The 92,138-nt window shown below is 42.9% G+C and carries 88 protein-coding genes and 2 other annotated features (1 of these 90 cut by a window edge); of the genes, 23 read left to right on the top strand and 65 right to left on the bottom strand.

Features of this window, described 5'->3' with window-relative positions; translation table 11 throughout:
- From ACI3E5_RS03590 to ACI3E5_RS03565, 6 genes are all read right to left on the bottom strand, one after another.
- Positions 1–653: rolling circle replication-associated protein (locus ACI3E5_RS03590; protein ID WP_498820779.1), on the bottom strand; the 653-nt coding region annotated here is incomplete at its 3' end.
- A gap of 409 nt (positions 654–1,062) precedes the next feature.
- The gene (locus ACI3E5_RS03585) at positions 1,063–1,356 is read right to left on the bottom strand and encodes a hypothetical protein (protein WP_498820777.1); all 294 of its coding nucleotides are present in this window, start codon (positions 1,354–1,356) and stop codon (positions 1,063–1,065) included.
- A complete protein-coding gene (locus ACI3E5_RS03580) occupies positions 1,349–1,603 on the bottom strand; it encodes a hypothetical protein (protein WP_087627986.1) in 255 nt (84 codons plus the stop codon). Before ACI3E5_RS03580 ends, ACI3E5_RS03585 begins: the two co-directional genes overlap by 8 nt.
- A gap of 4 nt (positions 1,604–1,607) precedes the next feature.
- Complete coding sequence (locus ACI3E5_RS03575) at positions 1,608–1,745, bottom strand: hypothetical protein (protein WP_005233987.1); 138 nt, start codon at positions 1,743–1,745, stop codon at positions 1,608–1,610.
- 233 nt (positions 1,746–1,978) lie between these two features.
- A complete protein-coding gene (locus tag ACI3E5_RS03570; protein ID WP_231434884.1) occupies positions 1,979–2,266 on the bottom strand; it encodes a helix-turn-helix domain-containing protein in 288 nt (95 codons plus the stop codon).
- A 16-nt stretch (positions 2,267–2,282) separates the two neighbouring features.
- The gene (locus tag ACI3E5_RS03565) at positions 2,283–2,525 is read right to left on the bottom strand and encodes a helix-turn-helix domain-containing protein (protein ID WP_231472537.1); all 243 of its coding nucleotides are present in this window, start codon (positions 2,523–2,525) and stop codon (positions 2,283–2,285) included.
- A 164-nt stretch (positions 2,526–2,689) separates the two neighbouring features.
- Here ACI3E5_RS03565 and ACI3E5_RS03560 point away from each other — a divergent pair, with 164 nt between their 5' ends.
- From ACI3E5_RS03560 to ACI3E5_RS03540, 5 genes are all read left to right on the top strand, one after another.
- Positions 2,690–3,109: a helix-turn-helix domain-containing protein gene (locus ACI3E5_RS03560; RefSeq protein ID WP_142967291.1), complete on the top strand. Its 420-nt coding sequence runs from the start codon at positions 2,690–2,692 to the stop codon at positions 3,107–3,109.
- Between the two features lie 8 nt (positions 3,110–3,117).
- Entirely contained in the window at positions 3,118–3,594 is a 477-nt protein-coding gene (locus tag ACI3E5_RS03555) for an ImmA/IrrE family metallo-endopeptidase (RefSeq protein ID WP_195960753.1), read from the top strand.
- Between the two features lie 90 nt (positions 3,595–3,684).
- A complete protein-coding gene (locus ACI3E5_RS03550) occupies positions 3,685–4,572 on the top strand; it encodes an Ig-like domain-containing protein (protein ID WP_087627992.1) in 888 nt (295 codons plus the stop codon).
- Positions 4,573–4,589: 17 nt separating this feature from the next.
- Positions 4,590–4,970, top strand: a complete 381-nt coding sequence (locus ACI3E5_RS03545; RefSeq protein ID WP_087627993.1) for a PH domain-containing protein — start codon at positions 4,590–4,592, stop codon at positions 4,968–4,970.
- Between the two features lie 143 nt (positions 4,971–5,113).
- On the top strand, positions 5,114–6,313 hold the full coding sequence (locus ACI3E5_RS03540; protein WP_269924019.1) for a site-specific integrase: 1,200 nt from the start codon (positions 5,114–5,116) through the stop codon (positions 6,311–6,313).
- A gap of 71 nt (positions 6,314–6,384) precedes the next feature.
- On the opposite strand, the gene ACI3E5_RS03535 is transcribed toward ACI3E5_RS03540, so the two are convergent.
- The 4 genes from ACI3E5_RS03535 to ACI3E5_RS03520 all read right to left on the bottom strand — a co-directional run bounded on the left by ACI3E5_RS03535 (position 6,385) and on the right by ACI3E5_RS03520 (position 10,348).
- On the bottom strand, positions 6,385–6,648 hold the full coding sequence (locus ACI3E5_RS03535) for a type B 50S ribosomal protein L31 (protein ID WP_005233979.1): 264 nt from the start codon (positions 6,646–6,648) through the stop codon (positions 6,385–6,387).
- Positions 6,649–6,747: 99 nt separating this feature from the next.
- Positions 6,748–8,043, bottom strand: a complete 1,296-nt coding sequence (gene rho / locus ACI3E5_RS03530; RefSeq protein ID WP_498820770.1) for a transcription termination factor Rho — start codon at positions 8,041–8,043, stop codon at positions 6,748–6,750.
- A gap of 2 nt (positions 8,044–8,045) precedes the next feature.
- Positions 8,046–9,305, bottom strand: a complete 1,260-nt coding sequence (gene murA / locus ACI3E5_RS03525) for a UDP-N-acetylglucosamine 1-carboxyvinyltransferase (RefSeq protein WP_005228299.1) — start codon at positions 9,303–9,305, stop codon at positions 8,046–8,048.
- Between the two features lie 173 nt (positions 9,306–9,478).
- Positions 9,479–10,348, bottom strand: a complete 870-nt coding sequence (locus ACI3E5_RS03520) for a class II fructose-bisphosphate aldolase (RefSeq protein ID WP_005228297.1) — start codon at positions 10,346–10,348, stop codon at positions 9,479–9,481.
- 368 nt (positions 10,349–10,716) lie between these two features.
- Here ACI3E5_RS03520 and ACI3E5_RS03515 point away from each other — a divergent pair, with 368 nt between their 5' ends.
- Positions 10,717–11,172, top strand: a complete 456-nt coding sequence (locus tag ACI3E5_RS03515) for a YehR family lipoprotein (RefSeq protein WP_005228292.1) — start codon at positions 10,717–10,719, stop codon at positions 11,170–11,172.
- A 263-nt stretch (positions 11,173–11,435) separates the two neighbouring features.
- Here the strand turns inward: ACI3E5_RS03515 and pyrG are convergent, their stop codons facing one another.
- From pyrG to lacG, 5 genes are all read right to left on the bottom strand, one after another.
- Positions 11,436–13,043 carry a CTP synthase gene (gene pyrG / locus ACI3E5_RS03510; RefSeq protein WP_005228290.1) on the bottom strand — a complete coding sequence of 536 codons (1,608 nt, stop codon included), beginning with the start codon at positions 13,041–13,043 and terminating at the stop codon, positions 11,436–11,438.
- A gap of 526 nt (positions 13,044–13,569) precedes the next feature.
- The gene (locus ACI3E5_RS03505) at positions 13,570–15,201 is read right to left on the bottom strand and encodes a glycoside hydrolase family 53 protein (protein WP_142965536.1); all 1,632 of its coding nucleotides are present in this window, start codon (positions 15,199–15,201) and stop codon (positions 13,570–13,572) included.
- A gap of 15 nt (positions 15,202–15,216) precedes the next feature.
- Positions 15,217–16,890, bottom strand: coding sequence for a PTS lactose transporter subunit IIBC (locus tag ACI3E5_RS03500; protein WP_016608434.1), 1,674 nt, complete (start codon positions 16,888–16,890; stop codon positions 15,217–15,219).
- 12 nt (positions 16,891–16,902) lie between these two features.
- The gene (locus ACI3E5_RS03495; protein ID WP_010749967.1) at positions 16,903–17,220 is read right to left on the bottom strand and encodes a PTS sugar transporter subunit IIA; all 318 of its coding nucleotides are present in this window, start codon (positions 17,218–17,220) and stop codon (positions 16,903–16,905) included.
- A gap of 24 nt (positions 17,221–17,244) precedes the next feature.
- On the bottom strand, positions 17,245–18,645 hold the full coding sequence (gene lacG / locus ACI3E5_RS03490) for a 6-phospho-beta-galactosidase (RefSeq protein ID WP_010749968.1): 1,401 nt from the start codon (positions 18,643–18,645) through the stop codon (positions 17,245–17,247).
- A 237-nt stretch (positions 18,646–18,882) separates the two neighbouring features.
- On the opposite strand from lacG, the gene ACI3E5_RS03485 reads away from it, so the two are divergent.
- Entirely contained in the window at positions 18,883–19,668 is a 786-nt protein-coding gene (locus tag ACI3E5_RS03485; RefSeq protein WP_194193416.1) for a DeoR/GlpR family DNA-binding transcription regulator, read from the top strand.
- 2 nt (positions 19,669–19,670) lie between these two features.
- Positions 19,671–20,363, top strand: coding sequence for an HAD family hydrolase (locus ACI3E5_RS03480; RefSeq protein ID WP_325816016.1), 693 nt, complete (start codon positions 19,671–19,673; stop codon positions 20,361–20,363).
- A gap of 72 nt (positions 20,364–20,435) precedes the next feature.
- Here the strand turns inward: ACI3E5_RS03480 and ACI3E5_RS03475 are convergent, their stop codons facing one another.
- The 5 genes from ACI3E5_RS03475 to ACI3E5_RS03455 all read right to left on the bottom strand — a co-directional run bounded on the left by ACI3E5_RS03475 (position 20,436) and on the right by ACI3E5_RS03455 (position 25,161).
- On the bottom strand, positions 20,436–21,143 hold the full coding sequence (locus ACI3E5_RS03475) for a zinc metallopeptidase (RefSeq protein WP_005228270.1): 708 nt from the start codon (positions 21,141–21,143) through the stop codon (positions 20,436–20,438).
- A gap of 94 nt (positions 21,144–21,237) precedes the next feature.
- Entirely contained in the window at positions 21,238–21,570 is a 333-nt protein-coding gene (locus ACI3E5_RS03470) for a zinc ribbon domain-containing protein YjdM (RefSeq protein ID WP_005228268.1), read from the bottom strand.
- 243 nt (positions 21,571–21,813) lie between these two features.
- Complete coding sequence (gene dapF / locus ACI3E5_RS03465) at positions 21,814–22,647, bottom strand: diaminopimelate epimerase (RefSeq protein WP_142965538.1); 834 nt, start codon at positions 22,645–22,647, stop codon at positions 21,814–21,816.
- Positions 22,648–22,670: 23 nt separating this feature from the next.
- A complete protein-coding gene (gene lysA / locus ACI3E5_RS03460; protein ID WP_005228260.1) occupies positions 22,671–23,987 on the bottom strand; it encodes a diaminopimelate decarboxylase in 1,317 nt (438 codons plus the stop codon).
- Between the two features lie 4 nt (positions 23,988–23,991).
- On the bottom strand, positions 23,992–25,161 hold the full coding sequence (locus ACI3E5_RS03455) for a M20 metallopeptidase family protein (RefSeq protein WP_005228259.1): 1,170 nt from the start codon (positions 25,159–25,161) through the stop codon (positions 23,992–23,994).
- A gap of 222 nt (positions 25,162–25,383) precedes the next feature.
- Here ACI3E5_RS03455 and dapA point away from each other — a divergent pair, with 222 nt between their 5' ends.
- Genes dapA through dapD form a run of 3 tightly spaced genes read left to right on the top strand, consistent with a single transcriptional unit; the run spans position 25,384 to position 27,760 of the window.
- Complete coding sequence (gene dapA, locus ACI3E5_RS03450; RefSeq protein WP_008380503.1) at positions 25,384–26,265, top strand: 4-hydroxy-tetrahydrodipicolinate synthase; 882 nt, start codon at positions 25,384–25,386, stop codon at positions 26,263–26,265.
- A 13-nt stretch (positions 26,266–26,278) separates the two neighbouring features.
- Entirely contained in the window at positions 26,279–27,034 is a 756-nt protein-coding gene (gene dapB / locus ACI3E5_RS03445; protein ID WP_015510324.1) for a 4-hydroxy-tetrahydrodipicolinate reductase, read from the top strand.
- Between the two features lie 12 nt (positions 27,035–27,046).
- Entirely contained in the window at positions 27,047–27,760 is a 714-nt protein-coding gene (gene dapD / locus ACI3E5_RS03440; RefSeq protein WP_005228253.1) for a 2,3,4,5-tetrahydropyridine-2,6-dicarboxylate N-acetyltransferase, read from the top strand.
- 139 nt (positions 27,761–27,899) lie between these two features.
- Here dapD and ACI3E5_RS03435 read toward each other — a convergent pair whose 3' ends face one another.
- The 8 genes from ACI3E5_RS03435 to ACI3E5_RS03400 form a co-directional block, all read right to left on the bottom strand.
- Complete coding sequence (locus ACI3E5_RS03435) at positions 27,900–28,853, bottom strand: DHH family phosphoesterase (protein ID WP_016609391.1); 954 nt, start codon at positions 28,851–28,853, stop codon at positions 27,900–27,902.
- 54 nt (positions 28,854–28,907) lie between these two features.
- Positions 28,908–30,239, bottom strand: coding sequence for a DRTGG domain-containing protein (locus ACI3E5_RS03430; protein ID WP_005228249.1), 1,332 nt, complete (start codon positions 30,237–30,239; stop codon positions 28,908–28,910).
- A gap of 37 nt (positions 30,240–30,276) precedes the next feature.
- A complete protein-coding gene (locus ACI3E5_RS03425; RefSeq protein WP_005228247.1) occupies positions 30,277–30,960 on the bottom strand; it encodes a metal-dependent hydrolase in 684 nt (227 codons plus the stop codon).
- A gap of 198 nt (positions 30,961–31,158) precedes the next feature.
- Positions 31,159–32,598 (bottom strand): MFS transporter, encoded by a 1,440-nt coding sequence (locus ACI3E5_RS03420; RefSeq protein ID WP_498820767.1) that lies wholly within the window; start codon positions 32,596–32,598, stop codon positions 31,159–31,161.
- A 241-nt stretch (positions 32,599–32,839) separates the two neighbouring features.
- Positions 32,840–34,522, bottom strand: a complete 1,683-nt coding sequence (locus ACI3E5_RS03415) for a ribonuclease J (RefSeq protein ID WP_142965541.1) — start codon at positions 34,520–34,522, stop codon at positions 32,840–32,842.
- A 122-nt stretch (positions 34,523–34,644) separates the two neighbouring features.
- On the bottom strand, positions 34,645–35,697 hold the full coding sequence (locus ACI3E5_RS03410) for an aspartate-semialdehyde dehydrogenase (RefSeq protein ID WP_010749982.1): 1,053 nt from the start codon (positions 35,695–35,697) through the stop codon (positions 34,645–34,647).
- Positions 35,698–36,001: 304 nt separating this feature from the next.
- The gene (locus ACI3E5_RS03405) at positions 36,002–37,789 is read right to left on the bottom strand and encodes a glycoside hydrolase family 13 protein (RefSeq protein ID WP_005228237.1); all 1,788 of its coding nucleotides are present in this window, start codon (positions 37,787–37,789) and stop codon (positions 36,002–36,004) included.
- A 160-nt stretch (positions 37,790–37,949) separates the two neighbouring features.
- Positions 37,950–38,435, bottom strand: a complete 486-nt coding sequence (locus ACI3E5_RS03400; RefSeq protein ID WP_010749984.1) for a MarR family winged helix-turn-helix transcriptional regulator — start codon at positions 38,433–38,435, stop codon at positions 37,950–37,952.
- A 138-nt stretch (positions 38,436–38,573) separates the two neighbouring features.
- Here ACI3E5_RS03400 and ACI3E5_RS03395 point away from each other — a divergent pair, with 138 nt between their 5' ends.
- Positions 38,574–40,916, top strand: a complete 2,343-nt coding sequence (locus tag ACI3E5_RS03395) for an ABC transporter ATP-binding protein/permease (RefSeq protein WP_096741681.1) — start codon at positions 38,574–38,576, stop codon at positions 40,914–40,916.
- Between the two features lie 156 nt (positions 40,917–41,072).
- Positions 41,073–42,422 (top strand): Nramp family divalent metal transporter, encoded by a 1,350-nt coding sequence (locus ACI3E5_RS03390; RefSeq protein ID WP_074934138.1) that lies wholly within the window; start codon positions 41,073–41,075, stop codon positions 42,420–42,422.
- A gap of 42 nt (positions 42,423–42,464) precedes the next feature.
- On the opposite strand, the gene ACI3E5_RS03385 is transcribed toward ACI3E5_RS03390, so the two are convergent.
- From ACI3E5_RS03385 to ACI3E5_RS03345, 9 genes are all read right to left on the bottom strand, one after another.
- Positions 42,465–43,688, bottom strand: coding sequence for a DUF1015 domain-containing protein (locus ACI3E5_RS03385; protein ID WP_413132350.1), 1,224 nt, complete (start codon positions 43,686–43,688; stop codon positions 42,465–42,467).
- Entirely contained in the window at positions 43,688–44,872 is a 1,185-nt protein-coding gene (locus tag ACI3E5_RS03380; protein ID WP_016609459.1) for a phosphoglycerate dehydrogenase, read from the bottom strand. Before ACI3E5_RS03380 ends, ACI3E5_RS03385 begins: the two co-directional genes overlap by 1 nt.
- A complete protein-coding gene (gene serC / locus ACI3E5_RS03375; RefSeq protein ID WP_005228215.1) occupies positions 44,873–45,952 on the bottom strand; it encodes a 3-phosphoserine/phosphohydroxythreonine transaminase in 1,080 nt (359 codons plus the stop codon).
- A gap of 125 nt (positions 45,953–46,077) precedes the next feature.
- On the bottom strand, positions 46,078–47,004 hold the full coding sequence (locus tag ACI3E5_RS03370; protein ID WP_347482644.1) for an alpha/beta fold hydrolase: 927 nt from the start codon (positions 47,002–47,004) through the stop codon (positions 46,078–46,080).
- Positions 47,005–47,208: 204 nt separating this feature from the next.
- Positions 47,209–48,603, bottom strand: a complete 1,395-nt coding sequence (locus ACI3E5_RS03365) for a glycoside hydrolase family 43 protein (RefSeq protein ID WP_413132352.1) — start codon at positions 48,601–48,603, stop codon at positions 47,209–47,211.
- A gap of 30 nt (positions 48,604–48,633) precedes the next feature.
- Entirely contained in the window at positions 48,634–50,427 is a 1,794-nt protein-coding gene (locus ACI3E5_RS03360) for a glycoside hydrolase family 2 protein (protein WP_498855849.1), read from the bottom strand.
- Between the two features lie 18 nt (positions 50,428–50,445).
- Entirely contained in the window at positions 50,446–51,279 is an 834-nt protein-coding gene (locus ACI3E5_RS03355) for a carbohydrate ABC transporter permease (RefSeq protein ID WP_142965549.1), read from the bottom strand.
- 11 nt (positions 51,280–51,290) lie between these two features.
- Positions 51,291–52,166 (bottom strand): carbohydrate ABC transporter permease, encoded by an 876-nt coding sequence (locus ACI3E5_RS03350; protein ID WP_016609464.1) that lies wholly within the window; start codon positions 52,164–52,166, stop codon positions 51,291–51,293.
- Positions 52,167–52,324: 158 nt separating this feature from the next.
- Positions 52,325–53,566: an extracellular solute-binding protein gene (locus ACI3E5_RS03345; protein ID WP_016609466.1), complete on the bottom strand. Its 1,242-nt coding sequence runs from the start codon at positions 53,564–53,566 to the stop codon at positions 52,325–52,327.
- A gap of 245 nt (positions 53,567–53,811) precedes the next feature.
- Between ACI3E5_RS03345 and ACI3E5_RS03340 the strand changes: the two genes are divergently transcribed.
- On the top strand, positions 53,812–54,720 hold the full coding sequence (locus ACI3E5_RS03340) for an ArsR/SmtB family transcription factor (RefSeq protein ID WP_498820766.1): 909 nt from the start codon (positions 53,812–53,814) through the stop codon (positions 54,718–54,720).
- Positions 54,721–54,798: 78 nt separating this feature from the next.
- Here the strand turns inward: ACI3E5_RS03340 and ACI3E5_RS03335 are convergent, their stop codons facing one another.
- The 6 genes from ACI3E5_RS03335 to ACI3E5_RS03310 form a co-directional block, all read right to left on the bottom strand.
- Positions 54,799–55,827, bottom strand: a complete 1,029-nt coding sequence (locus ACI3E5_RS03335) for a Gfo/Idh/MocA family protein (RefSeq protein ID WP_010749991.1) — start codon at positions 55,825–55,827, stop codon at positions 54,799–54,801.
- 24 nt (positions 55,828–55,851) lie between these two features.
- Complete coding sequence (locus tag ACI3E5_RS03330) at positions 55,852–56,820, bottom strand: sugar phosphate isomerase/epimerase family protein (protein ID WP_005228209.1); 969 nt, start codon at positions 56,818–56,820, stop codon at positions 55,852–55,854.
- Entirely contained in the window at positions 56,817–57,536 is a 720-nt protein-coding gene (locus tag ACI3E5_RS03325) for a ThuA domain-containing protein (protein ID WP_005228207.1), read from the bottom strand. Before ACI3E5_RS03325 ends, ACI3E5_RS03330 begins: the two co-directional genes overlap by 4 nt.
- Positions 57,533–58,285: a sugar phosphate isomerase/epimerase family protein gene (locus ACI3E5_RS03320; protein ID WP_142965551.1), complete on the bottom strand. Its 753-nt coding sequence runs from the start codon at positions 58,283–58,285 to the stop codon at positions 57,533–57,535. The genes ACI3E5_RS03325 and ACI3E5_RS03320 overlap by 4 nt, the downstream gene beginning before the upstream one ends.
- A gap of 30 nt (positions 58,286–58,315) precedes the next feature.
- On the bottom strand, positions 58,316–59,389 hold the full coding sequence (locus tag ACI3E5_RS03315) for a Gfo/Idh/MocA family protein (RefSeq protein ID WP_005228203.1): 1,074 nt from the start codon (positions 59,387–59,389) through the stop codon (positions 58,316–58,318).
- A gap of 234 nt (positions 59,390–59,623) precedes the next feature.
- The gene (locus ACI3E5_RS03310; RefSeq protein ID WP_005228201.1) at positions 59,624–60,490 is read right to left on the bottom strand and encodes an AraC family transcriptional regulator; all 867 of its coding nucleotides are present in this window, start codon (positions 60,488–60,490) and stop codon (positions 59,624–59,626) included.
- Positions 60,491–60,622: 132 nt separating this feature from the next.
- On the opposite strand from ACI3E5_RS03310, the gene ACI3E5_RS03305 reads away from it, so the two are divergent.
- Positions 60,623–61,411 (top strand): PHP domain-containing protein, encoded by a 789-nt coding sequence (locus tag ACI3E5_RS03305; RefSeq protein ID WP_060791485.1) that lies wholly within the window; start codon positions 60,623–60,625, stop codon positions 61,409–61,411.
- Between the two features lie 107 nt (positions 61,412–61,518).
- On the opposite strand, the gene ACI3E5_RS03300 is transcribed toward ACI3E5_RS03305, so the two are convergent.
- The 6 genes from ACI3E5_RS03300 to ACI3E5_RS03275 form a co-directional block, all read right to left on the bottom strand.
- A complete protein-coding gene (locus ACI3E5_RS03300; RefSeq protein WP_074934119.1) occupies positions 61,519–62,457 on the bottom strand; it encodes a 2-dehydropantoate 2-reductase in 939 nt (312 codons plus the stop codon).
- Positions 62,458–62,723: 266 nt separating this feature from the next.
- Entirely contained in the window at positions 62,724–63,686 is a 963-nt protein-coding gene (gene trhO, locus ACI3E5_RS03295) for an oxygen-dependent tRNA uridine(34) hydroxylase TrhO (RefSeq protein ID WP_016609477.1), read from the bottom strand.
- Positions 63,687–63,805: 119 nt separating this feature from the next.
- The gene (locus ACI3E5_RS03290; RefSeq protein ID WP_185080143.1) at positions 63,806–64,555 is read right to left on the bottom strand and encodes an alpha/beta fold hydrolase; all 750 of its coding nucleotides are present in this window, start codon (positions 64,553–64,555) and stop codon (positions 63,806–63,808) included.
- A gap of 99 nt (positions 64,556–64,654) precedes the next feature.
- Positions 64,655–65,527 (bottom strand): fructokinase ScrK, encoded by an 873-nt coding sequence (scrK, locus tag ACI3E5_RS03285; protein WP_010749999.1) that lies wholly within the window; start codon positions 65,525–65,527, stop codon positions 64,655–64,657.
- 19 nt (positions 65,528–65,546) lie between these two features.
- On the bottom strand, positions 65,547–66,044 hold the full coding sequence (locus ACI3E5_RS03280; protein ID WP_005233908.1) for an LURP-one-related/scramblase family protein: 498 nt from the start codon (positions 66,042–66,044) through the stop codon (positions 65,547–65,549).
- Between the two features lie 3 nt (positions 66,045–66,047).
- Entirely contained in the window at positions 66,048–66,923 is an 876-nt protein-coding gene (locus tag ACI3E5_RS03275) for an SPFH domain-containing protein (protein WP_010750000.1), read from the bottom strand.
- A gap of 165 nt (positions 66,924–67,088) precedes the next feature.
- Between ACI3E5_RS03275 and ACI3E5_RS03270 the strand changes: the two genes are divergently transcribed.
- The gene (locus ACI3E5_RS03270) at positions 67,089–67,445 is read left to right on the top strand and encodes a hypothetical protein (protein ID WP_005228172.1); all 357 of its coding nucleotides are present in this window, start codon (positions 67,089–67,091) and stop codon (positions 67,443–67,445) included.
- A 39-nt stretch (positions 67,446–67,484) separates the two neighbouring features.
- On the opposite strand, the gene queG is transcribed toward ACI3E5_RS03270, so the two are convergent.
- Complete coding sequence (gene queG / locus ACI3E5_RS03265) at positions 67,485–68,660, bottom strand: tRNA epoxyqueuosine(34) reductase QueG (protein ID WP_005228165.1); 1,176 nt, start codon at positions 68,658–68,660, stop codon at positions 67,485–67,487.
- 258 nt (positions 68,661–68,918) lie between these two features.
- Between queG and ACI3E5_RS03260 the strand changes: the two genes are divergently transcribed.
- From ACI3E5_RS03260 to dhaL, 4 genes are all read left to right on the top strand, one after another.
- Positions 68,919–71,243: an HAD-IC family P-type ATPase gene (locus ACI3E5_RS03260; protein WP_498820765.1), complete on the top strand. Its 2,325-nt coding sequence runs from the start codon at positions 68,919–68,921 to the stop codon at positions 71,241–71,243.
- A gap of 204 nt (positions 71,244–71,447) precedes the next feature.
- Positions 71,448–71,852 (top strand): dihydroxyacetone kinase phosphoryl donor subunit DhaM, encoded by a 405-nt coding sequence (dhaM, locus tag ACI3E5_RS03255; protein WP_271770880.1) that lies wholly within the window; start codon positions 71,448–71,450, stop codon positions 71,850–71,852.
- On the top strand, positions 71,849–72,832 hold the full coding sequence (dhaK, locus tag ACI3E5_RS03250) for a dihydroxyacetone kinase subunit DhaK (RefSeq protein WP_005228158.1): 984 nt from the start codon (positions 71,849–71,851) through the stop codon (positions 72,830–72,832). Before dhaM ends, dhaK begins: the two co-directional genes overlap by 4 nt.
- 14 nt (positions 72,833–72,846) lie before the next feature.
- Positions 72,847–73,452: a dihydroxyacetone kinase subunit DhaL gene (gene dhaL / locus ACI3E5_RS03245; protein ID WP_498820764.1), complete on the top strand. Its 606-nt coding sequence runs from the start codon at positions 72,847–72,849 to the stop codon at positions 73,450–73,452.
- 77 nt (positions 73,453–73,529) lie between these two features.
- Here the strand turns inward: dhaL and ACI3E5_RS03240 are convergent, their stop codons facing one another.
- From ACI3E5_RS03240 to hisS, 4 genes are all read right to left on the bottom strand, one after another.
- Positions 73,530–75,398 carry an acyltransferase family protein gene (locus ACI3E5_RS03240; protein WP_142964541.1) on the bottom strand — a complete coding sequence of 623 codons (1,869 nt, stop codon included), beginning with the start codon at positions 75,396–75,398 and terminating at the stop codon, positions 73,530–73,532.
- 198 nt (positions 75,399–75,596) lie between these two features.
- Positions 75,597–76,472 (bottom strand): YitT family protein, encoded by an 876-nt coding sequence (locus ACI3E5_RS03235; RefSeq protein ID WP_005233887.1) that lies wholly within the window; start codon positions 76,470–76,472, stop codon positions 75,597–75,599.
- 156 nt (positions 76,473–76,628) lie between these two features.
- Positions 76,629–78,404 carry an aspartate--tRNA ligase gene (gene aspS, locus ACI3E5_RS03230; protein ID WP_074536792.1) on the bottom strand — a complete coding sequence of 592 codons (1,776 nt, stop codon included), beginning with the start codon at positions 78,402–78,404 and terminating at the stop codon, positions 76,629–76,631.
- An 11-nt stretch (positions 78,405–78,415) separates the two neighbouring features.
- Positions 78,416–79,714 (bottom strand): histidine--tRNA ligase, encoded by a 1,299-nt coding sequence (gene hisS, locus ACI3E5_RS03225; RefSeq protein ID WP_142965555.1) that lies wholly within the window; start codon positions 79,712–79,714, stop codon positions 78,416–78,418.
- Between the two features lie 362 nt (positions 79,715–80,076).
- Positions 80,077–80,284: a binding site (T-box leader), on the bottom strand.
- 189 nt (positions 80,285–80,473) lie between these two features.
- Here hisS and ACI3E5_RS03220 point away from each other — a divergent pair.
- Entirely contained in the window at positions 80,474–80,908 is a 435-nt protein-coding gene (locus ACI3E5_RS03220; protein ID WP_008379539.1) for an acyl-CoA thioesterase, read from the top strand.
- A gap of 90 nt (positions 80,909–80,998) precedes the next feature.
- On the top strand, positions 80,999–81,169 hold the full coding sequence (locus ACI3E5_RS03215) for a hypothetical protein (RefSeq protein WP_008379536.1): 171 nt from the start codon (positions 80,999–81,001) through the stop codon (positions 81,167–81,169).
- 68 nt (positions 81,170–81,237) lie between these two features.
- Here ACI3E5_RS03215 and ACI3E5_RS03210 read toward each other — a convergent pair whose 3' ends face one another.
- The 6 genes from ACI3E5_RS03210 to ACI3E5_RS03185 form a co-directional block, all read right to left on the bottom strand.
- On the bottom strand, positions 81,238–81,876 hold the full coding sequence (locus ACI3E5_RS03210) for a PepSY domain-containing protein (RefSeq protein WP_010750007.1): 639 nt from the start codon (positions 81,874–81,876) through the stop codon (positions 81,238–81,240).
- A 107-nt stretch (positions 81,877–81,983) separates the two neighbouring features.
- Positions 81,984–83,342: a sensor histidine kinase gene (locus ACI3E5_RS03205; RefSeq protein WP_060791497.1), complete on the bottom strand. Its 1,359-nt coding sequence runs from the start codon at positions 83,340–83,342 to the stop codon at positions 81,984–81,986.
- Positions 83,332–84,039 carry a response regulator transcription factor gene (locus ACI3E5_RS03200; protein WP_142964540.1) on the bottom strand — a complete coding sequence of 236 codons (708 nt, stop codon included), beginning with the start codon at positions 84,037–84,039 and terminating at the stop codon, positions 83,332–83,334. Before ACI3E5_RS03200 ends, ACI3E5_RS03205 begins: the two co-directional genes overlap by 11 nt.
- Before the next feature lie 141 nt (positions 84,040–84,180).
- Positions 84,181–85,617, bottom strand: a complete 1,437-nt coding sequence (locus tag ACI3E5_RS03195) for an ABC transporter ATP-binding protein (RefSeq protein WP_142964539.1) — start codon at positions 85,615–85,617, stop codon at positions 84,181–84,183.
- Positions 85,614–86,315, bottom strand: coding sequence for an energy-coupling factor transporter transmembrane component T (locus ACI3E5_RS03190; protein ID WP_142964538.1), 702 nt, complete (start codon positions 86,313–86,315; stop codon positions 85,614–85,616). The genes ACI3E5_RS03195 and ACI3E5_RS03190 overlap by 4 nt, the downstream gene beginning before the upstream one ends.
- A complete protein-coding gene (locus ACI3E5_RS03185) occupies positions 86,312–86,911 on the bottom strand; it encodes an MptD family putative ECF transporter S component (protein ID WP_010750012.1) in 600 nt (199 codons plus the stop codon). Before ACI3E5_RS03185 ends, ACI3E5_RS03190 begins: the two co-directional genes overlap by 4 nt.
- A 550-nt stretch (positions 86,912–87,461) precedes the next feature.
- On the opposite strand from ACI3E5_RS03185, the gene ACI3E5_RS03180 reads away from it, so the two are divergent.
- The gene (locus ACI3E5_RS03180) at positions 87,462–88,037 is read left to right on the top strand and encodes a helix-turn-helix transcriptional regulator (RefSeq protein WP_142964537.1); all 576 of its coding nucleotides are present in this window, start codon (positions 87,462–87,464) and stop codon (positions 88,035–88,037) included.
- A gap of 25 nt (positions 88,038–88,062) precedes the next feature.
- Here the strand turns inward: ACI3E5_RS03180 and ACI3E5_RS03175 are convergent, their stop codons facing one another.
- The 5 genes from ACI3E5_RS03175 to nox form a co-directional block, all read right to left on the bottom strand.
- Complete coding sequence (locus ACI3E5_RS03175; protein WP_142964536.1) at positions 88,063–89,682, bottom strand: ABC transporter ATP-binding protein; 1,620 nt, start codon at positions 89,680–89,682, stop codon at positions 88,063–88,065.
- Between the two features lie 189 nt (positions 89,683–89,871).
- Positions 89,872–90,231: a 50S ribosomal protein L20 gene (gene rplT, locus ACI3E5_RS03170; protein ID WP_003128653.1), complete on the bottom strand. Its 360-nt coding sequence runs from the start codon at positions 90,229–90,231 to the stop codon at positions 89,872–89,874.
- Between the two features lie 63 nt (positions 90,232–90,294).
- Positions 90,295–90,495, bottom strand: a complete 201-nt coding sequence (gene rpmI / locus ACI3E5_RS03165) for a 50S ribosomal protein L35 (RefSeq protein WP_003128650.1) — start codon at positions 90,493–90,495, stop codon at positions 90,295–90,297.
- A 60-nt stretch (positions 90,496–90,555) separates the two neighbouring features.
- Positions 90,556–91,077 (bottom strand): translation initiation factor IF-3, encoded by a 522-nt coding sequence (gene infC, locus ACI3E5_RS03160; RefSeq protein WP_005228103.1) that lies wholly within the window; start codon positions 91,075–91,077, stop codon positions 90,556–90,558.
- 47 nt (positions 91,078–91,124) lie between these two features.
- Positions 91,125–91,248 (bottom strand) — a sequence feature (ribosomal protein L20 leader region).
- A gap of 99 nt (positions 91,249–91,347) precedes the next feature.
- Positions 91,348–92,138, bottom strand: partial view of a H2O-forming NADH oxidase gene (gene nox, locus ACI3E5_RS03155; RefSeq protein WP_005228102.1) — the 3' portion only. The gene runs 544 nt beyond the window's last position; the window shows 791 of its 1,335 coding nt (coding positions 545–1,335); the start codon falls outside the window, past its right edge; its stop codon occupies positions 91,348–91,350.

Raw genomic sequence — 92,138 nt, 5'->3', positions numbered from 1 at the left:
TCATCGTTGGTTGTTTCGTGTGGCTCTTTGAGGTTTCGACTCTTGGACCATCGCTTTTGACCTTTCTTCCACTGGCGGTTTTCCCATTTTTCTTGACCAGTTAAATAATTGACCAATCCTTGCATCCCATCTGAATCGTATTGAATGTTTTGCACTTGCCTTCTACCAAGAGGCTGCTTCTTCTTTCCTCGCCCTTTAGACCAAACGCTCTCGATTGCATCCCTTGATGGTCCATTGTTTAAAACGATATGGTGATGGATTCGAGTGATATAGCCTACTTCCTCATCGTATTGATAAGAGGTAAACCACATGTACTTGAGTTCGCACCCTTCTTTCTCATAGAGTCTTTTTAGTTTTTTCAAAGTGTTTTCTTGATCACGCTTGGTATCAGCAGGCTTTTCAGGTAGAAATTGATCAGAATAAGTAAATGTGGCATAGTAATCTTTTTCTCCAAAGTTTGCATATAGGAACAATGCGGCCTTTCTTTTACTTTGGGCTTGATTCCATCTTGCTTGAGATAAGCCAGTTACTTTCTTTCTCCTGCCTCTGGGTTCTCTACATTTTCGTTCCTGCTCGATCGTCCTGCTGTAAAGTCGGATTTCTTTATATGGTCCAGCTTCCACTCTGCGTTCTCTAACAAATGATTTCTTCATGACAAACACCCCAGAATTTTCTACGTCCGTTAAGTTAGTATCTAATACAAGGACGATAAAACGCCGAAATAGCAGCGTTTTTTTGCAAAAATAGTCTGAGGATGGTATACTTATCTTGTCGGAGATAATAAATACCATTCTCAGAAGTCGCCAAAATTGGCTGCTTTTTTTATTGTTCTGAAAACTGGAAAAGAACCTTTTCTTCGGTTGGTTTTCCCAGATGAAAAATATGGTGATACAGAGTCCTTCCACGCAGCTGAAACGTCTCTACTCTGCCTCGCTCAGTTTTCGCTTCAATACTGTATACATAATTCTCTCCACGTTTCCTCATACGAACCTGCATTACAATTGCAGGCATTTTTTCCAAGTAATCGATCGCCTTTGATAACATCTACATCACCTGCAGCTTTCACTCATCTTCGAACAAATTTATCTGTCCAGAATTATTGACATCAATTGGATAAACAACTGGTTCCAATTCTCGTTTCGGTAATCCATGATTTGATTCTGCATCAATGGTAATTCCCCGATGATCACTAGTGACTTTGATTCCAACCTTTATTGAGATTGTGCGTTTTGCTTCAATGTCCTTTTGAGTATCCTGTAAATCGTTAGTAATTGTTCGAACTTCTGCATCTAGCAAACTGTTGACTTTTGCCATCAACTTATCGGCTAACGTTAGGGCTAAGTTGTCATTATTCATATTGAATTCCTCCTTTACTTACTAAATCCGGTAGCAACTTAGGGATGGCCATTTGTAACTTTTGAAACTGGTCATCTGAAACAACAAAATATAACGCGATCGTTGGTGTCTCATCACTATCAAATGAACGATCCTCTACTTCACATGTCGATTCAAACTTATTCCAGATAATCGACTTAATTTTTTGAGTGTATGGCTTAACATACATTCGATTAGTAGTGAAAATAATTTCTCTTTCTTTAAACATCTAGTTACCCTCCAATCATTAATAGGAAACAAATAGCTAACAAAATACCGTTTAACAATAAGCTGGCATAAGCAATTCCTTGTAATTGACGTGCTTTATACAATGGATTGTCATGGAGCGTAGCTAACCATTTTTTACTCATTCTTATCACCTCAATTCAATTTGTCGATTCAATCGATTCTGATAAATCAACTCCTGACAGCTCCAAAGTTCTCGAGTCGATAAGTCTCGTTGTGTTTCTGTTAACGGTCTTTTCCGATCATTAAGTTCATCATGTATGCATCTGATCTTTTCTTTTGTAAGCTCATGTATCAATAGTTCTTGGGATAATGTGTATTTCATTTGATTCCTCCTGTTTCTTCATGCTGGCGGGCATTAGATTTTTTTATTGTTTAGGAATCTTTTTATATCATCACGGTCAAATCTGGTTTCCTTACCAAAAGGTATTTGTGGTAATCCCTCAATGATCCATTCGTTAATCCGTTCTTCACCAATCCGGAGAATTTGTTTCACCTGCTTCTTCGTTGGATATGGTGGAAGGTCTTCAGCTTTGATCGATTCTCCTACCTTTTGAAGAACCTTAGCAGCAATAACTGCTGCTAATTCTTCCCCAAATGATTCTGGTATTTCTATTGGTGCTGAAATGATTGCCAAATTAATCACCTCACTTTATATTAGATTAATTATGTTCTTTTTGTAGCGTTTTTGCGACTTTGTTGCCAAAAAAAATTTGAACTGCTTCTTCTCCAGATAATGGAACAACTGCTGTGATCTTCTGAGCTTCTTCTACAGAAAAACCTTTCCCCTCACCTTTTAATTTTCTATAGAAAGTACTTCTATTTACACCAATTAACTCGGCTACTCTTTGCTTTGTGTTCCTTTGTTCGATAATTTCATCCAATCTTTCAACATCAACTGGCATGTTTTCACCTCCTATTTTTGTCGCATTAATGCAACTCACACTTTTATAATACAAGCGACAAAAATATTTGTCAACACATTTGTTGCATTTATGCGATTAATAAGTTGCATTTTTGCAACACATCTGATAATATTTATTTAAAGAAAACTTATGGAGGTATTCAAATGGAAGTGGGAGAAAGAATTAAGCAGAGAAGGAAGGAACTAGGATATAATGCTGATTACTTGGCATCTAAATTAGGTGTTTCAAGATCTACCATCTTCCGTTATGAAAAAGGGGAAATAGAGAAACTTCCTACCGAAGTACTTGAAAAGTTAGCGATCTCTCTAGATACAACTCCCGGATATTTAATGGGATGGACAGAAAAACCTCAAGATAAATTATTGAACATATATAACCAATTAGATATTCAAAAGCAAGATGAGGTTTATAACTTTGCCAAGTTTAAACTTAACGAACAGAATAAGGAGATTTTTACTATAGCCGCTCATTCGGATGATCCTAATAAAAAAATAACTAAAAAAGAATTTGAGGATCTTAATAGATATCTTGATGAGGCTGATAAAAATTTTGATGGTAAGTAGGGTTGTGTATGAATGATTTTGAAAACCTTTTAGATAAAGTTAATACAGAAGTACCAGTTATCGAGTTAACATTAGAAGAGGATACTGGATATACTGGTCTTTATAGAAATAACCGTATCTACTTAGACAAAACTAAATCAAATAGAAAAAAGAAAGTTGTCTTGGCTGAAGAATTCGGGCATCATAAAAGATCCATTGGAAATATTCTTAATTATAAAGATCCTGATGCTTGGAAGGAAGAATGGAAGGCTAGAAGATATGGAATTGAACTATTAATAACTTTAGATGATCTTTTAGATTGTGCTTTAAATGGTTGTAATAATATTTATGAATGCAGTGAACACCTAAATGTAACACCAGAATTCTTTGAAGATACTCTCATTCATTACTTCAATAAGTATGGAAAATATCATTACCATCGTAACTTTAAGTTTACATTTGACAATGAATTTATCTTTGTTGAATCTCTAAAAGTATTTGGATAAAAAAGAGCCTATAGAAGCGGCTACTTCTAATAGGCTAGCTCATTTCTGAGACATTACAAAATTATTATATCAAAGAAATGAGGAAAAGAAATGAAAAAAGTAGTAATAGGGTTATTACTTTCTACAATGTTTTTGGGCGCATGTACTTCAAATGCAAAAACTACAACAGAAAATAGTAGCACAATCAAAAGTTCTGAAAACAGCACTTCTGAAAGTACGACAGAATCAATAGCACTCTATGTATCACGTCCTGCTTATTATTTAGAAAACAACAATTTTCATTTAGCTGGAAAAGCAGATCCACAAAAGACTGTTACAATTACAACAAGTGGCGAACTAGTAAAAGAAATAACACCTAGTGAAGATGGAAGCTTTAGCATCACTGTTCCCTTACCTGAAACAGAAACTCAGGATTTTGAATTAACAGATGGCACCACAAATGAAAAGGTATCCATAAAATCTAAAGCTGAGCTTCAAAAGGCAGCTGATGAAGTTGAAGCGAAACGAAAAGAGCAAGAAAAACAAAAAGCTGAAGCTGAGAAAAAAGCTGCTGAAGAAGCAGCTGCAAAAGAACAAGCTGAAAAAGAAGCCGCTGAGAAAAAGAAAAAAGAAGCTGAAGAAGCTGCAAAAAAAGCTGCTGAAGAAGAAAAAGCTAGTTACGATACTGGTGTTACGTTTGAAAATCTCGCTCGTAATCCAGACACATATTTAGCAGAAAAAGTTAAGTTTTCTGGAAGGATTATTCAAGTTATTAAAGGTGATGATCAATCACAATTCAGATTTGCTATAGATGATAATTATGATCAAGTAATTTTAATTGAAATATCCGAAGATCAGCTTTCGAATAATCGACTTTTAGAAGATGACTATATTACTATTCGTGGAGTATCTTTTGGAGAATATACTTATACTTCTGCTTTAGGTGGAGAAATTACAGTTCCTGCTGTAGTGGTGGATTCTTTTGAAATGAATAACTAAATAAAGGAGAAAATGAAATGGGATTATTTGATGGTATACTTGGCAATGCAACCGACATAAAACATGAAGAGGTAAAAAAAGAGTTGTCAGCTGTTCTTATGCCTAATGAAAATATTGATTTAGCTTTCAAATTAGTTAGGGACTTGATTGTGTTTACCGACTATCGCCTAATTGTAGTAGATAAACAAGGTATAACAGGAAAAAAAGTAGATTACAAAACGTTTCCTTATAAAAGTATCTCAAGGTTTAGCGTAGAAACAGCTGGGCATTTTGATTTAGATGCAGAATTGAAGATTTGGATTTCAGGTGCTGTTGAGCCTGCTCAAAGCCTCCAGTTCAAAAAAGATAAAAGTATTACTCAAATTCAGCAAGCGCTAGCCACTGCTATACTGAAATAAAACAAACACGCCCCTCTTTCTTGGCAGACAAGGAGCGTGCTAACAAAAAACTGATGTTTATTTGTTGTACATAATTATACCAAATTGAAAGGAGTGATGCCACCTCGTTCTACATGCTGGCGGGCAAGAAAGGACGATAAATAATGATAAAAAAGTATAAGAAGAAAGATGGATCTACCGCCTATATGTTTCAGATATACTTAGGCGTTGACCCTATTTCTGGTAAAAAGAAACGAACAACGAAACGAGGGTTTAAAACACAGCAAGAGGCAAAGCTTGCACTTGCTCGTTTACAACTAGAATCAAAAGAACCTGATTTCATCACTGAAACAACAAAAACATTTGAAGAAGTATGCAATATGTGGTTAGAGCAATATAAAAACACAGTAAAGGCTAGTACTTACACTATTCAAAAAGTTGCGATAGACAAACACATTCTCCCTTTATTTGGTCATATCCGAATGAGTAAGATTACTATTCAATTTTGTCAAAAACAGGTAAATCATTGGTTTAGTTACTATAAAAAATACTCCAACTTAATCGGTATCACGACATCAGTATTCAATTATGCTATCAATATCCGGTTACTCAATAATAATCCAATGGATGGTGTAATTCGACCTAAGAAACAGCAAAAAGTAGATGAAGAGGACTACATCGCTCCTTTCTATGATCGTGAACAGTTGCTTACTTTTTTGTCGGTGGTAAAAGAAAACTATTCAGAACAATTATTTGTGATGTTTCGCATTCTTGGTTATACGGGTCTCCGCAAAGGAGAATTGCATGCATTACGTTGGAAAGATATTGATTTCGTTAAGAAAACTCTTACCGTTAAACAAACACTAGCAACTATTCAGAATTGGGAGTTAGTTTTTCAGCCGCCGAAGACAAGAAAAAGTATTCGTACTATCTCTTTGGATGATGAGACGCTGGGTCTGATAAAAAAATGGAAATTAAACCAACAAAAATTTCTTTTTCAGTTTGGCATAAACTCATTATCTCAAGGTCAATTGCTCTTCCCTTCTACTGAAAACAAACCGCTTTATCTAGATTACCTGAACCATAATCTTTCGAAAATCCTGAAAGAAAATAATTTGCCTAAAATGACTGTCCACGGATTTAGACATACTCATTGTAGTTTACTATTTGAAGCAGGTGTTTCAATAAAAGACGTGCAGGAACGAATGGGCCATACTGATATTAAAACTACTATGAACATATATGCTCACGTAACTGAACAAAGAAAAGAAAAAACTGCTCATGACTTTGCAAACTTCATGGCAAACGGCAGCCCAGATCCAGATAAAAATACTAGGGGTAGTCAAAGGGGTAGTCAAATGTAAAAAAAGAGATTTCCCTATAAATAGGAAAACCTCTAGAAAGCTGATGAGACAGCCCTTGGACAATGTTTGTCTTATTCTGCAGCGTTTGTGTCTTTGAGACCGTATTTTTTGTTGAAACGGTCCACACGTCCGTCTGCTTGTGTGAATTTTTGACGTCCAGTGTAGAATGGATGTGAATCAGAAGTTACTTCGACACGGATCAATGGATACGTGTTGCCGTCTTCCCACTCAACAGTTTCTTGAGAATTCTTTGTAGAACCTGATAAGAATTTGAAACCAGTAGTTGAGTCCATGAATACAACTGGATGATAATCTGGATGGATATCTTGTTTCATTTCTTCTTCTCTCCTTTGCCCTGGCTCATTTGCTTCACCAGAGTTGATTTGTCGATTTTACAACATGACTATCTTACCATGTTTGGTTTTTAGATGCAATTATCTTTTTATATTTCTTTTATGCCGTTTGTCTCCGAAATGGACATCATGAAAAGCCGCTAAAAACTCTTCATTGTTCTTCGTTTTACGCAAGAATTGAATGAATTGTTCTGTGAACTCCAAGGAATCCCCCAACATGTTGTTGCGTAAGCGCCAGGTTTCTTCCAATTGCTCGCTGCTCATCAGCAATTCCTCTTTACGGGTACCAGATTTCTTGATGTCGATCGCTGGGAAGATCCGACGTTCTGCTAAGCTGCGAGAAAGCTGCAGCTCCATATTGCCGGTTCCTTTAAACTCTTCATAGATGACATCATCCATGCGGCTGCCGGTATCCACCAGTGCTGTGGCAAGAATCGTCAAACTGCCGCCTTCTTCAATATTACGGGCAGCACCAAAGAATTTCTTCGGTTTGTACAAAGCAGCTGGATCGATCCCGCCGCTTAGTGTGCGTCCGCTTGGAGGTACCACTAAGTTGTAGGCTCTTGCCAAACGAGTGATACTATCCATCAAAATCACGACATCACGCTTGTCTTCCACCAAACGCATCGCCCGTTCTAGTACCAATTCAGAAACACGGGTATGATTGCTAGGCTGCAGGTCAAAGGTTGAAGAAACAACATCGCCTTTGACACTGCGTTCCAGATCAGTCACTTCTTCTGGGCGCTCGTCGATCAAAAGAACGATCAATTCCACCTCAGGATAGTTGTCAGTGATCCCATTGGCAATTTCTTTCAAGATACTGGTTTTCCCAGCTTTAGGCGGAGCAACGATCAGTCCCCGTTGTCCAAAACCCACTGGCGACAGCATGTCGATCATCCGAGTAGAAAGGCGTCCTGACGTTGTTTCCAATTTTAAATGACGATTCGGATAAAGCGGCGTCAGCGCTGGAAAATGCGGACGCTCTTTGGCATCTTCTGGATCTTTGCCATTAACAGACTCAACGTGCATCAATCCATAATAGCGCTCAGATTCCTTGGGCGGGCGCGCTTTACCGGCGACTTTATCACCATTACGCAAACTAAACCGACGAATCTGTGACGAAGAAATATAGATATCTTCTGCACTCGGTCCGTAGTTGATTGGGCGTAAAAAACCGTAGCCTTCTTGGCCTACGATATCCAAGATTCCTTCCATATAAAAGAAGCCTTGTTTTTCCGCCTGCGCCCGTATCACAGCCAATGACAATTCTTTTTTATTCATTTGGCTGTAATAAGGAATTCGAAACTCTTTGGCAAAGGTGTAGATTTCTTTTAAGGTTTTGTTTTCCAACTCTGCCATCGTAAGATAATCGCTCATAATTACTCCTCTATCATTTGAATATCAGCTCCAAGAGCCGTTAGTTTTTCGATGATATGATCATAGCCGCGCAAAATATACTCGACATTAAAGACGCTGGTCGTGCCAGTCGCCATCAATCCGGCAATAACAAGGCAAGCTCCTGCTCGTAAATCAGAAGCGACAACTTCTGCTCCGTGCAATTGGCTCGGTCCGCTGACAAAAATCATGTTGCCTTCTGTCGTTGCTTGTGCGCCCATCCGTGCTAATTCAGGAATATGGTTGACCCGTTTGGCGTAAATCGTGTCCATAATCTCCGATGTTCCGTTTGCTTTTAGCAATAATGGTGTGATCGGCTGTTGCAGGTCTGTGGCAAATCCTGGATAAGGATAGGTTTTCACAGTCGCTGGTTTCAAGTCTTTTGAGGGATGCACATAGATTTCATCTTCGCTGATATCCATTCGCACGCCGATTTCTTCCAATTTCGCAATGTAACTTTCTAGATGCTCATAAATCACATTTTTGACAGTAATGCCTTCCCCCGCTGCTGCGGCTAAAGAAAGGTAGGTTCCTGCTTCGATCCGGTCTGGAATGATGGAATGACGACAACCGTGCAATTCTTCCACGCCTTCGATACGAATTTCATTGGTACCTGCACCTCTGATTTTCGCTCCCATATTATTTAAAAGGGTCGCAACATCAATGATCTCAGGTTCTCGTGCGGCATTTTCAATGATCGTTTTGCCTTTGGCTTTTACTGCTGCCAGCATCACATTGATGGTTGCTCCGATGGAGACCATATCTAGGAAGATTCGTTCGCCAGTCAAGCCTTCTTCTTCGGTACGCAAATACATGGCACCATGTTCATTGGTGACTTTTGCGCCAAGTGCTTCGAAGCCTTTAATATGCAAATCGATTGGTCGCGGGCCTAAGAAGCAGCCGCCAGGCAATCCAACGACGCCTTCACCAAACTTCGCCAACAAGGCCCCCATGAAATAGTAAGAAGCTCGTAGACTGTTGATTTTTCCGTTAGGCATCGGGATCGAAACGATGTTTGTCGGATCGATCTCTAGCGTATTGTTTTCAAAATGGGTCTTCACACCCATGATTTCGATAATCTCAATTAATGAGTGCACATCTTGGATGTCAGGCACTCCTTCTAAAATGACCGGTGAATCAGCTAAGATCGCTGCCGGGATCAATGCGACTGCACTGTTTTTTGCGCCGCTAATGGTGACTTCACCTTTTAAGGGACGATTGCCGTTGATGACAATTTTTTTCATGGAATTCCACCTATACTCTTTTTTAATTTATGTGTATCATTCCAATTTTAGCACAGATCACTCAAAGAAAAAAGATGCAGGATATTTTTGATCCCCGCATCAAGAATATTTTCTTGGAAAACAAAAAAACTCTTAGAATCAGTGATTCTAAGAGTTTTGATCTTTGATTAAGATTAAGCTTTACCAGCTGAACCGAACCAGTCGATGTGTTCTTCTGCATCTTTAACGATTGCAGCAACACCTGGTGCTAATAATTTACGAGGGTCGAATCCTTTACCTTCTTTATCTTTGCCAGCTTCGATGTATTCACGAGTTGCTTTAGCAAATGATAATTGGAATTCAGTATTTACGTTTACTTTAGAAACACCCATTGAGATTGCTTTTTCGATTTGGTCTTGAGGAATACCAGAACCACCGTGTAATACTAATGGTACATCAGAACCTACTGCATCAGCGATTGCTTGTAAGTGGTCAAAAGCAAGGCCTTTCCAGTTTTCAGGGTATTGACCGTGAATGTTACCAATTCCGCAAGCTAGGTAATCAATACCAGTTGCAACCATTTGTTTACATTCTTCGATGTCAGCTAATTCGCCAGAACCGATGATTCCATCTTCTTCTCCGCCGATTGAACCAACTTCACACTCAACAGAAACGCCTTTTGCGTGTGCTTTTTCGACAACTTCTTTAGCCAATTTCAAGTTTTCTTCAAATGGTAAGTGAGAGCCATCAAACATAACAGAAGTGTAACCAACTTCGATACATTCCATTGCTGCATCATAATCACCGTGGTCTAAGTGGATTGCAACTGGAACAGTGATGTTCATTGAATCAACCAAGTTTGTAACGATGTCTTTAGCAACTTTGTATCCGCCCATATATTTGGCAGCACCCATTGAAGTTTGGATTAGAACTGGCGCTTTTTTCGCTTCAGCAGCTTTTAAAATCGCTTGTGTCCATTCTAAGTTGTTTGTGTTGAATCCGCCGACTGCATATCCGCCTTGACGAGCAGCTTTTAAGAATTCAGCTCCTGATACTACTGGCATAAAAAATTCCTCCTAAGTTTTGAAAAACTTTATTTGTTAAGCAATGCTTAACCGACAATGCTATTTTAGCAAAGATTTGCGGTATTTGCTACTAAAAAGAGGAATTTCTCTTTTCAAAAAAAGATTGCACAAATATAAAAATCCAGCATTTTCATCATCTTTTCTGAAAGTCTAGGATTCTGTAAGGTTTTGCTCTTCTGTCTGTGGTCGTTAGATAACAAATCGGCATGTGAAAATTCGAGAAAAATTTCACATATTTTTTCGTTATTTTATCATAATCTTCCAGCATATCCTTTCTTCTTCTCTTTTGAGCATAAGAATAGCCTTGTGAAAGCGGCTATATTATTATGTAAAAAAGGAGGGATAAAATGAAAAAAGCGCTTATTGGATTTTTGGCAGTCATCGGAGTTCTTTTCTTGGCAAGCTGTAGCTCGGGGGCCAAGGAAGAAACCAAAACATTCACAATGGATCAAAATGGGGTTTCGATGGAATTGGTCTTCACTTATGAAGGCGATAAAGTAAAAACTCAGACTGCGAACAATGTCATGCCTTATTCAGCGATCGGGGTAACGACTAAAGAAGAAGCACAAACCGTGCTTGATCCGATCGCTAAGAAGTATCAGCAAGTCAAAGGGTTGGACTATTCCCTCGACTATACAGATAGTGAAGCGACTGAATCCTTGACCATCAATTATGATGAGTTGGATTATGATTCAGCGAAACAATTGCCTGGGGTTAGTTTCGAAGGAAACACTGAAAATGGGATCAGCATGGAACGTACAGAGGAAATGCTCTTAGACCAAGGGTATAAGCTAAAAGAATAATCCTCTCTAGGCACCAGCAAATCAACATGGGTTTCCCGCTGGCGGATTTCATTCAAACTGTTAGCGAAAAAAATAGTGCATCAGCCAGAAACTTCCGGTCGTTTTGACGGAAGTTTTTTGTGTGCAGAAACAGATACCTTCTACCAACGCTCTCGCAAGTTTCAACCTTTTACGGATTATTGGGATGGCGCAACTCAAAAAAACTCCCCATCTTGAGATGAGGAGTTTCGCACATTCATTCTTTGGTTTGCCGCTAGCGATTATTATGCTTGGCGGTTGTCTAATGAAGCTCCAACAAAGGCTTTGATCAAGCGTTGTGGGCGAGTTGGACGAGAAATCAATTCTGGGTGGAATTGGCAACCCACGAAGAATTTGTTTTCTGGGATCTCAACGATCTCCACCAAACGATTGTCTGGTGACACACCTGAGAAGACCATCCCGTTTGCTTCAAAGATTTCACGGTATTTGTTGTTGAATTCATAACGATGACGATGACGTTCTTGAACAACTTCTTCTCCGTCATAAGCTGCAGCTGTTTTGGTGCCTTTCTTCACTTTACATGGGTACAAGCCTAAGCGCAATGTCCCACCTAAGTTTTCGATGTTTTCTTGGTCAGCCATCAAATCAATGATGTTGTTGGCTGTTTCAGGATCTGTTTCTGCGGAATTGGCATTTTCCAAGCCAACGACATTGCGGGCATATTCCACACAAGCCATTTGCATCCCTAGACAAATCCCTAAGAATGGCACATCGTTTTCCCGAGCATATCGGATCGCTTCGATTTTTCCTTCAATCCCGCGATCACCGAATCCACCAGGAACAAGAATACCGTCTACTTCACCTAAGTAAGAATCCACGTTTTCTCGTGTGATTTCTTGGGCTTTGATCCAATCGATCTCGATGTCTGCATCAAAGGCAAAACCAGAATGTTTCAAGGCTTCGACAACTGATAGATAAGCATCTGGCAATTCCACGTATTTTCCGACTAATGCGATACGTACTTTTTTCTTCAAATTCAGTACCTTTTCTTCCAATGCTTGCCATTCAGTCATGTCAGCAGCTGGTGCAGTCAGTTTCAAATGATCACACACGATTTGATCCATGCCTTGCGCTTGCAGTGCCAATGGAATCGAATAAAGGGTCTCAACGTCACGAGATTCGATCACGGCTTCTGGTGCCACGTCACAGAATTGGGCCAATTTGTTTTTCGTTGATTGTCCTACGGGTTGTTCTGTACGAACGACCAAGATATTTGGTTGAATCCCTAAGCCGCGCAGTTCCTTCACACTGTGTTGGGTCGGTTTGGTTTTCATTTCGCCCGCTGCTTTCAAATAAGGAATCAGCGTGGTGTGGATGTACATCACATTGTCTGAACCTACGTCTGCTTTCATTTGACGCAAAGCTTCTAGAAATGGCAATGACTCAATATCCCCTACTGTACCGCCGACTTCTGTAATGATCACATCTGAATCAGTCATTTTGGCTGCCCGCATGATTTTTTCTTTGATCTCGTTGGTGATATGCGGGATCACTTGAACAGTCGCGCCTAAGTATTCTCCTTTACGCTCTTTCCGCAAAACTTCTGAATAGATTTTTCCAGTTGTTACATTTGAGTATTTGTTCAAATTGATATCGATAAAGCGTTCATAGTGACCTAAGTCTAAGTCGGTCTCTGCTCCATCATCGGTTACGAATACTTCACCATGTTGGTATGGGCTCATCGTTCCTGGATCGACGTTGATGTACGGATCGAATTTTTGAATCGTTACTTTCAAGCCGCGATTTTTCAACAGACGTCCTAATGATGCTGCTACGATCCCTTTACCAATAGAAGAAACCACACCGCCGGTTACAAAAATATATTTTGTCATAAACTGAAAAACTCCTTTAATCTATTTTACAGGAAAAGCATTTAGAAAATAATAAAAGCTCCCTATCCATAAATGAATAGGGAGCGAAAATTCTAAATCACTTTCTGACTCTTGTAAAGAGTGCCCAAACAGAATGATACATTCTCACCTAGCAAATGTCAAGAAAACTTTATCTGATTTTTTCAGAAAGAAAACGAGGTTTCCAGACAAAGCACTTTACTTATCGATACAGCTGGTTCCTTCTTTTTCACGACTAAGTTCTATGGTTATTCTTTCTTAAACAACCTTCATGTTTTCTGCACAACTTTTTGCAAATTTTTCATTGCTTCTTACGAAATCGTTGAACTCTCTTTGGCATAATACAAAGTGTAGATGAAGTCTGGCGCTTTACTCGTTTTGGTAAAAATGATCGGAACGTATTTCTGGTTATTTTTGGCAAAGACGAGGTGCAGGTTCGATTCCTGCCTTCTACGCTAGTGATGCGGTTGAAAGGAAGCTCTGAGGATCAATCGCAGCAATCCTTAGATTATTGTTTCACCAATGAAACAAAATCAACGTTCGTCCAAGCATTTGCTGAAGCCTTGCTGTAAACCCCGATTTCACAAGCACCTGTTGTAATTGGAATGTCTTTGATTGTAATTTTTGTCCATTCACTTGTTTTAACAACCGCAGTATTTAGTTCCGCTCCACCATAATTTTTGATATATAACTGATTGGTATCAAACTCTCCCCCAGACATTACATAGGCACTCAATGTGTAAGTTCCATCGCTGATGCCACTAACATTTTGATAAGCTGATGCCTCGTAAGCTTGGTCCTGCCAAAAAGTTAATTTGTAGTCTCCAAAAAAAGTCCCAGCTTCCGTTTTGATCGTACCTTCAGCTGTTCCTTGTTGAAACCACGTTTGCCAATTGGAAGGACTGGTCGTTGGTCCATCGCTCTCGAAACTTGCATTTTTAACCAGATTTGTTTGCGCCCCTGCTTGTTTAAACGCACGCAAGCTTGGCAAGGCGTTTCCAGCAAAATCAAACATCGCCTGGTTGTCCCATTCGTTTCCCATAGTAGATTGAACACCGAGATAATTCATACCTGCTTGTGTTGCCCAACTCACGTTTCCGTTGTACCAAAGAGGTTCCCAATAAAAGAAGCCCGCCCCGCGATCATTCGGCACCGCTTGAATACGATCGGCTAGATCCAGCAAATACTCTGCTTGTCCTGACGGTGTTGGTTCATATCCCCCCGCCGCTGCTTCGGCTTCGCCAAAGGCATTTGGCATAGTATCTGCATTCGCTGTTGTATGCCCATAAGCTGTTTCAACTACGATCACTTCTTTGCCATACCGTTGACTGATCGTATTCATATTGGTTTGAAGTTCATTCATTGAACCGTGCCAATACGGATAATACGATACTCCAATTAAATCAAATGACACACCCCGACTGGTGATTTCATCAAACCACCAAGTAAATGCTCCTGTATCGCCACCATCAGCTAAGTGGAGCATTACTGGAGTTGTTTTAGGTTGAGTGTCTCGAACAGCTTGGACACCAGACTTCAAAAAAGTAGCTAATCGATCAAACTCTCCCCCGTCTTCTCCCCAAGACTTGCCATAAGGCCAGAGCATGCCACTATTCAGTTCATTGCCGATCTGAACCATATCAGGATAAACGTCTAGCTGCTTCATTTCCGACAGAACGTTCTTTGTATAGTCATACAATGCCGTATTCATTTCTTCAAAGGTCAGATCTTGCCACGCTTTAGGAACATTCTGTTTCCCAGGATCAACCCAAAAATCACTGTAATGGAAATCTAGCAACACGTTGAGTCCAAGACTTTTTGCTCGTTTTGCAAGGGCAATCGTCGTTTCCAGATCATTTGTCCCTGCCCCATAACTTTCTCCGTTACTATTATAAGGATCCTGCCACAAACGCAGTCGAACATAGTTGACACCATTATTTTTTAGAATCTCTAAGGCATCTTTTGAAATACCATCTTCATAATATTTTGCACCAGATTTTTCCATATCTGACAAGATTGAAATATCTGCTCCGCGAATAAACTCGCTGGCAGATGCTTCAACTGTTTTTGAAACAGCCCCCAAAGTCCCTATCACAGCTGCAATTAAAGCGACTTTACGCAACCAAGCTCCCTTTTTCATTCATTTGCTCCTCCTTTATTGAAATTGGTTCAGAATAAATTGAACGGCTTTTTCAGGATCTCTCGTTAATCCGATATATTCTGCTCCTTTTGTCGCAACCAGCTTGATTCCTAAGCGATCGGTATCTTCTTTGATATCATCATAATAAGAATTGACTTGCGGTGCTAAGACCACCATATCAAAATCCTGCAGCATTTCGTAATGAGAACCATAAGCACCCGCCATTGCACTGATCGGTGCTTTCGATTCAGATGCGCCTTCTTTTAAAGCATTAGCTAACATCGCACTTGTCCCTGCTCCAGCACAAAGCACCAACACATTGATTTCTTTATTTGTATCGCTGATAATTTGGCTCGCTGCCACAGGTACTTCCTCACGTATAGCAGCAGAAGCACCTTCTTCGGTTGCGATCACTTCCGCTTTTTGTGCTTCTTGCTCTACTAAAACAGCATCGTATGCTTTACAAAATGGCAGATAGATCAGGAAGTCAACGACGATTAGAACTGCTGCTAAAACAAAGGCTAACACCCCCATGCCTGTTCCTAGAACCAAACCGATCGGTGCCGGAGTTGCCCAAGGTAAAACGTACATAAAACTGTTCATGCCTAGCACATCGACAAAAAACTTAAACAAGCAAACGTTTACAACTGGTGTTAACAAAAACGGAATGAAAAAATAAGGATTCAAAATCATGGGTGCTGCAAACAACAATGGTTCATTGACAGCAAAACTTACTGGAATAAAGGAAGCTTTCCCAACTGCCTTCAATTGTTTAGACTTAGCAAAGAGTAAGAAGATAAAAGGAACGACCAATGTGGCCCCAGTTCCTCCCATAGTTCCTACAAAATTTCCTAAACCGACTGTCAGTACTTTTGAAGCTTGCTCACCGGAATTGAACAATTGCAGATTGGTTTCTACATTGGCATAGATAATTGCTGCAATTGCTGGTTCCACGATCGACGGTCCGTGAACACCGACAAACCAAAATAGCGCCATCGCTCCCCAGATAATAGCAATTCCTAAATAACCGTCGGCTGCTGTGAATAATGGCTGCAGCACAGTAATGATTGCTTCTGCAAATGAGATTTGGAAAATTTGCCGAATACCTAAATCAATTAAAACGGCCGCAAATACTGAAAAAGAGAAAGGAAAAATATCTCGGAAGGTTTGCGAAATCGTACCAGGAACTTCTTTAGGCATCTTAATGGTAATATCTTTCAGCACACAAAACTTATATAAATTAACTGTTAAAAATGCAGCGACAAAGGACGCCAATAGCCCCTTTGTCCCCATGTATTCCGTTGAAAATCCGCCTTCGATCGGAGAGACGCTTAACAACAGGAAACTTACCACAGAAGCCAGCATCACAGAAGTCGTGTTGATCACTTTGTTTTTCGGTAAGCGGCGATTCATCGAATCAGCCAAGCAGCGAGCAGTGGTTGCTGAAACAAGTAATCCTACAACCCCCATCGAATAATTATAGACTTTCCATAACCAAGTGGAGACAGCTTCAGGCCATTGGTAACCAAAAATTTCAGGAACCGCAGCAATCAAAATGAATATGCTTGAGAATAAAATAGCCGGCATCGCTGTTAAAAAACCGTCACGAACGGCTCCCAGATAACTATTGCGTGAGATTTTTTCAAAAAACGGTTTTCCTTTTTCGATTTGTTTAATGATTCCATCCATAGCGTTCTTCTCCTATCCTTGATTCTGCTTGTACAGTGCAATAAAGTCTTGAATCAAATCCCTCAGCAACAAAGTGGTCATTAAATGATCCTGTCCATGGATAAAAATGAATCCCATCTCCATCTCTTTTCCCGATGCTTCTTCTGCTAAAATTTTCGTTTGCGAATTGTGTGCAAGGGTTAAATTTTCGTCGGCTTCTTTCAGTGCTGAATCAACATGCTCAAAGTTCCCTTGTCTTACTTCTTTCAATAATTTCAATAATGTACTGCGAGCGTCCCCTGAATAAGCAACGATCTCAAAACCAAGCATTTGTAATTCCTCTTTATTCATCTTTTAATCCTCCATTCTTACTTATTAAATAATCGTTTTGGTTTCACTAACTAATTTGTACCAGTATGCTGACTCTTTCGGGTAACGCTTCTGGGTTTCAAAATCAACATAAAACAAGCCATACCTTTTGTTATACCCATTTGTCCATGAGAAAAGATCCATAAGCGACCACAAAAAATATCCCTTCACATTTACCCCAGCTGTTATCGCCTTGCTTAAGGATTCCAAATAGACTCTCAAATAGTCGATTCTCGGCTGATCCATAATGATGCCATCTTCAAACTGGTCTTTATACCCCATGCCGTTTTCAGTGATATAGATTTTGTTGTAATGCGGGTAATCGCTTTTAATTCGCAACAACAAGTCATAAAGCCCTTCTGGATAAATCAGCCAGTCCCAATCTGTTCGAGGAATTCCTTCTTTATAAATGCGTTCTCCGATCCCCTTCACTTTATAAACAGAGGTCCCTTTTTCACCCGTGCCATTATGATGGATCGCGTTTTCTCCATCGTAAGCTTTGACAAAATGGCATTGGTAGTGATTGATCCCTAAATAGTCATTACGCGTGGAGGCTTTTTTCAATTCGACAAAATCTTCTTCAGGAAAATGATAGCTGGCCTGATTTGCTTCACATATCTCATCAAGAGCAGTCAAGGTTTCAGTTGAATAATAGCCTAAATAAGTAGCATCTAATAAGAAGCGGATCGACAATGCATCGTCTAAAAAGGCTGCATGCTTATCTTCTGGAGCATCTGTTGCCGCATATTTCGTCTCCAATGAGTGAACGACACCGATTTCGCCTGGAAGTTCGTTTTCTTTGAAATAGTTCACTACACGTGCATGGGCAACCATCATATTATGAAGACAGGCGATGATTTTTGTAAAATCATATTTGATTCCTGGCGGGAAAACGCCTAACAAATATTGATTGGTCGCAACAGGATAGATTTCATTAAAGGTACTCCACACTTTCACTTCTTTGAATTCATGAAAACAAAAAATGGCATAGGAAACGAATGCTTCTATTGTTTCTCGATTCAAAAAATCTCCCTGGTCAAACAAACGTTTAGGGGTATCAAAATGATGCAATGTCACAAACGGCGTTACGTTTCTTTTCGCACATTCTTCGAACACACGATGATAAAAAGCGATTCCTTCTGGGTTCGGTTCCCCATCACCATCAGGAAAAATTCGACTCCATGCAATGGATAATCTTAGCCCATTCACACCAAATCGTTCACACAATTCAATATCCTTTGCATATTGATGATAAAAATCACTTGCCGGATCGGGACTGAATCTACCCTGTTCCTCTAAAAAATCATCCCAAGCAACAGCGCCTTTGCCGCCTTCCTTAGTGGCTCCTTCAACCTGATAGGCTGCTGTGGCTCCACCAAAAATAAAATCTTCTGGTAATTTAAGCATGTACATCTCTCCTCAAATCTATAATCAGTTTCCACACTTTCTAACTGATTGAATTGTAATCGCATCCAAAACATTTGTCAACAAAAACAAACATAAATAATCACAAAATTCGAAAAAAAATGATAAAACCCATTGAAATAAACATGTATCACGCAAATAATTGTTTGTTTTTGTTTGAAACAGATTGACTGTTATCCGATTATATGGTAGATTATCCTTAAATTAGAGGTGAAGACGATGCTGAAAAAAGAAAGATTGTTTACTATCGTAGAAATGGTCAATAAAAAAGGAATCCTTACCGTTAATGAAATCATCAATCAATTAGATGTTTCTGATATGACCGTTCGCAGAGATTTAGATGAATTAGAAAAATCGGGCAAGCTGCTACGTGTCCATGGAGGGGCGCAAAGTCTTTCCTACACTTTAGATCAAGAACTTTCTCACACCGAAAAAGCCACTTTGCAGATTCAAGAAAAAAAAGAAATTGCTGCCGCAGCAGCCTCCTTGATTCAAGAAGGTGAAACGATTTTCTTAGGGCCTGGTACAACAATCGAACTTTTGGCGACTCATTTACTCAACAAGAAAATCCGAATCATTACTAATAATTACCCAGTTTTTGATATTCTTGCGCAAGCAGATGGACCAGAAATTTTACTAATTGGTGGTGATTTCCGTAAAAATACCGGCGCATTTGTTGGACCGATCACTAACGACAATTTAAGAAGATTAAAGTTTACAAAAGCATTTATCAGTTCAAATGGCGTTCACAACGAAGCAATTTCTACTTACAGTACAGAAGAAGGAGAAGCGCAGCAGATCGCATTAAATAATTCCCGCAAGAAATATCTGCTCGTTGATAACAAAAAGTTTAATCGGGATGATTTTTATGTGTTTTATAATTTACATGATTTCGATTTACTCATTACGGATCGCCAGATTTCGCGAGAGGTTCAAGAGCACTATGCACAATATGTCGATCTGCAAATTGCTGATTCAACCGAAAATACCACTATAGGAGCGTAACTATGAAAGGGATTATTTTTGATTTCAACGGAACTATGTTTTTGGACTCTCATCTGCATGAAGCTGCTTGGCTGCACATGATTCATGATCATACAAAGGATGGTCTATCAGATGAAGATATTTTAAAAAATATCCATGGTCGAACGAATACGGAGATTTTAAAACATTTCATTTCAGAACATTTGACCGCCTCTGAAATCGCCGTATTATCAGAAGAAAAAGAAAGCTATTATCGTATGCTTTGCTTGCAAAATGAAAACGAGCTTCAGTTGACAAAGGGGCTTGAAGCGACTCTTGATCAGCTGACTGACCAGCAGATTCCATTAACGATTGCCACGGCTACTGTTAAAGAGAATGTTGCTTTTTATTTTGATACATTCGATTTAGCTCGCTGGTTTGATTGGGATAAGATCGTCTATGACGATGGCTCTTTTCCTGGAAAACCGCAACCGGATATTTTTCTTAAAGCGGCTGGCAAATTGGGCTTAGCTCCTGCTGATTGTCTTGTTGTCGAAGATGCTTATTCAGGTTTGCTTGCTGCCAAGCGTGCTGGGATTGGAACAATTATCGCAATTGATCCATTCGGTAAGAATAAATCAGTATTTGAACAGGCACAGCTAAATAAAGATGGAACCATCAAAGATTTTACTGATTTTTGGACAGAGCACCTGTCAAAAGTTTTCGTTAAATCATAATATTCCATACAAAAAGCGGCTCAACCAAGAAATCTCGATTGAGCCGCTTTGTTATTATTTGTTTCCATTTTTCTAATTCCGACGGTTGTTATTACCAAATAAAATAATCAAACGTAAGAGCTGCAATAAGGTTGCTACGGCAGCTGCGACATAGGTCAACGCTGCGGCAAAGAGCACTCTTCTTGCTTGTGGTACTTCATCTTCTGTTAACAAGCCGCCATCTGCCAAAATGCGGATCGCCCGTTTTGAGGCATCGAACTCGACTGGCAAGGTCACTAATTGGAAAATAAACGCCAATGAGAAAGCCAACAAGCCTAAGTTGATCAGAAACGATCCTCGTAATAGGACCCCAATCAAAATCAATGGGATCGAGATGCTGGTTCCGATATTAGCGATCGGTACGATCGCATGACGCAAACGCAAAGGAAAATAACCTTTGGCATCTTGGACTGCGTGTCCACACTCATGAGCCGCAACACCGATTGCTGCTACCGAAGTTGATTGTGCAGTGGATTGCGATAAACTCAGCATTTTGTTGCCAGAATTGTAATTATCCGTCAAATCACCAGCGATCGCTTGCACACCCACATTATTGATTCCTTGGCTTTGCAAGATGTACTGCGCCGCTTTTGTGCCGGTAATATTATTTTTACTTCTGACTTTGTCATATTTGTTAAAGGTACTTTTGACGTACGCTGACGCTGCTAGTGAAATCACCATACCGATAATTACAAGAATGAAAGTCGGGTCATAAAAAAAGCCGAACCCGTATCCGCCCATACCATACACGATAAAATTCCCCCTTTTAATCTTTGACCTTATTTTACCATTAAAGTGGTGAAAAAATTATGAAGATGACTGGAAGATTTTGTTTTTAACCTTTTTTTACAAATTCTGATTTTAGTTTCATTGCGCCGAAGCCATCGATCTTGCAATCAATGTTGTGGTCGCCTTCGACTAATTTGATGTTTTTCACTTTCGTTCCTTGTTTGATGGCGCCAGATGCGCCTTTGACTTTCAAGTCTTTGATGACCGTTACTGTATCACCATCGACTAAAATATTGCCGTTGGCATCTTTATATACGGGTGCTTCTTCCGCCGCTTGTTGCTCTTGCCATTCGTTTCCGCATTCGGGACAAACAAACAGCCCGCGGTCTTCATAAGCGTACTCAGATTGGCAATTTGGACAGTTAGGAATTTGAGTCATAGTGTTGCTCCTTTGATTGATAATAGTCGTATTGTTCACTATCGAACAATACTAAGCATACAAAAAAACCCACCTTTAATCAATAAGAATTATTGAAGTGATTCTCTACCACAAAACACTAAACGTAAACTAAGAAAAAATTGCCGCTGCAACACCTGACAACTAAGGAGCATTTCTGCATGTGCAAAAACGCCCCTCAATCGTAACTTGTTAAACTCATTTGCGCCAAAATGGATCAATCTGTCACACAGTCAAATTCTCATCTAAAATCAAGCCTTCAGATACCATAACCGCATCGCCGATCAATTCTAATGCGCCCTGATCAACATCAACTTCTACCGTTAACTCGCCACCTAACACGTGCAGCAAGACATTCGCTGCCGCTTGCTGGTGACGTTTGGTCACGACATACGCAGTGGCACCAGAACCTGTGCCGCACGCATAGGTAAAACCTTCCACCCCTCGTTCATACGTGCGAACGATCAGATCACCCTTGTCATCTTCTTCATAGAAATTGACATTCGCCCCTTTTGGGAAAACCTCCCAATAGCGTATCTCTTTGGCAAGTTCAGCCAGCTGTTCCAACTCAGTTTCTGCCAGACCAGGATAGTGAACCACCGCATGAGGGATTCCTGGATCACCCAATTCCACATAGTCCATGAAAGAAACCATTGGATTCGGGTACGCTTGATCAAATGTAGTCACGGTGGGTGGATTCAAGGTTACTTTGTAGTGTTTTGCCGACAAGCGCCATGCGGGGACATCGCCAGCAACTGTTTCGATGGTCATCTGCTCGCCAGCAATTCCCTTCTCAAAGGCATAACGGGCAATACAGCGAGCGCCGTTGCCGCACATTTCTGCTTCGGTCCCATCAGCATTGTAAAACCGCATCCGAAAATCAGCGGTTCCTGTGGGAAAATCCACTGCCATGACTGCATCCGCGCCAACAGAAAATTTCCGATGGCAAACCTGAGCAGCAAATTGCGACAGTTGTTCATGGGAGAATTTCAATGTGCGGTTATCGATTACGATAAAATCATTTCCTGCACCTTGCATTTTTGTATAAGGAATCGTCATGTTGTCACCTGCTTTTCAAAATTTTACTTGCTGGAAGCTCCCTCTTTTAGAAACGAAGGAACCACTTCATTTTGCAGCATTTGCTCGTAGGACTGTCGTTTAACGGCTAATTCCGCTTGGCCGTTTTCCACAAAGACGACTGCAGGAATCTGTAAATTATTGTAGCTGCTGGCCATCGAATAGCCATAAGCTCCTGTTGCGAACGTAGCAAACAGATCCCCAGTTTCAACGGGCGGTAATGCAAGATCTTTTACTAAGATGTCCGTGCTCTCACAAGCTTTGCCAGAAATGGTGACCTTTTGTGTCGCAGCTTCGGAAGCGCGGTTGGCTAAGATCCCAGTGTAAGTTGCCTGATAAAGACCAGGACGAATATTGTCTGTCATGCCACCGTCAATGCTGGCGTATGTTCTGATTCCCGGCAATGTCTTGATACTGCCGATGGTGTGCAAACTGATACCTGCTTCTGCGACGATACTGCGCCCAGGTTCAATAACGATGGTCGGGCGTTCGCTCTGGTGCTGCGCATAAAAGGCGTCGATTTTTTCCATCACAGGATCTAAAAAGTAGCTGTAGGGTTGGCGAATATCTGCATCTGTGTATCGAACGCCAAAGCCGCCGCCAACATTTAGTTCTTTGATCCAATAATCAAAGCGTTCATGAATGGTTTGGACAAGGGCCAAAGCCGCATCAACTGCCGCTAGATGTGAGCGATTGTCCGACAATTGACTGCCGACATGAAAATGCAGGCCATAGAAATCCAATTCAGGTGCTTGAATCACTTCTTCCACTAACGGAAATAAGATTTCTTCATCTAAAGGAATCCCGAATTTCGAATCTTTTTGTCCGGTCGAGATAAATTGATGGGTGCTGACCGAAACCTCGGGTGTGATGCGCAACAAAATTTTAGCAACGACTTGCTTTTCTTGACATAACGCGCGGATCAAGCCGACTTCTTGAATGCCATCAACGATGATCCGTCCTACGCCATAATCAAGGGCAGCTGCTAATTCTTCAATCGATTTATTATTCCCGTTAAACTCGATGTGTTCTGCTGGAAAATCAGCTTGGATTGCTGTATACAGCTCTCCACCGCTAACCACGTCTAATGAGAGTCCTTCTGACTTGATCACTTGCAGCATTGCTGTGGTGCAGAAAGCTTTAGCGGCATAGGCTGCCCGTGTCTTGCTGTAGCGCGTCAAAAACTGCGCCTGAATCTTTTGGCATTCTTCGCGAATCTCCGAAACGGAATACACGTAAAGGGGGGTTCCGAAGGTTTTTGCCAACTCAACGGTATCACAACCGTCAATGTATAAGTGATTGTTCTTGATTTCTTTTGCCATCGCTTTACTCCTTGTCTGTTGGCTCGTTCAACGCCTCGATCAAACGAACGTAGCATTCGATGCCTTGCAATAGATTTTTTTCGTCAAAATTCATTTTGCTGCTGTGTAAAGGGTGGACATAGCCTTTTTCTTCATTTCGGGTACCCACAAAGAAAAAGACACCTGGGATCTCCTTTTGGTACATCGAAAAATCCTCTGCCAACATATATGGTGGTGTTTCTCGGTAGCTCTCCCCGACCACTTTTTCCAACACTTCCACCATCTCAGGATCATTGTCCACGACACGATAAAGATGTTCGAATTCGACATCCGCCGTGCAATCATATCCTTTGGCGATTTCTTGTGCGACAGTGGTGATTCTGCGCGTCATCGTTTCATAGACTTCATCTTCAAACGCCCGCATCGTTCCTTTTAAAACGACCTTACCGGGAATGATATTTTCCGCATCTCCCCCATGGATCTTCCCAAAAGTGATGACCCCAGCAGAAAGCGGGCTGATATTGCGTGAAATGATCGAATGCAATCCTTGAATAATCGCAGCCGCGGCTAAAATGGCATCATGTCCTTGATGAGGCTGGGCACCATGGGCACTCGTGCCGTTGATCGTTAGATTGATCTCGCCGTTACGGGCCATCATCGGACCTTTCCGGCTCGCAATGACTCCTTCGGGAAAGTCTGGGAAGACATGCAGCCCCACGATTTTTTCCACACCAAAATCTCGTAAGATGCCTTCATCGATCATCAATTGAGCGCCACCGGGGCTTTCCTCGGCTGGTTGGAAAATCAAAACGATCGTTCCACGAATCACTTCAGGATGTGTTGCTAAATATTTAGCAAATCCTAGCATCGTTGCCATATGGCCGTCATGACCGCAGGCATGCATTTTCCCTTCATGTTTGGAAACAAAGGAAACACCTGTCTCTTCTTTGATCGGCAGTGCATCGATATCCGTTCGAAAGGCCAGCGTCTTTCCTGGACGATCGCTGCGAAAGACCGCAATCAAGCCAGTTTCAATCACTGGATAGATTTCTTTGATTCCAAAGGATTGCAACTGACGCAGCAAGTATTCCTTTGTTTTGAACTCAGTTAACCCTAATTCAGGGATTGTATGTAATTCACGACGAAAACGAACCACGTCTTCGGTTAATTCTTTGACTGCTTGCGATACTTGCATGTTAAAACACCTTTCTATTCATTCCTTTTAAAAATATCCATAAAAACCAACGAATATTCAGTTTTTCATTGATATTGTTTAATATTATAGTATATAATTCGAATAATCTATAGTATAAATTGTCGAAATGTTTCGATTTTTATTGAAAAATTTACCCCTCGTTTTGGTACACTTATACGTAGAGTTACGAAAAATAAATTGGTTGAAAGGATGTGTCGTAGTTTGACAATATTCAAAGGTTCTGGCGTTGCGTTGATCACCCCTATGCTTCAAGATGGTTCGGTGGATTTCGATAAGCTGAAGGAGTTAGCGGAGTGGCATGTGCAGCAAGGAACGAATGCAATCATTGCATGCGGTACGACCGGTGAAGCATCCACGTTAGACGATGAAGAACATATCGCGGTGATCGAAGCGGTGGTAAAACAAGTTGCTGGTCGAATCCCCGTCATCGGCGGAACAGGCTCCAACAACACACAACATGGGATCCATCTTTCAAAAGAAGCACAGCGCGTTGGTGCTGACGCATTATTGGTTGTAACACCCTACTACAACAAAGCGACCAAGAAAAGTTTAGTCGCTCACTATGAAGCAATCTGTCAAAGCGTTGAACTGCCAGTGATCTTATACTCCGTCAGCTCAAGAACCGGCTTAAATTTAACACCTGAAGCTGTGGCAGAACTGAAAAAAATCCCTAATATCAAAGGCATCAAAGAAGCCAGCGGCGACATTTCGCAAATCGCAGAAATCGCTCGTCTTGCGGATGATGACTTTGCGATCTACTCAGGAAATGACGATCAAGTAACCCCAATTCTAGCTTTAGGTGGCTCTGGCGTGATTTCAACGATCGGCAATATCGCTCCGAAACAAACGGCACAACTCGTTGCTGATTTCTTAAATGGTGATGTAAAAGCCGCCATCAAAGAGCAATTGCGACAAAAACCGTTGATCGATGCGATTTTCAGTGAAGTAAATCCTGTGCCGATCAAAGCAGCGGTCTCCTTGCTAGGCAAATGCGAATTGCATTATCGTTTGCCTTTGGGTGTCCCAGAAGATGCGACCCTCGTTCATTTAGAAGAAGAAATGACCAATTACGGATTGCTGTAAGGAGGAGTTTTTGGTGAAACAGATTTTATTAAGCGGTGCAAACGGTCGCATGGGCAAAGTGTTGCAAAGCCTGATCGCGAAGCACCCTCAGTTAGAAGTGGCTGCCGGCTTGGATCGTACCGAGCAATTAGATGGTCCCTTTCCGATCTATGATCGTCCAGAAAAAATCACGCAGCCGATCGATTTGGTGATTGATTTTTCTCATTATAGCAATGTCCCTGCCTTATTGAACTATTGTGTCGAACAGCAGCTGCCTATCGTGGTTGCTACAACTGGTTTGACGGAAGACACGCAGATGATGCTGCCGTTGGCTGCTAAAGTGATCCCAGTTTTCTATTCTGCCAATATGTCGTTGGGGATCAATGTACTGATCAAAGCACTACAAAGTATCACCCCCGCATTAGAAGCTGACTTTGACATTGAGATCATCGAAAAGCATCATAATCAAAAACTCGATGCACCAAGTGGTACAGCTTTGCTGTTGGCAGATAGTATCAATGACAGCTGCGAAACGAAAAAAGAGTATCTCTACGGGCGTGAAGGCAGTGATCTAGTAAATGACCGCAAGCAGATGGGCATCCATGCCGTTCGCGGCGGAACGATTCCTGGAGAACACATTGTCATCTACGCTGGGCAGGATGAAATCATTGAATTAAAACACACAGCGCTCTCCCGCGAAATCTTCGCCAATGGTGCGCTAAAAGCAGCGGAATTTTTAGCCAACCAACCAGCTGGTTTTTATTCCATGCAAAATCTAATCGACAAGTAAAGGTGGTCTCTCATGACAGAATTACAATTTTCCGATCCTTATCAATTAGCAAAATACATCAAAGAAGCAAATAAACAAACACCTGTAAAAGTCTATATCAATGGAGATCTTAGTAACGTCCAAGCAGATGGCATCCAATTGTTTGGTAACGGCACCTTCTATTTCGTGGTTGGTGACAGTCAAAAAGTGGCTGAGTTTTTAACCGCGCACCAAGACAAAATCACCGATCACTATCTGGAAAATGATCGCCGCAACTCAGCGATCCCTTTATTGGACTTGACGAAAGTCGATGCCCGTATCGAACCAGGTGCCTTTATCCGTGACCAAGCCATCATTGAAAAAAATGCCGTTATCATGATGGGGGCCGTGATCAACATTGGTGCCGTCGTTGGTGAAGAAACCATGATCGACATGGGTGCGATTTTAGGCGCCCGAGCAACCGTGGGGAAAAAAGCCCATATTGGCGCTGGTGCTGTCTTGGCTGGCGTTCTTGAGCCACCTTCAGCAAGCCCAGTCATCATTGAAGACAATGTTTTGATCGGTGCAAATGCCGTCGTCCTTGAAGGCGTCCGTGTCGGCGAAGGTGCAGTCGTCGCTGCCGGTTCTGTGGTAACGGAAGATGTCCCTGCTGGAGCAGTCGTTGCTGGATCACCAGCCAAAGTCATCAAAATGAAAGACGAGAAAACGAAAAGCAAAACCGAATTTTTAGACGATCTACGGGGCTAACCGCGCTTTTCTCAAAAATAAACAAAAAAACGCAGTGCGGGTTCAGTGATGAGCCTGCGCTGCGTTTTGTCTAAAAAAGGGCGTGCCGAAAGCTTTTGGCACGCCCTTTTTCTATTGGTAAATGTTCTTGTAAAAGTGTTTATTCTGCTTGAAATTCTTTGATCGCTGCTTGGATCTCTTGATAGATCACGGCAACTTCTTCAAGGTCTTTTGCGTTTGCTCCACTGGCAAGGGGATGTCCGCCGCCATGATGGCGTTTGGCGATCTCATTGATCACTGGACCTTTCGAACGCATCCGCACCCGATAATAGCCTTCTGGTTGTTCGACAAAGATCGCCCAAGCCATCACTTCGTCGATTTTCCCTGGTAAGGAAACGACTGCTGAGGTTTCCGAATCCACTACGCCAAAACGCTGCTGCAATTCTTGTGATAGGATCACTTTGCCAGCACCAATCTCATCGATCTCGATGTTTTCGTAGACATACCCTGAAAGGCGAGCAACACTGCGAGAGACTTGATCCAATTGCCGATTGATCTTCGGTGCATCAAAACCGTAATCCAATAGTTCAGCCGCTAAGCGCAGCGTTGTCGCTGTCGTTGCCGGATATAAAAACCGTCCAGTATCACCAACGATGCCCGCATACAGCAGACGAGCCGCTTCTTGTGTCATCGTCAGCTCGTTTTGAAACATTTGCCAAAATGAAACGATCATCTCACTACAGCTGCTGGCTTTCGTATTGACCCAGACCAGCTCTCCGTAAGGCTCATCATTAGGGTGATGATCGATTTTGATCAATTTCGCCCCTTGATCATAGCGTTGGTCACTGACCCGTGGTGCATTGGCCGTATCTGTAACGATCACTAGTGCCCCTTTATACAAATCATCAGGGATCGTCTGCATCAGCGCCAAGTAATCCAATCCTTCAACGGGTCCGCCGACTTGATAGATTTCTTTTTTAGGAAAACTAGCTCGTAAAATTTCTGCCAATCCCACTTGTGATCCTAATGCATCTGGATCAGGGCGCTGGTGCCGATGGATAATGATTCGGTCGAATGCTTTGATTGTTGCAAGTATTTCTTCTTGTACCTTCATGAATGGTCTCAACTTTCTCTCTAAAATTTTTCCATAAGTGCCGTTTTCGATGATTTATGGGCGTTCCATTACTTGGCATACCACGATCGCTTTTGCCACTAAGGAATTTTCGATCGATACTTCGATATCGATTTTCGCCGAACGTCGCCCCAGTTCTAGAATCTTCGGTTGAATGATGATCTCGCTTTCTAATTGGATCAAACGGAAGTAATGCAGATTGACTTGCTCGATCCAACTATTGCGCCGTTGATTCAACTGCATGGTACGTTTTGCCGTATTCGCGATCACTTCACTCAAGACACCAAAAGAGATCGTTCCGACTTCATTGACCATTTGAGGCGTCACCGCAAAGCTGAAATGTGGCTGCGGCAATTTGTTCCCTTCAAAATCTTGTTCGATGACTTGCATCTGTCCCGAGATTTGGTCTGAAATCGTATCTGAAATTTGTGTTTGTCGTTGGACCATCTGCATCGCTTTCATGATGTCTTGGCGTGTAACGATCCCAATCAAAGAAAGGTCATCTGCTACGACGGGCATCACTTCTAAGCCATCCCAAATCATCTGATGGCTGGCAGAGGCCACACTCATCTCTTTTTTTACGACTCGTGGTTCCCGGGTCATGATTCGTTCGATGATCTGCGTGTCAGGCTTTTCTAGGACATCTTTGGCTGTGATGATCCCAACGACCCGCATATTCTTGTTGACGACTGGATAGCGGGAGTGGTTGGTAGACTCCGAAAGCAGTTTGTAATCCTTGACCGTATCAAAGGTGTGTAGATACTTGGTTTTTTCCAATGGCATATAAATGTCACTCACCAGCATGATGTCCTTTTTGATCAGCTGATCGCTCAAGGCACGGTTGATCATCGTTGCTACGGTAAAGGTGTCATAGGTCGTTTGTAAAATCGGCAGCTCCAATTCGTCTGCTAAGCGACAGATTTCCTCTGAGGTTTCAAAGCCCCCCGTGATCAAGACGGCTGCGCCATCTTCCAGTGCCAACTTGTGGACTTCGTTACGGTTTCCGACGATCACTAAGGAACCAGGCGTGATGTAGCGTTCCATTGCCGATTCCTTCATGGCGCCGATAACAAATTTGTTCAAGTCTTTGTCTAAACCGGCTGCGCCGCCCAAAACATCGCCTTCAATGATTTGGACGACTTCGCCGAAAGTTAGTTTTTCAATGTGTTTCTTTAGTTTCCGTTCAATCCGAATGGTTCCCACACGTTGGATCGTTGAAACCAAGCCGATATTTTCCGCATCTTTGATCGCCCGATAGGCTGTTCCTTCACTGACATTCAAGTCTTTTGCGATTCCCCGCACCGAGATGCGATCGCCTACAGGCAGATTCTCGATATGCGCTAAAATCAAGTCGTGTTTTGTCGCCATAATTATCCCCTATTCCTACTACGAATCTTCCTGTTGCTTAAACTTCTAATGTCTCACCGACTGCAAGGATCTGGCCCACACCTGCCGGCAATAAATTCACGAAGGTTTGCGGATCTTGCTTGATCATTGGAAACGTATTGTAATGGATCGGTACTACTTTGCTCGCGTTTAAAAGCGCCGCTGCTGTTGCAGCATCTTGAACGCCCATCGTAAAATTATCCCCGATCGGTAAAAACGCCACATCGATGTCGAAACGTTCACCGATCATCGCCATATCGCTAAAGAGGGCAGTATCGCCAGCGTGGTAGATGGTTTTGCCTTCTGCTTCTAAAATGATCCCCACTGGATTGCCCATATAGATCATCGTTCCGTCTTCTTCAAGACCAGAGCTGTGTTTCGCTTCCACCATTGAGATTTTGCCAAACGGGAACTCAAAAGAGCCTCCCATATTCATGCCATGCGTCTCAGCAACGCCTTTGCGGGCTGCATAGCGGCAAATTTCAACGACACTGATCACTGGTGCTTCATTTCTTTTGGCGATCGGCACCATGTCCCCAATATGATCGCTATGACCATGCGTGATCAAAAGCCAATCGGTTTCCACTGTGTCTGCATCCAAATCAGTCAGAGCATTTCCAGTAATAAAAGGGTCAAACAACAATTTTTGGCCATCCGCTAATTGGATAGCAAGCACCGAGTGTCCGTGATACGTAAGTTTCATACAACATTCCCCTTTCCATCTAAGTAATACAGTCTAATATTTTTCATTATAACAGATAACGCCAGAAATCCAAAAGCACAAATTCTGACAGCTTTATTACATCCGTCCTTTTTCTGGTTCTTGTCAAGAAAAATATAAAAACTGTTCTACCCTTTCTGAATAAGGAATAGAACAGTTCGACCTGATGACTTCAAGCGATCATAGCGTTTTCTTACGTCCACCTTGTTTATAGATGCGCCAGACTGTTAAGAATAACGCCGTGATACAAAGAAGGAACGCCCCAAAGAAGGTGATTTTCATGCCATAGGCAAAAATATCTGCCCGACCTGCGATATAGGTCGTCACATGCTTCCCATAGGCTTGACTCATTGCGGCATAAAGAATCGTCGTTGCTAAGGATATCCCTAAGACCATGCCCAAGTTACGGGCAAAGGAATTTAGACTACCTGCCACCCCAAGATTTTCTTTGGTGACGCTGCTCATCACCATCGTATTGTTGGGGGATTGGAACAACGAATTGCCTAACCCTATGATGGCAGTAGCGACGACATAGTACCAAATCGGCGTATGCTGATTCATAAACATATACATCAGCTGAGTGATGGACAGCAACGCTAAGCCAGCTAAGACCAAGATCTCCGGTCCTACACGGTCCGTCAAATAGCCGCTAAGTGGTGAACCGATGACCATCATCAAAGGAAAGACCATCATCAGCATTCCTGCCACGCTCGGCGTTAAGCCTCGGGCACTTTGCAAGTAAAAGGGAATCACGACATTGACAAAAAAGTTTGCAGAAAAGATCAGCAACGCCGTGATCAGGCTCATGGTGAAAATTTTATTACGAAAGATCCCAAAGGTAATCAGCGGTTTGCTCACACGCGCTTCTACTCGCAAAAAGACGATGAATGCCACTAAGGCGATCCCCACCAACAGCAGCGGCAGCCACGTTAGAAAGCCACGCTCTTGTCCAAGAAAAATGCCGCCGAAGAAGCTGATAATTGCAATTGAAAACAGCACAAACCCGGTTTTATCGATGGAATCATGACTCATGGTGATATCTTTTGGCAACACCTTTTCTCCAGCAATCATCGTCAGAATACCGACTGGAACATTGATCCAAAAAATAAACGGCCAAGAAAAATGCGCCAAAATCACTCCGCCTAATCCAGGACCGGCGATGGATCCTAACGAAACAAAGGCACCAATCATCCCTAAGGCACGTCCTCGTTCACTCATAGGAAAAACTTCAGTAATGATTCCGGTATTTGTTGCCATCGTCATGCTGGCACCGATCGCTTGCACGACTCGGGCAAATAGCAGAAATGCTAAGGAATGATTAAACCCGCATAACAGCGAACCGATAATAAAGATCAGCATCCCGAAGCGGAAAACTTTGATCTTGCCCCAACTATCCCCTACCTTACCGAATAACAAAAGGCAGGCACAAACGATCATCAAGTAGACGGATACGACCCATTCCGCTTGATTCATAGGGACACCCAAATCTGCCGAGATCGTCGGCAATGCGATATTTACGATACTCCCATCCAGTGTTGACATAAAGGTAAACATCGAAACAGCAATGAGAATCCACCACTTTCTCTGTTGTACTACGGGATTTTCTTGATAACTATTCACAAATCGACCATCCTCTCTTTGCTTGTTTTGTTCCTCTAGTCTTAGGGGGACAACTTTGTATTATTGATCGAAATCCATTCGCCGTCAATCCTTATCTGCTCATCACGACCAAAACAAGGGGCATTTTGTAAAAAAACCGCCGCCTGTTTCTTTCATAAAAAAAGACAAAAGCTTCGGTGAAAAGAAATCGGCCGTCAAACGGCTATTCTTTCACCTGCTTTTGTCAGTAGGTCAAAACGAATTATTTACGGTTGCGATTTCTTTGGCTTGATTCCATGATGACCGGCAAGATGACGGGACGGCGTTTGGTTTGTTCAAACAAGAAACGACTCAAACGATCACGGATATCTTGTTTCAATTTGCTCCATTCAAACTCTTCATCATGAAGGTGTTTTTCTACGATTTCTTCCACGATCTCGCCACTTTCACGAATCAGATCGCGACTAGCTTTCACGTAGACGAATCCGCGAGAAGTGATTTGTGGTGCAGAAATAATTTTCTTTTCACGACGATTGATCGTCACTACCGCAACGAAGATTCCGTCTTCAGATAAGACTTTGCGGTCTCGCAGGACGATATTCCCAATGTCACCGACACCGATCCCATCGATCATGACGTTTTCCGCTGGAACCGCACCTGCGGCAAGCATTTCGCCTTTTTTGTACTCTAACACATCTCCACGAGCAGTAATGAAGATATTTTTCATCGGAATCCCGACTTCTTGCGCCAAGTCCACATGGGCGGCTAATTGGCGGTACTCGCCTTGAATAGGGATAAAGTACTTCGGTTTCATCATATTCAACATCAGCTGCAGATCATTCGGGTTGGCATGACCAGAAACACGGAAATTATCCGAGATCTGTTTCACGGTACCGCCAGCGCGATAGATGATATCTTCCGTTTTCGCAACCACAGTTTCCATTGCCGTTGTCGGCGTTGTTGTGATGTAAACAAGATCTCCTTTTTTGATGCGCAGCGTCCGGTGAGAGCCGTTGGCCATTTTTTGCAACGCTTTGATTGGTTCACCCATACGACCTGTTTCTAAAATCAGCAACTGTTCGTCTGAGTATTTTTTCATTTCTTTTTGGGTGATCAGCAAGTCTTCGGCAGGTAATTTTAATTTCCCTAACTTCATGGCCGTTTTGATGATCCGACCAAAATCTTGCCCGGTCAAAACGACTTTGCGATCAGAACGAAACGCCGCATCTAATACTTGTTGCACCCGTTGCAAATTGCTGGCAACACTAGCGACGATGATCCGACCTTCCCAGTAACGGATATTGTCGTAAACTTCATCTTGTATCGTCAATTCAGAAGCGATCGGCGTTGGATTTTCGGCATTTGAAGACGTGCTTAGCAATGCTAAGACGCCTTCTTTTCCAATTTCCGCTAAGCGGCCAAAATCGGTTTGATACATAGGGATCGCTGTTTGGTCAAACTTGAAATCTCCTGTATAAACGATATTGCCAGCTTCTGTTTTGACGCTGATCCCAACAGAATCAGGGATGGAGTGGGTCGTACGGAAAAAGCTGATGGTCGCATGACCAAAGTCGATCTCCGAATGTTCATCGATCACATGAAAATCTTTGAAGCGCTTGGTAGCTTCATTTTTATTCACGGTCAATTTTGCTAGTTCGATCGTTAACTCGGTCCCAAAGACCGGTACTTGGATATTCTCCAAGAAATAAGGCAATGCACCAATCGCATCTGCATGCCCATGGGTCAAGAAGACACCCGCCACACGGTCGGCATTTTCTTCTAAATATGTGAAGTCTGGAATCACTGTATCGATCCCTAATAATTCATTTTCTGGATAACGGACACCGCAATCCAGCACAAATATATCCTCGCCAACTTCAGCAATGTACATGTTCTTTCCGTTTTCGCGTACACCGCCAAGAGGAATGATTTTTATCGTTTCCACTTTTATTCACCTCTTAATTTTTTTCTACTGTATTATTTCCCAAGCATAAGCCGTCACTATTATTATACAACAAAAAAAAGAAAAGCGTGGCATTCACCACACTTTTCTGAAAAACTTATGGTTTACACATGAACTAATCCTTGCTGATGCAGGCTTTCGGCGATTTGAACGGAGTTCCATGCCGCCCCTTTCAGCAAATTATCAGAAACGACCCATAAATGCAAGCCGTTTTCGACATCCAAATCTTTGCGAATCCGACCAACAAAGGTTTCCGTTTTGTCCACACTGGTTAAAGCTTGCGGGTACACTTGTTGACTTGGATCATCTTGCAAGACAGCTCCTGGCGCTTCGCTGATCCACTGTCTGACTTCCTCAACACTAGCATGGTCTTTGGTCTCGATATAAATCGACTCTGAATGACCGCTAAACACAGGGATCCGCACACACGTAGCTGCTACTTTGATCTGCGTATCTTCCATGATCTTCTTCGTTTCATTGATCATTTTCCACTCTTCGTAAGTATAATCCTCTTCGGCGAAAACATCGATTTGCGGCAAGGCATTAAACGCGATTGGGTAGTGCTTTTTGTCGCTGCCTGCTGGTAAAATCTCAGGGTTTAGTTCATCAGCGGCTTTGCCAGCTAATAATTCTTGAGATTCGCGAGTCAATTCAGCCAAGGCTTGGGCGCCAGCACCTGAAACTGCTTGATACGTTGAAACCAAGACCCTCGATAAACCGACTTTTTGACGAATCGGTTCTAACGCCACCATCATTTGAATCGTTGAACAATTCGGATTGGCAATGATTCCTTTATGTTGCGCTAATGCATGAGGATTCACCTCAGGAACGACTAGAGGAACATTCGGGTCCATCCGAAAATGACTGGTATTGTCGATCACGACTGCACCGTGTTTGACTGCTTCTGGAGCAAATTGTTTTGAAATGCCGCCACCGGCACTGAACAAGGCAATATCGACGCCTGCAAAGGAATCTGTGGTCAGCTCTTGAATAACGAGCGGTTCATTTTTGAACACAAGGGTCTTCCCAGCAGAACGTTTGGATGCCAACAACGTTATTTTTTTGATCGGCAACGTGGTCTTCTCCAACATCTCAATCATTTTTGTTCCTACTGCGCCGGTAGCTCCGACAACTGCTACGTGATACCCTGTACTCATCAAATCACTCCTCGAATAAAAATACATTTTTACTAGTTTATCATATCTTGTAAAAAAGAAAAGACCTTTCGTGGAAAGAAGCGCAAAAAGAAGGCAATACTGTCTAAATTTTCAATCTTTTCCCCCTTTGCAGAAAAAATCTACCTATATTTAAGGGTTATCATTTGTCACATTCAGGTGTTATAGGATATAATACCGACAGAAGGAATTTTGGGGAAGATTCTTTCCAACGTGCATGGGGAAATTAAAAATACCCAAAACATTGAATGAGGCAAGAATTGCATATGCAATTCTTGCCTCATTTTTATGCTTCATTCGATTCTTCGTTGTTTACTTTCACGATAGCAAAGCCTTTGTTATCAATAATCATCGTTTCATCTTCCAGTTGGACAAACTGTTCCATCAGGATCGAATCAGGACGAGAAAGAGTGATTTGGTCATCGCCCGTATTGAAAATACCGATGATCCGCTGTGCCCCTAACTCTCGTTCGAAAATGATCAGTCCATCCTCTTCCGAAACCCAGTTCCAACTCAAGGAACCTTCTGATAAGACTTTCTGGTTGTCTTTGCGAATGCTGATCAATGAGCGAGTGAAATGCAGGAGATCACGATCTTGCTTTTCTTCTTCCCAAATCATACATTTACGGCAATCCGGGTCCATATCGCCGGTCAAACCGATCTCATCACCGTAATACAGGCAAGGAACGCCTTGTTGCAGATACGTAAAGGCCATCACTTGGCGCATCAAGTCTTTGTCTCCTCGAGCCAAAGTTAACAAGCGCGGGGTATCATGAGAATCCAAGATATTGAACTGCACTTGGTTGGTTTGCTCCCGATACAACATCAGCTGGTTATTTAATTCCGAGACCATTTTCGTCATGGAGATCTCGTCTTTGACAAAATATTCAATGATTGCATCCGTAAAGGCATAATTCATTACTGCATGAAACTCGTCGCCTTGTAACCACCGTTGAGAAGAGTGCCAAATTTCCCCAAGGATATAAAAATCATCTTTGGCATCATCACACACTTGGCGGAATTTTTTCCAGAAGTGATGACTGACTTCATTGGCAACGTCCAAGCGCCAAGCATCGATATCAAACTCTTCGATCCAATAACGAGCGATCTTCAACAAATAATCTTGCACGTCGGGATTTTCTGTATTGAGTTTTGGCATATGCGGCGTAAAGGCAAAAACATCATAGGTGATGTCATAAGCATCTTCAAAGTTTTCCCCTTCTTTGTAGTTGACAGGAAACTCATTGATGTGGAACCAATCAGCAAAGGGCGAATCTTTGCCGTTTTTGATGACATCTAGCCATTGATGCGAAGTATCCCCCATATGATTGAACACAGCATCTAGCATGACTTTGATACCGCGTTTGTGGCATTCCTCCACTAAGCGTTTAAAGGTGTCGTTATCCCCAAACGCTGGATCGATGGCTAAATAATCGATGGTATCATACTTGTGATTCGAATAGGCCTCAAAAATCGGACAGAAGTAGATCCCATTGATGCCTAGATCGACGAGGTAATCCAAATGATCGATGACCCCTTGCAGATCCCCGCCGAAAAAGTCTTGGCGATCGGGATTTTTTGAACCCCAAGGCAATACACCTTCTGGATCATTTGATGGGTCCCCATTTGCAAAGCGTTCAGGGAAGATTTGATACCAAACGGTTTCTTTTGCCCACTCGGGAATTTTGAAACGATCGGCTTCTTGGAAGTAAGGCATCCGAAAATAATTGTTGTTCATTTCTAAATATTGCTGCTCAAAAGGATAGACCCCGTGGTCTCCATAAAAGACATGCAACCCATCGTAACTTTCGATGGAAAAGCCGTAAGACAAACGGCGGAATTCTGCTCCGACCGATACTTGCCAATAATCATGCAAGTCCGTGGAAAGAATTTTTTTCATTTCAATTCTTTGCTGGTACCAAGCTTCTTTATACAGTGTGTAAGGATCACCGCAAAGCAGCTGGACATGGCGGACGTCTTGACGGGCGGTACGCAAACGGATATGCATTTTATCCTTCTCGTACAAATACGCAAATTCACTTTCGGGACGATGATAAATGGCAGTAGTATTCATAGCAGACTCCTTTGACTTGTTTGATATACTCATTGTCGCACAAATCAGAAGTCAAAACAAGAGAAAAACGCAATCGGTTGCTTTATCTAAAAAATCGATAATATAAGTTAATATGAAATTAATTCAGTAATTAAAAAGCAAACGATTGCTTCGCCCTTTTTTAATCAAACGGCGTATTTTTCTCACATTGATTGCCAGTCCGTAAAATGTCATATTTCCGCAAGATCCCCACTGCCTCCGTCAACGACTGACTCAACTGCTGGATATCTTCTGCAGCCATTTGAGCGGTTTTGGCATTCAAGCGGTCTTCCACTTGTTTTTTCTTTTGGACAAATAACTGCTTCCCAGCTTCTTCCAAATAAACATTGACGTTGCGGCGATTGACGCCGTTGGTTTTGCGGACCACAAAGCCAGCCTTTTCTAACCCCGAGATCGAACGACTGATTTGGACTTTTGACGTACCGATTTGCTGGGCCAACTCAGACATCGTGATTCCTTCATTACTAGAGATCACCACGAGTTCCAAGATTTCCATTTTGGTCAATTTTAAATCTTCCAGACCGATTTCTTCAAACAATATGTTTCCCATCAGCGAAAAGATCTCCGCAAATACCGCCATATTGAATGTTCCTAACGCTTTTTCCATACTCTCCCTCTTTTCTGTCTTTAGTTTAGTATAAATTATTTGTTTAAACAATGATAATCGTTGATTTTTGTTAACCATTATGATAGCGTGGTTACATAATGAAAATAATCGTGAAAACGGCAAGAAAAGAGTGACAGCATGTTAGAATTAAAAGATATCAAGAAGTATTATACGGTTGGCGCCAGTACTACAAAAGCCCTCGATGGTGTCTCCGTCGCCTTTCGTAAACAAGAGTTTGTTGCCATTTTAGGGCCAAGCGGCTCTGGGAAAACAACCATGTTGAACGTGATCGGCGGCTTAGATAATTACGATTCTGGTGATATGATCATCAACGGCAAATCAACGAAATCCTTTAAAGATCGTGACTGGGATGCGTATCGGAACAATTCGATCGGCTTTGTCTTCCAAAGCTACAATTTGATCAGTCATTTAGGCATCATCGACAACGTCGAGCTTGGGATGACCTTGAGCGGTGTGTCAAAAGAAGAAAAACGCGCAAAAGCAACCGATGCTTTGACGCGTGTGGGCTTAGCTGAGCATATGCACAAAAAACCAAATCAGCTTTCTGGTGGTCAAATGCAGCGGGTAGCGATCGCTCGTGCCTTAGCAAATGATCCTGATATCCTTCTTTGTGATGAACCAACAGGTGCCTTGGATTCAGAGACCAGTGTCCAAATCATGGAACTGATCCAAGAACTATCAAAAGAAAAATTGGTCATCATGGTTACCCATAATCCTGAGTTGGCGCACAAATACGCTGGACGGATCATTGAGTTCAAAGACGGACGAATCATTAAAGATTCGAACCCTCATGTCGAAGGACAAAAGAAAGACCAATTCGAATTAAAGCACACTAAAATGAGTTTCATGACTGCCTTACGTTTGTCGTTTAACAATATCCGCACCAAAAAAGGGCGCACCTTCTTGACAGCCTTTGCTTCTAGTATTGGAATCATCGGAATCGCCATTGTTTTGTCACTGTCAACGGGATTCCAAAAACAAATCGACAATACCCAGTCAGAAACATTAGCTCGTTTTCCGATCACGATCTCGCAAGTAGCCACTGAACAAGATCCATCAGCCATGGGGACGCGGGAGAAATCGGAAGATTTCCCTTCAGATAAAGAGGTCACTGCCAAATTAAGTGATGCGGATCGTGCAACCCATATCAATAAAATCGATCAAGAGTTTCTCGATTACATCAACGACATTGATCCTGAATTAAGCAACAATATCGGCTACACTCGTTCTACTTCCTTGAACCTTTTCCGTAAGATCGATGATACTGTGGAACAAGTCAGCTTCTCCAATGCATCACCTGACAATGAACAGACCAATGCCATGATGTCTGCCATGAGTGCCTCCACCGGGATTGGGGTTTCGACTTTCCCCGAGCAGTTATCAGAGGATAACGGCAATTTCTTAAAAGACAACTACGACCTTTTAGAAGGCAGCTACCCAAGTGCTAGCACAGATGTCGTTTTGATCGTCGATGAAAACAACGTAACGAATGTCAATGCATTGATCAATCTCGGTTTTGACATTGAAGATGGCGACAAGGTGTCCTTCGACGATATCGTGGGAACAAAAATCACATTGGCGTCTAATGATGCCTTTTACACCGAATTACCAACTGGAAACTTCATTCCAAATCAAGATTTAAATGACGTTTTCGATAACAGTAACAACAAAGAATTAACGATCAGCGGAATCTTACGTATCAAGCAAAACTCTACGATGAACTTGCTGTCAACTGGCATTGCCTACAGTGATGCCCTCGCGCAAGAAGTCATCAAAGAAAACCAAGACTCAGCGATCGTCCAAGCCCAAAAAGACAGCGACACCAACGTGATGACGAATGAACCCGTTGACGAAAGTGCTAAAGATTCATTGATCGCTTATCTTGGCGGCAGTGATTTGCCAAACAGCATTATGATCTATCCGAATGATTTCAGTGCCAAAGAAAAAATCCTTGATTACTTGGATGACTTCAACAAAGGCAAAGACAAAGAAGACCAAATCGTTTATTCCGATTTAGCGGGTACGATGACTCAATTGACTGGTGGCTTGATGGATGCCATCACTTACGTCTTGATCGCTTTTGCAGGGATCTCCTTGGTAACTAGCATGATCATGATCGGTATCATCACTTATACCTCTGTACTTGAACGTACGAAAGAAATTGGGGTCTTAAAAGCATTAGGTGCTCGCAAGAAAGACATCACCCGCGTCTTTGATGCCGAAACCTGTATTTTAGGGATCGCTTCAGGAGCTTTAGGTGTCCTGATTGCTTGGTTAGCCACATTCCCGATCAACGCAATCTTATATAGTATGACTGATCTCGAAAATGTTGCTCAATTAAATCCGGTCCACGGCCTGATCTTGATTGCTGTCAGCACCGTCCTAACGATGATCGGCGGCCACATACCAGCTCGAATGGCAGCGAAAAAAGATGCAGCGATCGCTTTACGCGCCGACTAATTTTATAAGAAAACCCATCAGACAGCAGCCATTCCTTTGGCTGCTGTTTTTTTGTCCTTCCTTCTGACTTCCAAAAGGTTTCTCTTGAAAAATTCATAAATGAGGAATACAATAGATTTGTTTTTAGGTACACCTAAAAAGATAGGACGTGAAACGATGAATGATGAAAAAAAATTGATCCAAGCGGCCAACGGTCCTAGCTTGGAAGAAATAAATAATACAGTTGCCATTCCAAAAAACGGCAGCTTTTGGCGCAATCTCTTAGCGTTTTCTGGTCCTGGGGCATTGGTAGCCGTGGGCTATATGGACCCAGGAAACTGGATCACCTCGATCGGTGGCGGTGCTGAGTATGGCTATCTCTTACTTTCTGTGATCTTGATTTCCAGTTTGATCGCTATGCTGCTGCAATACATGGCAGCCAAGCTAGGGATCGTGACCCAGATGGACCTTGCGCAAGCAACTCGTAAACACACCAGCAAAGGCTTAGGCTTTGTTTTGTGGATCGTCACCGAATTGGCTATCATGGCAACGGATATCGCGGAAGTGATCGGAGGAGCGATCGCTCTCAATCTACTATTCGGCTTACCTTTATTAGTTGGGGTCATCTTAACGATTTTCGATGTACTGCTTCTGCTCTTTTTAATGAAATTGGGTTTCCGAAAAATCGAAGCGATCGTCATGACACTGATTTTGGTCATTATGCTGGTCTTTTGTTACGAAGTCATTATTGCTCAACCAAATTTGCCTGCTGTCTTGCAAGGCTTTATTCCCCAAAAGCAAGTCTTGAACCATGGACAGCTGACAATGGCGTTGGGGATCGTTGGTGCGACTGTGATGCCGCATAATCTCTATCTGCATTCTTCGATCTCCCAATCACGAAAAATCGATCGCAGCGATACCCAAGAAGTGGCAACGGCCGTGCGGTTCGCTACTTGGGATTCCAATATCCAATTATCCGCTGCGTTTTTGGTCAATTGCCTGCTTTTGATCTTAGGAAGCGCCTTGTTCTTTGGTCATAGTGAAGAAGTCGGCACCTTCTCCGCGCTGTTTGATGCTTTGCAAGATTCCTCCATTGCTGGTGCTGTCGCCAGTCCAGTCTTGAGCGTTCTGTTTGCCGTGGCACTCTTGGCATCTGGTCAAAATTCAACGATCACTGGGACACTGACGGGGCAAGTCGTGATGGAAGGATTTATCCATATGAAGATCCCTACTTGGGCGCGACGTCTGATCACCCGTGGCTTATCGGTGATCCCCGTCTTGCTTTGTACGATTTACTTTGGCGGCAACGAACAAGCCTTGGACGATCTGCTGATTTATTCGCAAGTCTTTTTAAGCATCGCCTTACCCGTTTCGATGATTCCGTTGGTTCTTTTTACCAGCTCAAAAAAAATCATGGGGGAACGCTTCAAGAATCCGCTATGGGTCTCTACCTTAGGCTGGATCTGTGCCCTTGCACTGACGGTCTTGAATGTCCGCTTGATCATCGAAACACTCGGCAACTTCTAATAGAAAAAAAGCTTACGAGCTAGCCTCGTAAGCTTTTTTTGGTTAATTCGTTTCTAAATCATGTAAAAACAGACCGCTCAACAGTTTTGGTTCAAACCAAGTTGATTTTGGCGGCATAATTTCTCCCGCATCGGCGACTGCCAAAAGATCGGCCATTTGCGTTGGATACATGGAAAAGGCCAATGTCCATTCTCCGCTATCTACCAAACGTTCCAATTCTTCTGAACCACGAATTCCGCCGACAAAATCAATGCGTTTGTCTGTCCGCACATCTTGGATCGCGAAAATATCAGCCAGCACATATTGTTGTAAAAGTGACACATCCAGCTGTCCTACCGCATCTTGCGGCACAGCTTCCGGCTTGATGGTCAACTCCCACCACGCATGGTTTAGATACAGATGAATCGAACCACGTTGCGCTGGTTTCTTCCTTGTAGTTTCTCGAATCGTAAAATGCTGGGCTGCCTGCTCAAAAAAGTTTTCTGGGACTGGTACCCGCAAAACCCGATTGTATTCCCAAATCGCTAATTCATTTTCTGGGAATAAAATCGCTAAAAAGCGGTCGCTTTCTTGACTGCTTTGGCCATCGGCTCGCTTTTGCAAGCCGACTTTGACTGCTGACTCTGTGCGGTGATGTCCATCCGCAATATAAAGGGCATCTACAGCTTGAAACTGCTGGGCAAAAGAGGCGACTAGCGCTGGATCATCGATCAGCCAAACACGATGTTGCACCTCATGATAGCTGACAAAATCATAGATTGGTGCATGCTCTGCTTGCCACGCATCGATCGCTTCTTTGACTGCTGCTGGTTGCCGATAGCTCAAGAAAATCGGACTTGTATTGGCATCACATGCCAGAATATGATTGATCCGATCGATTTCTTTTTCTGGACGGGTAAACTCGTGTTTCTTGATTTTCCCAGCGACATAATCATCGATCGAGGTACAGGCGACAAGCCCAGTTTGCCTTCTGCCAGCCATCGTCAATTCATACAAATAATATGCGGGCGCCGTTTCTTGAATCAACCAGCCTGCTTCTTGAAAAGATGCAAGATTTTCCGCCGCTTTTTGATACACCTGTGGATCATAAGGATCGATTCCTGGCAAGTCGATCTCCGAACGGTCGATGTGGAAATAGCTGTAAGGATTGCCTTGCGCAAACGCTGCGGCTTCTTGTGAATTGACCACGTCATACGGTAGCTCGGCCACTTTTTCTGCCAATGAGGCTTCTGGACGAATGGCTTTAAACGGAAATACTTGAACCATTAATACCCAACCTCCTGATTCTTGATGACCCGTACACGAACGATGTTTTCGTTCTCCCGCAGTTTATCGGCTAATTGATTCAATAAGGCTTCATCTTCAGAAGCGACATCGGCTAGGGTGTAAGCAAAGTCTTCCCGTCCACGATTCAGCATATTGTCGATATTGATTCCAGATTCCGCAATGATCGATGAAATCTGACCTAACATATTCGGTACATTGCGATTGATGATCGTCAGACGATAAGGCGAATGAAAAGCCATCTCAACAGTTGGAAAATTCACTGAGCGCTTGATGGTCCCAAATTCCAAGAATTTTTTCAATGTTCGGGCTGCCATCTTGGCACAGTTGACTTCAGCTTCTTCTGTTGATGCACCTAAATGCGGCAAGACGAGGACTTTTTCATTGTGCAGCAATTGTTCATCCGCAAAATCAGTCGTATAGCCCGCTAAACGGTCGGCTTTTAACGCACGTAAAACGGCATCTGTATCGACGATTTCTTTACGAGAAAAGTTGAATAGCTTCGTTGTTGGTTTCATTTTCGCAAGTTCGGCTTCCCCGACGAGATGATGCGTGTTTTCCATTAGCGGCACATGAACCGTAATAAAATCACAGGTTGAAAAGACTTCCGCAATATCATTTGCACGCTTGACCCGACGAGAGATCGTCCAAGCAGTATCCACTGACACGTAAGGATCATAACCGACTACTTCCATCCCTAGACGATAAGCATCGTTGGCGACCATCGCTCCAATAGAACCAAGGCCGATGATTCCTAACTTTTTGCCTTCTAACTCTGTTCCAGCAAATTGACTTTTTTGCGCTTCTGCTTGTTCTTCCACATTATCACCGCTCAAGGTTTGGACCCATTGGGCACCTCGTAAAATCGGACGGACACTTAAGAGCAGACTAGCGATCACTAATTCTTTGACCGCATTGGCATTGGCGCCTGGCGTATTAAAGACGACGATCCCTTTTTCAGTACATGCTTTGACGGGAATGTTGTTGGTCCCAGCCCCTGCACGGGCAATACCTAAGACACTTTCAGGAAAAGCGTAATCGTGCAATTTCTGGCTGCGCAGCAAAATCCCTTGCGGTTGGTCGCTTTCGTTGATGGCATACTTTTCTTTTTCTAAACGCTGTAATCCTTCTGGTGCGATCGCATTGAATGTTTTGATTTGGAACATTTATTTGACCTCCGCTTCAAATGATTTCATAAAGTCGACTAACGCTTGAACGCCAGCTAATGGAAAGGCATTGTACAAGCTTGCTCGCATTCCTCCAACGGAACGATGCCCTTTCAAGTTCTCAAAGCCAGCTTTGACAGCTTCTTCATTGAAGCGCTGATCTAATGCTTTATCCCCTGTCACAAAAGGAATATTCGTTAGTGAACGGCTATCAACAGCCACAGGACTACTGTAAAGAGCCGAGGCTTCGATCGTTTCGTATAAAAGCGCCGCTTTTTGGCGGTCTTGTTCTAAAATGGCAGGAATGCCGCCTAATTCTTCCAACCATTCAAACACCAATTTAGCAATATAGATAGCATACGTTGGTGGTGTATTGTACAATGAGTCATTTTTAGCCTGTAGACGATAATCCAGCATTGGAGCGAAGACAGCATCATCATTGAGTAAATCTTCTCGGATAATCACTACCGTCAACCCTGCAGGACCAATATTCTTTTGGGCCCCAGCATAAATCACACCGAAGTCTTCTACGCGATAGTCATTGGCTAAAATATTTGAGGACATATCCGCTACGATCGGCACGTTGCCAGCCTGCGGAATCGTTTGAAAGGCCGTCCCTTCAATGGTATTGTTCGTGGTGATATGCAAATAAGCCGCTTCTTGATCGATCGCATCTTCTGAAATTTCTGGAATATAGGTAAAGTTTTGATCCTCACTAGAGGCAACAACTTCCACCGTCACGTTTCCAAGCGCTTTTGCTGCTTCAATAGCTTTCTTCGACCAAGAACCGGTATTTACGTATAAGGCTTTTTTGTTTTGTGCAAGATTTAAAGGGATCATACTGAATTGGAGACTCGCGCCGCCTTGTAAAAACAGTACCTGATAGTTTTCAGGAATTCCCATCAATTTTCGTAAAAGTGCTTCTGCATCTTTAATGATCGCTTCAAACAAGGAGGACCGATGACTCAGCTCCATAACGGACATCCCACTTCCGCGGTAATTCAAAAGTTCGGATTGTGCTTTCTCCAATACGGGACGGGGCAATACGGCAGGACCAGCTGAAAAGTTATAAACTGTCATACAAAAAATCTCTCCTTTATGTTAGATGTGAAAATCATTATAACAGATAGCCGAAAATGAAAAAAGCCTTAAAAGAGAAAATAATTTTGAATTTTCAGAAAAGACTACCAATTTCTTAACGTTCGTCATTTCGGCATTTTTTCAAACAGCCAGCGAGAAATTTCATTGTAAACGATCTCGCGGTTGCGCTCATTCAAAATCTCATGACGTCCCTGCTCAAGCAAATACATCGTCACGTCAGCATTTTGCTTCAGCTGCTGAGCCAATTGGCGGACGCTTTTGCCATAGTGCCCCACAGGATCATCTGCACCTGAAATCAAGAGCAGCGGCAATTCTGGATCAATCCTGCGCAGTTGATCCGGATCACTGGCAGCTTGCGTCAATGTAAAGAGATCCTTGTAAGCCGCTAAGGAAAAATGAAATTGCGTGTAAGGGTCCTTCAAGTAGCGATCCACTTGTTGCGGATCACTGGTCAACCAATCCTTGGCGGTCCGATTGGGACGAAAACGCCGGTTGTGCTGGCCAAAAACCAGCTGTTCCATTACGTGATAAGGCCATTGCTGAGCGGCAAACGGGCGCAACAAGTTCGTGACAAGTTTGCCTCCTTGCATCAGCACGGCTTTTTCCATCGTGGTGCCCATGATGATCGCTCCTGACAATGGATGTGGCTGACTAAACAAATAATTCCGCAACACCAGAGACCCCATACTGTGCCCTAAGATAAAGTATGGTCGGTCTGGGTAGCAAGCAGCTGCGTACTGATGGACCACTCTCACATCTGCCACTAAATAGTTGGCGCCCTCTTTTTCACCAAAATGCCCATAGGCCTGTGTTTCCTTCACGGATTGCCCATGCCCTAAGTGATCATGACCGACCACCGCATAGCCTTGCGCAGTCAAACATTCCGCAAACTCGTGGTAACGTTCAATGTGTTCGATCATTCCGTGAACGATTTGCACGACTGCTTTCGGCTGTTCTTCTGGCAGCCACGTTTTGACAAAAAGCTGATCCTTCCCATTTGATGAAGTCAGCTTTTCTTGATTCATCCTCATAGTTCGCACCTCTTTTGCTTTTTCTTTTCCCTTCGCCAAATAAAACGGTCGTTTTCTTTATTATACATGGAATTTTAGGCTATGGCGGTAGGAGTTGGGAATTTTCAAGGGAAAAAAATCCTGCCACATTGTCTAAAGACAAAGTAGCAGGAGTCAAGCGATCATCACCCATCGCTTGGATTAAAAAAACTTCCTCATTATTCTTTATTGGAATTTGACGATTTCTAAACGATCAATACTTAGCGTGTCAACCCCAATCTCAGACGAAAGGGTGATTTCCTGCGATCCTTTCGGTAACTTCATGCGGACTTGTAGCGGTTGATAATATTCGGAAGGATAGACATCCACCACGTGACTTGCTTGTTTCGTTTCAATCTTGACCTGAATTGGGTCATTTAAGGAGAGATAATCAGTGGTTTTGACATAGGCAATCACCAGAAATTCATCTGATTCTTCAATCTGAGGGGTAAAGATAATTTTGTCAGTCGTTGATTCAAAGCCTTGGACGACTTTCTTAGAGAGTGCTGCCTCATCTTCGACAAGCGCTAAATCGCCTTCCAACAAAGCACGGCTAGCAGTTAATCGCAGTCGATTCGGCTCAGATTTTGGCAACGCTTGAACATGCCACTCATCCAAAGGAGCTTCCAGTAGGACTTTATCCTCTTGATCCCAACCAAACTTTTGCAAGCGGATCGAACGGTCCCAGCCCGAATGATCCCACCGAGCAGCGTGATAAATCAACCAGTCTTCAGAACCATCTTTTGATTTGGCAAATCCATTATGACCAGGTCCATAGACAGTGTTTGTCTGTTGGAAAATCGGCTCTGGTTCCTTTTGCCAATTCGCTCTTTCTAGGGGATCATCAGCTACATCTAGGGTCATAAGACCAAGAGCGTAATCATTGTCCCAGCTTCCACTGGCAGAGTATACCAAATTGACTGTTTCGTCTTTGATAATCACTTGAGGGGCTTCATTGATCAATGGTGTTTGCCGCATTTCCCATTCATATTCTGGTTCTGAGATAAGCCGTTTCTCCCCAATCACTTCCGTAGGGGAGGCCATTTCCGCTAAATAAAGATTTTGCGCAACATTTTCATACCCTTCCCAGCCCGACCAAAGGAAATAGCGTTTGTCATTGATCTCTAAGACTGTTCCATCAATCGCAAATTTATCATCCATCCCTTTGATCTCTTCCAATTGCCACTCACCCATGTAAGGATCTTTTTGATGATTGACTAATGCGTACATACGATGCGTTTCTGAAGGACGATTAGCCGCGAAATACATCACCCAGCGATCATCTAAGTAATGAAGCTCGGGTGCCCAGATACTTTCAAATTCTGCTGGCATTTCCCAGATGACCTTTTTTTCACCAGCAGCAACGTGAGAGAGGTTTTCAGCACGCCAGAGTGTTAAATTATTCCCAGTCGTTTTGGTATAATAAAAGAACGCTTCCGTTTGCAAGATCCAAGGATCTGCCCCGTCATTATCGATAATTGAAGTAAAATCGGACACTTCTTCCCCTGGATCAGTTCCTGTGCTACAACCGGTTATCATCAAGATACTTACTCCACTGAGCCAAGCTGCTGATTTCCCCATTGGACATCGCCCCTTTCCTTACCAATCATTTTATTCTACCTGCGGTGGATGAAACTGCTCATTGATCTCTTTAATCGCCGCCAAATCAACTTTTGGTTGGCGGTCATAGGTCAGTAATCCATTGATTTCTTGTTCAACATCTGTCAACTGAGTGTAGCAATAGCCCCAGAGCCCGACAGAATCATAAACAGCTGTCATGATTCGCTGATAATCCTTCAAGAAATCTTGTTGATTTTCCACTGAGGTATAGCCCCAACCGGGTTGCCCCGAAACATCGAAGCCAATACCGCCAAACTCGGTCAATAAAATAGGCTGATCCTGATAAGAAAATCCTCCAGCGAAAATCGGCCACGGGGTCGATACTCGATTCACCAATTTTTCTCTCGTGCTGAGACTGTCTTTGAAGTATAGATATTTTTGCCGCTCAGATTCTTGCCCATGCGCATAATTATGAATCGCACAAATATCTGTCTCCGTCATCGCCCAACCATCATTTGAAATAACCAACCGTTGCTGGTCTAGCGAATGGATAAAGTGATACATCGCTTGAGAAAAATGCTGTTGCTGACGATCAAATGATATTTTTGGCACCCCCCAGCTCTCGTTGATTGGGACCCAAGTAACGATCGAAGGATGACTATAATCTCGAGTAATGATTTCTGCCCACTCTTGCATCAAGCGCGTTACCGAAAGATCGGTATAGATTGCCGGCGCCGCACACTCTCCCCAAACAAGAAATCCTAATTTATCTGCCCAATATAAAAAGCGTGGGTCTTCTGTTTTTTGGTGTTTTCGGCAACCATTAAATCCCATTTCTTTGGCCAATAAGATGTCTTGTTTAAAGTCCTCATCTGTTGGTGCAGTTAACAAGCCGCTCGGCCAATAGCCTTGATCGAGAACCAACTTCTGGTAGTAAGGCTTGTTATTTAAGTAAATCATACCGTTTTCTGTATGTATTTTACGCATACCAAAATAACTTTTTAGCTGATCGATGGCATTCCCTGCTTCTCTAAGCGTCAATTCAACATCAAATAATTGCGGCTTTTCAGGTGTCCAAGACCAGCCTTCGTGGTGAAAATTCGTCCGAAAAATTTCTTGCTGGAAAATATCAACTGCAAGACTCAACTTAGAAGTGATAAAGTCTGCCTTTCCGCTGGTAACTAAAACATCTTTAAAATAGATTTGATATTCTAAGACTACTTGCGGCTGTAACTGGTTCAGTTCTACATCGACCTTCACGGCGCCAGCATCAAAATCACTCGTAAATTTCACCTGTTGCAGATGGGTTTCAGCAACTACTTCAAGCCAGACTGGCTGCCAGATCCCTGTTGAGTTTGTGTACCAGATTCCTGCTGATTCTTCTTCCCAAAATTGTTTCCCCCGTGGAATGCTTTCATCAAAATGCGGGTCAAATGCTCGCACACTTAGTATTTGCTCTTGTCCAGATACTAGAGCATCCGTGATGTCTATAGCAAACGAGGTATGCCCTCCGCAATGATTTTTCACATGATTTCCATTGACAAACACATCTGCTTCATAGTCCACCGCCCCAAAATGCAAAAGGACACGACTTTTTTCAGGGACTTGCACATCGAAGGTCCGATAATACCATACAACGTCGTGCACTTCTCGATGATCAATGCCGCTCAATGCACTTTGATAGACAAAGGGAACATTGATCTTGTACGGATAGTTTGCTTCGTTTGTGTACCACTTTTCTTTTAAACCAAGATTTTGGTCATCAAAGGCAAATTGCCATTCACCATTTAAACTTAACCAATTTTCTCTCTCAAATTGCGGTCTCGGGTATTCTTCTCTACTCATATTTCCTCCAAAAACAAATTATTTTATGCCACTTTGCAACGACATTGACGCCATAAAGCTTTTTTGCGCCACCAAATACAATAAAAAGGTAGGGATCAAAGCCAAGATTGCTCCGGCAGTTCCAATTCCCGGATAGGTCATGTATTGCCCTTGTAGCAATTGCAGCCCCGGTGTAATCGGTAATTTATCAATATCGTTTATCACGATCGATGGCCACAAGAAGTCATTCCATGAGCCAGTAAAACTAAATAACGCAACCACCGTCAATACAGGTTTGATCAACGGTAAAATGATATGATAAAAGATTTGAAACTCGTTGGCCCCATCGATCACAGCCGATTCATCCAATTCTTTAGGAATCCCTAAAATGAACTGCCGAACAAGGAAAATGTTATAAACACCTGCTGCTCCAGGAACGATGACTGCCAGAAATGTATTGGTCCAACCTAACGTATCAACGATTTTAAAATTTGGGATCAAATTGACCACCCCGGGAAACATCATCGTTCCTAACAATAAGGCAAAAATCAAATCTCTCCCCTTAAAGGTGAGTCGTGTATAGCCATAAGCCGCAAACGAGACGATCACCATAACTAACAGCGTATGTGAAGTTGAAATAATCATTGAATTCACAAACCAGCGGAACACAGGAGAAGAATCATTGCCATGTAACAAGCCCAAAAAGTTAGCCAGCGTCCAATCTTGCGGAATCAAACTGAACCCAACCTTTTGAATCTCTGCCTCCGATTTAAACGAGGTAAAAATTGCCCATATTAAAGGAAAGATCCAAATCACACAGACGATCGCTAGCAAAATAAAGGCAATTCTTTTCCCTAGTTTGTTTTCTCGCATCTTCATCCCTCCTATCTTTCCATTTTTTTGATGACCATAAATTGCACAATCGAAACTGCCATGATTACAAAACCTAGTAGAATGGCCATCGCTGAAGAAATTCCTGCAACCGAGGTACTACTACCAAAGGCATTTTCTTGGATGTACATCATCAACACGCGAGTAGAATTGTTGGGTCCGCCTCCCGTCAGCATTAGTGGCTGACCATAAATATTAAACTGAGCGATGGTCGTCATGACCGTGGTAAAAACAAGCTGGTTGCGAATACTCGGCAAAGAAATACGGAAAAATTTCGTGATACTATTCGCACCATCTAATTCTGCTGCTTCTAACTGCTCTTTGGAGACGCCATTTAATGCAGCAACATAAATAATTAGATTCCCACCTAATGTCCACCAAATCGTCACGATCAAAATAGCGATCCATGCCCATGGTTGCGTGCCTACAAAATTGATGTCGATACCGAATACTTCTTTGATCGGTCCAAAAGATTTGCTCAAAAGGAACCCCCAAATAATCATGACGGCAGAGATTGCAAATAATGTTGGCAGGTAGAGAATCGATTGAAAAAAACGCATCATTTTTGGTTTAGCAGATAATGCAACCGCTAGCAACAAGGGAATTACAATACATAACGGAACGGAGATTGCCGCAAAAAACAGCGTATTTTTCATTCCATTAAAAAATTGCGTATGATACAACGAGTCTTGATCAAACAAAATCGTTTTAAAATTATCAAACCCGACAAAAATCGGTGTACTGAACAGATCCCATTCAGTAAAAGAAACATAGATCCCAATCACTGCAGGAACTAAAAAGAATAAAAGAAAAAGGAGCATATGCGGACCAATAAAAACGATTGGCCAGCCATTTAACCTTTTTTTCATCAATACCCATCCTTCCTTGTATTTCTAGTGCAGCTCTCAACAAGAAACGACTGTGACAGCCCTTTAAGCCTCCCCATCAGAATTCCTACCCTATCAAAAAATGGACTGAATTCTTTTATGGTCGCTTTTCCTTCTGCCACAGCCTCCACGTGAGAAGATTATTTCATCTTTTCTTCTACAACTTTTTGGATCTCACCAAAAGTCGTTTGAATATCTGCTTTTCCTGTGATCATGTCCCATGAGCGATTATCATATTCACCAAAGATATATGATAAGCCATCAACTGCGTTAACAGAAATTGCCGCTTGTCCTTTTTCTGTCTTCAATAAGAAGGATTGTGGCATCTCAACATATTCTTCATTGTCTAGCATTGCTAAGGAAGTAGGATTTGCACCTGATTTGACCCACTCCAATTGGTTTGCTTGTAACCAAGTCAGAAAGTCGACCATGCCACTTTTCTTTTCATCGGAACGTTCCTCGTTCGTTTTGAACATCGCAAACTGATCGACGCCTGAACCTTGAATGATATGTTCCGCATCCCATTGAGGAGTAAATGTTTGACCCCAAGTGAAATCACTGATTTCTTCCATATTACTTAGCATCCATGTTCCTTCTGGAAGAAAAATCAGCTGTTGGTTTGCAAAAAGCTTATTTGCATCTTCACCATCTGGGACCATGTAGCCGGCATCGTATAAATCCTTAAACTCTTGAACGGCATTGTAAGAAAACTCATTATCGATATTGATGTTTCCTTGTGCATCTTGCCATTCCCCACCCATTTGTTGGTAGAGATTCGAATAATTCTGCATGCCCCATGTATAGCCAAAACTATAGATTCCATCTGCTTTTGCTTTTTCCCCAGCTTGTCTGATTTCTTCATACGTCACTACGCCATCATCCAACGCTCCTGGAACATATTTATCCACCAAATCTTGGTTGTAATACATCACCCACGAACCCATGGTTGCCGGAATCCCATATTGACTATCATCCACTACACCAGTGTCCCAAGCAGCTTCTACGTAGTTTTCCCGTGCCAATTCTGTCCCATCGATCATGTCATCCCAAGTTTCAAGCATGTCTTGGTGTTTATACGTAGGCAAAGCTTCTGAGGCGATCAAAGCCAAATCAGGGACACCTTTCCCCGATTTCCCCGCAGTCGTCAACTTTGAAGTAAAGGTGTCACCTTGCATGCTTACTAACTTCACTTTAAAGTCTGGGTCTGTTTCATTGTATTGATCAATCGTTTTTTTGATTTTTTCACCGTCCGGTCCTGTTGTCGAAGACCAAAGCAAAATTTCTGAATTATTACTTGAGCTACCACTTCCGCCACAAGCAGCTAACAACACTGTACATAATAAGCTTGTCCCTACTAAAACAATTGATTTACTTACTTTCATTTTTTACACTCCTTTTAATTTAACTAAAAAGTAAAATGATATCCAGTTATCAATAAACATAATTGTTAGACTATTGTCGAATAATGTTTACACCGTAAAGTTACTATAAATATAAAGCGCTGTCAACATCATTTTAACAAGGTATAGCTAAAAAATCATCATTTTACTATTTGGTAAATTCAAAAGGTTGTGTTATAATTAAACCATCTTTTCATTAAACATTTTAGTATAACGAGGTGATCGCTATGGAATTGGATCTAACAAACGCATCTTTACCGATCTACGAAGCACTAGCAAATGAAACTCGCTTAGCGATTTTAAGAGAATTAGGCGATAAGAAGAAAAGCATCAGTGAAATTGGACAAAAATTAGCAATCAGCAATGCTTTGATGACCAAACATATCCGTAAACTCGAAGAAGCTCAGTTGATCAAAACAGAAAAAGGATCGGGGCTAGACTGGAAGAAAAAATATTTATCTCTAAAAACTGATTTCATCAATATCAATTTCCCAGCAAAAGTGTTTCCAGAAATGAATCTAACCTCCCAATCCGTGAAAATTGGCCACTTCACCGATTTTAAAGCTGAGCCTTCTTGTGGAATGGCGACCAAAGACCGCTTGATTGGCGCCTTAGATGATCCAAAATCTTTTCTGGATCAAGAACGTGTTGATGCAAGTATCATCTGGCTAAATAACGGTTTTTTAGAATACAAAATCCCAAATCCTTTGAAAAATGGTGAAAAAATCGAATTACTAGAAATTAGTATGGAGATCGCTTCAGAGTTCCCAATTTCGAATAACTATTGGCCCAGCGATCTTTCCTTTTACTTAAACAATCACTGCATCGGTAGCTATACCGTACCAGGAAACTTTTCGGATGTCAGAGGTTCTCTGACTCCGCAATGGTGGATCGATGAGTTCAGTCAATATGGATTACTTAAGCATTTACGCATCAATCGCTATGATACTTCCCTCGATGGAGAAAAATTAACCGATCACAACCTGAATGAAATCGACTTAGACCACAGTGATTTTTTCACCTTTAAAATTGCTGCACCTGCAACTGCCGAAAATGCTGGTGGTTTGACCATCTTCGGCGATCGATGGGGAAATTATCCTCAAGATTTATTGTTCAATTTTTACGTATCGGAATAACTGTTATCGTTTCATTACACAAAAAAAGCACGTAGCGAAAAGAGATCACTCCCTCAGCTAGTGCTTTTTTCTATTCTCTTACGCTGTGGCAAAAATGCGTTCGATCAACTGCATCACTGCTCGGACTTCTTCGTTTTTAACGATAGGTTCGGCACCGTTGCGTACAACGTTGTAAAAATTCTTGTAGAAAGGTTCAAAATCTGCTTCGGCTTTCGGGAAAGGAATTTCTTTGGCTGCCAATTCCGATGGGGGTGCCATCGTTTTCGTCAAGCCGACGCCTGCTTGGACTGGTTTTGGTGCTGCCACATCTTCGCGACCTGTTGCTTGCACCATTTCCCCATTTAAATCCCAATCGGTGATGGTGGCTGTTCCTTCTGTTCCTTTGATGTACCAGCGAGGCAATTGCGTGTAATTGGAGGTTCCAACTTCCACGATTGCTTTGACCCCATTTTCAAAGGTAATCAAAGCGAAGAACCCATCATCGACTTCTTCCCCCAACACAAAGCTAAGATCCGCTTTAACATCTTTCACTGGACTGTCGATCAGCCATAGCATTTGATCCAGCAAGTGAACGCCCCAGTCTAAAAGCATTCCCCCACCTTGTTTTTTCACATGGCGCCAGTCTCCTGGGATGCCGTTTGCCCCTTGGACCCGTGACTCTAATTGGAACAAATCACCGATCTGTCCATTACGGTACAGTTCGCGTACAAGTAGAAAATCAGGATCCCAACGGCGGTTTTGGTGAACCATAAAGGTATTGCCAGTTTCTTGGGCAACCGCCACGATCTCATCTAGTTCCGCAGTATTCAGCGCAACAGGCTTCTCGCAAACAACATGTTTGCCGGCTTTCAACGCAGCGATCGATAACTCTTTGTGCAAGTCATTAGGTGTGGCGATCAATACTGCTTCGATCGTCTCATCGGCTAAGACTTCATCATAGCTTTTAAAGATCTTATGGCCTTTTTCTTGGGAGATCGCTTGACGTTCTTCATTGATATCGTAAGTCCCTACGATGTGGATTCGTTCGTTTTCATTTGGTAAGATATTGTGGACATGGTACGCACCCATGCCGCCATATCCGATTACTGCAAAATTGATTGCACTCATGTCTGACACTCCTCGGTTTTCTTCTTATGCCCACCACATGGATGAAGCTTCTTCACGGATCATAATCGTCTTCAAGTTACTGATGGCACGAGTCAGTCCTTCATCAATGGACATGATTGGATCTTCATGTTCAATACTCAAGACATAATCATACCCATAAATTCTAAGCGCAGAAATAATATCTGACCAGACTTGTAAGCTGTGGCCGCAACCGACTGAACGGAAGGTCCAAGCTCGGGTTTTGACATTGCTATATGGTTGCATGTCCGTCAAGCCATGCATGTTGATATTGTCTTGGTCCAAATACGTATCTTTGGCATGGAAGTGATGGATTGCATCGGCTTCCCCTAAGATTTTGACCGCTGCCACTGGGTCGATCCCTTGCCACCATAAATGGCTTGGATCCAAGTTACAGCCGATGGCTTTACCCGCAGCATCCCGCAGTTTCAACATCGTATAAGGGGTATGTGCCAAAAAGCCACCATGAAGTTCGATTCCGATTTTCACACCAGCCGCTTCCGCTTCCGTGTTGATGCCTTTCCAATAAGGAATCAGTTTTTGTTCCCATTGATAATTATAATTGTCATCGTATTCCGTTGGCCATGGCAATACTGGCCAGTTGACTTGTGTATCTGTTGCATTCCCGCCTGAAACGCCTGAAAATCCATTCACAACAGGTACATTCATTAAGCTGGCTAATTTGATGGTTTTGCGCAAAAGTTCATCGGCTTCTTGCGCTTCTGCTTTTAATGGAGAGATTGGGTTGTTGTGACAGCTCAAAGCTGAGATTTCCAATCCTTTATCAGCTAATTTCGCTAAGTATTCTTTTCGCTCTGCTTCACTTGCTAGTAAACGGTCAATGTCTAAGTGGGCATTGCCTGGAGAACCACCGGTACCGATCTCGACGGTTTGCAGCCCTTTTTTCGCTACTTCATCGATCATTTCTTCAAAGCTAAGTTGATTGAATAACGGGGTAAAAACACCTAATTTCATTTTCTTTCCTCCTCAATTGCTTGAAAATGCCCATATGTTGGGTAACGATTTTCTGTTGGTGCACACCAGCGAGCCGCATTTTGGATCACTTTTTGCACTTTGGGATTGTAATAGCTTGGGAATGTCTCATGACCAGGCTGGAAATAGAAGATCTTGCCATTCCCACGGCGGAATGTACAGCCGCTACGGAAAACTTCACCACCAGGGAACCAGCTGACAAAGATCAATTCGTCCGGCGCTGGAATATCAAAGTGCTCGCCATACATTTCCTCTTGCTCTAGTTCGATCCATTCGCCGACTCCTTCAACAATTGGGTGGCTTGGATTGACATTCCAGATCCGCGCATGCTGATCGTCTACTCGCCATTTCAAATCGCACGACGTTCCCATCAAGGTTTTAAAGATTTTCGAAAAATGACCAGAATGCAAGACGATCAGTCCCATTCCTTCCCATACACGCTGCTGCACACGAGCAACGATAGCATCATCGACTTCTTCGTGCGCCATATGGCCCCACCAAACCAACACATCCGTGTCAGCCAATACTTGCTCCGTCAACCCGTGTTCTGGTTCATCAAGGGTCGCCGTTCGCACTTGGAAATCATCCTCTTCTAAAAACTTGGCAATTTGACCATGGATTCCTTCTGGATACATTTTTTGGACAGTCTCATTCGTTTTTTCATGACGAAACTCGTTCCATACCGTAACGTGGATCATTGGTAGACCTCCTCTACGATGTTTTTTAATTGCAGATAATCAATCCCGCTGGCTTCTAAAGGAGCGAATTTTTGAAACGCTTCCTGCTCGACGATCAACCATGGTAGTTCTAATGCTTTAGCTGCTTCTACATACGACTTGATTGGTAAAATCCCATTGCCGATCTCGGTGCTTTCCTGCGGCTGCTCTTGCATATCTTTGATATGAACCAAGCCGACCCTCGTTTCGCGTTCCTTTAGCCAAGGTAAAACAGCCACGTTTGCAAAGGCTAACCAGTAAAGGTCGGCTTCCAAACGCAGTTGCGGATTGTCTTTGATCAGTTCATCGATCATGGATTCTCCAGCAACTTCAGTAAATTCATGGGCATGGTTGTGGTAGTAGCAAGTCAGCCCTTCTGCTTGCAACTTTTGGGTGATCTGGGTCAGCTCCGCAGCAAAGGCTTGCCATTTTTCCAAAGAATCAAAACTGGCATACGGAATGACGATCCGTTGATTGCCAATCGTTTTTTCAAAAGCGACGGTTTCTTCAAAACGATCTCGCAATGCTTCAAACGGGATATGGGAAGCCGCGACCGCCAAATCCAACTGCTCAAGCATTTCTTTGATCTGAGCAGCACTGTGTCCATGATAACCGGCAAATTCAACACCGTCATAGCCGTTTTGTTTTACTGTTTTCAACGCTTCAAAAAGGTCTGTCTTGCAGTCCTCTTGAATACTCCAAAGCTGTAAAGCGATTTTCGGTTTTGTCATTTATGCTCGCTCCTTTTCTTCCAGCGGTTCTTATAGGTAGACTGGCTCACCGGTTTGCGATGATTTGTAGATTGCTTCTAAAATCTCCGTCACGACCATTGCTTCTTCAGGTTTGACCACTGGTTCGGTATCGTTGATGATCGCATGGATCCACGATTGTGCTTCTAAAATTTCTGGCGTTTCGCCGTTTCCTTCATAAAAATCAACGCCGCCTGTTTCAAGTTCGATATTTTTTTCATACAGCAAACTGTGGTCTTCTCCGTTGATGGTCAAACCGTTGTTCATATCCGCACCCGCTTTGCTGCCCATCAATGTCGTTTTGGCTTCTTTCACATCCAAGCTGTTGAGCGCCCAGCTAGCTTCTAAGAAAATCGTTGCGCCATCTTCCATGACCACAAAACCAAAGGCCGAATCTTCTACTGAGAATTTCTCTGGATCCCAAGGACCCCAAGCATTTGCGGCATTTTTGGTTTGCGACAACTCATGATACGCTTTTCCGACAACAAATTTTGGTTTGTAATTGTTCATCATCCATAAGGTCAGATCCAATGCGTGGGTACCAATATCGATCAACGGACCGCCGCCTTGCGCTTCTTCATCAAGGAAAACACCCCAAGTTGGCACAGCCCGACGTCGAATCGCATGAGCTTTCCCAAAATAAATGTTTCCTAACTGTCCTTCGGCGCACACTTCATGAAGATAACGAGAATCTTTTCTAAAACGGTTTTGGTAGCCGATCGTGAGTTTTTTCCCTGTTCGGTTAGCTGCTTCGATCATTGCTTTGGCTTCTGCCGCTGTTTTTGCCATTGGTTTTTCACACATGACATGACAATCCGCTTCTAGTGCGGCAATCGTCAACTCAGCATGTGAGGCGTTTGGTGTACACACATGGATCACATCTAGATCAGCTTGTGCCAACATTTCTTGATAATCGCTGAATACTTGGGCATCTTCGGTCCCAAATGCTGATTTCGCTTCAACTGCACGTTCAACCAGCAGATCACAAAAGGCAACCATTTCTACTTCTTCTACTTGAGACAAGGCAGGCATGTGTTTGCCGTTTGCGATCCCACCGCACCCAATGATTCCAACTTTAACTGTCATATCTTTCCTCCTGAAAACGCTTATTATTTTCTACCCCCTCATTATAGCGAAACATCGAAAGCAGTTCTTCCCAGTTTCCATTGAAAAAATTCCCGAAAATTATCTTATGAAACTTTAACAAAAAGAACCACTCCACAATTTATGCAAAGCGCTTAAAAAAACACTATCGAGAAAAAAATAGTGCCAAATTGACAAAAAAACAGTCGACAAGCAAAGGCTCATCGGCTGTTTCTATCAATTTTGATTCAGTTGTTTCTGGTACTGCAACGGTGATTGACCAACGGCTTCCTTAAAGACATGGTGAAATGTTTTGACACTGGCAAAACCTGCTTTTTCAGCGACTTCTGCCATGGGGATCTTTTCATTGGCCAAGATAAATTTGGCTTGATTGATGCGGTATTCCGTCAAAAACTGCATGAAGGTCTTGCCAGTATTGGTTTTAAAGAAACGCGTGAAATAATGGGGACTAAACCCTACATGTCTTGCGGTGTCCTCCATCGTCAAGACTTCTTGGTAATGAGATTCGATGTACTCAAAGACATCATTCAGACGCTGCAAGGTTTCTTTGTATTGTGCGGCCGTTCGTTTTAGCGGATTGACGGCTTGTTTGCGCTTTGGCAAACCTTGATAGCACTCCCCAATCAACTGGTAAAGCAGCCCGAGAGTCAAATAACGCTTCCCAACAACATTTTCCTCTTCCAACTGATACAACTCGATCAAGAGACCTGTTATTTTTTCCGTAAAACTCGTTGGCCAATTTTTGCTGTGGGGCTCCCCTTCTTCAAAGAGTGTCATCAAGGATACTTCATTTTCTCGAAGCAACGGCTCTTCAAAAAGCTTCATATCAAATTGATAGACATAGCGTTCACTCTCAGGCGATGCTAGAAAATAGTGGGGTTGCCCGCTGGAAAAAAGATACAGATCCCCTTCCTCCAACTCAATGATCGTATCGTCAACACCAATATTGACCGTGCCGCGCTTAGCGTAAATGATCTCGATTTCTTTATGGACATGGGGGTAAACGATGGTCAAACCATCATTTAGAAACGTTCGAAAACGAAATTCACTTTCAAATTCAGGAATTTCAAGGTACATACTCATGGCTGACCGACTCCTTCGCTCTATTCTTATTTATTATAAGCGAAAAATTGTCCAAGAGAAAACCTTTTCTCAGCCAATCATAGTTTCTTCTGCTTTTTTGTGGTATCGTATTCAAGAAAAGGAGTCTTGTTTATGAATTATTATGATCAACATCTGCATACATTTTTGTCTTTTGATTCAGATGAACAGTTTGAGAATTATCTTGCTTACCAGCCTGCCTACTTCGTTGCGACAGATCATTTCGATTTGAAGAACCCCTATTCGGGATTCCGTGATGACATTCCTGACTATGAATTACTAGTAAATACCCACCAGAAGCTGCAAGAGACCACAGCGACGAAACTCTTAAAAGGCATCGAGATTGGTGTCGTGCCTGGTCAAGAACAAGAAATCTTGCGCTATCTTGAAAGCCATCCCTATGACTTGAAATTGATCAGTATCCATCAAAACGGTACCTTTGATTATATGGACGATGCCGTGTTGAACAAGGACAAATTTGCAGTCGCCAAACAATACTTTGATCAAATGGCCCACGTGTTGGACTCGTTTTCTGACGGGCACATCGTGACCCACTTTGATTATGGCTTGCGTCGTTTCCAATTTACAGCTGAGGAATTGGCCGCCCATTTTGAAACAGAGTTAACGACGATCTTCAAAAAAATCGTTGCCCGTGACTTAGCGATGGAAATCAACGCGAAGAGCTTTGGCCCCTATCAAAATGCCCACCTTTATCAATATGCAATCCCGCTGTATCAAAGTGTCGGTGGTAAATTGTTCACCCTCGGCTCTGATGCCCATAAAGCCAGTGACTATCGGTTAGATTTTGCAGCGATGAGCGATCTATTGCGTTCCTTTGGTGTCAATCAATTAGCGGTCTTTCAAGGTAGCGAACGGTTTATGGCGGATCTGCCTGCTCAATAGCGTCACCTTTGAATGCACTCTACAACACATTTTGGATAAATGGACAAAAAACGGCGAACCCTAAAAGGATACGCCGTTTTTGCATTTTAAGAACAGATTTACTTAGGTTACTCCGCTGCCAAAATATCTTCCTTGGCATGGATCATTTGAGTCAAAAAGTCGCAATAAGGCGTTGGCACTTGGTACTTGTGGCCTTTTCGTGAGATTGCGCCATTGATATAATCGATCTCGGTTTTGCGATGATTATTGATCAAATCTTGATACATGGATGGATAGTGCATTCCGATGCCTTCTGGATCATAGGTTTCTTCAATATGGTGGACTACTTCGGATACATCCAGTTCAACAGATTCATGGGCAGCAACTGCCGCAAATTCTTCCACGATCGTTTGGACCATCGCACGCGCTGTTGAGGTTTGTCCGAATTGAGCAATATTCACATTTAAAATCGAACACAAGCCATTTAGGGTGCCGTTGACACAGGCTTTGCGATAGATGGAGTAACGGATGTTCTCAGAATAAGACGCATTCAACCCAGCATCAGCCAAGACTGCCGCCAATTGACGGGCATCTTCTTCTTTCCCCGGTTCGATATTTTGCAGTTCTACAGAACCATCCCCAAACAAGCGAACATTACCAGGACCAATCAAGTCCGCCGTCCAAATGGTATTTCCTAAAAAGATTTTATCCGTGCTGACATATTTTTCAATCGTGTCCTCATGACCGATCCCGTTTAATAAGCATAAGACTTTCGTTTGCTCTCCGATCATCGGTTTGATCGTTTGCATCATTTGATCCAGTTGCATCGCTTTAGTAAAGACCAGGATCAAGTCTGCTTGTACAGTCGTTGGGATCTCATTTTGCGAATAGATCGAAAAAGGGACTGCGATCTCTTCACCGTTTAAGTTCGCTCGTAATCCGTGTTCACGGATCGCTTCGATATGCGCAGGCCAGCCGTCGATTAACGTGACGTCATTTCCGCCTCTTTTTAGCATAATAGCAAAACGGCTGCCCATAGCACCTGCACCAGCAATAACAATTTTCATCTGAATTCCTCTTTCCTCTTCCACAATTAGGTATAGTTTACTCTAAAATCGTGAAATATGCGAGAGCCTTGCGTTTTTTCTCGATAGGAAAGAAAAAAGAACAATTGGAATAGTTAGATTTTTCAGATAATTAAAAAACAATCGTTTCCAATTCTGTCCATTCAAAAAAGCCGCACGGAAGGTGGAAAAACTGACTGAGCTAAGCCAGTTTTCGGACTCACGTGCGACTCTTTTAATCATTCATTTCCTGTGAAACAGTTGTCGGTTTAGGCAGTGACTGTTTCATTTTTTGTTTCAAAGTTTTTTAACCGTTCAGCTTTTTCTGCTTCTGTGATTCCATGTTGCTCCACGTAACGGTTGTGTTCGTGGATGGCACAATCATAGCTGCAGGCACCTAAATGGGCAGCCTGATTTTCCTCAGAAGTTAAGAATTGGCGATTGCATTCTGGGTTGGCACAGTTTACATAGCGCTCGCAAGGTGTCCCATCAAACCAGTCGCGGCCGATGACTTTTTTATCTACATGATTGATTTCCACACTGATGCGTTCATCAAAGACGTACATTTTCCCATCCCAAAGCTCGCCTTGAACTTCTGGGTCATTCCCATAAGCAAAGATACCGCCATGGAGTTGGGCCACATCTTCAAAGCCTTCTCGCAGCAGCCAGCCTGAGAATTTTTCACAACGGATACCACCAGTACAATAAGTAACGACTTTTTTATCCATGAATTTTTCTTTATTATCGATGATCCATTGCGGCAACTCACGGAAGCTGCGGATATCGGGACGAACGGCTCCTCGGAAATGGCCTAAATCATATTCATAATCGTTACGGGCATCGATCACCACGGTATCTTCATCTAACAACGCTTCTTTGAACGCTTTAGGATCTAAATATTTTCCAGTCATTTCTAATGGATCGATGTCGTCTTCAAGGTTCAATGAAACCAATTCTTTACGCGGACGAACGAATAGCTTTTTAAACGCATGTTCTTCTACTTCGTCAATCTTATAAAAAATCCCTTTAAAACGGGGATCAGCTTCCATTTTTTCCATATAGCGATCCGTTGCTTCAACCGTTCCAGAAAGTGTGCCATTGATCCCTTCATTGGCTACTAAAATACGGCCCTTGATGCCAATTTCTTTTCCAAATGCTAAATGCTCCTTGGCGAAGCTTTCCGGATCTTCAATTGTTGTGTATTTATAAAATAATAAAACGCGGTATGTCAAACCAATTCCTCCTTTTTTTGCACCCTACAGTATAGGTTATCACGTGACAAAAAACGAGTTTTATGCTTGTACCTTTTCACACAATCTTTTTCTTTTATAAACAGTTTCATTGATTGGTTTTATTGATTGGTTTGATTGAGCTCTGCCACGAAAAAAGCTGTGACTTGATCCATCGTTTCTCCACGTACCAGATGGCGTTCTTCTCGCGAGATAAACTGCAAATTTGCTTCTGGATTTTCTGCCACAAAGGCTTCCACATCACCATAAGGAATTTTCTCGTCTTGGGTACCATGCCAAAACAAAAGAGGACGCTGTCCCAATTTCTCTGGTTGAGAAGACAGGTCGTAAGCATCCATCCAGCTTAAAAGCTGACCATAATCCTCGGGTACAAAGAACCCAGCAGCGCCAGCGTGCATTTGGATGCGGTCACGGTATTTCAACATGGAAGGAGAACCCATGATACAAGCTGCCGCTGTGATTTCTGGATGCTGACACAATAAACCGCACGTGGTCATCCCTCCCATAGAGACTCCGCCAACTGCGATCTGACCGTTGACCAAACCAAGGTTTTCAAAAAAATCGACTAAGTAAGAAAACTCAAATAGATTGGTTTGGATACTTTGCCAAAAAGTTAAAGAAGGAATCTCCGATAGCTGGGTCTTGCGCTCCCCATGATTGGCTGCATCTGGCAAGACCACCCGAAAACCTTCTCTAGCCAACTTTCTGCCTTGTGTCAACACTAATTCTTTACTCGTCTGCCAGCCATGATAGTAAATAATCAATGGCAGCGGCTCATAAATCATTTCTTCTGGTACGACTTCTAAGACCGGAATATTTCCGATTTTTCTTTTTCGAACAGCTAATTTCATTCTTTTCCACCTCAGCTTAAGTATACAAAAAGTCGCCAAAAGCGCCACTGATACGCTGTAAAAAAAGATCATACCCGAAGAGTATGATCCCTTTTTCGTTTATGAATGTAAGACCGCTTCTCGAGCCAATGCCAAACAACCGAGGGTTCCAGCGTTGTCTTCCAATGCTGGGGTCACGATATATTTGCTTAACTCAGGTGTTTCGACATACCCATTGACCAATTTTGCAAATGCGTCGTGGACGTTTTGCAGCATATGGCGTTGTTTCATCACACCACCGCCAAAAATGATCACATCTGGAGAAAACATCAAGGTTGTATTGTAGGCACATTGAGCAATATAGGAGGCTTCGATTTCCCAATAAGGATCATCTTCTGCAACCTCTTGACCTTTTTTCCCTAAGCGTTTTTCGATGGCGGGTCCAGCAGCCATCCCTTCTAAACAGTTGCCATGAAATGGACAGCTGCCAGCAAAGTCATCTTTTGGATGAGGGACGACCAGCATATGCCCCATTTCTGGATGACTAAAGCCTTCGATAAAGCGCCCTTCTTGTAAGGCACCGCCGCCAACACCTGTACCGATCGTGTAATAAACGACACTACTCAATCCTTTGCCACTGCCGAAGACATACTCACCATAGGCGGCCGCATTGACATCTGTTGTCCAAGAAATCGGGATCGGAAATTCTTTTTTCATGGTACCGATGAAATCAAAATTTTGCCATGCCAATTTCGGGGTCGAGGTAATGTACCCATAAGTGGCAGAATCGCGATGGATATCGATGGGCCCAAATGAGCCAATCCCAATCCCTGCTAAATCTGCTTGGTATTGTTTGAAGAAACCAATGACTAAAGGCATTGTTTCCTCAGGTGTCGTTGTCGGAAAGCTCACTCTTTCCTTGATCGTCATTTCTTCATCGCCAATGGCGCACACAAATTTTGTGCCGCCTGCTTCAATCGAACCGTATAACATGCACATCGCTCCTTTTTTTCTAACTACTTGCTGAACTTGACGCTGCGGCATCATCTGCTTTGACGCGATCGATGGCTACCACTAATGCAATGATCAGGTCATCTAGATCTTCTTCATAGATCACAACTTCATAGGTATCGCCCCAAGAGATCCATTTTTTGTGGATCTCTGCGATCCGTTTGCCGTTGCGGTTGACCACAAAATCCATATCCCACCAATTGCCGTCCACATCGATGCCTTCTGCACTGATGGAATAGCGGGCTTTAAAAAATGTGAAATGTTTTTCTAAAACGATCGCTTCTTGGCCGTGGACTTCCACAAAAAATTTCGGTAATAAACTGAACACTTTTTTGGTGATCTCCGCAATCGGTCGCTGCTGCTCATTGAAGATCGTAAAACTTTTCGGGATCTTAAAAAAACTGCCTTCGACATAATAGCGAGGGTTTTGTAAATCATCAGTGACGGTAAATTTTTCACCGATGCTGAAAACCTTCTGTTTGATGTAAAGTTTCTTCAAATGCTACACTCCTTTCTCTTTGACATCGCCCGTATTGATCACCGGCTGCGTGCCTTTATCGGTAATGATCGACACCAATAAATTATTGATCAGTTGGACTTTGCGGTCATCTGTGAAATTGATGTCCTGTCCGTCTTCGATTTGTTCTAACGCCATTTGTGTCATGGAGACGGCCCCTTCAACAATGATTTGCCGTGCTGATAAAATTGCTTTAGCTTGTTGGCGCTGCAACATCGCACTAGCGATCTCAGTCGCATACGCGAGGTGATTTAAGCGGGTCTCTATGACTTCGACCCCAGCAACAGCCAATCGTTCTTGCAATTCTTTTGCCAGTTCTTCCGAAACTTCATTGGTATTGCCTCGCAACGTCAGATCATCGTCATTGAACGTGTCATACGGGTATTGCGTCGCAATATGACGAATCGCTGTTTCACTTTGGATCTCAATGAAATCTTGGTAATAATCGACATCAAACAATGCTTTCGCCGTATCTACGACTTTAAAAACCACCACCGCCGAGATCTCGATCGGGTTTCCATCTGAATCATTGACCTTCAACAGCGAACTGTTAAAGTTGCGGACTTTCAATGAAACATTGATTTTTTGGGTTAATGGGGTTGTCACGAACAAGCCGTTGTCTTTAATGGTTCCTAAGTACTGCCCAAAAAAGAGGATCGCTTTGGCTTGGTTGGGCTGTACGATCGTTAACGAACTAAGGAAAAGAAACGAAACGATCCATAAAAGAATGCTGAGAACGATTTCGAGAACGCTCTCATTTACGAACCCATGATAAAACAAATAACCGCCGCCAACTAATAACCCAATCAGCACAACCAGTGCTAAATACCCATTCACATGAAATGTCTGTTTTTCTGTCATTTTTATTCCTTCCCTTCTTGCTCTTATCTTACCTTGGTTAAAGCCGCTGTGCAAATGTTCTTGCGCATATCAGGGACGATTCCCAATCAAGCTATTTTGTTTTCTGCAACTTTCCCGTTACAATTAAGGTAGGACAAAATTTTTCTCAAAAAAGGGGTAATTCTTATGGCACAAAAAATTGACTTAGAAACGAGTAAATGGTCGTTGGAATCGATCATTAAAACGGTCGGCACCGATCTTTCCTCTGTTGTAGAGGTACAAAACAAAGATGGCATTGACGTTGTAGTGATCTCGAAAGACGAGTGGCAACATCTTTTGGAATTACTCGATGCACGTCATGCAGAAGGCTATCGGTTGGAACAAGAGCTTCCTGAAGAAATTTTAGTTGACGTTGCCGATACCGACAACCAATACACCGAAGAAGGCGAGTTAGAAATGGAGCTGCCTGAGCGTGTTCATCCAGCACCTGATTTTGAACTGGATTCAGAAGAAATCGTTGAAAGTGATGACGTACTAGATTAAACAAAAAAGCAAAACGGCCACAGGCACGTTTTGCTTTTTTTATAGCTCTTTTTCCTGCTTTTTGGTAATGACCGCTTGCAATCGTTCGATAGCAGGTTGCAATTCTTGCTGTGCTTCTTCTTCGGGTTCTAACTCTGCGCATCGTTGCAGTCGCTCTAACCACATCTCTGGTTCTTTGACGCCCAACTGACCAATGGCCCAATAAGCCGTTCCTCGAATCACTGGCCGCACGTCTTCTGTCGCACAGCGCCAAATCGCTGGCAAGGCACTGCGGTCTCCCACATTGGCTAAGGCGATGATGGCATTACGCTGTAGCGGTTTTTTCCCCCGCCAAGAGCCAGATAGATGGCCAAATTGTTCTTTGAAGGCTTTGTTTGATAAAGACAGCATCGGTTGCAGTTTTGGATAAACGGTATCGACTTCAGGCTCCATCTCTTGATGAAAATGGAAGTCCTTCCCCCGATTATAAGGGCAGACCAGCTGACAAATATCGCAACCGTAAATCACGTTATGCATCTTTTTGCGGTACTCTTCTGGCATCATGCCCTTCGTCTGGGTTTGATAGGACAAACAGCGCTGGGCATTCATCCGACCATCGCCCAATAACGCTTTGGTGGGGCAAGCCGTCACACAACGCATGCAATCCCCACAACCAAAAGGGACCTCTTCATCTGGTTCAAGAGAGATATTAGTGACGATCTCCCCGAGATAAACAAACGAACCAAACTCTTCTGTGATCAGCAAGCCATTACGACCGATAAAGCCAAGACCCGCCCGCTGCGCTGCCGCCACATCCACCAATTCCCCTGTATCGACTTGCGGTGCGAAACGCCATTCGACTTGTTCTTCCATCGTTTGCGCTTGTTCTTTGATAAAGGCGATCAAGCGATCCAATCGTTCTCGCAAAATATCATGGTAATCGATGCCCCACGAGGCACGGGCAAACATGCCACGTTTTTCATCCCGCGGGACTTTCTCTTTGATTTTTGTCGGATAAGCTAAAGCGATCGCAATGATCGTTTGCGGATTTTCAAATGTCCGTTCAGGATAGATCCGCTCTTCGATCACGGGATGCTCAAAACCAGAGGTATGGCCTTTGGCTTTTTGTTCCCGCAAGGAAGGCTCCAATGCCAAAAACGGCTCCGCTGAAGCAAACCCGATCTTGTCGATGCCAAGCCGCTTGCTTTCTGCAATAATTTTTTCTTTTAAAGACATGCTCGCTACCCTCTTTTGTCCGCTAAGCATCTGCTTCTCGGCTTTTTCTCTTCCCCTATTATACGTAAGCACCTGAAAAAAGTCGATGATGCGGTTTGTTCCCCAGTTTTTTTCTTTCTTTAAAAGAACACGTGTTGATTGTTTAAGATTTTAATTAATTTTATCATTATTTTCCTCGCAACGATTGCATTGCCTTTTTCGAATGCTAGACTAGATAAAGGAATCAGAAAGAAATGAACAAATGAAATGGAGATGCTTATGACTCAATTACCCACCGGCTTGACTGCAGCAGAAGTCGCCAAGAAAACCCAAGAGGGGTTGCACAATGATTATGAAACAAAAACCAGTAAATCAACTGCTGCGATCATCAAAGACAATTTACTGACATTATTCAATTTTCTCAACCTATTGATTGGCGTTTTTTTATTTGCCGTAGGCGCCTATTCCAACATGTTCTACTTAGCGATTATTTTTGTGAATATCACCATTGGGATCAGCCAAGAATTGCACGCGCGTAACTTAGTAAAAAAACTCTCACTTGTTTCACCGCAAACGGTACGAGTGATTCGAGATGCCCAAATCCATGAGATTTCAGCCAAAGAATTGGTCTTAGAAGACGTAGTCATTCTTGGTGCTGGGGACCAAATCCCCGCTGATATGACGGTGCTTTCTGGACTAGTCGAAGTCAATGAAGCGATGCTGACTGGTGAAGCCGATCTGGTTGTCAAAGAAGCAGGTGCTTCCTTACTCTCAGGGAGTTTCATCGTCAGCGGTGAAGTGACAGGAACAGTCCTTCATGTCGGTGCAGAAAACTACGCAGCGAAACTAAGCAATGAGGCAAAGGTCCACAAACCGATCCGCTCTGAGCTGCTTGCTTCGATCCGTAGTGTATCCAAATTCACCAGCTATGTAATCGTTCCTTTAGGGGTGATTTTGTTCTTCCAAGCCTTTATGATGCGAGATGCTGGGATCAAGGAATCCGTCGTCGTTTCTGCCGCTGCCTTATTAGGAATGTTACCAAAAGGACTTGTCCTGCTGATCAGTATCGCCTTGACGACAGGTGTCATTAAATTGGCCAAAAAACGGATTTTGGTCCAAGACATGTATGCCGTCGAAACCTTGGCGCATGTCGATACCCTTTGTCTGGATAAGACAGGGACGTTGACGGAAGGCCATATGGTTCTCGAATCGATCGTTCCTCTCCAAGCCGACAGCGACCCTAACATGCTCTTAGGGAATTATTTGGCAGCCAGCACAGATAACAATTTGACGATGCAAGCATTGCGTCAAGGCTGCCCTGAGCTAACGGATCATCAACCGATCGAAGTCGCTGCCTTTTCTTCACAGCGCAAATGGGGTGCTGTGGCTTTTGAACATCTAGGAAATGTCTATCTTGGCGCACCTGAAAAAGTCGCTGGCTCTGCTGCCTTGCCGCAAGTCAAAGAAGCGCAAGAAGCAGGTCTGCGAGTGTTGATTTTAGCTGTAGAGACCAATCCAAAAGCGCCAGCATCCATTGACCCAAGCAATGCACAAGCGGTGGCAGTCTTGATTTTATCTGATATCATCCGCCAAAACGCTAAAGAAACATTGGCTTACTTAGCGGATCAAGGCATCGATCTAAAAGTGATCTCTGGCGATAATCCAATAGCTGTCGCAGCGATCGCCCATCGTGCAGGCCTAGCGAATGCCGATCAAGCCATCGATCTTTCTACCTTAACGACCGAAGCAGAAGTCCGAGAAGCTGCGACACGCTATACGGTCTTTGGTCGTGTGACCCCTGAACAAAAGAAACTACTCGTTCAAGAATTAAAAGCCAATCAACGGACCGTTGCCATGACGGGTGATGGCGTCAACGATGTGTTGGCACTACGGGAAGCCGACGTCAGCATTGCAATGGCTGCTGGCGACAGTGCGGCTCGTCAAATCGCTAACTTTGTCTTATTGGATTCTGACTTTACTACGTTGCCAGATGTTTTATTTGAAGGACGCCGCGTCGTCAATAACGTCACCAAAGCGTCGGGAATCTTCTTTATCAAGACGATTTACAGCTTCTTGCTCTCTTTAGTTTGTATCCTGACATCCAGCGCCTTTCCGTTCTTGCCGATCCAAATCACATTGATCGACTTAGCAATTGAAGGCTATCCTTCTTTCTTCCTTTCTTTTGAAGAAAACAAAGCACCAATCAAGGGGCGCTACTTGCCGACGGTCTTACTCAATGCGTTGCCAAATGCCTTGTTGGTGTTAGTCAATTACTTTGCGATCCGCTTTTTACAAACCGACTACGGTTGGTCGCAATTTGATACAACGACCTTGTTGTACTATTTGTTGATCGGGATCAGCTGTATCGCTGTGATTCGCGCTTGCTTGCCATTAAATACATTGCGATTGTTCTTAGCGATTACCACTACCGTGGGGATCTATGTCGCAGCAATGCTCTTCCACGGGTTGCTGGAAGTCGGTTTCTTGACCGCCGTAACATTGCCTTACTTCCTTGGCATGATGGCATTGAACATCTGCCTGTACGTGGGGCTTTCTTTCCTAACGAAGCGCTTTTCAGCCAAAGTGCTTGTTAAACAGTCTTAATTGATTTTGCAGCATCGCTCTTTCTTGCTTTGTCCAGAAAGACGATGCTGTTTTTTTGTCCTCTCCATAGGTGCAACCATACAAGAAGAAAGAAATTTGGTATACTGAACCTGTAGGCGGTTTCAACAAGGACGGTGTTTCTTTGTAAAAGGCAATCCCCTTGTCAAACAGCCAAATTTAATCAGAAAGTGTTGGTGAAATTGGATGAAAAAAAGTATTTTACTCGTTTCTCACAGTCAGCAACTCACCGAAGGATTAAAACAGATGATCGAAGAAATGGCTGATGGCGAGTCAGTCACGATCTATTCTTTAGGCGGGACAGCAGAAGGAGAGCTGGGTTCTGACGCCACGAAAATCGTGGATGCCATCAACGAATCCGCAGATGCTGAACTGATCTTAGTCTTTGCCGATCTAGGCAGTGCTGTTTTGAATGCCGAACTTGCATACGACATGCTGGAACCTCAGCAACAAGAACGCTATCACCTGATCGACGCACCGCTGGTGGAAGGTGCCTTTGCTGCAGCGATCACCGCTGGTTTCAGTGATGATTTGGCGCAAATCGTTGCAGAAGCAAAAAAAGCAGCCGAGAAAGGATGGCATGAAGCATGAAAAAAATCATTAATGATCCCTCAATGATCGTAGAAGAAATGTTGGCCGGTATCGTAGGCAGTTATCCTGAACTGGTCCATCAAGTCGCCGACTCACGGGTGATCGCTAAGAATAATCAAAAAGAACAAGTCGGTCTTGTTTCTGGCGGTGGGAGCGGACATGAGCCGGCCCATGCTGGCTTTGTCGGTGATGGGATGCTTAGCGCCGCCGTTTTAGGCGATGTCTTCACCTCCCCGACCCCCGACCAGATTTTGACGGCTATCCAAGATTCTGATCAAGGACAAGGCGTCTTGCTGATCGTCAAAAACTATACTGGCGATATCTTGAACTTTGAGATGGCCAAAGATATGGCAGAAATGGAAGAGATCACGACGGAGATCGTGGTCGTGGATGATGATATCGCTGTTGAAAATAGCACCTATACTGCTGGCAAACGAGGAGTTGCCGGTACGGTCTTAGTCCACAAGATTTTAGGCGCAGCTGCTCGTAATGGTGCCAGCTTAAGTGAATTAAAAACACTGGGCGATGCCTTGGTTGCATCGATCAAAACCATTGGGGTCGCATTAAAAGCGGCAACAGTTCCTGAAGTTGGGAAACCAGGTTTTGACTTAGCCGATGATGAGATCGAGTATGGCGTGGGCATCCACGGCGAACCTGGTTACCGTCGAGAAAAACTGAAACCCTCACGTGAACTAGCACAAGAGTTGGTGGAAAAAATCTTAGCGGATTATGAAAAGACCCCAGAAAAAGTCGGTGTCTTGATCAACGGTATGGGTGGTACGCCGCAAATGGAGTTGTTCGTTTTTGCCAATGATGTCGCGAAATTACTTGCAGAAAAAGACATCCCTGTCTCCTTCCATAAAGTCGGCAATTTCATGACTTCCATCGATATGCAGGGACTTTCACTGACCATGATCGATTTCAGCGAAACGGATCACACCGATGCGTTAAATGAAGACGTCACAACAATAGCCTGGTAAAGGAGCGAATAGAGATGCAATTGACAACAGAAACGGTGCAAGCATGGTTAGATACCTTCACGAAAGAAATCGAAGCAAACAAAGCCTATTTGAGCGATTTAGATACACCGATCGGCGACGGAGACCATGGCAACAATATGGCACGCGGCGTAGCTGCTTATCAAGAAGCCTATGCCAAACAACAGCCAACGACGATCAGTGATACCTTTAAAGTCTTCTCGATGGCAATGATCTCAAAAGTCGGCGGCGCTTCAGGTCCCCTTTATGGTTCGGCGTTTATGAATATGACTAAAGCAACGAAGGAACTAGAAACGATCGACTCCTTTGAACAATTAGGTACGATCGTTGAAGAAGGCTTGACGGGCATCAAAATACGGGGAAAAGCTGAGTTTGAGGATAAGACCATGATCGATGTCTGGCAACCTGTCGCAGAAGCCTTGAAAAAAGGGGATTTGACCAAGGACACGATCGAAGCAGCGAAAGAACATACCAAAGAACTTGTTGCTAAAAAAGGCCGTGCCTCTTATGTTGGTGAACGTGCCATCGGTCATATCGATCCCGGATCAGCTTCTAGTGCGATTTTGTTTGACTCACTGTTAACGGTGATAGAAAAAGATTAAAAAACGATGCTCTTTCAAAGCACCGTTTAAGACAAAAGACAAACCTTATGATTGCGTAAGGTTTGTCTTTTTCTTGCTTATTCCTCTTGTAAAATCGTTTGGGCAACTAGCTTCACGTATTGATCCATGCCATCTGGATTTGGATGGACCCGATCTTCATAGAACCATGACTCTTGGTCATTACTCAAATCATACCAATCGATCAAGGTCATATTGTCGTATTTTTCCGCCATGCGCTCCAACATCCGATTGACTTCATTTTGCCAACGCTGTGTCGGCACCCGTACATTGATCCAGTAGACTTTGCGATCACCGATCTCATTCATAAAGCTATCAAATTGGGCTTCTGTAAAGGAACCATTCGTTCCAAGCCCCACAAGGACGGTATCCCGCAAAAGATTTTTTTCTTTCAAGTCTTTGATCAATTCAGGGCTCGCATACAGCTGGCGCCCAACATCTCCATTAACTACCGCTTGGGTAAAGACTTCTTTCAAGTCAGCCGTTGCATCCAGCATCACGGAATCACCAAAAGCCGTGATTTCAAGAGATTCTGCTTTTTTCACTTGGGCTGCTGTGAGATCATATTTTTCCATGATATTTTTTTCATCTTCACTCGTGTTCGCCTCATCGTCCGCTTCATTGCCTTCAGCGTTCGCATTCTTCTGCGATTGCTCAGCCACTTTTTTATTGGCCGCAATGTTGTCTTTCAACTGCTGCTGCTGGGCATCGACATAATTTGTCGGTGCGGTCACGACGCCAAACAAAGCAACGAGGGTAATGAGCAAGCTGGGCACTAACCACGGTTTTTTCCAACTAAAAATTGGTTTACTGAACCAACCGCGGACCGTTCTGAATGTATCTTTGTACTGGAATTTACGCATTGGGTTTTCGATAAACCGATAGGACAATTCACTGATAAACAAGATCAAGAATAGTTCCACTAACGTGTGCATCAGCACATTCTCCCCGATATTCCCAACTTTTGCTTCGTAAAATATCATCACTGGAAATTGATACAAATAGATCCCATAACTGCGCTTGCCGATATAACTGAAAATCGGATTACTCAATACACGATTCAAACTGGCTCCGGGATGAGCGGTGACTGCCACAAGAATCGTACATAGGATACTGATCAAGAACATGCCGCCATAATAGACAAAGGTCAAATGATCATCTAAGAAAAAGAACGCTGCAATCAGACCAGCCAAGGAAGCAAAACCAGAGATATTTAAGACTCGTTTGGCTTTTTGCGGTATCTCTTTCTTCAAGTGGGTACTTGGCCAAATGAATGCTAAGGCACTCCCCATCCAGATCGAAAAGAGTCGCGTATCTGTTCCATAATAGACCCGTGTTGGATCAGCACCTGGTGTGTAAAGGACCGCTAACAGAATTGCCGATAAAATCGTGACTGCGGCAGTAAATTTAAAGGCGCGATGCCTCTGCTTGCCGATTTTCATCAACAAAATAAACACTAAAGGCCAAATCAGATAGTTCTGTCCCTCCACAGCCAATGACCACAGATGGGTAAAGGGAGATTCATTACCAAACCGATCAAAATAGGATAACCCATGATTGATCTGCCACCAGTTGTTATAATACAGCAGCGAGCTAACAAAAACCCCGCGCAAATTATTCAGCAGGTTTCGCTGGAACAAAGTGATATACGCTGCTGAGATAAGCAGCATCACCACCATTCCTGGATAGAGCCGTTTCATCCGCCGAATATAAAAATCTTTGACTTTGATTTTGCCGTTTTGATCCCATTCTTGCCTCAGCAAATCAGTGATTAAATAACCTGATACGACAAAGAATACTGGAACTCCTAAATACCCGCCTCGCATATGAGTAGGTAGTAAATGATATAAAATAACGCCGATGACTGCCAAGGTACGAATGCCGTCGAACCCGGTAATATAGCGGCTTGTACTTAAACGTTTGTTCATTCTCCAACCACTTTTCTCTAATTGATCCAATTGTTTCATAAAAAAACAATTTCAGCATGAACGCTATTGATTCCATACTCTCATAATTTACCAGAAATCCCCCATATAAAGCTAGCAACATCTGCTATATTTCAAAAAAATTAATTTTTGGCGAAAAAAAAGTACTTCTATAAAGAAATACTTTTTTCAACTCCTTTTTTACAGTTCTTCTTCATAAAACCGACCCAAAATCTGGACATTTTCCGCAATACTGACAAAGGCTTTTGGATCGGCTTCTTTCATAGCACTGCGCAGCATCGGCAGTTCAAAGCGTGTGACTACCGTCAGCAAAACCGTTTGTTTGTCATGTTTGTAGGCTCCTTCGGCTTCATTGATGATGGTAATGCCTCGCCGCATATGTTTTTGGATCGTCTGAATGACTTCTTCTGGGTTGCGAGTGATGATCGTCACCTGCATTTTCTTTTGTTTCGTAAAGACCGCATCCGTCACTTTTCCACTGACAAAAATCGCGATCGCACTATACAACGCATATTGCCAGCCAAACAAGATCCCAGCGGCGAACAAAATAACAATGTTAAAGAAAATCGATATCGAGCCGATCGTCTTCCCTGTCCGTTTGCGGATGGCAATGCTGACAAAATCCAGCCCTCCGGAAGAAAGACCATTCTTCAAGGCATAGCCGATCCCCACTCCATTGATGGCACCACCGAAAATCGCACAGATCATCGGGTCCGTCGTGACGGTTTCTTCTGGCAAAATTTGCACGAATAAGGATGTCAATAAAACAGTGATTCCAGTAAAGATCGTAAATTTGTGGCCGATCTTAAACCAGCCAAGAAAAAATAATGGCACATTCAACAATAATAGCGCAAGAGATAAGGGGATATAAAACCCGATCCATTCTCTTGAGATCGTAGTAATGATCTGAGCGACACCGGTAATGCCGCTGGAATAAATATTGCCCGGCTGATAGAAAAAATTGACCGCAATCGATGCCAGCAGTGCGTACACGATCGAGAATGAAAGTTTGTTGGCATATTCCGGATGAGGGAGCCATTTAAACAGAGGAGTCATTGCATTTCATAGCCTCACTTTTTTGATTTGCCTTTATTATACTTCAGCTCAAAAAAAAAGAAACGAGCAATGAAAGAAATGGGTGAATTCTCATGAACTTTTTTCATTCATTCACCAATTTCTATTTCATCACTCATTTCATCATGGGTTTAACGCTTATTCGTTTTCTTCAACCGTTGTTACATCAATGCTCAAGTCAAACAGTTGCATTGGTGAAACGGTACTTGGTGCTTGTGACATTGGATCAGCCGCTTTCCCATTTTTAGGGAAGGCAATGACTTCGCGAATGTTTTCTTCACCAGCCAAGAGCATTACTAACCGGTCTAACCCAAGGGCGATGCCGCCATGTGGTGGGAAACCATAATCCAAAGCATCCAATAAGAAGCCAAATTGATTTTGCATCTCGCGACGTGAGAAGCCTAGCGCTTCAAACATTTGCTCTTGCACTTCCCGTGTATGGATACGCAATGATCCGCCACCTAGCTCGTAACCGTTTAGCACGATATCGTAGGCTTGCGCATAGACTTTTGAAGGGTCTGTCGTTAACAACGGCAGATCGCTTTCTTTTGGCAATGTGAACGGATGGTGAGCAGAAACATAGCGACCTGCTTCTTCATCGTATTCAAATTGCGGCCAGTCAGTAACCCATAGGAAGTTGAATTTGCTCTCGTCGATCAAGCCTAATTCTTTTCCTAATTTATTACGGATCGCACCTAACGTTGCTGAAACGATCTCAAAGGAATCGGCACCAAACATCAGAATATCGCCAACTTCCGCATTGGCTGCTGCAATAATCGCGTCGGTTGCTTCCGTCAAGAATTTAGCGATCGGTCCTTTCAATCCATCTTCTTCAACTTTGACCCATGCCAATCCTTTGGCACCAAATTGGCCAGCGTAATGACCTAGATTGTCCATGTCTTTTCTGGAGTATTTGTCTGCAGCCCCTTTGGCGTTTAAGACTTTCACAACGCCGCCTTTTTCAAGAGCCATTTGGAAGACTTTAAAATCAACGTCTTTCACAACTTCTGATAAGTCGATAAGCTCCATGTCAAACCGTGTATCTGGTTTGTCACTGCCGTAGCGTCCCATTGCCTCATCATAGGTCATCCGTGGGAATGGCAAGGTAACTTCGATGCCTTTGACTTCTCGCATCACTTTTGCCAATAGCTCTTCCGTATAGGTTTGAATTTCTTCTGCCGTCAAGAAAGAGGTTTCGATATCGACTTGGGTAAATTCAGGTTGACGGTCGCCCCGCAAATCTTCGTCACGGAAGCAACGTACGATTTGATAGTAGCGATCGAAGCCAGCACCCATCAATAACTGTTTAAAAATTTGTGGTGATTGTGGCAACGCATAGAAATGACCTGGATAGATCCGTGAAGGAACCAAATAATCCCGCGCGCCCTCTGGTGTTGATTTTCCTAGATAAGGTGTTTCGATATCTAAGAAGTCGTTCGTGTCTAAGAAATTGCGGATCGCTTGCGTCGTTTTCGCCCGCATCACGATGTTGTTCGTCATTTTTGGACGACGCAAGTCTAAATAACGGTATTTCATGCGAATCTCGTCGCCAACGGTTTGATCATCTTCAATCAAAAAGGCTGGTGTTTTTGCAGTGTTTAAAATCGTGATTTCGCTGATCATCACTTCATAGGCACCTGTCACCATTTTCGGATTGATGGCTTCTGGTGCACGATTGATGACTTGACCCGTTACTTCTAATACATATTCGCTGCGGCATTTGTCCGCGATTTCCCAGGCTTCTTTCGAAACCTCAGGATTGAAGACGATTTGCACGATCCCTTCCCGGTCGCGTAAGTCAATAAAAATCACGCCACCTAAGTCACGGCGCTTTTGCACCCAGCCTTTTAGTGTCACTGTCTGGTTTAAATGGGTCTCATTTACTAACCCGCAATATACTGTACGTTTTGTCATTCTTTTTCTCCTCACTCAAACATTTTGGTTGTCATTTCATCGTAGATCTCATCGAAGCGGGCATAAAGATCCGCTAACGGAAATTGTTTTTCTTCACGGCTTGCCATGGATTTGATATTGATCACTTGTTCTGCTAATTCTGTTTCGCCTAGAGTCAGAACCAACCGTGCTCCTTGTTTATCAGCAGATTTAAACTGGGCTTTGGCTTTACGATCCATGAAATCACGATCGGCAGAAAAACCGAAATTACGAATCGCTTGCACGACTTTCAACGCTTCTAAATTGGTTTCTTGTCCCAAACCAACCACATACGCATCTAACTCATTCAAAGCAGGAATCACAACTTCTTCGGCTTCCATAGTGATCAATAAACGTTCGATCCCTAAAGCAAAACCAAAACCAGGTGTTGCTGGTCCGCCTAGCTCTTCCACTAAATGATTGTAACGACCGCCGGCACAGATGGTGGCTTGCGCCCCCATTTTTGGTGCCTCACTCATGATCTCAAAAATCGTGTGGGTATAATAATCCAAACCGCGCACCATATTTGAATCGATCTCATAAGGGATCTCCAACGCATCCAGCATACTCGTTACGGTTTCAAAATGTGCCTTGGCATCTGGTGTTAAGTAGTCTAGGATCGATGGCGCATCCGCCACGAATTTTTGGTCACGCTTGTCTTTGCTGTCAAGGACCCGCAAAGGATTTTCATGCAAGCGGCGTTTTGAATCCTCACTAAGCTCCGCTTCATGGGGCGCTAGATAATCGATCAACGCTTGGCGATAGTTTTGGCGTGTTTCTTTGTCGCCTAATGAATTGATGACCAAGCGCAATTGACCCAGTCCTAATTGACGATAAAAATCCATTGCCATCGCCATTGTCTCAACATCGGTCGCTGGATTTGCTGAACCGAAAACTTCGACACCGATTTGGTGGAATTGACGCAAACGGCCTTTTTGCGGACGTTCATAACGGAACATTGGTCCCATGTAAAACACTTTATAAGGCTTCGTATGTTCTGGTCCGAATAGTTTGTTTTCGACATAAGAACGAGCGATCGGTGCGGTGCCTTCTGGACGCAACGTCACATGACGCTCTCCTTTATCGTAGAAATCATACATTTCTTTTGAAACGATATCCGTTGTGTCCCCGACACTGCGGGCGATCACTTCAAAGTGCTCAAAAATCGGTGTCCGAATTTCGTTGAATTGGTAATCGCGAAACACTAAGCGTGCTGTTTCTTCCACAAATTGCCATTTTTCGGATTCTCCTGGCAAAATATCGTTGGTTCCTTTTGGACGTTGGTAACTCATCGTATGCATCCTCCTATTTGTTTCATGGTTGCCCATGTTCTTTGCTTTCATTGCTTGTTTGCTTATTCACCTATTGCTTGTTGCTCATTGATGTGGGTGGGTTGTTCTCGTGTTTGACTTTTGGGTTATTGCGCTCTTTGCCGTTGGTTGCTGGTCATCATTTCGTTGGCTTCGACTGCAATTGAACAAAGCAAAAAATGCCAAGTACAGCTTTCATGTCTCACTTCTTACGCCAGTCATAGTGATTCCTAGTTCGGTTACTACGCTCCCTGCACTCGCCTAGTACTGTTCATCATCTGCTCTGTTCCGCTTTGCGGACCAGTCGCAGTGATTCACAGCAAAAAACTCGCCCTTGTTTTTTATACAAGGGCGAGTTTTGATTACACGCGGTACCACCTAAATTCGAGAAATGTTCTTCTCCTTCGCTCGATTAACGCTCGGTCACGGAACAGCTTTTCTTCTGTTCATCTCCAGATTGTCTTTCCTTTACACGTCCTAAACTGCTTTCAGCCGGGGCAGTTTTCTCTTTTAAGGAGTAGAATAAAGTACTCGATCCTTCACTGATTTTTGATATTATCTATAAACTACAAGAAAGCTATGAAAAAGTCAAGGTGTTTCACTGTCTTTTTCACTCCGCTGCTCTCTAGTAGCATTTTCTCTAGTGGCCAACGCAAAGAAGCTCTCCTTTTGTTTGCTTTTCTTCCTTTTTGCGTTATGCTGAATAACGGAGGTTTTGTTTCTATGAAAGGAGCTGTTTTTATGTCTTTATATTCAGGCTATATCCGTCAACCACACTACTATGAGACCGATCAAATGGCGATCATCCATCACGCCAATTATATCCGCTGGTTTGAAGAAGCCCGCGTGGAATTACTCGCGTTTTTGGATTTACCGTATCATACCATCGAAGAAGCGGGCTTGATCGTTCCCGTGCTGGAAGTCAGTGCGCAATACAAAACGATGATTCGTTACGAAGATGAGGTGCGAATCGATGTTTTGGTCGACAAATATACTGGCACGCGTTTGGATTTTCGCTATGAGATCTACAAAACTAGTGATGGTCAGTTGGCAACGACGGGGACTTCAAAGCATTGTTTTTTAGCAAAAGAGACCAATCGCATCGTGCAGCTGAAGCGTAGTTTTCCTGAAATCCATCAACGATTTGCTGATTATGCTGCCCTGTCAGGGGAATAATCAATTCTGATCACTCATTTAAGTCAAAATCCTTGCTTTTTGAAACGGCTTTCGTATAATCAAAAGTAATTTCAGGGAAGGATGATGGCGATGTACGTGATTAAAGTTTTGCATGGTTACATTGGCAAAGATGGTCGTCGCACTCGTGAAAAAATTCCAGACAAGTTATGGGTCTTTGAAGATCGGAAGCAGTCCGAAGCATTTGCAGATAAAATTGGTGGTCGCGTCAAACCGTTAACTGAAGTCAAACAGCATACGTAAAAAAATAAGCCGTTATCGTCTTTTGCGCATAGACGATAGCGGCTTATCTTTTTTACTGCGAAACAGGATTAGTCATCCAATTCGGTTTCTAGTACTTCACCTGTTTGGGCATTGATTTTCACATCTGTTTGTTTGTTGCCATCTTCTACTTTGACTTCCCAATAAGTTACATTCATTTCTTTGTCTAATGACCAATCTGTTGCTTGACCACCGCCAGCTTCTTTCACGGCGATATCAGAAATTTCTTCCAATGAAAGCAAGTTGGTTAGGTCCAATTGATCGGCATCTTTTTTGACACCGTTTTGTTCATCGGCATCCAATTTTTCCGTTCTTTCTTCAGAAGTTTCTTTGGTTTCTGCATCGATCTTTAATTCAAACTCATTCGTGTCATCCACGCCTTCTACTTGGTAGAAGTAATTGCCAAAAGAAGTATCCAAATCAATCGAAGTGATCGCTGCATCTGGGTATTTGTCTTGGAATATTTGGATCGCTTCTTCTACGGTCACCGTAGGTAAGCCGCCATTGGCGATCGCTGCACTGCTTGAAGAGCTGTCTGTTGCTTGTGACGACGTTGTTTCACTTGATGAGGCAACTGCTGTGCTTGAGCTGCTGTTTTGCGCAGGTTCTGAATTTCCAGTGTTGTTTTGTGTACATCCTGCCAATAATCCTAATGCGGCAATTCCGAATAAAATAGTTGTTTTTTTCATGTTTCATTCCTCCAATTGTTTGTGTATTCCTTTTTTCTATATATTTAGAATAACAAGTTCCTCATGAAAAAGAATCAAAAATGCTTGAAGAAAATCTAAAAAAATCTTCATCTTTCTCTTTCATTTGGAAAGGCAAGTTTAAAGATACTGCCTTGCGGTTGATTGTCTGTCACGGTAATTTTGGCATGATACTTGTCTGCCAGCTGTTTTACCAGTGAAAGCCCGATGCCTGAACCAGCAATCTGGCTGGAACGAGAATCTTCTACTCGATAGAACCGTTCGAAAATCAAGGCTTTCTTATCATCGGGAATCCCAATGCCAAAATCGGCGACGGTCAAAGACATCTGTCTCTGCTCTTGCGTCAAGGTCACATGAATCGGCTGATCGGCAGGTGAATACTTCGCGGCATTTTCTAACAGGTTTTGGATGATTTGCTGGAAGTCACGTTTATGCCCACGTTTCATACATTGGTTCTCCACAAAATATTCAATCGATTGCGGAACGATCGTCGCTTGTTTTTCACACTCTTCTCGGACGATCTGGGAAACATCAACAAAGGTCATTTCATCTTGGGATTGATTTTTTTCTAGGTCCAACAATTGATTGCTCAATGTTTCCAAACGCTTCGACTCTTTGTCGATAAACGCCATTGAGGAAGGAATGACTTCGGGATGTTTGGTTCCACGCCGCTGGATCAATTGGACATGTCCGCGAATCGCAGCTAAAGGTGTTCGCAGCTCATGGGAAGCATCGGCAACGAACCGTTTTTCCCGCTCGATCGTCTCTCGCTGTTCTTTCAATAATTTATTAAAGGCCAATGCCACCGAACGAATCTCGATGGGCTCTTCAGAAACCGTCAGTTCTCCTGTTCGACTTTGTTCAATGGCAGCAATTTCTTGCGCCATACCCGTAAGCTTCTGACTCCATTTCCCGACACTCCAATAAATCAGCAGACTGCCCACGACAACAGCGATCAGATTCAAGAAACTGCTGATCATAAAGAGGCCATAGGCTAATTCCACACTATCCTCCCCATTGATAGCGATCGTCACCTGATCCCCATCGACTTCTTGGGTTTTCGTGTAATAGATGCCCTCCTCTGTAAAAACGATGTCTTCGAGAAAAGGAATCACTCGCCCTTGATTGATATCGGCAAAAATCTCTTCCGCATCTTCTGATGAAACGACACTGCCATCGGCTAAGATCACTTGCAGGGCGTCTTCTTCATCTGCCGAGACATAGGCATTGACGAGAAAGTCCCAGGCATCCCCTGATGCCTCACCTTTTTCGATGGCTTCAAGGATGTTGCTGGCACGATTTTCGATATGTTCAAACAAATAACCTACGGATAATAAAATAAACAACAGATTGAAGAGAATCAGCAGACCAAAGAGAATCAAGGAAAAGCGGCTCGTCAATTGAAATTGGGCTGTTTTTCTACGTTGGTTGGCTGATTTATTCTTCATGATCGGTCCTCAAGACATAGCCTAATCCACGAACGGTTGCGATCATTTTGCCTTTGCCGCAAACATCCAGCTTGTTCCGCAGTGTGCGGATATAGACATCTACAACATTCGTTTGGCCGTCGTATTCATAGCCCCAAATCTCATTCAACAGGTCATCTCTCGTTTTGACTACCTCGGGTTCTTTCATCAATTCATATAAAATCCCAAACTCTTTGGGTGTCAACTCAATGGTTTCACCGGCAACCTGAACCAAGTGCTTGGCGATGTCCATCATCAGCTCCCCCGCCACTAATTGGTTTTGCTGGTTCTTTTGTTGTTTGGCTTCTCGTTGCAACCGTCGCTCGATCACCCGAATTCTGGCAAACAGTTCTTCGATTTCAAAAGGTTTCGTTAAATAATCATCTAATCCGACATCAAGCCCCGTCACCACATCGGCGGTTTGATTTCTGGCGGTCATCATCAAAATCGGGATGTCGCTTTCTTTACGTATCCGCCGCGCCACTGTGATGCCGTCATAGATTGGCAGCATCCAATCCAATAAAATCAGATCAAAGGCATTTGCTTGCTGATTGAACAAGGTCAATGCCTCTTGCCCATCTTTGGCCCAGACCGTGTCATATCCCTCAAAAGTCAATTCGGTCTGAATAAAACTGGCTAAACTTTCTTCGTCTTCTACTAGCATGATCTTCAAGGCCATATGCACTCCTCCTCCTGTTTTGCTTCTATCATAACGGATTTTTTCGAAACTTCCTAACTGATTGAAAGAAAAAAATCATGAAGATTTTTTCATGTTCAACAAAAAAAGACGGCATGAACCAAGGTCCACTCCGTCTTTCATTTATTCCATATTTTTTGCTAGCTGATACGTGCCAACGAGTTCTCCTTTTTCGAGTTGAAGCACGTAAGGACATGTTTCAGCTAAAAACTCACGATCATGACTGATCACCGCTAATAAATCAACTTCTTTGGCAACTGTTCGCAACAGTTTTGCGACTTCTTCCATTTGCTGCAAATCTAACCCACTCGTTGGTTCATCGAAAAACAACAAGCGTTTACCAGAAAGCAGGGCACTGCCGATGGCAACTCGTTGTTTTTCCCCACCCGACAAGCTTTGCGGATGTCGGGCAAGGAGTGGTGTTAAGTGCAACAATGAGACAATTTCTTCAAAACGAGCTTGGTTTTGGGCTTTGATCAGCAGCTCTTTTTCCACCGTTTCAAAAAACAGCTGCAAGTTGACATCCTGCATCACAAGAAAGCTTTCCTGCAGCAACTGCTTTTGGGTCCGCTTTTGTCCATTGATGGCAAATACTGCTTCTGGGCATTTTTTCAATCCTGACAGGACTTGCACCAACGTACTTTTGCCAGCACCATTTGGTCCAACGATCCCCACAGCTTGCTTCGTCGGCAATTGTAATTCAGGCAAGTTGAGCGCCCAATTTCTGCTGTTTGCTGAGCGTTTCGATTGCTTGATCTGCAGATGCGTTGCCCTTAATCCAGACTTTTCTGGCAAAGATTCTCGGCAGTGCTGAATTTCCAATGCCGCCTCGCCTACTTTTCGCAATCCCAACTCGTGAATTGCCTCCTCGGGCAGTGACAAAAGCTGAGCTGCTGGATAAGACGCCCGCAATCGTCCTGCTTCTAATAGACAGAAGCGATCTGCCAGTGGCGCCAAATACGCCAAGCGGTGTTCGGCGATCACAATGGTTTTCCCTTGTTGTTTTAAAGAAGCCAATCCTTGAGTCAACTTTTGGATCGCGTCTTGATCCAAATTACTGGAAGGCTCATCCAATAAGAACACATCATGGGGCAACATCGTGGCTGCAGCGAGAGCAATCAGCTGCTTCTCCCCACCAGATAGGTCAAAGACACTAGCATCAAGCAACGGGGTCAGGGAAAACTGCTGGGCTACTTCGGTGATTCGCTGCCGAATGTTTTCTGGTGCGACGCCCGCATTTTCCATCGAAAAAGCCAACTCCGAATAGACATCCGTGGTGAAAAATTGCGTCTTGGGGTTTTGAAAGACGACGCCAATCGTCTGGGCATAATGGGAGAAATCGGCAACTGGCAAGTCTGTTTCTCCGACACGGATCTTTCCTTGCACTTCGGCGGGATACAGCTCAGGGATCAAGCCATTCAAAACATTGAGCAAGGTCGATTTTCCGCTGCCGCTAGCGCCGCACAAAACGATGACTTCCCCAGCTGCGACCGTCAAAGAGAGCTCAGATAATACGGTCCGATTTTCTCGTTTCACTGACACTTGTTCTAGTGTGATCATCCAAGCCACATCCTTTTCACGATAAAGCCGCCTAATGCTAAAAAGACCAAGCCATCCCACCAGCGCAGCTTCAGTTCGTGGACGGTGGTATGGGGAGTTTCAGATGCTAACCCGCGAACCAGCGCCGTAGCCGACAGCTCGGTTGCGGTCTTTTCAGCCGACATCAGTAATGGGATCAAAAAATACTCCGCACTTTGCAGCGGATGAAGCAAGATCGATCCTGCCGACAGCGAGATGCCGCGAAAGCGCATCGCTTGGCGAATACTTTTGAAATCTTGTACCAGTGTGGGAAAAAAACGAAATAAGACTGCCAGCGGGACTAATAATACGTTGGGCACGTGCATTTTTTGCAGCGCAGCCATCCACTCACTGTTTTTCGTCCCGCTAATGGCAAAAGCCGCCGCCATGATCGTTGGCAATAAGCGGCGATAACCGACGGAAAAGAAATCCAGCAACACGATTAGTACGTGGTTGCCTTGGCGAAACAAAAAACTATCTGCCATTGTCAGCAAGACAAACACGCCATAGAGCAGCAAGCCTTTTTTCCAAAAGCCGCTGACTATAAATAGCAGCAGCAAGAAAGTGACAAAGGCAAACTCATCGATCCAGCTGATGGTCACCATCATAGTAAAACTAGCAAAGAGAATCACCGCTAATTTGCTGCGGGGATCAAACCTTGTTTTCGACACATTCCTCACCCTTTATGCGATTGGATCGTTGGTTGAAAATGTTTTTCCATCAAGCGACTGCCGATACCTAAACCAGCCACCGCACCAATCAAAACCGCCAATGCACAAAGCCCTAACATCAAATTGGAGGTATGAGCAAACACGCCGGCAATGTAGGTTTCATCTTTTCCACGAGCCACTAATGAATCGATGTAGGCATTTTTCATAAACCACAGGGGTAAGATCGGACCCATCAAGCCAAAACTAAAGACGATATAACTCGCCAGTACGCGAACGTTTCCTTTGAGCTTTGTTTTGTATTGGATCAAATCAGCTGCTAAGGCACAAATCATATTGGGCAAAAAGGCCAATGGAAAATGTCCTGAAATCAAAAAAAAGAGCCCTACCACGGTACCCATAATGGTGATTGCGCCAAATTTCGGTACTTTATTCAATAAAATCAGATAGATAATGCCAGAAAACAAAGCGGTGACTGCTGGAATAAATAAATTATGAAAACCTGGGATCACAAAACGCAAAATCAATAGACAGACGCTCATTAAAAGAAAATAGATCGCTGTATAGATCCCTACTGCAATTAAATCTTGAACCTTTAGTTTTTTCACTGCGTATACGCTCCTTCTTGCAAGCAATCAATGAAAAAACCGTTGCTGCTTGCTTGTACAAACTTATTTTTACAAAGCCTCAGTATAGCACAAAGCAGACGTTTTTATGGGGAGATATGCTTACCAACAGTCGATTTTCTTCTAAAACAGAACCAACAAATAGAGGTGTCTTCTGAATGGCTCCATTTCAACACACAGGTACCTTTAAAGATCCACTAATGGAAAAATGAATCTTTCACACGTTTAGTTGTTTCCTCCTCTTCCCATCTTTGCGAAATTAATGAATAATAGACAAGGACAAACACTTAAAATCAGCAAAGAATCGCCATCTTTTTTCTTTTTTTAGAAACCAGCAGGTATGTCTATAAAAAACAATAAGCAAGCTGACCGTCGCTTGTTCACGGAAGAAAATCAACGCTGTACTGCTATGTAAACACCCCAAACCCAACTGTAAAAACATTTTGACACTTGATTTCAAGGTATTGTCAAAGACATTTGATCGTTAGAATGCAGACATTGGCCTAAACTAATGGTAGAAGGAGCGGATAAAATGAACTTAAGCAAACAAATAAAAAAACATCGGGAACGATTAAGCCTCTCTCAGGAAGGGCTGGCAGAAAAACTCTATGTCTCCCGACAAACGATCTCCAATTGGGAGAATGAAAAAAGCTATCCTGATGTTCACAATTTATTATTGCTCAGTGTTCTATTTGATGTTTCTTTAGATGAATTAGTCAAAGGGGATGTTGAACAAATGAAAGAAACGATTGAGAAAACAGCAATGGATCACTACACGAAAATAATGTTGGTCTTTACATTGTTGGCCGCAATATCTGTTGGGCCTGCTCTCTTTTTACCAGGACACTGGTGGATTGTCCCGCCTCTATGTTTTTGGCTCGTCTCCATGTATGCCGCATTAAAGATCGAAAAAATCAAGAAAACCCAAAATATCAAAACGTATAAAGAGATCGTTGCCTTCATGGAAAATCAAGACCTCGATGCCATTAGGATAAAGCGCGACGTCAAAAAAGATTTCCTTTCAACAGCAGTCATCGTCGTGGTCTTTACCTTGATCGTCGGCATCATCGCATGGCTTAGTACACTGCCGCATTTACTGATGCGTTGACAAAAAATACAGGGTGCAGCTGCTTTTATGATGAAGCCGCTACAACCTGTGTTTTTTTCAATTCAATGATCTCATCCGCATAAATCAAATTTTGCGGGCGATGGGTGATCATAATGACTAGTTTATTTTTCAATTGGTCTTTGATCGCTGCAAAAAGCTTTTCTTCTGTTGTTTCGTCTAAAGCAGATGTGGCTTCATCAAGAACAATGACTTCTGCGTCTGAGAAAAACAATCGGGCAAAAGCGATTCGCTGTTTTTCCCCACCAGAAAGGTTGGCTCCTTTTTCTCCAATTTCAGCAAATAGTCCTCCCTTGAGTGCCTGATAGAATGCGCCTAATTGACATTTTTCTAATACCGCTATGATTTCCTCATCTGCGATTTCCTTATCAAAAATAATATTCTCTTTCAGCGTTCCTTGGAAGATTGGGGCATCTTGCGATAGATAAAAGATATGCTCATAGAAATCATTTAAGTTGTAAGCAGCTAAATTTTTGTGATTGATCAGAATCGCACCGGTCGTCGGCTGATACAAGCCTAAAATCGTTTTGACCAGCGTTGATTTTCCTGCGCCGCTTTCTCCTACTAACCCATAAATCGCTCCCCTCTTCAGCTCCAGTGTCCTATTGGTTAAGATTTGCTTTTCTTGAAGTGTGACGGATAGATCCTTAACTGTGATGCAGTTGATGGTCTCAGACAAAGCATCGCCTTGTGTTAATGCTTTGTCCTCTGGCAGATAGAAAAATTCGTTTAACCGTTCAAAGGCAACTTTATCTAAGTTGTATTGAACAAAAATCACGTTAAATATTGCAACAGGCGTGTAGATTCGATCCACATAAATAATCAATGCTGCTAAACCGCCCAGGCTGACCGTAATCTGATTTGTAAATGCCAATACCACAATTACGACTTTGATCAATGCGACTAAGACTGCAAAAAAACCAAAGAAAAACTCATGGATCATCGTCATTTTCGTCAAGCGTTCTGTTGTGTCAGCAGACATGTTTTTATATTGTGCGATCTCTTTTTCAAACCGCTTATTGATCCGAAACGTGACCATTTCCGTTAGTCCGCGAATAAAGGTGCTATTCATGGCTTCTTCTGAAACTAGCGCACGTTCTTTGAGAGAGCGTAAAACTTTCAAAAGCAGATTGGTCACAATAAACACCACTAGATAGCCCACAAGGATCGCTGGAATCAATCTTTTATCGATCATAGCAATAAAAGCTAAGTTAAACAGTGTTTCGGGAAGCAATTCTTTAAACAAGCGTCCATAAAAATTCAAATGGATATTTCTGCCAGCCGCTGCTCCCGCTTCAGTTTTCTGTAAGAGTGCTCCAGAGCCGATCTGCAAGTACTCGGAATAGGCAATCTTGCTGATTTTTACTAAAGCTTGTTCTTTGAGATAGAAATACATGCTGTTGTGCAATGTTATTTTTGGTTTCTGCTCAAGATAGGACAAAATCGGTACCAGTACTAGCGTTAACCCATAGATAAAAACGACTGGCCAATCAAGTGTCTTGCCAAATGAATCGAGTAGTTTTTGAAAATAAAAAACATTCGCGGCACTCAAAAATGAGACCGCAATTCCAATCCCAACATATACCGTCAATCCTTTTTTAAAATGCCGCCATAAATCAATTGCCATCGTATGCTCCTTTTGCTGCAGTGTTCGTGGAAAAATCGTAAGATAAATAAAACAAACGCTTTCAAAAGTATAATCTATTTTTCGTTTAATGGAAAGAAACATATGAAAGATAGTGAGAAACCATTCTTCGGTCATCGAGAAAAAAAACCCCGCTCAAAGAGCGGGGCTAACGTTGTTGCCAACGATTGATTATTTGTTTAAAGCGTCTTTTGCTTGGTCAGCTAATGCAGTAAATGCTGTTGCATCGTTTACAGCCAAGTCAGCTAACATTTTGCGGTTGATGTCGATTTCAGCTAATTTCAAGCCGTGCATCAATTTTGAGTAGCTTAAGCCATTCATACGAGCCGCTGCGTTGATACGAGCGATCCACAATTTGCGGAAGTCGCGTTTCTTTTGACGACGATCGCGGTATGCGTAGTTGTATGAATTCATTACTTGTTCTTTTGCTGTTTTAAATAGAGTGTGTTTAGAACCGTAGTAACCTTTTGCTAATTTAAGCACTTTTTTACGACGTTTACGAGTTACTGTTCCACCTTTAACACGTGCCATGTATAATTCCTCCTAATATGAAAATCGATAATTGTTTGTATACGTGAAGCTTGGGTTACGCAATTATTTCATGCGTGCTAGTTGTTGACGGATACGTTTGTAATCGCCAGCTGAAACCATTGAAGCTTTACGCAATTGACGACGTTGTTTTTTTGTTTTGCCGTGGAAACGGTGACTGGTAAAGGCACGGAAGCGTTTCAATCCGCCGCCGCCAGTGCGTTTTACGCGTTTTGCTAATCCGCGGTGTGTTTTTTGTTTTGGCATAACTAATTTCCTCCTCAAAATCTTTCGTTATCTGACTTTAAACTGAAACTCAGTGAGTCATTATTTATCGTTTTTTGGTGCTAATACTAAGAACATACTGCGGCCATCCATTTTTGGCTTTTGCTCAACAGTTGCCAAATCAGCAGTTTCTTCCGCCAAACGATCTAACACTTTCTGACCAATTTCTTTATGGGTAATGGCACGGCCTTTGAAACGGATCGAAGCTTTCACTTTGTCCCCTTTTTCAAGGAATTTACGTGCATTACGCAATTTTGTGTTGAAATCATTGACGTCGATCGTTGGACTTAAACGAACCTCTTTAATGTTGATTACTTTTTGTTTCTTACGAGCTTCACGGTCTTTTTTCTGTTGCTCAAAGCGGAATTTCCCGTAATCCATAATTCTTGCTACTGGCGGCTTAGCATTTGGTGCCACCAATACCACATCAAGGTTTGCTCGTTCTGCAATTTGCAATGCTTCAGCTTTACTCTTTACACCAAGTTGTTCGCCGTTTTGATCAATCAAACGCAATTCACGTGCACGAATGCCGTCGTTTACCATCATATCCTTTGCTATGGTCATTCACCTCCGAGTTTTTTGAGAGAAAGAAAAGCTTGTCGATTCGAAATCAGACAATAAAAAAACGAGTTCTTCACGAACCCGCACGTACTCCACACAAATAAATGGTAGGAATCCTATTCTGCCCAGCGATATCTTCACTCAGGCGAGAAGCGGGTGCTTCTGCTTTTATTTCTCAACTTTTATAGTATACTGCTTTTTTCTCTTATTGTCAACGGTTTTCATGATTGTTTCAAAAAAAAGCCGGAGCATACGCTCCGACTTTCGTGTTTCTTATTCTGCTTTCAATGCAGCCATCGTGATGTAGTTGTATGGTTGGTTGAAGTGAGGCAAGAAGAAGATATCTAATAGCTTCATCTTGTCGATCGTTACGCCTTCTTCGATCGCTAGTGAGAACATGTGGATGCCCATTGCGATTTCAGATGTACGTGACGCCATTTGTGCACCAACGATGCGGCGTGTTTCTTCTTCATAGACGATGCGGATCTTAACTGTCGCATTTTCTTTCATGAAGCCTGGTTTTTGGGTATCTTCGTAATCAGAGTATTTCACTTTCATGCCATTACGTTCGGCAGCTTCGACTGACAAGCCAGTTGAAACCATGTTGTAGCCGAAGATCGAAATCCCGTTTGATCCTTGAACACCTGTTGATTCTAGAGACGTTCCGCCGATATTATGGGCAGCGACGATCCCTGAACGTACGGCATTCGTTGCTAATGCGATATACGTTGTTTGTTGCAAAGCATTTGAGTACACCGTTGCACAGTCACCGACTGCGTAAACATCTGCATCGCTTGTCCGTTGATGGCGGTCCACTAAGTACGCGCCGTTAGCAAACAATTCCAAATGATCTTTGCCTAGCTCGTTGTTTGGTAAGAAACCGATCGCGTTGATCACTAGATCAACTGGGTATTCGCCGTTGTCTGTTACAACTGCTTCTACTTTCTCTGTTCCTTTGTATTCACGTGCTAATTCACCGAAATGCAATTCAATGCCATTGTCAGCTAAGTTTTTGTCCATATCTTCTGTAAACCATTTGTCATAGTAGTTTGGCAATGCCCGTG

Origin of the sequence: Candidatus Enterococcus avicola (genome assembly GCF_047470845.1) — a bacterium.
Lineage (GTDB): Bacteria > Bacillota > Bacilli > Lactobacillales > Enterococcaceae > Enterococcus_D > Enterococcus_D casseliflavus.
The sequence above is the reverse complement of the archived record's forward strand: the minus strand, read 5'-3'. Positions and strand labels throughout refer to the sequence as shown.

Bases quoted from the DNA above. Each gene is read 5' to 3' on its own strand.
- dapF (WP_142965538.1), bottom strand. From the start codon at position 22,647: ATGACGATTCCTTATACAAAAATGCAAGGTGCAGGAAATGATTTTATC.
- ACI3E5_RS03395 (WP_096741681.1), top strand. From the start codon at position 38,574: ATGTTAGAATTAAAAGATATCAAGAAGTATTATACGGTTGGCGCCAGT.
- queG (WP_005228165.1), bottom strand. From the start codon at position 68,660: ATGTCTTTAAAAGAAAAAATTATTGCAGAAAGCAAGCGGCTTGGCATC.
- lysA (WP_005228260.1), bottom strand. From the start codon at position 23,987: ATGGCAAAAGAAATCAAGAACAATCACTTATACATTGACGGTTGTGAT.
- ACI3E5_RS03315 (WP_005228203.1), bottom strand. From the start codon at position 59,389: ATGACAGTTAAAGTTGGAATCATTGGGTGCGGTGGGATCGCAAACGGC.
- ACI3E5_RS03485 (WP_194193416.1), top strand. From the start codon at position 18,883: ATGCTGAAAAAAGAAAGATTGTTTACTATCGTAGAAATGGTCAATAAA.
- ACI3E5_RS03370 (WP_347482644.1), bottom strand. From the start codon at position 47,004: ATGAGGATGAATCAAGAAAAGCTGACTTCATCAAATGGGAAGGATCAG.
- infC (WP_005228103.1), bottom strand. From the start codon at position 91,077: ATGACCATAGCAAAGGATATGATGGTAAACGACGGCATTCGTGCACGT.
- ACI3E5_RS03435 (WP_016609391.1), bottom strand. From the start codon at position 28,853: ATGAAGGTACAAGAAGAAATACTTGCAACAATCAAAGCATTCGACCGA.
- ACI3E5_RS03475 (WP_005228270.1), bottom strand. From the start codon at position 21,143: ATGGGCGGATACGGGTTCGGCTTTTTTTATGACCCGACTTTCATTCTT.
- ACI3E5_RS03345 (WP_016609466.1), bottom strand. From the start codon at position 53,566: ATGAAAGTAAGTAAATCAATTGTTTTAGTAGGGACAAGCTTATTATGT.
- ACI3E5_RS03365 (WP_413132352.1), bottom strand. From the start codon at position 48,603: ATGGGGAAATCAGCAGCTTGGCTCAGTGGAGTAAGTATCTTGATGATA.
- ACI3E5_RS03240 (WP_142964541.1), bottom strand. From the start codon at position 75,398: ATGAACAAACGTTTAAGTACAAGCCGCTATATTACCGGGTTCGACGGC.
- ACI3E5_RS03540 (WP_269924019.1), top strand. From the start codon at position 5,114: ATGATAAAAAAGTATAAGAAGAAAGATGGATCTACCGCCTATATGTTT.
- ACI3E5_RS03220 (WP_008379539.1), top strand. From the start codon at position 80,474: ATGTCTTTATATTCAGGCTATATCCGTCAACCACACTACTATGAGACC.
- rplT (WP_003128653.1), bottom strand. From the start codon at position 90,231: ATGGCACGTGTTAAAGGTGGAACAGTAACTCGTAAACGTCGTAAAAAA.
- ACI3E5_RS03320 (WP_142965551.1), bottom strand. From the start codon at position 58,285: ATGACAAAACCGAAAATCGCTTTACAGCTTTGGAGTATTCAAGAGGAC.
- rpmI (WP_003128650.1), bottom strand. From the start codon at position 90,495: ATGCCAAAACAAAAAACACACCGCGGATTAGCAAAACGCGTAAAACGC.
- ACI3E5_RS03360 (WP_498855849.1), bottom strand. From the start codon at position 50,427: ATGAGTAGAGAAGAATACCCGAGACCGCAATTTGAGAGAGAAAATTGG.
- ACI3E5_RS03515 (WP_005228292.1), top strand. From the start codon at position 10,717: ATGAAAAAAGCGCTTATTGGATTTTTGGCAGTCATCGGAGTTCTTTTC.
- dhaK (WP_005228158.1), top strand. From the start codon at position 71,849: ATGAAAAAAATCATTAATGATCCCTCAATGATCGTAGAAGAAATGTTG.
- ACI3E5_RS03500 (WP_016608434.1), bottom strand. From the start codon at position 16,890: ATGGATGGAATCATTAAACAAATCGAAAAAGGAAAACCGTTTTTTGAA.
- pyrG (WP_005228290.1), bottom strand. From the start codon at position 13,043: ATGACAAAATATATTTTTGTAACCGGCGGTGTGGTTTCTTCTATTGGT.
- ACI3E5_RS03400 (WP_010749984.1), bottom strand. From the start codon at position 38,435: ATGGAAAAAGCGTTAGGAACATTCAATATGGCGGTATTTGCGGAGATC.
- ACI3E5_RS03270 (WP_005228172.1), top strand. From the start codon at position 67,089: ATGGCACAAAAAATTGACTTAGAAACGAGTAAATGGTCGTTGGAATCG.
- ACI3E5_RS03480 (WP_325816016.1), top strand. From the start codon at position 19,671: ATGAAAGGGATTATTTTTGATTTCAACGGAACTATGTTTTTGGACTCT.
- ACI3E5_RS03195 (WP_142964539.1), bottom strand. From the start codon at position 85,617: ATGATCACACTAGAACAAGTGTCAGTGAAACGAGAAAATCGGACCGTA.
- ACI3E5_RS03210 (WP_010750007.1), bottom strand. From the start codon at position 81,876: ATGAAAAAAACAACTATTTTATTCGGAATTGCCGCATTAGGATTATTG.
- ACI3E5_RS03260 (WP_498820765.1), top strand. From the start codon at position 68,919: ATGACTCAATTACCCACCGGCTTGACTGCAGCAGAAGTCGCCAAGAAA.
- ACI3E5_RS03425 (WP_005228247.1), bottom strand. From the start codon at position 30,960: ATGAAACTTACGTATCACGGACACTCGGTGCTTGCTATCCAATTAGCG.
- ACI3E5_RS03520 (WP_005228297.1), bottom strand. From the start codon at position 10,348: ATGCCAGTAGTATCAGGAGCTGAATTCTTAAAAGCTGCTCGTCAAGGC.
- ACI3E5_RS03405 (WP_005228237.1), bottom strand. From the start codon at position 37,789: ATGAATACTACTGCCATTTATCATCGTCCCGAAAGTGAATTTGCGTAT.
- aspS (WP_074536792.1), bottom strand. From the start codon at position 78,404: ATGACAAAACGTACAGTATATTGCGGGTTAGTAAATGAGACCCATTTA.
- dhaL (WP_498820764.1), top strand. From the start codon at position 72,847: ATGCAATTGACAACAGAAACGGTGCAAGCATGGTTAGATACCTTCACG.
- ACI3E5_RS03550 (WP_087627992.1), top strand. From the start codon at position 3,685: ATGAAAAAAGTAGTAATAGGGTTATTACTTTCTACAATGTTTTTGGGC.
- ACI3E5_RS03330 (WP_005228209.1), bottom strand. From the start codon at position 56,820: ATGAAATTAGGTGTTTTTACCCCGTTATTCAATCAACTTAGCTTTGAA.
- ACI3E5_RS03205 (WP_060791497.1), bottom strand. From the start codon at position 83,342: ATGAAGAATAAATCAGCCAACCAACGTAGAAAAACAGCCCAATTTCAA.
- ACI3E5_RS03470 (WP_005228268.1), bottom strand. From the start codon at position 21,570: ATGACTCAAATTCCTAACTGTCCAAATTGCCAATCTGAGTACGCTTAT.
- ACI3E5_RS03385 (WP_413132350.1), bottom strand. From the start codon at position 43,688: ATGGTTCAAGTATTTCCGTTTAAAGCCATTCGTCCAGAAGCCTCATTG.
- hisS (WP_142965555.1), bottom strand. From the start codon at position 79,714: ATGAGTTACCAACGTCCAAAAGGAACCAACGATATTTTGCCAGGAGAA.
- ACI3E5_RS03380 (WP_016609459.1), bottom strand. From the start codon at position 44,872: ATGTTCCAAATCAAAACATTCAATGCGATCGCACCAGAAGGATTACAG.
- ACI3E5_RS03235 (WP_005233887.1), bottom strand. From the start codon at position 76,472: ATGACTCCTCTGTTTAAATGGCTCCCTCATCCGGAATATGCCAACAAA.
- ACI3E5_RS03430 (WP_005228249.1), bottom strand. From the start codon at position 30,239: ATGGCGACAAAACACGACTTGATTTTAGCGCATATCGAGAATCTGCCT.
- ACI3E5_RS03350 (WP_016609464.1), bottom strand. From the start codon at position 52,166: ATGAAAAAAAGGTTAAATGGCTGGCCAATCGTTTTTATTGGTCCGCAT.
- ACI3E5_RS03560 (WP_142967291.1), top strand. From the start codon at position 2,690: ATGGAAGTGGGAGAAAGAATTAAGCAGAGAAGGAAGGAACTAGGATAT.
- ACI3E5_RS03565 (WP_231472537.1), bottom strand. From the start codon at position 2,525: ATGCCAGTTGATGTTGAAAGATTGGATGAAATTATCGAACAAAGGAAC.
- dapD (WP_005228253.1), top strand. From the start codon at position 27,047: ATGACAGAATTACAATTTTCCGATCCTTATCAATTAGCAAAATACATC.
- serC (WP_005228215.1), bottom strand. From the start codon at position 45,952: ATGACAGTTTATAACTTTTCAGCTGGTCCTGCCGTATTGCCCCGTCCC.
- ACI3E5_RS03300 (WP_074934119.1), bottom strand. From the start codon at position 62,457: ATGAAAATTGTTATTGCTGGTGCAGGTGCTATGGGCAGCCGTTTTGCT.
- ACI3E5_RS03215 (WP_008379536.1), top strand. From the start codon at position 80,999: ATGTACGTGATTAAAGTTTTGCATGGTTACATTGGCAAAGATGGTCGT.
- ACI3E5_RS03200 (WP_142964540.1), bottom strand. From the start codon at position 84,039: ATGGCCTTGAAGATCATGCTAGTAGAAGACGAAGAAAGTTTAGCCAGT.
- ACI3E5_RS03495 (WP_010749967.1), bottom strand. From the start codon at position 17,220: ATGAATAAAGAGGAATTACAAATGCTTGGTTTTGAGATCGTTGCTTAT.
- ACI3E5_RS03180 (WP_142964537.1), top strand. From the start codon at position 87,462: ATGAACTTAAGCAAACAAATAAAAAAACATCGGGAACGATTAAGCCTC.
- ACI3E5_RS03305 (WP_060791485.1), top strand. From the start codon at position 60,623: ATGAATTATTATGATCAACATCTGCATACATTTTTGTCTTTTGATTCA.
- lacG (WP_010749968.1), bottom strand. From the start codon at position 18,645: ATGCTTAAATTACCAGAAGATTTTATTTTTGGTGGAGCCACAGCAGCC.
- ACI3E5_RS03390 (WP_074934138.1), top strand. From the start codon at position 41,073: ATGAATGATGAAAAAAAATTGATCCAAGCGGCCAACGGTCCTAGCTTG.
- scrK (WP_010749999.1), bottom strand. From the start codon at position 65,527: ATGTTATACGGTTCGATTGAAGCAGGCGGCACAAAATTTGTGTGCGCC.
- ACI3E5_RS03325 (WP_005228207.1), bottom strand. From the start codon at position 57,536: ATGATCCACGTTACGGTATGGAACGAGTTTCGTCATGAAAAAACGAAT.
- ACI3E5_RS03585 (WP_498820777.1), bottom strand. From the start codon at position 1,356: ATGAATAATGACAACTTAGCCCTAACGTTAGCCGATAAGTTGATGGCA.
- ACI3E5_RS03175 (WP_142964536.1), bottom strand. From the start codon at position 89,682: ATGGCAATTGATTTATGGCGGCATTTTAAAAAAGGATTGACGGTATAT.
- ACI3E5_RS03310 (WP_005228201.1), bottom strand. From the start codon at position 60,490: ATGAGTATGTACCTTGAAATTCCTGAATTTGAAAGTGAATTTCGTTTT.
- dhaM (WP_271770880.1), top strand. From the start codon at position 71,448: ATGAAAAAAAGTATTTTACTCGTTTCTCACAGTCAGCAACTCACCGAA.
- ACI3E5_RS03455 (WP_005228259.1), bottom strand. From the start codon at position 25,161: ATGCAAGTATCGCAAGCAGTCAAAGAATTAACCGAAGACGTGGTTCGT.
- ACI3E5_RS03340 (WP_498820766.1), top strand. From the start codon at position 53,812: ATGGAATTGGATCTAACAAACGCATCTTTACCGATCTACGAAGCACTA.
- ACI3E5_RS03290 (WP_185080143.1), bottom strand. From the start codon at position 64,555: ATGAAATTAGCTGTTCGAAAAAGAAAAATCGGAAATATTCCGGTCTTA.
- ACI3E5_RS03575 (WP_005233987.1), bottom strand. From the start codon at position 1,745: ATGAGTAAAAAATGGTTAGCTACGCTCCATGACAATCCATTGTATAAA.
- ACI3E5_RS03410 (WP_010749982.1), bottom strand. From the start codon at position 35,697: ATGAGTACAGGGTATCACGTAGCAGTTGTCGGAGCTACCGGCGCAGTA.
- rho (WP_498820770.1), bottom strand. From the start codon at position 8,043: ATGAGCGATTATCTTACGATGGCAGAGTTGGAAAACAAAACCTTAAAA.
- ACI3E5_RS03535 (WP_005233979.1), bottom strand. From the start codon at position 6,648: ATGAAACAAGATATCCATCCAGATTATCATCCAGTTGTATTCATGGAC.
- ACI3E5_RS03555 (WP_195960753.1), top strand. From the start codon at position 3,118: ATGAATGATTTTGAAAACCTTTTAGATAAAGTTAATACAGAAGTACCA.
- ACI3E5_RS03580 (WP_087627986.1), bottom strand. From the start codon at position 1,603: ATGTTTAAAGAAAGAGAAATTATTTTCACTACTAATCGAATGTATGTT.
- ACI3E5_RS03505 (WP_142965536.1), bottom strand. From the start codon at position 15,201: ATGAAAAAGGGAGCTTGGTTGCGTAAAGTCGCTTTAATTGCAGCTGTG.
- murA (WP_005228299.1), bottom strand. From the start codon at position 9,305: ATGAAAAAAATTGTCATCAACGGCAATCGTCCCTTAAAAGGTGAAGTC.
- ACI3E5_RS03275 (WP_010750000.1), bottom strand. From the start codon at position 66,923: ATGACAGAAAAACAGACATTTCATGTGAATGGGTATTTAGCACTGGTT.
- ACI3E5_RS03355 (WP_142965549.1), bottom strand. From the start codon at position 51,279: ATGCGAGAAAACAAACTAGGGAAAAGAATTGCCTTTATTTTGCTAGCG.
- ACI3E5_RS03335 (WP_010749991.1), bottom strand. From the start codon at position 55,827: ATGAGTGCAATCAATTTTGCAGTAATCGGATATGGCGGCATGGGTGCG.
- ACI3E5_RS03545 (WP_087627993.1), top strand. From the start codon at position 4,590: ATGGGATTATTTGATGGTATACTTGGCAATGCAACCGACATAAAACAT.